Genomic DNA, 115,343 nt, shown 5'->3' with positions numbered 1-115,343 from the left:
ATCGCTTCATCGCCGGGATTAAGCGTGGCGAGCAGCGCATTAAACAGGATCTGCTTGGCGCCGGTGGATGCGATGATTTCCGCCGGCTGATATTCCAGCGCATTGTCGCGGGCGAACTTGCGCGCAATCGCCGTCTTCAGCGAAGGCATACCGCCCACATTCGTGTAGCGAGTGTGGCCTTCGCTCATGCCGCGGATCGCCGCATGCTGGATGTGAGGCGGGGTGTCGAAATCCAACTCGCCGACGCTCAGACTGATGACAGTCCGGCCCTCGGCCTCCAGTCGGCGAGCTACCTCGGTAATTGCCACCGTGGCCGAGACACTCGCGTTTCTGATGCGCTCAGACAATATGGGACAAAATTGTTTCTCTTCCATAGACACAGCTCGTTGCTCTCTAAAATAACTTCCTAACTTCCGACAAGCGATATTCAGATTGAACACCAGTGGTATACCACTTGTAAGCAACTTGCATGCCATATTGAAATTTGAAATGATGTACCATTGGCATACCAAAACCACAAGGACAGGCTATGGAACACAAAGATATCTTCGAAGAGGGATCCGTCGACACGGGAGATAACAGCGCAACTAAGGGTCTGGGCAACCAGGTTTACGACGCGCTAGTGGCCCTGATCCTATCGCGCGAACTGCGTCAGGGAGAACAGATCCAGGAACGCGCGCTGGCCTTGCGTCTAAACGTTTCCCGCACGCCGCTGCGCGAGGCCATGCACCGTTTGGAAGGCGAACGCGTGCTCGAACGCAACTCCAACAACCGTCTGTTTGTGCGGCTGGTTTCCATACAGGAAATCATGGAGATCCTACACGTACGCCGGATGCTGGAAGCCGATGCCGTCACCCGCGCCACCGGGCTCATTCCGCAGGCTCGGCTGCTCGCCCTGCGCGAGCGTATCGAAGTCCTTACCGATGCGCCCGAACCCACCCCGGCGGACTTTTACGAGGTCGATACCTCGCTGCACGAACTCATCCTCGAATATTGCGAAAACACCCTGCTCGCCAGCATCATCTCGGATCTGAGGCTAAAAACGCGTATGTTCTCCCCCAAGCATTTGGAGAAAACGCGCGGCTCTGCCGTTTGTAAGGAACATCTGGCCATCGTCGACGCCCTCATTCGCGGCGACGCCGCAGCTGCGGCGGATGAAACCATCTGTCATATTAACAACATACGACAATCCATTATTGATAAGTTGTCTGCCGTGTAAACCACGGAGGCATCTTTAATACAAGGTGCGGAAAAACAGCTATTTGTCGTCTGCCTTCTATGGTGGTAACCCGTTGTTATGCACCGCTTTGATCCATTGGCGCCATATCATGGTGCATATTTTGCTCCCAGATAGCGATAAACATCTCTTGTGATACAGCCATAATTTATAGGCCCTGGATACAAAGTTGAATGCGTCAATCAACTTGTCCTTAAATAAACAACGAATGTCTCCATTTAATAAAAAGAGACATATTGATTGGTTGATAATGAGTTCTGGTTCGAAGATGACGATACGCGCACCGCGCGATTGCCGAGATCTGAAAACCTGTCCGGGGCGGGAAGAGTACGGAAATGAAGTTGAGGATTGCCGCCTATACGCCCCATAACACATTATCTTTGGTAGAAGAACGTCATGCATCCTTTCATCGCCGGTATCTGGCGTCAGGCCAGAGCCTTTTTACTGATTTACGCCTGCTTATATCTCGGGATCGGCATCGCAGCGCTACTGCCGATCACCCTGCCGGGCAGTATCGTCGGCATGCTAATCCTGTTTGCATTGCTCTCTTTACAAATCATTCCCCCTGAATGGGTAAAGCCGGGGTGCCATTTATTGATCCGCTATATGGCTTTGCTGTTTGTGCCCATTGGCGTAGGCGTAATGCAATACTTTGATTTATTGCGGGCGCAGTTCGCTCCGGTGGTGATTTCATGCGCCGCCAGCACCCTGATTGTGCTTATAACGGTAAGTTGGTGTTCACACGCGCTGCACAGAGAGAAAACATCGCTCAACGACGCGAACGCGGAAGAAAAGAAGGGAATAAAGCATGCTTAACGATATCTGGTGGTCGCTGCCGGCAACGCTGCTGGTCTTTTTTCTGGTGCATTGGGTGGCGATGCGGCTGAACAATCCGTTATTCAATCCATTACTGATTTCGATGGTCATACTGATTGTTTTATTAAGCCTTACGCATATGCCCTACCCGCGCTATTTCCAGGGGAGCGAAGTGCTCAACAGCCTGCTGCAGCCCGCCGTGGTGGCGCTGGCCTACCCGCTGTATGAGCAGTTGCATCAGATTAGAATGCGTTGGAAATCAATTATCAGCATCTGTTTTCTCGGCAGCGTGGTGGCGATGATCTCCGGCACGTTAATCGCGCTGCAGCTGGGCGCCACCCCGGCTATCGCGGCGTCCATCATGCCGAAATCCGTCACCACGCCGATCGCCATGGCCGTAGGCGGCAGTATCGGCGGCATTCCCGCCATCAGCGCGGTCTGCGTGATTTTTGTCGGGATATTGGGGGCGGTCTTCGGGCATATCATCCTCAATGCGATGCATATCCACACCAAGGCATCGCGCGGTCTGGCGATGGGTTCGGCCTCTCACGCATTGGGCACCGCGCGCTGCGCCGAGCTGGATTACGAAGAAGGGGCGTTCAGTTCTCTGGCGCTGGTTATTTGCGGGATTATCACCTCGCTGATTACCCCGTTCCTTTTCCCGTTGCTGATAGCCATGCATTGATATTACGCGCGTCGGCCGGCGTAAAAGCGGCCGCTGTTTTAATAGCGGGTCGGCGCGACGCCGAACATTTTTCTAAATGCATTGGAAAAAGACGAGGTGCCGGCATAGCCGAGGTCCAGCGCCACCTGGGTTACGCTGCGGTTATTTTTCAGCATGATGACGGACTCCAGCAGCCGCATGCGTTTTTTCCACTCGCTGAAGGCCAACCCGGTCTCTTTTTTAAAATGGCGTGAAAAAGTGCGCACCGACATCCCGGTTTTGGCCGCCCATTTATCAATGCTGTGATCGTCGTCCGGCGTTTCCTGAAATTCCCGGCATACCCGCATCAGCGTCGGAGAGGTCGGCCACGGCAGCGAAAAACCCGCATCCGGCAGTTTCTGGAGCTGGGCGATCAGCACATTGACCAGCATGCCGTCGTCCCCGGCGCTGTCATACTGCTCGGGCACATGCTCCGTGGCATAGTGGATAAATTCCCGGATAAAGCTGCTGATTAGCACCACCCTGCAGCTACGGCGATCGATCGCCACCGAGTCCTGTTCGATATACAGGCTTTCCAACAATACGTCGCTGGTGGTCAGAATACGGTGCGGCACGTTCGCCGGGATCCATATGCCGTAAAAAGTCGGCACGATCAGCGTCTTCCCTTCAATCTCCACCCACATTCCGCCTTCGTGCGCATACAGAAATTCGATAAACGGGTGCTGATGCTGGCTGACCAGTATGCCTTTTTCCAGCAGGCAGGTGCGGAAATAGACGGAGCGAGGCAGCGCCTGCCGATCGGGTACCGAGACAAGCTGCCTCACCGCGTCTTCATTGAGGGTGAGTCGTGACATGCGTGACATACAGTGGCCGTTAATCAACAGAATTTGTCCTTTCATGATAACAGCGGTCGGTTTAATTTGCCTGATAATAGGCCACCTTTACTAGAGGTTCGAAGCAAGAACAGGGATTGGAAGAGATTATGAGTAATGTATGTGCGGCCGACGGCTGTAGCGACAAGAGCGAATGGCTGCGTATCGCCGATGATATGCTCGCTCAGGCCGGCGTCACGATTAATGGTTCTGAACCCTGGGATATTCGGGTTAAAAATCCGCAATTCTTCAAACGCGTACTACAGCAGGGGTCGCTTGGGCTGGGGGAAAGCTACATGGACGGCTGGTGGGATTGCGACAGGCTGGATATGTTCTTTCATCGCATATTGTGCGCCCATCTTGATGAAAAAATGCCTTCGCGCATTAACGATATCCTGCGCATCGCCATCGCGCGGTTAACCAATCTCCAGTCCAGAAAACGCGCCTGGATTGTGGGGAAAGAGCACTACGATTTGGGCAATGACCTATTCTGCCGCATGCTCGATCCCTACATGCAATACTCCTGCGGCTACTGGAAACAGACCGATAACCTGCATGACGCCCAGCGGGATAAACTCGATATGATCTGTCGGAAACTGCAGCTCAAACCCGGCATGACGCTGTTGGATATCGGCTGCGGTTGGGGCGGCCTGGCGGCCTACGCGGCGCGGCACTACGGCGTAACCGTTCACGGCGTGACTATCTCCGCCGAGCAGAAAGCCCTTGCGGAAACGCGCTACGGAGATCTGGACATCCACATCCTGCTCCAGGACTACCGCGACCTACGCCAGCAGTATGACCGTATCGTATCGGTAGGCATGTTCGAACACGTCGGGCCGAAAAATTACGCCGCCTATTTCGAGGTGGTCGACCGCTGCCTGAAGCCGGACGGCATTTTCCTGCTTCACTCCATCGGCTCCAATAAAACGGCGCATAATGTCGATCCGTGGATTAATAAATATATTTTTCCCAACGGATGCCTTCCCTCGATAAAACAGATTGCCGGCGCCAGCGAAAATCATTTCGTTATGGAGGATTGGCATAACTTCGGTTCAGACTACGATAAGACGCTGATGGCCTGGAACGCGCGCTTCCTCGCGGCATGGCCGCAGATCAAAGGCAACTACTCCGAGCGCTTCAAAAGGATGTTTGTCTATTATCTCAACGCCTGCGCCGGCGCCTTTCGCGCCAGAGACATTCAGCTATGGCAAATCGTCTTTACGCACGGTCTGCGCGATGGGTTGCAGGTGCCGCATTAACCGCCGAAGGGCGGCGCGATTTGCGATTTATCGCGCCCTGTCCAGACAGCGCCGGCGGCGTTCATCGACGCGTTTGGCGAACCAGGCCGTAGTCAGTTTGCGCGTGATTTTCGGGCTCTCCAGGGCAATGCCGGGCAGAATCTCCCGCGGCGCTTTGCCGCCCGCGGCGCGATCCGCCAGCGCATAGACGCGTTGATACAAACCGGTGTTTTCAAAATCCGGGCTATCGCCCTTCTCCAGCGCCCGGCGGATCGCGCTGTCGCTCATCTCCAGCTTTTTCCCCAGCGAACGCGCCGCCAGTTCGGTCGCGCCCGGTTTATCCGACGCGTAATCGATCAAATCGCCATCCAGCGCCAGTGGAATGCCGCTTAAACGGCTGACCGCCCGCTGAAACGCCGCATTGCGGCTGGCGTACCACCCGGCGTTAAAATCCGCAAAGCGGTAAATCGACTGCGGATAATTGGCCGGGTAGCCCAGCAGATGCATGATGCCGAAATACATGCCGCCGCGGCGGCTGAACACTTCACGGCGAATGGTGCCGTCCACCGTATACGGATAGCCGCCGGCATTCGCCTCGGCAAAGGCGATGCTCACCTGCATCGGCCCGCCGGTGTGCACCGGGTTCAAACGTCCGAACAGCTTTTGCCCCATCGGCGCCATATCGATGAAGTCATCAAAGATGGCGCTCAGCTCTTTTTCGCTACGCACGTTGTCCAGCCTTTCGCTGTAGCTCTTGCCGTTGGGGGATTTGATTAACAGCGCGGTACGCACCAGAAAGGCCGGAACGTGAAGTTTCTCGGCGCGCCGGTCAATCTCCCGCCAGGCGATTTTCGCCAGCCCCGGCACCTGAGGATCGGCCTTAAACGTCGACTCCTGTTCGGTGACCGCCAGTACCGAGCACAGATTTTCCCAGTTGGGATCGAGCCCTTGCGCGGAAAACGCCGCGGCGATATCGGTCGCCCAGCCCTGGCGATCGCCGACAGTATCGGGCAACAGCGTCAGCAGCTGCGCGCGGACATCCGCCGGGCGCGCCTCCGGCTTTTGCGGCGTTTTGCCGACGCAGCCCGCCAGCGTCAGTAACGCCATCAGGCACAGCGGACGAAACAGGGGAATACGGTAATAAAGCATGTTATCTCGGCTCGGTGGCATAGGGCAGGCGAAACGTTAGCGCAGTTGGCCGGGATGATCCAGCCGGAAGGCGATATGCATTCTATCGCGTCGCCTGGCATCGGCGGCAATATCACTCACCGGTTATCCAAACTATCGGCACAAATGCTAGAAAAGCGCGCCCCGTCTATTATACTGGGCGATATTTTCACGTTCTATACCCGTCATACTTCAGATTGCATATGCGTTGGCTGCAATTCGAATGATTCGGGGCATAACAAGGAGGTGCGATATGACGATGGAAATCGAAGAAAAGAACGCCGAACTTATCACCACGGCCAAGAAACTCTTACCCCTGGTATTCAAGTCCTCATTATCCGTAACCGTGTGCGCTATTTTCGTTATCTGGTTTTATCTTGCAACGCTAGGCCGACTAGATGTGTTCATCGACGCCATCGGCTTTAGTACGTTATTAGGCATCGTGTTCGGTTTTACTATCGTGGCGTTCGCCGCGATCTGCGCTTTAATATTTATATCATCGCTGATACTCGTGCTTATCGTCACCGAATATGAAAACACAATATCTATTTATTCATATTTAAAACATAGTCTTATCAGGATTTGCCTGCTAAACGGCTGCCTATTCGGCCCAATAGTCATCGGCTTCTTTTACCTTTATGATTTAACCGGGAAACATGGAGTTTATTTTTTTCTGGCGGGTTCCGCTCTGATTATCCTATCTTCTTATTTAGCAACCTATTTCATTTTTCATCGTTCTAAATATAACCGATGCAACGGCAGCAACCTCAATAGCGCCCCGCTATTGAACATTCTTATGCCATTATCCCTTATCATTCCCGCGCTGACACAAATCATTCCGCTTTCTCTCTTACTCTCCAAAATCAGTTTCCAGGCGCAGGATGGCGATCTTGAACAGGGAATTTCGATTGCAATCATATCTCTTATTTTTGCGACCATTTCATTTTCACCCGGCATGCTCTTCATTAGCGGATTTAAGAAAGGGAATTTGCTAAGAAGCACCATATTAGCCTTTATGATCGTTCCCTTCTGCATCATGTTATTGGCTTCCTTTATTCCTATTCTACCGCTGATGATAACCAATATGGCGATGAATCTGGCGGGCATTGCCGACTGGCGCACCCACCACTACACCATTAAAAATGAGGTTTACCCGCACAGTATGTTTCCCGGTCAGCAGTGGAATACGCGCTATTACGCCGATATTCCCAACCGCTTTTTTATCACAGGCATTGCCATGTTTTCCTTTGGGGATATCAAGCTAATTTGCCCGACGTCGATCCGGCAGGCGCAATTGGAAAATATGACGTTCAATTTTAAAAACCGAGAGGAAAATCAGAAAAAGAGCGAAGCCCTTAAATCCGCCGCCATGCCATGTTTCCCTATCGATAAAAAAGATATCACGCAGTGGGATATCCCTTTAAGTGCGCCGATTTATTATGAAAAGGTGCGCTTAACCACCCCGCGCGCGCCAGGCGATATTTTTCAGTATCTGCGGCGATGACCGTCGCCGCGTCGTCAGGGACGCGGGCTATCCGGCGTCCCCTCCCCGGCTAATTTCAGCGTAGCTAAACCTAATTATAAGAAAAAATTAATCAGTGACCGGCTTTACATTTTTTCCGCGTCCGGCTGACTAAGCTGACCTCAGTTAACATATCTGCCGCACGGTATTATGGCGTATGATCCATTTCATATTTCAATAATGCATACCTTTGCGCCGCAGGCAATACAATATGGTCAAACGAACGATGTCCGCCAATAAACTGATAGACATGTACGCCGTCCACGTTTTTGTCACCATGGCCGAGGCCGGAAGCATGACGGCGGCGGCGGCGCAGCTAGGCCTGACGCCGTCGGCGGTTTCGCAAACGCTCAGGCTGCTGGAAGAGGATTTTGGCGTCATGCTGATCAATCGGGCCAGACGCCCCTTTGTCTTGACGCCCTATGGCATCGCGTTGAAAAACCGCGGAGAGGTGCTTACCGAGGAGATCGCGAATCTGAAAGCGCAGGTGCTGGAGGCGGGACGCGGCATCAAGCCCGACCTGCGCATCGGCCTGGTGGACTCCTTCGCCATCACCTGCGGCTCGGTCTTCACCAAACGCCTGCTGAAGAGCTCTTCACAGCTGCTGATTCGTACCGGGCTAAGCCCGCAGCAGGGCGAAGCGTTGATGCGGCGCGAGCTGGATCTTATCGTCACCAGCGATCCGCTGATCGATACCGATGGCGTGGTGCGCTACCGTTTGTTTTCCGAAGGCTATTTCATCATTACGCCCCCGGAATACCGTAAACGGATAAAAACCATCGAAGATATTCGCCAGCTGTCCGCCGAGATGCCGCTGGTCAGGTTCAATCGCAACTCGCAGATAGGCATGCAGATTGAGCGCTATCTGCGCAGAATAGATATCCGCGTCCCGAATATGCTCGAATTTGACAATGCGGATACGCTGACGTCGATGGTGGCGGCGGGGATCGGCTGGGCCGTCACCAGCCCCATCAGTTTTCTTCAGTCGAGCACCTATTCCAGGCTGGTTTTAACGCATATGCCGGAAATGCTGAACATAAAACGTTCGCTCTATATCGTCGGACACCGCGATGAATACAGCGCGTTTTTTGACGAAGCGTGCGATGTCACGCATGAAATAATCAAAACCGTATTTATTCCTAAACTGGAGAGTCTTAATCGGGGGATAGAAAAGCTGGTCGTCATTAATGAAAATAAAATGGAATAACCAACGGATAAAATTCAACTAACCGACGATGCGCCCGTAATTTAACGTCTTATTAATTAACGTACCGAATTTTAAATTCGGTACGTCATCCACGGCTTGATCATTTAAATATCGGCTTATTCCATTGAGCAAAATAAAGGATAAAGGTTATGTCAAAGAATATCCGTATAGAGGAAGACCTGTTAGGCTCCCGCGAAGTTCCCGCCAGTGTGTATTACGGAATCCACACGCTGCGGGCGATCGAAAATTTTCATATCAGCGACCGTACGATCGGCGACATCCCGGCATTCGTGCGCGCCATGGTTATGGTGAAAAAAGCGGCGGCCATGGCTAACCGGGATCTGCAAACCATTCCGCGCAACATTGCCGATACCATTATTCAGGCCTGCGATGAAGTGCTGAATAACGGCAAATGCCTGGATCAGTTTCCCGTGGACGTTTATCAAGGCGGCGCGGGCACCTCGGTCAATATGAATACCAACGAAGTATTGGCGAATATCGGGCTGGAGTTGATGGGACGCCGGAAAGGCGAATATCAATATCTCAGTCCGAACGATCACCTGAATAAATGCCAATCCACCAACGACGCCTACCCGACCGGTTTCCGTCTGGCGGTTTACAGCTCCATACTGGAACTGGTGGAGGCGATCGCCCAGCTGGGCCAAGGGTTTGAACATAAGGCGAAAGCGTTCGCCGACATCCTGAAAATGGGCCGCACCCAGTTGCAGGACGCGGTGCCGATGACGCTGGGCCAGGAGTTTCATGCGTTCAATATTCTGCTGCAGGAAGAAAACAAAAATCTGCTGCGCACCGCGGAGCTGTTGCTGGAAGTGAACCTGGGCGCCACCGCGATCGGCACGCGTCTAAATACGCCGGATGAGTACCAGCACCTGGCGGTAAAATATCTGGCGCAAATCAGCGGGCTGCCGTGCGTACCGGCTGAAGACCTGATAGAGGCCACCTCCGACTGCGGCGCCTACGTTATGGTGCATAGCGCGCTGAAACGCCTGGCGGTCAAACTGTCGAAAATCTGTAACGACCTGCGCCTGCTCTCTTCCGGGCCGCGCGCCGGCCTGAATGAGATCAATCTGCCGGAGCTGCAGGCGGGCTCCTCCATTATGCCGGCGAAGGTTAACCCGGTGGTGCCCGAAGTGGTCAATCAGGTCTGTTTTAAGGTTATCGGCAACGACACCTGCGTAACGATGGCGGCCGAAGCCGGTCAGTTGCAGCTAAACGTCATGGAGCCGGTTATCGGGCAGGCGATGTTCGAATCTATCCAGATTCTGTCCAACGCGTGTTACAATCTGCTGGAGAAATGCGTCAACGGTATTACCGCCAACAAAGCGGTGTGCGAAGCCTATGTTTTCAACTCCATCGGTATCGTGACCTACCTGAACCCGTTCATCGGTCACCATAACGGCGACATCGTCGGGAAAATCTGCGCCGAAACCGGCAAGAGCGTGCGTGAAGTAGTACTGGAGCGCGGCTTGCTCAGCGAAGAACAGTTGGACGATATCCTTTCTACCCGAAATCTGATGCACCCGGCCTATAAAGCCAAACGCTACACCGACGAAAAAACATCTGTTTAGTCATCTTCTCTTGGTCACAACGGCCCGGCGCATGGCGGCTTACGCCATGCGCCTTCAATCGATAAAAAATCATAACAATCAGAATAATACTTATATCTCGAACGCCAATGAACGGGAAGGCCATCCTGAAAGGATCGCGGCTGAAAGGGGGGAAATAGGCCGGCCCGGCTCTCGGTAAGGCGCAAGCCGGAGGTATATCAAATTGTTTTAAGGAGCATTGTATGCTGATCCCGGAACTCATTATCGTGCTGCTCTCCATCTATTTGGGCGCGCGGCTCGGCGGTATAGGCATCGGCTTTGCCGGTGGCCTGGGCGTATTGATTCTGACGCTGTTTTTTCATATCAAGCCGGGCGCGATCCCTTTCGATGTGATCGAAATCATCATGGCGGTTATCGCCGCCATCGCCGCCATGCAGGTGGCGGGCGGCATGGACTACCTCGTCGGCCTGGCGGAAAAACTGCTGCGCCGCCACCCGAAATACGTCACCTTTCTGGCCCCGCTGGTCACCTATTTTATGACCCTGCTGGCCGGCACCGGCCACACCGCCTTCTCTACGCTGCCGGTGATCGCGGCGGTGGCCAAAGAGCAGGGCATCAGGCCCTCGCGCCCGTTATCGATTGCCGTCGTAGCTTCGCAGGTGGCGATCACCGCCTCGCCGATCTCCGCCGCGGTGGTCTTCGTCGCCGGTATTCTGGAACCCTACGGCATCAGCTATCTGACGCTGCTGGGCATTTGCATTCCCACCACGCTGTCCGCCGTCCTGCTGGCCGCCGTCATGACCAATTTTCTCGGCAAGGAGCTTAAAGATGATGAAATTTACCAGGCGCGTTTGAAAAACGGCGACGTAGCGATAGGCGACATCAATACGCGGGAGATAAAACCCGGAGCGAAGGCGTCGGTACTGCTGTTTCTGGCCGGCATTATCGCCGTGGTGTTTTACGCCACGGCGATCAGCGATAACGTCAAACTGATCGCCAATCCGGTACTGCCGCGCAACGAGGCCATCGTGGTGTTTATGCTGACGGTCGCCACCTTGATCTGCCTGGTCGGTAAAATCGATACCGCGAAGGTGCTTACGGCCAGCACCTTCCGTTCGGGAATGAGCGCCTGCGTCTGCGTGATGGGCGTCGCCTGGCTGGGCGACACCTTCGTTAAGGCGCACCTCGCCGATATTCAGGAGACGGCGGGAACGCTTCTGCAAAACTACCCGTGGATGCTGGCCGTGGTGCTGTTTTTCGCCGCCATGCTGCTCTATTCGCAAGCGGCGACCGCCAAAGCGCTGATGCCCGCGGCGCTGCTGCTCGGGGTTTCGCCGATCACCGCGCTGGCGTCGTTCGCCGCCGTTTCCGCCCTGTTCGTGCTGCCGACTTACCCAACCCTGCTGGCCGCGGTGGAAATGGACGACACCGGCTCAACCCGCATCGGGAAATATGTGTTCAACCACTCGTTCCTGATCCCCGGCACGCTGACCATTTCGCTGTCGGTGCTTTTCGGGTTTATTCTCGGCAATATCCTGCTGTAACCCGCGCGACGCCCCCGGCCTTTGCCGTTACCGGGGGAACGGCGCCTCGCGTTCGAACCGCAAGGATGCGGCTCCCATTCAGCGCGCGCGACGCGCCCCGTCGACTAAAGAATCTCTCCCAGCAGGAATCCCTTCGCCCGCAATAAAAACAGCAACTCTTACCGTTTTTCGCGGCAGGCGGAAAAGCCCGCCCACAGGCCGCCTCAGCCGTGGTAACGTAGGAAGCGGCGCCGGATTCTTGCCGCCCCGGCGACGAAAGCGCAGGCATATAGCCTAGATTGGCGAGCTATCCCGGCGGATTGCGCCGCTCGGCACGGAAAAAAGAGAAAAGGTGATATCGGTTATGACAAGCAAGAAAACAGCGACGACCCTGGTTGCGGCGGGACGCAGCAAAAAATTCACGCACGGTTCGGTTAATCCCGTAGTCCAGCGGGCATCCTCTCTGGTATTTGATACGCTCAAGGATAAAAGCCACGCCACCGCTAACCGCGCCAATGGCGCGCTATTCTACGGGCGCCGCGGCACCTTGACCCACTTCTCTTTGCAAGAAGCGCTGGTCGAACTGGAAGGCGGCGCCGGCTGCGTTTTATACCCCTGCGGCGCGGCGGCGATCGCCAACGCGACCTTCTCTTTCGTGTCGGCGGGCGATCACGTTCTGGTCACCGGCGCCGCCTACGAACCCACCCAGGATTTTTGTAATAAAGTCCTTAGCAAGCTGAATATCGGCACCACCTATTTTGATCCGCTGATCGGCGCCGGTATCGGCGCATTAATCCAGAAAAACACCAAAGTGGTGTTTTTGGAATCGCCCAACTCCATCACCATGGAAGTTCATGACGTTCCCGCCATCGTGCAGGCCGTACGCCGCGTCAATCCTGACATCGTTATTATTATGGATAATACCTGGGCGGCGGGCGTACTGTTTAAGGCGCTGGAGTTCGGCGTCGATATTTCGGTGCAGTCCGGCACCAAATATATGGTCGGCCATTCCGACGCCATGCTGGGGACGGCGGTGGCGAATGAACGCTGCTGGGCCCAGCTACGCGAGCATTCGTACCTGATGGGGCAAATGGTGGACGCCGATACCGCCTACGCCGCCAGCCGCGGCCTGCGTACGCTGGGCGTCCGGCTTAAACAGCACCAGGAAAGCGGCATCCGCATCGCCAAATGGCTGTCCGAACGCCCGGAGGTCGCCGTGGTTAATCATCCGGCGCTGCCGGAATGTAAAGGGCATGAGTTTTATGTCCGCGATTTTAAAGGATGCAGCGGGCTGTTTTCATTTGTCTTGAAGGACAAACTGAATCCTAGCCAACTGGCCAGCTATCTGGATAACTTCGAACATTTCAGCATGGCGTACTCCTGGGGCGGCTTTGAATCGCTGATTCTGGCCAATCAGCCGGAGCATCTGGCGTCGATTCGTCCGGCGACCGGCGTTGATTTCACCGGCACTCTCATTCGGTTACATATCGGGCTTGAAGACTGCGACGATCTGATTGACGATCTGGCGCGCGGCTTTGACAGAATTCGCGAAGCGTGACGGCGCCCGGGTTCTCTTCCCTGATTTAGCTGCATTGCGGCGGGTAAAGCGTGTATCATGGCGGAACAATGCTGACTAAAAACCGCTTTACCCTAACTTAACGCTTATCCCGATCGGTATCAGGTTTGATAATGATAAGCTTTTGGTTCTGTTCTGTTTTTTCGCATACGTATAATAAAACGACATGGTCGGGCAGTTTCGCCCCGTTTTTATTTTTAGGGCTTCAGTCACCTGACAGGAAGTAATATGAGTGTGGTTCACGAAATTATTCAGGCGCTATGGCATCAGGATTTTAGCGCGCTGGCAAACCCCCGCGTTATTTGGGTGGTGTATGGCATTTTATTTACGACCCTGTTTCTGGAGAACGGCCTACTGCCGGCCTCCTTTCTTCCCGGCGATAGTTTGCTGCTGCTGGCCGGCGCCATGATCGCCAAAGGCGTCATGAGTTTTGTTCCCACCATGCTTTTGCTGACCGTCGCCGCCAGCCTCGGGTGCTGGTTCAGCTACCTTCAGGGGCGCTGGCTAGGGGATACCCGGCTGGTTAAAGGCTGGCTGCTGCAGCTCCCCGCCCATTACCATCAGCGGGCCTATCATCTGTTCCACCGCCACGGGCTGGTGGCGCTGCTGATCGGCCGCTTTCTGGCGTTTGTCCGGACGCTGCTGCCGACCATCGCCGGTATTTCCGGGCTCAACAATACCCGTTTCCAGATATTCAACTGGCTCAGCGGATTCCTGTGGGTAGGCGGCATTGTGACGCTCGGATACGCCATGAGCCACATTCCCCTGGTAAAACGCTATGAAGATCAGGTGATGACCGCTCTTATCCTACTGCCCGTTATTCTGCTGGTCAGCGGATTAATCGGCGTCGTCATTATGGTATGGCGCAAGAAACACGCCGCCGTCTGATTCGGCCTTATGGCCTCACCCCGTGGTCGCCCCGAGTCTCTCGATCCGACGGACGGGGCTGTCGACAAACTCGCGTTTTTGTCCCGCAGCTCGAATTATTTAGGGTATGGCGCGTAAAGTAGCCACCCCATTCTCTACTATAATTAATCGGTATGCCCGATATGCTCAGGGCCGTCGGCCACGGTCCGGCGGGCGATCCCATTCCGTTATCGCGATGATTAACGGTAAAAAAGGAGAATGACATGGCGCAACCAAAACTAAAACTGGCTGACGGCAACATCATGCCCCAGCTGGGTCTCGGCGTCTGGCAGGCAAGCAATGAACAAGCCGCGGCCGCCGTCGGCGAAGCCTTGCAAACGGGTTATCGAGCCATTGATACCGCCGCCATTTACAAAAACGAAGCGGGCGTCGGCCAGGCATTGCAATCCGCCGCCATCCCGCGCGACGAGCTGTTTATTACCACCAAGCTTTGGAACAGCGATCAGAAAACGCCGCGTAAAGCGCTGGAAGAAAGCCTGCAAAAACTGCGATTGGACTATGTGGATCTTTACCTTATTCACTGGCCGTTGCCGCAACAAAATACCTATGTGGATGCCTGGCGGGGATTGATTAAATTACAGGAGCAGGGGCTGGTGAAAAGCATCGGCGTCAGCAACTTCCATCCGCATCATTTACAGAGGCTAAAAGATGAAACCGGCGTCTTCCCGGTCATCAATCAGATTGAGCTGCATCCGCTGTTTCAGCAGCGCCAGCTTCATGCCTGGAACGCCACCCACCGGATTCAGACCGAATCCTGGAGTCCGCTGGCCCAGGGCGGCGAGGGGGTGTTCGACCAGCCGATTATCCGTAAGCTGGCGACGAAATATGATAAAACCCCGGCGCAAATTGTGATCCGCTGGCATTTGGACAGCGGGTTGGCCGTCATCCCGAAATCCGTTACCCCTTCCCGCATCAGAGAAAATTTCGACGTATTCGATTTTCGTCTGGATAAGGATGAGCTGGGCGAAATCGCCAAACTGGACTGCGGCAAACGCCTGGGACCCGACCCGGACCAGATGAAAATCATCTGACGCCGGCGGCAAATACCGCGCCGCCGAACCATCGCGCCTAAGGCGTGACCACCAGTTGGCCGGTCACGCCGCGATCGGCCATTTCCAACGTCTGGCTGTAATAGAGGAAAGGAAAAGCCTGCGAGGAGGGCTGGGTAAAATAGACCAGCAGCTCGACATCGCCGTCCACCCACACCGTATCTTTCCAGCCGCCGTCTTCCACCGGCACCGCGCCGCCGTTGACGCCGCGCACCAAAAATTTCACCCCCTGAATATGGAACGGCTGGGGGGTATCGGTATGCAGAATCCAGCGCTCGCAGCGGCCCAGCTGGGTCTGAACATCGAGACGGGTCATCTCCCACATGGCGCCGTTGATGCTCGGCGGACTCGAGCTCAGACGGAACTCGCGCGTACGGCTGATGCTGCCGGCGATAATATTATCCGCCAGCAAACGCATCGGCAGATTGCTCGTCACCAACGGCAGCAGGCCGGTGGGTTTCAGCGTCAATACCTGCGTTGAGATCAAAACGCTGGACGGTTCAAACAGCCCGCGCAACCGGTCCATGATCCCGGCGGATTCGCCCGCCGTCAGCGTAACCTCTTCCCCCTGCGACATATCGATCAGGATCTCCCGCCGCTCGCCGGGAGCCAGCGAGATCTGATTAAGCGCCATCGGCGCGGGCAGCAGCCCCTGATCGCTGGCGATGAGGTGCATCGGCCGTCCGTCGCTCATGCGCATAATATAACGGCGGGCGTTTGATGCATTCAGCAGCCGTAGCCGCACCCAGCCGCGCGACACCTCGACATACGGGTTCTGCGCGCCGTTAACCAGCAGCGTGTCGCCGACGAAACCCTCGTTGCCCGCCGGGCTATAGATCGGCACGCCGAAGCTATCCAGGCGCTTATCCTGAATAATCAGCGGGAAGTCATCCACGCCGTAGTGATTGGGGATAGGCAATGATTTGGCGCTGCTATCTTCCACCAGCCAGAGCCCCGCCAGCCCGTTATACACATGCGCGGCCATGCGGTTCGGCGTGTTGGCATGATACCAGCAGGTGGCCGACGGCTGTCTGATCGGCAATACCGGAGACCAGTCCATGCCCGGCGATATCATCCGCGCCGCGCCGCCCATCAGCGATCCGGGAACCTGCAATCCGCTGACCGTCATCGATACCGGTTCGTTAAGCCGATTATTATAAATCAGCTTGACGTCATCGCCGTCGAAGACCCGGACCGTCGGCCCCAGATAACGCCCGTTAATGCCCCAGACCGAGGTTTTGCGCGTATCGGTGAAAGCCCAGTGCGCCCGTTGCATCGTCAGAAACAGCGGCTGTCCCCTACGCGACTCCAGCAAAGGAGGGATCGGCAGTAAGGTCGGCGTGCCGCTTACGCCGGCCAAGAGCGGCGTACTCCCCGCACAATATAACGCCAACCCCGATGCCTGAATAAACTGACGCCGGCTGAGTGACATAGTGACTCCGTAAATCGATTAAACCGTATAAAATCCCAACGGAAGCCTAGCGCGCGGTATCGTTCGTTATGCCCGCCTGCGCCGGCATAACGCATTCCTTTTGGGATAAATGAGTTGACCTGTTGCCGGAAAAACGCCCTGCTACGCAAGACAGTAGCGGGGAATACCGTCGTGCCGATCGTTTAAGCATCGAGATACACGGGCGACCGCCGGGATGAGGCGTCCCGATGGGAACCTCCCCGGCGTTTCCCCTAAAATCAGCTTAAGCGACCCGCATTCGAGAATGCCTGGTTAAAATTATTTTTTTTCCGCGGTTTCGCGCTCTGCGACTTCCGCATCCAGCTGCGCCAGTTTGGCGGCCATAATATCATGGCAGCGCGTCGTCAGTTCGCGCACCTGCTCTTTGCCATAGGAATGGATGTCTATCGGCGGCAGCATTTCCACGATGACATGGCCGTTATTCCAGCGGTTCAGTTTTATTTTATTGCTGGTGGTGGAGATGCAAATCGGCACGACCGGCACCTGCGCGGCGATGGCGGCGTGAAACGCCCCGGTTTTAAACGGCAGCAGGCCGCGGCCCCGGCTGCGCGTGCCTTCGGGGAACATCCAGATGGAGATGTTTTCCTCTTTGATATGTTTGACCACCTGCGCGATGGTATCGCGCGCCTTGACCCGATTCTCGCGATCGATCAACAGGTTCCCCGTCAACCAGTACAGCGGTCCGAAGAAAGGGATCCACAGCAGGCTCTTCTTACCCACGGTAACGGTGCGCGGTTGCACCACATTGGCGGCGGTAACCATATCGTAATTATTCTGGTGATTGGCGATATAAATACAGTTGCCGTAATGCGCGGCCTGCGGCGGAACGCGCACCTCCACTTTTAAGCCGAAAACCACGGACAGACGCCCAAAAAGGCGGCCGAACGTCGCGACATGGCGTGGATTCTTAGGACTGAAAAGACAGTAGATGGATCCGAAAACGCAAACCAAAATCGAAAATACAATCACCACAATAAAACGAAGAATGAATAACATAACAACCTCAATTAGCCAACTGCCGCCGCTAGTATAGCCATTTTGCGATAAAACACACGGTGATTCCTTGGACGCAATCGGCGGTTTTAACGCCGGATGATGCGGAGGGAGTAATGGAGGGCGGGAGAGACGGGAAAATACCGCCGCCCGGGACAGCGGCGTCGGGCGGCATCGACCTGGATCGCCGCCTAATGCCGATCGTTTAAGCATCGAGAGACACGGGGCGACCACCGGGGTGAGGCGTCCCTACGGGAACCTCCCCGGTGTTTCCCCTAAAAATCGGCTTAAGTGACCCGCATTCCGGTCGCCGCCCGTCTTTTACGAGAAGCGCTTACTCTTCGCTGCCGTCGTTGCCGGCGCGCTGCGGCGCATCGACGTCGATGCGATCGATACGCTGCAGACCGCGCAGCAGCGTGCCTTTGCGGCCGCGTTCGGACTGATATTTCTGCAGCTCGTTCGGGCGCAGGATCAGTTTGCGCTTGCCAAAGTACAGCGTTACCGACGCCTGCGGCGGCAGCAGCAGCAGCCAGCTCAAACGATCCTTGCCGCTAGCGAAATCCACCGACGAAATGGCGACAATCTTATTGCCCTTCCCTTTCGACAGCTGCGGCAGATCGGAAACCGGGAACAGCAGCATCCGACCGGCGGCCGTGATCGCCAGCAGGGTATTATCCTCACCGTGGATCTCAATCGGCGCCAGCGCCCTGGCATTTTCCGGCAGCGTGATAATCGCTTTGCCCGCCCGGTTACGCGCCACCAAATCATTAAAGGTGCAGACAAAACCGTAGCCGGCGTCGGAGGCCATCAGCAGCGGCTGATCCTCGGCGGCCATCAGCACCTGCTCGATGGTCGCGCCGGGCGGCGGCGTCAGCTTGCCGGTCAGCGGTTCCCCCTGACCGCGCGCGGACGGCAGGGTGAGCGGATCCAGCGCATAGCTGCGGCCCGTCGAGTCGATGAATACCACCGGCTGGTTGGTTTTGCCCCGGGCCGCGGCGCGGAAGCTGTCGCCCGCTTTATAGCTTAACCCGGCGGGATCGATATCATGCCCTTTGGCGCTGCGCACCCACCCCATTTCAGACAGCACGATGGTGACCGGCTCCGACGGCACGAAATCGTGCTCGCTCATGGCCTTGGCCTCCGCGCGCTCCTTCAGCGGCGAACGGCGATCGTCGCCGTAGGTTTGGGCATCCGACTGAATCTCTTTTTTCAGCAGATTGCTCAGCTTGCGCTCAGAGGCCAGCAGAGCCTGCAAATGGTCGCGCTCTTTCGCCAGATCGTCCTGCTCGCCGCGGATTTTCATCTCTTCCAGCTTGGCCAAATGGCGCAGCTTCAGCTCCAGGATCGCTTCGGCCTGGGTTTCGCTCAGGTTAAAGCGGCTCATCAATACCGGCTTGGGCTCATCCTCGCTGCGGATGATGTGGATCACTTCATCGATATTCAGGAATGCAATCAGCAGCCCTTCCAGAATATGCAGACGCTTAAGCACCTTCTCCAGCCGGTAGTTCAGGCGGCGACGAACGGTATCGCGGCGGAACGCCAGCCATTCGGTCAGGATTTCCACCAGCCCCTTCACGCCGGGGCGGCCATCCAAACCGATCATGTTCATATTGATACGGTAGCTTTTTTCCAGATCGGTGGTGGCGAACAGGTGGTTCATCACCTGATCTAGGTCGATGCGGTTGGAGCGCGGCACCAGCACTAAACGCGTCGGGTTTTCGTGATCCGACTCATCGCGCAGATCTTCAATCATCGGCAGCTTTTTCGCGCGCATCTGGCTGGCGATCTGCTCCAGCACCTTGGCGCCGGAAACCTGGTGAGGCAGCGCGGTGATCACCGCTTCGCCATCCTCTTTCCTCCAGACGGCGCGCATACGCACCGAGCCCCGGCCGTGCTGGTAAATTTTGCGGATCTCGCTGCGCGGCGTAATGATTTCCGCTTCCGTCGGAAAATCCGGTCCGTGCACATGGCGCAGCAGGTCATCCAGCGAGGCGTCGGCCTTATCAATCAAAGCGACGGCCGCCGCGGCGATTTCGCGGACGTTATGCGGCGGAATATCGGTGGCCATCCCGACGGCGATCCCGGTGGTGCCGTTCAGCAGTATGTTGGGCAGGCGGGCAGGCAGCATTTTCGGCTCCTGCATGGTGCCGTCGAAGTTCGGCACATAGTCGACCGTACCCTGGCCCAGTTCGGAGAGCAGGGTTTCCGCGTATTTGGACAAACGGGATTCGGTATAACGCATCGCGGCGAATGATTTCGGATCGTCCGGCGCCCCCCAGTTCCCCTGGCCGTCCACCAGAGGATAGCGGTAGGAGAACGGCTGGGCCATTAATACCATCGCTTCATAACAGGCGCTGTCGCCGTGCGGATGGTATTTACCCAGCACGTCGCCCACGGTACGGGCGGACTTCTTGAATTTGGCGCTGGCGTTCAGGCCCAGTTCCGACATGGCGTAAATAATGCGGCGCTGCACCGGCTTCAGGCCATCGCCGATAAACGGCAATGCCCGATCCATGATGACGTACATGGAGTAGTTCAGGTACGCATTTTCAGTAAACGTGTGCAGCGCAAGGCTTTCTGCGCCGTCATGCGTCATCTCGCTCATTTATCTCATTTCCTCACATCGCGGCGCGCTTAGAACGCTTTCCGGCCCGCGATACAGCGGTATGTTTGGCGGGAATAGTACCTTATCCGGCGGTCTCCTGTCACAGGGAACAGCGGGCCACGCCCCTAAACGCCGCCGCACGCCTGCCCCGCCTTCCCCGAATGATGTCAGTAATAAGGCATTTTCATTAAGAGTTTTTAATAAAACCGCAATTGAAAAAACGAATGATAACTTTTATTGTTTGATAATAATTATCATTCCGTTATTTTTTTGCGTCATCAACAAACCTTGACTTCATTTTCGTGAAGTCTATCGCCAGCGTTATCAGGCTTTCAAACGCTGGCCGGACAGCGGCCTATCAATAGAGTATCACTATGTTAATCAATAAGAATCTCAAAAAAATCATGCTTACCGGGGTCCTGGCGGGCACGGCGTTAACCAGCGCCGCCGCCGATAACCCGACGTCTACGCCAGCGAATGCGACCGCCAAGCCTGAACCTACCGGCGATGTGATGACGGTTTATTCTCCCAAGATTGAGAAAGAAGCCGGCACCAAAACAACCCTCACCGCCGAGGATATGCGCAAAGAGGGCGGCAATGATTTCAGCAGCATCATGCGCTACCAGCCGCTCATCAGCGCCCCGGGCGTCAGCAGCGGCGTCAGCGCGGGCAAAAGCAGCTACGATCGCGGCGGCGCCAGCGGATACAACATCCGCGGTCTGGAAAACAACCGGGTCTCCATTGACATTGACGGCGTAGAATTGCCCTCCTCCACCGATCGCGGCACATCCACCGTCTCCGGCCGACGCCAAACGGGCAGCACCGGCATCGGCCGCGGCGACTACCTTGACCCGTATCTGTACGGCTCGGTGGATATCGAGTCCGGCGCGACTTCGGTTGCCAACAGCAACAATGCGCTGGGCGGCTCCGTCTCGTTCAAACCGAAATCCGCCAACGATTACCTGCATGCCGGCAAGTACGACTACTTCGGCTATCAGGCGGGATACGACTCTTCCAACCGCAGTTTCCATAACGGCGTCACCGCCGCCGCCGGCGACGACTATCTGCGCGGGGTTATCGTCGTCAGCCGCCGCGACGGCAATGAAACCGAAAATCACAGCGATGCCGCCATCGACAGCACCCCGGCCAACTGGCACTCCAATGCGCTACTGGCGTCCGGCATCTGGCAGGCGACCGACTCGCACCAGCTGACCGCCACGGCGGATTACTATCACAAGACCAACCACGCCAATTTCCCGACCTGGAATATGAGCGCGACGGGCGTCTCCTCGCTTGACGGCAGCACCTCGTATCAGGACAGTCAAACCCGCCGCTGGGGATTCAGCCTGGCGGACCTCTATACGCCGGAAAATTTCGCGCTGTTCGACAGCCTGAACACCAAACTGTTCTATAGCCAGACCGAGGCGCACGACTACACCGTTACCGATGCCGCCACGCCGACATCCGTGTGGAGCAACTACGATACCAAAACCTTCGGTCTTGAAAGCAAAGCCCTGAAAGAGTGGCGCAATCACAGCATCAGCTACGGCTTCAACGCCCGCCGGTCGGAAACGGAGCGTCCATTCACCGCGGAAAACCTGACGGCGGGCAGTCTGAGCGTCGATCTGGGACGCCCGCAGGCGGATAGCGAGATTATCAATCTGGGAGCATTCGTACAGGATAAGATCACCTGGGAGCTGGCCGGCCGCGACTTCGCCATCGTACCGGGAGTGCGTTTCGCCTGGCAACACGCCGAGCCGAAGAACGCCTCCAATCTGTTTACCAACACCAATGGCAATGTGACGTCGGAGGAGGCCGCCAGTATGTACGGCACCAACGCCGACGGCCAGATTATGCCATCCATCGCTTTCCAGTACAGCCTCACGCCCGATCTGCTGGCCTACATCCAATACCGGCGCGGCGCGCAGTTCCCCACCGACGGGCAGCTGTACGGCTCCTGGGCGCTCGGCTATTTCGGCACCTCCAGCAGCTACGCCGTGCTGAGCGACCCGGACCTGAAAACCGAAACCAGCGATAACTACGAACTGGGGCTGAAAGGCCAGATTGCGGAAGGCATTACCCTGAGCGCGTCGGCCTTCTACAGCGATTACAAAAACTTTATCGCCAACGGCTACTACCGCCGCGCCGATAATCCGGCCCTGTTCGCCAACGTGCCCAGCAGCCTCAGCATTCTCTATCTGACCGAGAACCGCGATAAAGCCTATATCTACGGCGGCGAAGTCAGCGCCAAATTCAACCTCGGCACCTGGTTCGAACGGGCGGAAGGCTTTAGCGCCCGTCTGGCCTACGGCTATACCGAAGGGGCGTCAAAATCCAGCGCCAGCGGCGACTCGTATGTCGACCTGGATTCGGTAACGCCGCAGAAGGCGGTGGTGGGCGTCGCCTACGACGATCCGTCCAGCACCTATGGCGCCGCGCTGATCGCCACCTTCAACAAAGGCAAGACCGCCACCTACGCGGCGGGCCGCAAACTTCCCGGCAACGGCAACAACCTGGGTTCCGACGACTATACGTTCATGCACGTGCCGGGCTACGCCCTGGTGGACCTGACCGCGTACTACCGCGTATCCAAAAACGTGAGGCTGAGCGGCGGCATCTACAACCTGACCGACCGCAAATACTGGGATTATCAGACCAGCCGCAATATCGAAGCCCCCACCAGCACCAGCGCCAGCGACATCAACTACTACAATCAGCAGTTGGCCATCGCGCCGGGACGCACCTTCCAACTGGGCGTCAATGTCGATTTCTGATTCATCGCCCGCGGCGGAACCGTCCGGTTCCGCCCGTTTTTATCGGACGACGGCCGCCGCGCCGCCATCCCAACCGCTCTTCCCAGCCCATGAAACCACCCCGAACGCATGGTATTGTTGACCCGGAGTCAATAGTTTTGTGACATGGCGCATCTATTTCCGGCAATGAAAATCTGCCAGACTTAATTTCTCCATTCGTTCCAGGCAAGATAAGTAAATAAGCGAGTCGATAATGCATAACATATTGATTATTCACGCAGGAAAGGCGTTTGGGCACTCTGCCGGCAAACTCAATAAAACCCTGACCGAGGCGGCGGTCAACGCGCTACGGGACAAGGGGCGCGACGTGCGCGTGACCTGGGTCGATGAAGGCTACGACATCGAACGGGAAGTTCAGAATTACCTGTGGGCCGACGCCATTATTTATCAGATGCCCGGCTGGTGGATGGATGTGCCCTGGATACTGAAAAAGTACGTCGATGAGGTCTTTACCGCCGGTCACGGCTCGCTCTATGCCAGCGACGGCCGCACCCGTTCCGATAGCAGCAAAAAGTATGGCTCCGGAGGCTTATTGCAGGGGAAAAAATACATGCTCTCCGCGACCTGGAATGCGCCGATGGAAGCCTTTACCGATCCGCAGCAATTCTTCCACGGCGTCGGCGTGGACGGCGTGTATCTGCCGTTCCATAAGGCCAACCAGTTCATCGGTCTGTCGCCGCTGCCGACCTTTATTTGCAACGATGTGATCAAATCTCCGGATGTGGAAAACAACATCGCCCGCTATCGCCGGCATCTGGCAAGCGTATTCGCCTAAAGCGGCCATTGCGCTATCTTCTCGCTGAGGAAATCCAGCAAGCAACTTATACGCGCCGCCAACGCCGTATGCCGATAATAGACCGCATTGATCGGCATGCGCGCGTCCACCGTCTCCTGTTTCAGAACCTGCACCAGACGTCCGGCGGCCTGATCCTCATGGGTCATAAAATCCGACAAACGCACAATGCCTTCGCCGCGCAGCGCCAGCTGGCGCAACGTTTCGCCGCTGGAGGCGGATAGCGCCGGCGAGATAGGATAAAAACCCCGGTCTCCGTCGCGCAGCGGCCAGTGATTCAGCCCGCTCGCCTGCGTAAACCCCAGACAGGTGTGCGAAGAGAGATCGCCAACGCTCATCGGCGTGCCGCGGCGGCGCAAATAATCGGGGCTGGCCAGCACGCGTAAGCGCGTCGCGCCCAGCGCGCGGGCATGAATACTGGAATCCTTTAAAGCGCCGATGCGAATGGCGACATCCGTGTGCTGCTCCAGCAAATCGATAATGACGTCGTCGCTGTTCAATTCCAGCACGATCTGCGGATAACGGCGGCGAAAGTCGGGAATCAGGGGAACGATAACGTGCTGCATAAAAGAAGAGGCCGCATTGACCCGCAACCGGCCACAGGGCTGGTCGTGGCGCAGCGCGACCTGCTCTTCGGCATGCTCCACAGCGCGGATCGCATCGCGCGCATGCTGCAGAAACATGACGCCCTCTTCGGTCAGCGCCAGCCGTCGGGTAGTGCGGTGCAGCAGCGTGGTGCCCAATTTGCCTTCAAGACGCCGCAACGCCCGGCTGACGCCGGACGTCGTCTGACCAAGCCGATCCGCCGCCGCGGTAATCGAACCGGTATCGACCACCACCACGAAAGCCTGCAACTCCTCAAGCGTCACTTTCATCAACGTTTACCCTGAGATAGCGGCCGCAATTACGCCGGATACCCGTCGGCTCGGCCAGCCCGCGTCAGCTGGGCCGCCCGCCGTCAGACTTCGATTTCCGCCTTGTCGCCTTTTTCCTGCAGCCAGTTGCGGCGATCTTCGGCGCGCTTCTTCGCCAGCAGCATATCCATGATAGCCATCGTCTGGTCGATATCGTCATCGTTAATCGTCAGCTGCACCAGACGGCGGGTATTCGGATCCAGCGTGGTTTCACGTAATTGCAGCGGATTCATTTCACCCAGCCCTTTAAAACGCTGAACGTTGGGCTTGCCTTTCTTACGTTTGAGCTGCTCCAGCACGCCCGCTTTTTCCTCTTCATCCAGGGCGTAATACACCTCTTTGCCGAGGTCGATACGGTAGAGCGGCGGCATCGCCACATAGACGTGTCCGCCCTGCACCACCGCGCGGAAATGGCGCACGAACAGGGCGCACAGCAGCGTGGCGATATGTAGCCCGTCGGAGTCCGCGTCGGCCAGAATACAGATCTTGCCGTAGCGCAGCTGGCTCAGATCGTCGCTATCGGGATCGATGCCGATCGCCACCGAAATGTCGTGGACTTCCTGCGAAGCCAACACCTCATCGGAGGAGACTTCCCAGGTATTCAGGATCTTGCCTTTAAGCGGCATGATCGCCTGAAACTCGCGCTCCCGCGCCTGTTTGGCCGACCCGCCCGCCGAGTCCCCTTCCACCAGGAACAGCTCGGTGCGATTCAGATCCTGCGAGGTGCAGTCCGCCAGCTTGCCGGGCAGCGCCGGGCCGCTGGTCAGCTTTTTACGCACCACCTTTTTGGCGGCGCGCATGCGCCGCTGGGCGCTGGCGATGGCCAGCTCCGCCAACTGCTCGGCGGCTTGAATATTCTGGTTCAGCCACAGGCTGAACGCATCTTTCACCACCCCGGAAACGAATGCCGCGCATTGGCGCGAAGAGAGCCGCTCCTTGGTTTGTCCGGCAAACTGCGGATCCTGCATTTTCACCGATAGCACATAGGCGCAGCGTTCCCAGATATCGTCGGCGCTCAGCTTCACGCCGCGCGGCAGAATATTGCGGAATTCGCAGAATTCACGCATCGCGTCCAGCAGGCCTTGGCGCAAACCGTTGACGTGCGTGCCGCCCATCGGCGTGGGAATCAGGTTGACGTAACTTTCCGTCAGCAGCTCCCCGCCTTCAGGCAGCCACAGCAGCGCCCAGTCCACCGCCTCGGTATCGCCGGCGATCGCGCCCAAAAACGGCTTTTCCGGCAGGGTGGTTAACCCGTTCACCGCTTCGCACAGGTAGTCGTTCAGACCGTCCTGATAACACCAGCGCTGCTCGGTATTATTAAGCTTATCTTTAAAGATAATCTCGACGCCGGGACACAATACGGCTTTGGCTTTCAGCAGGTGCGTCAGGCGAGAGACGGAAAAGCGCGGGCTATCGAAGAATTTTTCATCCGGCCAGAAATGCACGCGGGTGCCGGTATTGCGGCGGCCGCAGGTGCCGGTAACGGTGAGATCCTGCACTTTTTCGCCATTCTCGAACGCCATGTCGTACACCTGGCCGTCGCGCCGCACCGTGACTTCGACGCGCGAAGAGAGCGCGTTGACCACCGAGATGCCCACGCCGTGCAACCCGCCCGAGAACTGATAGTTTTTATTGGAGAACTTGCCGCCGGCGTGCAGCCGGCACAGAATCAGCTCTACGGCCGGAACCCCTTCTTCAGGGTGAATATCCACCGGCATCCCGCGGCCGTCGTCAATCACCTCCAATGACTGATCGGCGTGCAGAATCACATCGATGCGGCGGGCATGACCCGCCAACGCCTCATCAACGCTGTTGTCTATCACCTCTTGCCCCAGATGGTTAGGGCGCGAGGTATCGGTATACATTCCCGGACGGCGGCGCACCGGTTCCAGACCGCTGAGTACTTCAATCGCATCAGCGTTATAACTTGATTGCGTCATGGTTTGATTTAATTCGTTGTTTTAAATGAAAAGTGGTGAACGATACCGATGGGCGCTACGCGCAAACGGAGGGCCGGCAGCCTTCATGGTTACGCTGTCGCTATTATCGCTGCCGCCCCCTGATGTTCAGTCCGTCGCCAGCCCCAAAAAATTCACTATGGGTGCAAAAAAGTGCTCAAATCCGACAAAGGCATGATTGCCTCCCGATTCCACCGTTTGGCGGCAGTTGCGGTAATACGCCACCGCCTGCCGGTAATCCAGAACCTCATCCCCGGTCTGCAGCAGCAGCCACAGCAAATCAGGCGACTCCAGCGGTTCAACCTGCATGACTTTCAGATCGCAAACGTGCCGTGACTCTAGCACATATTGCTCATGGGTGTAGGGGTTCTGATATTCGCCCAGGTAGTCGAGCAGCAGCTCAAACGGCTTCACCGCCGGATTCACCACCACGGCGGGTATGCGGAAACATTGGGATAGCCAGGTGGCATAATAACCACCGAGAGAAGAGCCAACAATGCCCAGCGGACTACCGGCCCGCGCCATCACCAGCGATTCCATCAGCTCGGCCGCGTCCGCCGGATAGGGCGGAAGCTGCGGCACCAGCATCTCAATATCAGGATGATGACGCGCCAGCCATGCCTTCAGCGCCGTCGCCTTGACTGAATTGGGCGTGCTGTTGAAACCGTGCAGATAGAGTAACGCCGGCATCAGTAACCGTCCGCGTCCATATCGGGCAAAAATTCACTGCCCGCCAGGCGAAACACCTCGGTTTCCAGCGTACCGTCCGGCAGCAGATCCAGATAACGCCAGCCGGGCGCGATATTGTCGATGGCGAAATTGGTGCAGTGCGGCTTAAACTGAACGCAGGTGGACGGCGTGGCCAGCAGGCGTTTACCGTGCCAGTCGAGATCGAGCTCCTGATGGATATGCCCGCACAAAACGGTATTCACCTGGGGATAGCGGGCCAGCACCGAGGCCAGATTATGCGCGTTGCGCAGGCTGTGTTGATCGAGCCAGGTACAGCCTGAAGGATGGGGATGATGGTGCAGCAGTAGCAGGGTGGAGCGATCCGGCTGGCTTTGCAGGCTACGCTCGAGCCATTCGAGTTGATAATCGCTCAGCTCGCCGTGCGGCACGCCGAACACCTGGCTGTCCAGCAGGATAGCCTGCCATTTATCGCCCAGCAGCACATGTTTGGACGGCGCAATCCCCGCTTCGGCCAGCGCGTCGAACATCGCCGGCTGAAAATCATGATTGCCCGGCAGCCACACGCAGGGGGCGGACAGCTGCCGGATCCCGCTGGAGAAGTGGCGATAGGCTTCCAGCGAATGATCCTGAGCCAAATCGCCTGTCGCGACGATCAAATCGAACGCATATTGCTGCGCCTGTATCGCATCCAGCACGGCGCGATAACTGCTGTATGTGTTAACGCCAAGCAGTGTTTCATGTTCACCGGCAAAAAGGTGGGTATCTGTTATTTGTAAAATCCTGATTCTGGCCCCACTCGCCACAGGAAGTGTCAACAGGCTTTCCAAATGATGGTGTCCTTGGTTACTTAAATCTGTCTGTACCCGTCATCTTTCAAGTCGCAGGCGCGTTGACTTCCCGCGCCTCGAAATCTATTGGGTATATAACCCGTCATCTTCTAAGCCGCAGGCGCGTTGGCTGGCCGCACCTTGAAGCCTATTGGGTATCAAAAACTGGGATCGACATCGAACCATACGCCAAACAATATTTTAGCCAATCAGCAAGAAACTGATTAATTTGGTGCTTTTCGTCACGTTGGTGCAGCTTATTATTCGGATAATCATAACGTGCCTTGAAACGGAAGATCTGCTGGCTCGCACACACTTCCGCAACCAATGCGTCATGATACAACCTGACGGTCATCATTGGCAGACTCCAGTAGCTCACCGCGGGGGCGGTCTGCTGAATATTGACCAAAGAAGTGTAACGAGTTGATTCAAGAATAGTTAAGCGGTAGACGGCGTTATGAACGTGATAAACCGCGGTTTCGCCGACTTCGTCGTTACGGGGCAGCAAACGCCGTAACTGCATGAAGTTGGTTTCGCATAGTCTCATCATTGCCGGGAAATCCGGGGTATAACGCTTCATAAATTCAATCCACCCACGCGCTTCTCAATTTTTCATGGTGCAACGCCAACCATTGCAAGGCAATGACAGACGCCGCGTTATCGATAATCCCTTCCTCAACCCATTGGTAGCTCTGTTCGCGGCTGACCACATGCACCCGGATATCCTCATTCTCTTCCGCCAGGCCATGAATGCCCTTCGCGGTCCGGGTATCCACTTCCCCTACCATAACAGCCAGACGCTCGCTGGTGCCACCCGGGCTGGCAAGATAGTTGACGATCGGCTGACAGCGGCCGACGATCAGCCCCGCCTCTTCCTGCGCTTCCCGGCGGGCGACATCCTCCAGACTTTCGCCCGCTTCAATCATGCCCGCCACCAGCTCCAGCAGCCAGGGAGAAATACTGCTGTCGTACGCCGCGATACGAATCTGCTCAACCAGCACCACTTCGTCGCGCACCGGATCATAGGGCAACAGAACGACCGCATGCCCGCGCTCGAATATTTCGCGGCTGACCTCATCGCTCATTTCACCATTAAATAGACGATGACGGAAACGATAGCGCACCAGTGAAAAAAAACCTTTATATAATTCTTCACGTGCAATAATTTCTACATCATCTTTATTAAAGGTAACCGGACTGGGTACTGAAGACACCATGATTAAACTCCTGTAACGGGTATCAATGGAACCGACCATTGTAGAAGGGAACGCCCTGTCATCATACTCGCGGTTGTTTGTGGTAGATTTATATAATCTCGGAATCTGTCTCAACAGGCACGTTTGGCTCAGACCGTGTTAATACGGCGAGCGCAGGCGGTATATATGAAGACGCCGCAACGCCGAGCCCGAATGGCGCAGGGGCTGCCTAATCGGGCAGATTCCCGGAATATGGCACATTCAGTTACCTCATCCTATTGGCGGATTCTGATAGAATCGAAAACTATTCGTCTCTAGACAGCGCTATCATAGCGACATTGCTGTATAACAAGGAACGCAAATGAAGAAATTGCTCCCTCTTCTTATCGGTCTGAGCCTGGCCGGCTTTAGTTTAATGGGTCAGGCGGAAAACCTGTTACAGGTATACCAACAAGCTAAAAATACCAATCCGGATCTGCGCAGCTCAGCGGCCACTCGCGACGCCGCTTTTGAAAAAATCAATGAAGCACGCAGCCCCCTGCTGCCGCAATTAGGCTTAGGCGCGGATTATACCTATACCGACGGTTTTCGAGACAGCAACGGCATTAACAATGATGTCAAAAGCGCATCGTTACAGCTGACCCAGACGCTGTTCGATATGTCTAAATGGCGCGCGCTGACCTTACAGGAAAAACAGGCCGGTATTGAAGACGTCACCTTCCAGACCGCCCAGCAAACCCTTATTTTGAATACGGCGACCGCGTATTTCAACGTACTGCGCGCCATTGACTCCCTCTCCTACATCACCGCGCAGAAACAGGCTATTTACCGCCAGTTGGATCAAACGACCCAACGTTTTAATGTCGGGCTGGTGGCGATTACCGACGTGCAGAACGCTCGCGCCGAATACGATAGCGTGCTCGCCAGCGAAGTGCTGGCCCGCAATACGCTGGACAACAACCTGGAAGCGCTGCGTCAGGTCAGCGGCAATTTCTACCCGCAGTTGGCGGGATTGGACATCAAGCGTTTTTCGACCCAGAAACCCGCGGTTATCAACGAACTATTGAAAGAAGCCGAAAATCGCAACCTCAGCTTATTGTCCGCCCGTCTGAGCCAGGATCTGGCGCGCGAACAAATTCGCTATGCCCAGACCGGACACATGCCGACGCTGGACCTGACCGCCTCCAGCAGCGTCAGCGATACCAGCTATTCCGGCTCCAATGCCCGGGGTAGTACATATGACGACAGCAACATAGGCCAAAATAAGGTCGGCGTCAGCTTTAACCTGCCGTTGTACAGCGGCGGCGCGACCAGCTCGCAGGTGAAGCAGGCCCAGCACAGTTTCGTCAGCGCCAGCGAATTGCTGGAAAGCGCCCATCGTACCGTCGTTCAAACCGTACGCTCTTCGTTCAATAATATTTCCGCGTCCATCAGCAGCATCAACGCCTATAAACAGGCGGAAGTTTCCGCGCAGAGCTCTCTGGATGCGATGGAAGCGGGCTATCAGGTCGGCACGCGAACCATCGTCGACGTGCTGGATGCCACAACGACGCTCTATAACGCCAAACAGCAGCTTTCCAGCGCCCGTTACGACTATCTGATTAACCAGTTGAACATTAAATCCGCGCTGGGCACGCTGAATGAAAACGACCTGCAGGCGCTGAACGCCGCATTAGGCCAGTCGGTGTCGACTACGCCGTCCGTCGCGGACAACGCCGCCGGCGCGCCGCTGGCGCATACGACGTCGGCCGCGTCGCGTCGCTAACCGCTGTTCGTCTCGAACCAGGGGGAACCCGCCGTTCCCCCTGTTGCCGCGGCGGACGCCGTCGTCACCACAGACGGCGTTGAAAAACCTTGCCGACTTTTTATACCCGCCGCGTCAATAAAGCGAAGCGCCGCACAACCGAATGTATAGCAACGTAAAGAGTCGCTGAGTTACCGCCCTTGACGCTTTAAATTCAGGCAGCCTTCCCCTATTCTTAATCGCGATTGTTAATCATTGGGCTTGATGCCTTTTCTCTGGGATAACACGATGAAACGTACCAAAAATATCAATCAGGAAACGTTCCGGAAGGGATGGCGGATGTACCGGTTGGCGCCCATCGCACTGGCGGTCGGCTCGGTATTCGCGCTGGCCGGCTGCGAGCAGGCCGATGAAACGGTTTCGCTCTATCAGAATGCCGACGACTGTTCGCGCGCCAATCCATCCATGGGCGAACAATGTACGACGGCTTACAATAACGCGCTGAAAGAAGCGGAAAAAACCGCGCCCAAATACGCCACCCGCGAAGACTGCGTGGCCGAATTCGGCGAAGCCCAGTGCACCCAAGCGCCCGCGCCCGCTCAGGCAGGCACCGCCGCCGAACCCCAGCAGAGCGGCAGCTTCTGGATGCCGCTGATGGCTGGTTATATGATGGGCAGAATGATGGGCGGCGGCGCCGGTTACGCGCAACAGCCGCTGTTCACCTCAAAATCCCCGACCAGCCCGGCCAACGGCCAATTTGTCGACGCCTCCGGTAAGAACTACGGCAACGCAACCACCGGCCGCACAATCAACGTACCGAAAACGGCGCTGGCGCCGAAGCCCGCCACCACCACCACCATCACCCGCGGCGGATTCGGCGAGACGGTAGCCAAACAGGCCACCATGCAGCGCAGCAGCGCCGGCTCCAGCACCTCCCGCAGCATGGGGGGCTGAGGACAGATCTCATGAAGCGGATTGAAATAAAAGAACGCCCGGACTGGCGCGAAAAGGCCACGGAGTTCGGATTCCAGTTTCACACCATGTACGGAGAACGCTACTGGTGTGAAGAGGCTTACTATCAGTTCACGCTGGCGCAAATCGAAGAGCTGGAAGAGACCACCGCGAAACTGCACCAGATGTGCCTGCAGGTGGTGGAGAAAGTCGTTGAGAGCGAGCCGCTGCTGACCAAATTCCGCATTCCCAAACACACCTGGGAGTTCGTCCGTCATTCATGGCGCACCCGTCAGCCGTCGCTCTATTCGCGCCTCGATCTGGCCTATGACGGCAAGACGCCGGCCAAGCTGCTGGAAAACAACGCCGATACGCCGACATCCCTTTACGAGGCGGCGTTTTTCCAATGGCTGTGGCTGGAAGATCAAATCAAGGCCGGACAACTGCCGCAAACCGCCGATCAGTACAACAGCATTCAGGAAAAACTGATCGAACGGTTTGAAGATCTCAAACTGAATCATGGTTTTAGCCTGCTGCATTTCACCTGCTGCAAAGACACCGCAGAAGATCGCGGCACGGTGCAATATCTGCAGGATTGCGCGTTGGAAGCGGGTTTGCCGAGCGAATTCCTCTATATCGATGAGATCGGCCTCGGCGAAAAAGGCCAGTTTACCGATCTGGAAAACCAGGTTATCGGCAACCTGTTCAAACTCTACCCGTGGGAATTCATGCTAAAAGAGATGTTCTCCACCAAGCTTGAAGACGCGGGCGTACGCTGGCTGGAACCCGCCTGGAAGAGCATTATTTCCAATAAAGCCCTGCTGCCCATGCTGTGGGAGATGTTCCCGAACCACCCGAATCTGCTGCCCGCTTACTTTGCGGAAGATGAGCATCCCGCGCTGGAGAATTACGTCGTCAAGCCGCTGTTTTCACGCGAAGGCGCCAATATTCAAATAGTGGAAAACGGCCGGGAGATCGCCGCCGTGGACGGACCGTATGGCGAAGAAGGCAAGATTATCCAGCAGTATCATCCTTTGCCCAAATTTGGCGACAGCTATACGCTGATCGGCAGTTGGCTGGTGAACGATCTGCCTTGCGGCATCGGGATGCGCGAGGATCGAGAGCTGATTACCCAGGACCTGTCGCGTTTCTATCCGCACATTATTTTGGACTAGGCCTGAACATCAACGGCCGCAAGGCGCGGTTTTCGCCGCGTCTTGCTTATTCCCGCTCCGGCTCTGACGGCGGCGAACTAACCTACCTGCACCGACAACATGCTCAGCGCGCCCATTTCGATGCCGTCGACCGGAATCGTGACGGGCTCTTTGCCGTCCCAGCTTCCCAACACATACAGCAGCGGGAAATAGTGATCGGGAGTCGGGTTGGATAATGCGGCGCCTTCATGCTGCATAAAGTTAATCAGTGGGTGGTCGTTGCCCTGATAAGTCAGATTGTCGCGCACAAAGCGATCGAACGATGCCGCCCACGGATAAGGCTCCGCATCGCCGTCCCACTTAACCATCCGCAGGTTATGCACCACGTTGCCGCTGGCGACGATCATAACCCCCTCATCGCGCAGCGCCGCCAGTTTCCGCCCCAGCTGATAGTGATACGCCGCAGGCTGGGTGCCATCTACGCTGAGCTGCACCACGGGAATGTCCGCCTGCGGATACATCTTTATCAGCACGCCCCAGGAGCCGTGATCCAACCCCCATTCGCCGCGATCCGCCGCCACCGGGATCGGCGCCAGCAGATGTTGAATTCTTTCGGCCAATTCAGGCGAACCGGGCGCCGGATACCGCGTATCGAACAACGCCTGCGGGAATCCGCCAAAATCATGGATGGTCCTGGGTTTTTCCATGGCCGTCACCGCCGTGCCGCGGGTGTACCAGTGCGCGGAAACGGCGACGATGGCCTTAGGACGCGGCAACGTCTCTCCCAGCGCCTGCCACGCCTGGGTATAGGGGTTGTTCTCCAACACGTTCATCGGGCTGCCGTGACCGAGGAACAGTGCGGGCATACGGGAAGCGTTGTTCATGGCGGTATCCTTAATCAAGAGGTCAGCGTCGTGCGACGGCGCATTATGGCAATCACTGTACGCCCTTTGCGCATGAGAAACAGTCGGATATCCGTGATAAAGAACATCAATAAATTTGAAAAGAAGTCGGCAAGCATAAAAAACGCCGGGAGGTTTTTCAACGTTGCGCGGCAACGGCCCGTAGGGTGGAGCAGCACGCCCGCCATAAAAAAACGGCCAACCGCGTGGTGAAACACAGGTTGACCGTATAAAAATTGACGTCGTCGACCGCTAGGCCGCTTTTCTGCATGAAAAGCGTCGCGGACGATCGCTCATTTTTTTGTCTATTCGCACTGGCGAAAAAAACGCCGCAGCGCAATGTTGACGCAATAGCCGGAGTCGACCGTTAAGCCGGGTTCTGTCGTGGACAGTCATTCATCTAGGCCAGCAATCGCTCGCTGGCTCAAGCAGCCTACCCGGGTTCAGTACGGGCCGTACCATGCGAACCCCTATTTGGCCTTGCTCCGGGTGGAGTTTACCCTGCCGCGAACTGTTGCCAGCCGCGCGGTGCGCTCTTACCGCACCCTTTCACCCTTACCTGATCCCGCTTAACGCGGGCCATCGGCGGTTTGCTCTCTGTTGCACTTGTCGTAGGCTTGCGCCCCCCAGGCGTTACCTGGCACCCTGCCCTATGGAGCCCGGACTTTCCTCCCCTCCGCCTGTCTCCCTCGCAAGGGACGGCAGCGAAGCGGCGACTGTCTGGTCAACTCCGGCGCGGATTGTATAGTGTTTTACCTGACCTGTCACCCTTCCTGCCGGTCGAGCGCGTACTTATACAGCGCATTTTTCTTCACGCCGTGGATTTCCGCCGCCAGCGCGGAGGCCTTTTTCAGCGGCAGCTCTTGCTGCAGCAGAGACAGGGTGCGCAGCGCCTCGGCCGGCAGCGCCTCGGCGTCCGCCTTATGCCCTTCGACCACCAGGACCATTTCGCCCCGGCGGCGATTCTCATCATCCTTCACCCAGTCAAACAGTTCGCCTACCGGCGCGCCGTGGATCGATTCCCAGGTTTTGGTGATTTCACGCGCCAGCACCACATAACGCTGCGGCCCGAGCACATCGGCCATATCCTGCAGGCTCTCCAATAGCCGATGGGTCGACTCATAAAAAATCAGGGTTCGCGGCTCTTCCGACAATTCACGCAGCCTATCCTTGCGCGCCTTGGTTTTAGCCGGCAGAAAGCCTTCATAGCAAAAACGATCGGAAGCCAGCCCCGCGGCGGAGAGGGCGGCGATCGCCGCGCAGGCGCCGGGCAACGGAACAACGCGGACCCCCGCCTCGCGACAGCGGCGCACCAGGTGATAGCCGGGATCGTTAATCAACGGAGTGCCCGCGTCGGAAACCAGAGCGATACTCTGCCCCGCCTGCAATTTCGCCAACACCGCATCCGCCTTTTGCTGTTCATTGTGATCATGTAATGCGAACAGTCGTGCATTAATTGCAAAATGTTGTAACAACAGCCCGGTATGGCGGGTATCCTCTGCGGCGATCAGATCGACGCGCCGTAGCACATCCAAAGCGCGCTGGGTGATATCCCCCAGATTGCCAATCGGCGTAGGGACGATGTAAAGGGTTGATGCAGAAATGTCTGCTTGTTGGTCTTGATTCATTGTTTCATCCGGGTTGCCGATTTAATATTGAGCATCTTTAAAAAAAATCATTGGATACAGTATGCTTTCCTTTCGTTTCGTCCGTACTCATACAGGGCGTATTATTCCTGTTTTGTTAACGGCGCTGTTTCTCGCAGGCTGTCCAAGTCAGGCGCCGCAAAGCCCGCCGTCCGAGGTTCAAGGCAAGGCCGATGCCTCCGCTGATTATTATCTGCAACAGATGCAGCAGAGCGGCGATAATAACAAGGCGGCCTGGCAATTACTCGCTATTCATGCCCTATTGCAGGAAGGCAAGGTGCCGCAGGCCAGCCAGCAGTTTAGCGCATTACCGGCCGATTTAAGCGCCGCGCAAAAGCAAGAACGGCAGTTGCTGGGCGCGGAACTCTCCGCGGCGCAGAACAATATGGACGCCGCCAATAAGGCGTTAAGCCAGTTGGACGTCAACGCGCTCTCCGATCAGCAGCGGCTGCGTTACTATAATGCGCAAATTTTGGCCAATCAAAGTCATCCTTCGGCAACGCTGCTGCGCGCCTACATCGCGCAGGAACCCTTGCTACAAGACAGCGCGGCCCGCCAAGCGAATATCGACCACACCTGGCAGGCGCTGGTACAGATGACACCGCAGGCATCGGGGGCGCTGCTGATTAACGCCGATGAGAACGTTCTTCAGGGCTGGCTCGATCTGCTTAACGCCTACCAGAACAATCGCCCGTCGCCCGATCAGCTAAAGCCGGCGATAGAGGATTGGCGGACCCGCTATCCGCACCATCCGGCGGCGCAAACGCTGCCGACGCAGTTGACGCAATTTACTGATTTTCACCCGTCGCAAGTCAGCAGCATCGCGCTGCTGTTGCCGTTGAACGGCCAGGCGCAGGTGTTCGCCAACGCCATCCAGCAGGGATTTAACGCGGCGAAAAACGGCCAGGCCGCGGTAGCCGCTCCGCTTCCTGCCGCGGAAGCCGCGCCGAGCGGCGAGAACGCCTCAATCGCGACGCCGGAGCAAACCGCCGATGTCGCCGGGCAAAACGATGGCGCCGCCGCGCAATACAGCGGCGAGATGACTCCGCCCGCCGCGCAACCGACGCCGGCTCCGACGCTCCCCAGCTCGCTGCCGGTAAAAGTGTACGATACCTCGTCGCAGCCTTTGGCGAACGTATTGGCTCAGGCTCAGCAGGACGGCGCCTCTCTGGTCATCGGGCCGTTGCTGAAAAACGAGGTGGAGCAACTGGCTGCCAACCAGTCCCCCTTGAATATTCTGGCGCTCAACCAACCCGAACATGTGCAAAATAGCCCGAATATCTGCTACTTCGCCCTATCGCCGGAAGATGAGGCCCGGGACGCCGCCAAGTTTATTCATCAGCAGGGCAAACAGCAGCCGCTATTGCTGGTGCCGCGCGGAAACCTCGGCGATCGCATCGTCAACGCGTTTGCACAGGCCTGGAGCCAGCAGGGCGGCGGCACCCTGCTGCAACAACGCCTGGGCAGCACCTTTGAGCTGAAGCAGGCGATCAACAGCGGCGCCGGCATGAGCCTCAGCGGTCAGCCGGTCAACACGGCGCCGCAGACCGCGCTGCCGAGCACAACGGTGGGCGGTTTAACCATTCCGTCGCAGGTAGAGCCCGTGGCCGGCGCGTCGATGAGCGGCAATATCGACGCCGTTTATATCATCGCCACGCCGGATGAGCTGGCGTTGATAAAGCCCATGATCGATATGCGCACCACGTCGCGCGCTCGTCCTGCGCTGTACGCCAGCTCGCGCAGTTTCCAGGCGGGCAGCGGCCCCGATTTCCGTCTGGAGATGGAAGGGCTGCAATTCAGCGAGATCCCGCTGCTGGCGGGCGCCAACCCGGCGTTGATGCAGCAGGTAAGCGGCCAGTTTAAAAATGATTACTCCCTGGTGCGTCTCTATGCCATGGGGATGGATGCCTGGACGCTATCCAGCCATTTTGCTGAAATGCGCCAGATGCCCGGCCATCAGGTCGCGGGCGCAACCGGTATGCTGAGCGCGACGGCCGACTGCGTGATCAGCCGACAGATGACCTGGCTGCGATACCGCCAGGGCCAGTTGGTGCCGGCATCCTGAATACCCGGGAGAGAGGCGCGGATTATGAACATCTTGCCCGGCGCTACCTTGAACGCGCCGGCCTAACGTTTGTCGCCGCCAACGTTACGCTGCGCGGCGGCGAATTGGATCTCATTATGCGCGACCGGCAAACCTGGGTCTTTGTGGAGGTCCGCTACCGGCGCAACGCCAGCTTCGGCGACGCCGCCGCCAGCGTTACCCGGCGCAAACAGCAGCGGTTGCTGCATGCCGCCGCCGTCTGGCTGGCGCAACGCGGCGCCGGCTTTGAAACGGCGGACTGCCGTTTCGATGTCGTGGCGATCACCGGCGACCAAGTTAGCTGGCTTCCTAACGCTTTCAACGCGCAGGGATGATACATTCCATTCCTATCCCCACAGGTTCGGGCCGAGGCATAGCGACGCATGCCTCGGCCCGGTATCGCGGCCTGTCCGGCCGCGGGGAATCTTTATTCACAGACTCAAATTAAAGTAGGTTAACTCAACGTGCTGGATAGAATAAAAGTTTGTTTTACCGAGAGTATTCAGACGCAGATCGCGGCGGCGGAAGCCCTGCCGGACGCCATCTCGCGCGCGGCCATCGTGCTGGTGCAGAGCCTGCTTAACGGCAATAAAATTTTGTGCTGCGGCAACGGAACGTCGGCGGCCAATTCTCAGCACTTTGCGGCCAGCATGATTAACCGCTTCGAAGCGGAACGCCCCAGCCTGCCGGCTATTGCACTTAATGCGGATAATGTGGTCTTAACTGCGATCGCCAACGATCGGTTGCATGAAGAGATCTACGCCAAGCAGGTGCGCGCACTGGGACAAACCGGCGACGTACTTCTCGCGATATCCACCCGCGGAAATAGCAGGGATATCGTAAAAGCGGTGGAGGCGGCGGTAACCCGGGATATGAGCATCGTCGCCCTGACCGGTTACGACGGCGGCGAGCTCGCCGGACTTCTCGGCCCGCAGGATGTGGAAATCCGCATTCCTTCGCACCGCAGCGCCCGTATTCAGGAAATGCACATGCTGACGGTTAACTGCCTGTGCGATTTAATTGATAACACACTTTTCCCACACCAGAACGATTAAGGAGCACTACATGAGGATAAGTTCTGCATTTGCCGTGCTGTCTATCGCCCTCTTGTTACAAGGCTGTGTTGGCGCGGTAGTCGTCGGCAGCGCCGCCGTTGCGACCAAAAGCGCCACCGACCCCCGGACGGTGGGTACCCAGGTCGACGACGGCACGCTGGAGCTGCGGGTGACCAACGCCATCGGCAAAGACGAGCAGTTGAAAAAAGAGGCGCGCGTCGTCGCCACCGCTTATCAGGGGAAAGTTCTGCTGACCGGACAGGCGCCCACCACCGAACTGTCGAACCGTGCCAAACAGATCGCGCTTGGGGTGGAAGGCGCGGCCGAAGTGTATAACGAGATACGCCAGGGCAATCCGGTTTCACTGGGGACGGCCTCCATGGATACCTGGATCACCACCAAAGTTCGTTCGCAAATCCTGGCAAGCGATACGGTTAAATCGTCCAACGTGAAAGTGACGACCGAAAACGGCGAAGTCTTCCTGTTAGGTCTGGTGACCCAGCGTGAAGGCGCCTCCGCGGCTGAAATCGCCAGTAAGGTCAGCGGAGTGAAACACGTCACCACCGCGTTTACTTATCTGCAATAACGCCCCCTCCAACCGCCGCCGCTGACGGAAACGCCAGCGGCGAGCCGGACGCTGAACGGCGCGGCTCGCCGTTATTAATCCAAACCATTGGCGCGCAAAAACGCTTCGCCGCCCATCTGACGCATCTGGCGTAAAATCCACTGCTGGCGCTGAATCACATAGCCGGATGGCGCGCTGACGCGAAAACGGATCGGGTTTGGCAAGACGGCCGCCAGCAGGGCCGATTCGCTTGCCGTCAGTCTATTGGCGGACTTGTTGAAATAGTGTCTCGCCGCGGCTTCGACGCCAAAAATACCGGGGCCGAACTCCGCGATATTCAAATACACCGTCAGGATGCGCCGCTTGGTCCATACCAATTCAACGCCCGAGGTAATCCCGGCCTCAAGGCCCTTACGCAGCCAGCTGCGGCCATCCCACAAAAACAAATTCTTCACCATCTGCTGGGACAGCGTCGATGCGCCGCGGATGCGCCGCACGTGGCGTTCGTTATGCCTGAGAGCCGAATTAATGGCGTCGAAATCAAAGCCCCAATGCTGGGGGAATTTCTGATCTTCCGCGGCGATCGCCGCCAGCGCCATAGCGGGGGCGATCTCATCCATGGCGACCCAGGAAGATCGGGCGACATAGGAAAAATCGCCGCGCAGCCAGGCACTTATCTGACGGTCGGCCATCACCGCGGAAAACGGCACCGGCAGGAAAGAGAACAGCAGTATGCCGGCCAGCCAGAGTCCCAATACCGCCAGCAGGCAGCGAACCGCCAAACGTTTAATACGCGACGGAAGGCCGTTAGCGCGGCGGCTCGGCCTCATTCAATCAAGTCCAATACGCGGGCGACCAGTTTGTCGATGCCCTGCGCCGCTTCGCCGATCGAGTTAGCCAGCATATAGGCGGGCGTGGTAACGATTTTGCGCTCCGCATCCACCACAATGTCGTCGACCGGGCAAACAACGTGAATACCGCCCATTTCCTCAACGATTTCAGCGGTATCAGCATCATTGCCGATAGTTACTCTGATGGGTTCTCCCAATAACTTCGGCAGCAGCGCGGGACTGATGCAAATAAAGCCAATTGGTTTATTTTGCTTATGAATTTCCTGAGTAAGTATTTTCAGATTTTCATCAACCTGACAGGCCGCGCCCTGAATGGCGAAGTCGCTTAAATTTTTCGCGGAACCGAAGCCGCCGGGAACAATTAGCGCATCAAGCTGCCGCGCATCGGCGTCGCACAGCGACTGGATTTTCCCTCTGGCAATCCGCGCCGACTCCACTAAAACGTTGCGATTCTCACTGGTTACGTCACCGGTCAGGTGATTGACGACATCGGACTGCGGCTTATCCGGCGCAAAACAAACCGCCTGCGCCCCCGCCCTATCCAACGCAAGCAGCGTCAGCACGGCCTCATGAATCTCCGAACCATCATAAACCCCGCACCCGCTCAGGACAATACCGACTCTTTTCATCATCTTTTCCCCCATTTGATTACATCAACTAATTGATTTTTTAATTGACAAACACTAATCTACATCACACATTTTAATGATTCTTCTAACGAACGTTTCCGCTTTTGCTATTTTGTTGCGTGTTGAAGATGTAGAATAATTAAGGATATGAATACCCGCGCTTGCGAATCCACGAACCCTGATATCTAAACGCAGGTGCCTGTTTTCCCTGGTGTTGGCGCATAATTCGCGCACCCCGGCCTCGGTCGGGGTCATTTTTTTTATCGCCGCCGTCCCTGGCTTTCCGGCCGTCGCCGCGTGACGTCAGGTCTATTTCCCGCCGTTTTTGCTCGCTACCCAATTCCGCAGCACCTGAACATCATGACGCCAGTCGTGCTTGAGCTCATCGATCCATTCCTGAACATTATCCCACCAGGCGGGCAACGTATCCGTTTGTATCTGCTGGGCGACCTGCTGCAAATGGCGCAGCCCGACCGATCCCGCGGCGCCTTTAATCTTGTGCCCTTCTTCGGTAATGCCTTTCTGGTCGCGCGCCGTCATGTTGGAGTCAAGAATCGCCAGATACCCCGGCATCATCTGTTCGAACATCTCCAGGCTTTGGTGAATCAATTTCGGCCCGACCAGATCCAGGTATTGTTCCAGCATCGCAATATCCAACAGATCTTCATTCACCTCTGCGTGACTTTTTTCGGCGACGGGCCGATCGTCGTCCACCGTCTGATGGTCCCAATACTGTTTAATTACCGTCGTTAACGCCGGGACCGATAGCGGTTTGCTGAGCACGTCGTCCATGCCGGCGTTCAGATACTCTTTTTTATCCTTCAATACGTTGGCGGTTAGCGCCACCAGCGGCGGCAAGCGGCGATCGGCGTAACGCCGGCGGATTTCGCGGGCGACGTCCAGCCCGGTCATATCCGGTAGCTGAATATCCAGCAGCGCTAAATCGAACTCGTCCGGATCGAACATATCCAGCGCCTCCCGTCCGGTCATCGCCACCTCCACGCTGCTGCCCAGTTTTTCCAGCACCGAACGCGCCACCACCACATTCAGCTCGATATCCTCCACCAGCAGCACATGCAGCGCCGGCAGCGGCATCTCGTCATCCTCATCCGGATTGCCGATCGTCTCTTCAATGCCTGGCGCGTTGACCGTCAGGGTAAAGCAAGAGCCCTTACCCTGAACGCTGGTAACCTGAATATCTCCGCCCATGTTCTGCGCCAGGCGTTTTGAAACCGACAGGCCGATGCCGGTGCCGGTCGCCGGTTTGCCGCCGTTCTGATCTTTTACCTGATAGTACATGGCGAAGATTTTTTCCAACTCATCCGCCGGGATCCCCATGCCGGAATCTTCGACGTCAAAACGCAGGCAATTTCCCTTCTCATGCCATACGCGCACCACGATTTTTCCCTGCGGCGTGAATTTCACGGCGTTACTGAGCAGATTCCACAGAATCTGCCGCAGCCGGGTGCCGTCGGTAATAATTTTCTGCGGCAGGGGCTGATTCAGCTCCATGATTAATTTCAGCCCTTTCGGCTGCGCCAGCAGCCCGCCCAAATTCTCCAGATCGACTAAAAACCCGGTGAAATCTATCGGCTGGTTATCCAGTTGCACCTTGCGGCGCTCCTGCTTGTCCATTTCAATGACGTCGTTAAAAATATTGCCCAGCGTAATCGCGCTGACGTGGATGGTTTTCAGATACTTTTGCTGCTCGGCATCCAGTTGCGTATCCAGCAAGATACGGCTCAGCCCGACAATGCCGTTAAGCGGCGTGCGCAGCTCATGGCTGATCGTTGAGATAAAGGTGGTCTTCTCCCTGCTGGCATTCTCCAACGCGTCCTGGTAGCGCTTACGCTCCGTTATATCGCGCCCAAAACCCATCAGCCCGTGCCGTTTCCCCATGCGATCGTAAAAAGGCACCTTACGCAGCTCGAAACAGGCCTTGCGGCCATCCGGGTATACCAGCCATTGCTCGTACGTCAGGGAAACGTTGTGGCGGAAGACTTTCTCATCCGTTTCCATCACTTTCTCGGCGATATCCGGGGGGTACACGTCCTGCGGCGTGAGGCCAATCAGCTGTTTCTGACTTTTGCCCACCAGCAGCTCCATCGCGCGGTTGCAGCCTGAGAACTCTTTGTCTTCATTACGGTAATAAACCAGGTCCGGAGAGGCGTCGAGGAAAGAGCGCAATAACGCGGACTGCTGCTCCAGTTCAATCTGCGCCTGTTCGCGGCGCAACATCTCCTCTTTCAGCTTGCTCACCACGCGCAGGCGCGCCTCTTCCGATTTGATGCGATCGGCGATCTCCTGATTAAGCTGAGCGATGTTCTCCTGCAGCTGTTCGTTCAATTCAAGATCGCGGTGGCGCATCTCCTCCAGCTTCGCCACCAGCTTGGATAAACGCTGGCGCGACTCTTCGAGCTGTTCCACCACCACAGAAAGAAAATAGACGGCCCACGGCGTGATCAATAGCCCGAAAAACACCGAGCGCACGACGTCGATATTTTCCACTTTCCCGCTGAGCAGCAGGGTGACGGCCATCTGCACCACCATCGCCAGCAGCACCAGCACCGAGGCCAGCAGCAGCGAAAAACGGACAAGCCCCAGTTTTACCATTAAATCAACGTAGTACTGAGCCAACAGGCGGATTTGTTTCATAGTGGTTTCCTTAGTCGCGAACCACCGAATCATATCGTAAAATAGCGACGCATGCGGTAGCGGCGCAGCACATAGTTTGCCGGCCGCAGGGTAAATTGACGCGCCGGGCGGCGCTAAACGGGAGAGTATTGATAGGGCGTGCCCAGCGCCGACCCCTGAACGCCGAAACGCTGGAGATAACGGTCCAGCTCCACCATCCCGGTCCAGCGATTTTCGCACCAGAGAGGAGCCAGCAGGGTCGGGCGCCGGGCGCTGGCGGAAATGCGGTGATAGATAACTTCGGGGGGCGTACGGCGAATCATCTCGCCGGCGGTCGACACGTACTCCTCCAGCGACAGCGGGGACAACCGGCCCGCACGCCAGGCTTTCGCCATAATGCTGCCGTCGACGATGTGCAGCGGATGGAGTTTGATGCCCTCCACGCCGGTTTCAACCACCCGGTCGAGCGTGGAGAAACAGCGCTGCGCATCTTCCCCCGGCAGGCCGACGATAAGGTGGCAACAAACCTTCAGGCCGCGCGCGCGCGCGCGCCGAACCGTCTGCTGGTAGCAGGCGAAATCGTGACCGCGATTAATTCGGTGCAAGGTTTTATCGCTGGCGCTCTGCAGGCCCAGCTCCAGCCACACTTCGTACCCCTGCTGATGATAGCCGGACAATAAATCCAGTACCGCGTCCGGCACGCAGTCCGGCCGGGTGCCGACGCACAGCCCCACCATATCCGCCTGCTCCAGCGCCGCCTGATACAGGCTTTTCAATACATTCACTTCGGCGTAGGTGCTGGTATAAGCCTGGAAATAGGCCAGATAGCGCTTCGCCCGGTTGACTTTGCCGGCCTGCGCGGCCAGTTGCCGGGCAATGCTGCTCTGCTGCATCTCTTCATCGGCGAACGAGGCGACGTTGCAAAACGTGCAGCCGCCCCGCCCCAGCGTGCCGTCCCGGTTCGGGCAGCTAAAACCGCCGTGCAGCGTGAGTTTGTGAATCTTCTCCCCATAGCGGCGCTGAAGATTTCCGCCAAGCATATTGATTAATTTCTGTAATTGCATATTCTAGTCGCCCCTCTTGAGGAAAAGCAGCCTACTCCTTCAGCCCTATCGCCGCGATGACGCCGATCAATCCCTTTCCCTTGGTCAGAGTTGAATGATTATTCGGTTTTAATGCAAATAAACTCACATTTGCCTTGATTAATTTTTCTTATCCGCCTGCCGTCGCTCATTAAAAGATGACGCCGAAATGAAAAACAGTGGCATAAGTTAAAATATCTAATCAAAGCAGTATAAGATGCCAAAAAGCAGAAATATCGCAGCACGTCGGGGAGATATTATGATATATGTATAGTGATACGCCTCACACTTCAACCAAATCCGACAATCCCGCGCCGACAGATTTTTACTAAAAAAATCACTAACTTTCATACATATAACCAAAAACTATTCCTTAATAACCTATTTTGCACAGGTATTTGACCTGAACAGGCTTTCTCGCTAATTTGAGGATCCGCTGGAAGCTTTCCTGATGAGTTATCGACTCGTCATATTTATGCAGTAAATGAAGACTCCCTCTAAAAACAAGTCATTCATCACTTGTGAGACCGTCACGAGAGGCCAAAGAAAGAGAGCGGCAGGCATACGCAGCTCAACGCCACAGCGCCTTCTTGCAGTAGGTTACGAGAGTCATACAAGAGCCCGGGGAGGTTCACTATTATGTTGTACGATGCATCTCAAGAGAGAGACAACTGTGGTTTTGGCTTAATCGCCCATATAGAAGGCGAGCCAAGCCACAAGGTTGTGCGTACCGCGATTCACGCGCTTGCCCGTATGCAGCACCGTGGCGCGATCCTTGCTGACGGCAAGACCGGCGACGGCTGCGGTCTATTGCTGCAAAAACCCGATCGTTTTTTCCGCATGGTGGCGGAAGAGCGCGGCTGGCGGTTGGCCAAAAACTACTCCGTCGGCATGATGTTTCTCAACCAGGATGAAGAGCTGGCTCAGGCCGCTCGCCGGATTGTGGAAGAAGAGCTGCAAAACGAGACCCTGTCGGTGCTCGGCTGGCGCGAAGTGCCGACCAATCCCGACGTGCTGGGCGAAATCGCGCTCTCTTCGCTGCCGCGCATCGAGCAGATCTTTGTCAACGCGCCGGCCGGCTGGCTGCAAAGCGATATGGAGCGCCGTCTGTTCATGGCGCGCCGGCGTATCGAAAAACGGATTGAAGATAAAGAGTTCTACGTTTGCAGCTTCTCCAATCTGGTGACGATCTATAAAGGCCTCTGCATGCCGGCGGACCTGCCGCGCTTCTATCTCGATCTGGCCGATTTACGTCTGGAATCCGCGATCTGCCTGTTCCACCAGCGTTTCTCGACCAACACCGTACCGCGCTGGCCGCTGGCGCAGCCGTTCCGCTATTTGGCGCACAACGGCGAGATCAACACTATTGCCGGCAACCGCCAGTGGGCGCGCGCGCGCGCTTACAAATTCAAAACCCCGCTGATCCCGGATCTGCAGGACGCCTCCCCATTCGTCAACGAAACGGGCTCCGACTCCAGTTCGCTGGATAACATGCTGGAGCTGTTCCTCAGCGGCGGGATGGACATTATCCGCGCCATGCGTCTGCTGGTGCCGCCGGCATGGCAGAACAACCCGGACATGGATCCGGAGCTGCGCGCCTTCTTCGACTTCAACTCCATGCATATGGAACCCTGGGACGGCCCGGCCGGCATCGTGATGTCCGACGGGCGCTACGCCGCCTGTAACCTGGACCGTAACGGCCTGCGTCCGGCGCGCTACGTTATCACTAAAGATAAACTGATCACCTGCGCCTCCGAGGTGGGGATCTGGGATTATCAGCCGGATGAAGTGGTCGAGAAAGGCCGCGTCGGGCCGGGCGAATTGATGGTTATCGATACCCGCCACGGGCGCATTCTGCATTCGGCCGAAACCGATGACGACCTCAAAAGCCGCCACCCGTATAAAACGTGGATGGAGAAAAACGTCCAGCGTCTGGTGCCGTTTGAGGATCTGCCGGACGACCAGGTCGGCAGCCGCGAGTTCGACGACGCCCTGCTGGAAACCTACCAGAAACAGTTCGGCTACAGCGCCGAAGAGCTGGACCAGGTGCTGCGCGTGCTGGGCGAGAATGGCCAGGAAGCGACCGGTTCGATGGGGGACGATACGCCCTTCGCCGTGCTTTCCAGCCGCCCGCGCATTATTTACGACTATTTCCGCCAACAGTTCGCCCAGGTTACCAATCCGCCGATCGATCCGCTGCGCGAAGCGCACGTCATGTCGTTGGCAACCTGCATCGGCCGTGAAATGAACGTATTCTGCGAAGCGGAAGGCCAGGCTCACCGTCTGAGCTTTAAATCGCCGATCCTGCTTTACTCCGATTTCAAACAGCTGATCTCGCAAGATCAGCAGCACTACCGCGCCGATGTGCTGGATCTGACGTTCGAACCGGAACAGCAGACGCTGCAGCAGACTATCGAGCGGCTGTGCGACGCCGCCGAACATAAAGTGCGCGACGGCGCGGTGCTGCTGGTGCTTTCCGATCGCGCCATCGCCGAAAAACGGCTGCCGGTGCCGGCGCCGATGGCGGTCGGCGCTATTCAGCGCCGTCTGGTGGAGAAGAGCCTGCGCTGCGACGCCAACCTTATCGTCGAAACCGCCAGCGCGCGCGATCCGCACCATTTCGCCGTGCTGTTAGGCTTCGGCGCCACCGCGATTTATCCTTATCTGGCCTACGAAACGCTGGCGCGCCTGGTAGATAACCGCACGATTGATAAACCCTATCGCGCCGTGATGCTGAACTACCGTAACGGCATCAATAAAGGGTTGTACAAGATCATGTCCAAGATGGGCATCTCGACCGTCGCCTCCTACCGCTGCTCCCAGCTGTTCGAAGCCGTCGGTCTGCACAAAGACGTTTCGACCCAGTGCTTCCAGGGCGTGGTCAGCCGTATAGGCGGAGCCAGCTTCAGCGACTTCGAGCAGGATTTGCTGAACCTATCCAAACGCGCCTGGCTAAAACGCAAAGCGCTGGATCAGGGCGGGCTGCTGAAATTCGTCCACGGCGGCGAATATCACGCCTATAACCCCGACGTGGTCACCTCGCTGCAGGCGGCGGTTAAAAGCGGCGAGTACAGCGATTACGAACGCTATTCCAAACTGGTTAACCAGCGTCCGGCCGCCACCCTGCGCGACCTGCTGGCGCTGAAGCCGCAGGCGGACGCAGCGATAGCCATCGACGACGTCGAACCCGCGACGGAAATGTTCAAGCGCTTTGATACCGCGGCGATGTCGATCGGCGCCCTCAGCCCGGAAGCGCACGAGTCGCTGGCCGAGGCGATGAACGGCCTGGGCGGCTTCTCAAACTCCGGGGAAGGCGGCGAAGATCCGGCGCGTTATCGCACCAACAAGGTTTCCCGCATCAAGCAGGTGGCATCAGGGCGCTTCGGCGTCACCCCGGCTTATCTGGTCAACGCCGATGTGATTCAGATTAAAGTGGCGCAAGGCGCCAAGCCCGGCGAAGGGGGGCAGCTACCAGGTGATAAGGTCACACCTTATATCGCCAGGCTGCGTTACTCCGTGCCGGGCGTGACGCTGATTTCACCGCCGCCGCACCACGATATTTACTCCATCGAAGACCTGGCGCAGCTGATTTTCGATCTGAAGCAGATCAACCCGAAAGCGATGATTTCGGTAAAACTGGTTTCCGAACCGGGCGTCGGCACCATCGCCACCGGCGTGGCGAAAGCCTACGCCGACCTGATTACCATCGCCGGTTACGACGGCGGCACCGGCGCCAGCCCGCTCACTTCGGTGAAATATGCCGGCTGTCCGTGGGAATTGGGCCTGGTGGAGACCCAGCAGGCGCTGGTCGCCAACGGTCTGCGCCATAAAATCCGTCTGCAGGTGGACGGCGGCCTGAAAACCGGCCTGGACATCATCAAAGCGGCGATTCTGGGCGCGGAAAGCTTCGGTTTCGGCACCGGCCCGATGGTGGCGCTCGGCTGCAAATACCTGCGCATCTGCCACCTGAACAACTGCGCGACCGGCGTCGCCACGCAGGACGAAAAGCTGCGCCGCGAGCACTATCACGGCTTGCCGGATCGCGTGACCAACTACTTTAAATTCATCGCCCATGAAACCCGGATGCTGATGGCGGAGCTGGGCGTAAGCCGCCTGGTGGATTTAATCGGCCGCACCGACCTGCTGGTCGAGCTGGACGGCTTCACCGCCAAGCAGAACAAGCTGGATTTAGCGCCGCTGCTGCATACCGCGCAGCCTCAGCCGGGTAAAGCGCTGTACTGCACCGAAGGCAACCCGGCCTTTGATAAAGGGCTGCTGAACAAAGAGCTGTTGACGCAGGCGCTGCCCCATGTGGAAGCCAAACAGAGCAAAGCGCTCTACTTCGATATCCGCAACACGGACCGTTCCGTCGGCGCGACCTTGTCCGGAGAAATCGCCGCGCGGCACGGCGACCAGGGGCTGGCGAGCGATCCGATCAAAGTTTACTTCTCCGGCACCGCCGGACAGAGCTTTGGGGTTTGGAATGCGGGCGGCGTCGAGCTGACGCTGACCGGCGACGCCAACGACTACGTCGGCAAAGGCATGGCGGGCGGCTGCATCGCCGTTCGTCCTCCGGTCGGTTCGGCATTCCGCAGCCATGAGGCCAGCATCATCGGCAATACCTGCCTGTATGGCGCGACGGGAGGCAAGCTCTTCGCCGCAGGCCGCGCCGGCGAGCGCTTTGCCGTGCGCAACTCCGGGGCGATCACCGTAGTGGAAGGCATCGGTGATAACGGCTGCGAATACATGACGGGCGGCATCGTCTGCGTGCTGGGCCGCACCGGCGTCAACTTCGGCGCCGGCATGACCGGCGGCTTCGCCTATGTTCTGGACGAAGACGGCGAATTCCGCAAACGCGTTAACCCGGAGCTGGTGGAAGTGCTGGATGTAGAACAACTGGCGATTCATGAAGAACATTTGCGCGGGCTGATTACCGAGCATGCACAGCATACCGGTTCGCAACGCGCGGAAGAGATCCTCGCTAACTGGCCGGCATGGGCGGCGAAATTTGCCCTGGTGAAACCGAAGTCAAGTGATGTGAAGGCATTGTTGGGTCACCGTAGTCGTTCCGCAGCAGAGCTGCGGGTTTTGGCGCAGTAAGAGGTCATCATGAGTCAGAATGTTTATCAATTTATCGACCTGCAGCGCGTTGATCCGCCGAAAAAACCGCTGAAAATTCGAAAAATTGAATTTGTTGAAATTTACGAGCCGTTCTCGGAGAGTCAGTCCAAAGCGCAGGCGGACCGCTGCCTGTCATGCGGCAACCCCTATTGCGAGTGGAAATGCCCGGTTCATAACTACATCCCCAACTGGCTGAAGCTGGCCAATGAGGGGCGCATCATCGAAGCCGCGGAGCTCTCGCATCAAACCAACAGCCTGCCGGAAGTCTGCGGCCGCGTTTGTCCTCAGGATCGTCTGTGCGAAGGCTCCTGCACGCTGAACAGCGAATTCGGCGCCGTCACTATCGGCAACATTGAACGCTATATCAACGACAAGGCGCTGGAGATGGGCTGGAAGCCCGATGTATCCCACGTGCGGCCGACGGGCAAACGCGTGGCGATTGTCGGCGCCGGCCCGGCGGGGCTCGCCTGCGCCGACGTCCTGGCGCGCAACGGCGTACAGGCGGTGGTGTTCGATCGTCATCCCGAGATCGGCGGTCTGCTGACCTTCGGCATTCCGGCATTCAAGCTGGGCAAAGAGGTGATGGTCAAGCGCCGCGAGATTTTCAGCGGCATGGGCATTGAATTCCGCCTGAATACCGAGGTCGGCAAAGACGTTCAGATGCAGGCGCTGCTGGATGAGTACGACGCCGTATTCCTCGGCGTGGGGACTTACCAATCCATGCGCGGCGGGCTGGAAAACGAAGATGCGTCGGGCGTTTACGACGCGCTGCCGTTCCTGATCGCCAACACCAAGCACTTGATGGGCTTCGAAGCGTCGCCGGAGGAACCCTATATCACCATGCAGGGCAAGCGCGTAGTGGTGCTGGGCGGCGGCGATACCGCGATGGACTGCGTACGTACGTCTATCCGTCAGGGCGCGACGCACGTCACCTGCGCCTATCGCCGCGATGAAGCCAACATGCCGGGCTCTAAACGCGAAGTGAAAAACGCGCGCGAGGAAGGGGTGGAGTTCAAATTCAACCTACAGCCGTTGAGCATTGAAATCAACGGCGCGGGTAAAGTTTGCGGCGTCAGAATGGCGCGCACCGCGCTGGGCGCGCCCGACGTCAACGGTCGCCGGCGTCCTGAAATCGTCGCCGGCTCGGAGCACGTACTGGAAGCGGACGCCGTCGTGATGGCGTTCGGTTTCCGTCCGCACAAAATGGATTGGCTGGCGGAGTACGACGTAGCGCTGGACGGACAGGGCCGCATCCTCGCCCCGGAAAGCATCGAAAACGCCTTCCAGACCAGCAACCCCAAAATCTTCGCCGGCGGCGATGCGGTACGGGGCTCCGATCTGGTGGTGACCGCCATCGCCGAAGGGCGTAAAGCCGCCGACGGCATCATGAACTACCTGGAAGTGTAATCCCTCCCTGCCTGGGCTGACGTTCGCGGCCCGGGCAGTTTTTCTCACCGCAGCAATTTACCCCATCTACTCCGCTTGAATAAAAATAATAAACCGCCTGGAAATCTACTCCCCAGCATCTAATATTTCTTATGAGCTTAAGCTCAGAGGAAAAACGGACTTAATATAGGGAGAGGTAATATGACCAAGAAAGTCGCGCTTGTCACCGGCGCGGGTCAGGGTATCGGGCGCGCCATCGCGCTCAAACTGGCGCAGGACGGTTTTGCCGTCGCCGTCGTCGACTACAACGCGGAAACAGCGCAGCAGGTCGCAACGGAGATCGAGAAGTCCGGCGGGCAGGCGCTTGCGCTGCAGGCCGACGTTTCCGATCGCGATGCCGTATTCGCCGCGGTGGCCGAAACGCAGAAAAAATTCGGCGATTTTAACGTGATTGTCAACAATGCCGGCATCGCGCCCTCAACGAGCATTGAAGATATCACCGCGGAAATCGTCGATCGCGTCTATAACATCAACGTCAAAGGGGTTATCTGGGGCATGCAGGCGGCGCTTCAGGCCTTTAAATCCCTTAAGCACGGCGGAAAGATCATCAACGCCTGTTCGCAGGCCGGCCACGTGGGGAATCCTGAACTCGCGGTTTACAGTTCGAGCAAATTTGCCGTTCGCGGCCTGACGCAAACCGCCGCGCGCGATCTGGCGCCCTATGGCGTTACCGTCAACGCATATTGCCCGGGCATTGTGAAAACGCCGATGTGGCAAGAAATCGATCAGCAGGTTTCCAAAGCCGCAGGCAAGCCGGCGGGATACGGCACCGCCGAATTTGCCAAACGCATCGCGCTGGGACGTCTCTCAGAACCGGAAGACGTCGCCGCCTGCGTCTCCTACCTGGCCAGCCCCGGCTCCGACTATATGACGGGACAATCTTTACTGATCGACGGCGGTATGGTGTTCAACTAACGCGCTACCCTTCTCAGCTTGCGACAACCGGGCATCGACCCGGTTGTTTTGTTTCGCATCCGGCCCGCTTTACCGATACCAAAACAGCGGCCGCCATACCGCTCCGCTGCTGCTCTCAAAACCCGCCTTCGCTCTTTTCAGGCATATGAATTTTTTCACAAAACATTAACTATATGTATATATAGGGATTTTTTTGCTTTTTCAGCGTAAAGGCCTACTATTAATGCAGGTTTAACGGAAGAATGGATTTTATCTAGGAGGAAATATGACGACTAAAGTGGCGCTTGTCACCGGCGCTGGCCAGGGAATTGGTCAGGCTATCGCTCTGCGACTGGCGAAAGACGGTTTTGCCATTTCCGTAGTAGATTACCATGCCGATACCGCGAAGAGTGTGGCTGAACAAATTAATCAGGCCGGCGGAAAAGCGATCGCTATTCAGGCTGACGTTTCCGTGCACGATGCGGTGTTTGCCGCAGTGGAAGAAACGAAGCGGCAGCTCGGCGACTTTAACGTTATCGTCAACAATGCCGGCATCGCGCCTAATATGCAGTTTGAAGATACGCCGCCGGATGTTATCGAGCGCGTTTATCACATCAACGTCAACGGCGTTATCTGGGGCATGCAGGCCGCGATCGCAACATTTAAGTCCCTTAAACACGGTGGAAAAATCATTAACGCCTGTTCGCAGGCCGGCCATCTGGGCAACCCCGATCTGGCGGTTTACAGCGCCAGTAAATTCGCCGTGCGCGGATTGACGCAGAGCGTCGCGCGCGAGGTAGCGAAGTATGGCATTACGGTAAACGGCTACTGCCCCGGGGTAGTCAATACGCCAATGTGGCGCGAAAGGGATCGCATCGTTTCACAAGAAGCGGGCAAACCCGCGGGTTACGCGACGGCCGAATTCGTCAAGGGCATTGCGCTGGGCCGTCTGTCCGAACCGGAAGACGTCGCCGCCTGCGTGGCTTATCTGGCGGGTCCCGACTCCGACTATATGACGGGACAGTCCTTACTGGTCGACGGCGGTATGGTGTTCAGCTAAGCGCGAACCGTCCGTTCCATAAGCAACCGGGCTCCACGTTCGGTTGCGCGCCGCCGGAATACGCATCTGAAGAGATTACGGCTGGTATGAATCCACAATTTCCTGTTCCGTCATTTCCCGGGTCTTCTGCGCAAACGCGTAGTAATCGGGCTTCTTATCGATATAGATCTGGGCGACCAGCTGTTTCTCGCTATTCCCGTCAAACAGTTCGACAGGAACGAAGTAGGTCTCCGGCGAAAGCAATTTGAAGAACAGGTGCGTGCCGCACACTTTGCAAAATGCCCGCTCCGCCCATTCTGAAGAGCGATATGAGGTGATATTGGCTTCGCCCTCTATCGATATCGCGTTCTGGCAGTTGACTGACATAAAGGGTCCGCCGCTCCACTTTTCACACATCCCGCAATGACAGGCCGTCACCTCTTTAATCGCATTCTCGGTTGCGATAGTCACGCCGCCGCATAAACAGCGTCCTTTATTCATCCTCTCCTCCGTCATGAAACATAAAATCAGCATCAAACAACGATGCCCTTACATCAAAAGCGCCGGCTCAGAATGTAGCAAGGGCACGCTAACCGTGCCCTTGCGCGCATACGCTATTTAACGACCCGTAACGAGGGCCTGCCCCCCTTGGGAGGCTGGGGAGGTTCATCATCAGGATGACCATCTTCATCCGTCACGACTGGCGGATTATTATCAACGATCGACATCACCGTGCCGGATGTGGCGGTTTCATCCTGCGAATTGTCAAACTCTCCCGCCGACTCATAAGCGGGTTCCGGCTCAAACATGGTGCCTGCCCCGTTTTCGCGGGCGTAAATAGCCAGCACCGCCGTCATAGGCACATAAACCTGACGCGGCACGCCGCCGAAACGGGCGCTGAAGCGCACGCTGTCATCAGCTAACTCAAGGCCGCCAACGGCGCGAGGGGCGATATTCAGCACAATCTGCCCGTCGCGGGCAAACTCCATCGGCACCATGACGCCCGGCAGCGTCACATCGACCACCAGGTGGGGCGTCAACTGGTTATCCAGCAACCAATCATAGAAGGCCCGCAACAGATACGGACGACGCGGAGACAGTTGAGACAACGCCATGTCGTTTAACCTCTGGTTTGCAAACGCATTTCACGTTCAGCTTCGGTAAGGGAAGCCAGAAACGCATCACGCTCAAATACGCGCGTCATGTAACCTTTCAGCTCTTTCGCGCCGGAGCCGCTCAGTTCAATCCCCAATTGCGGCAGGCGCCATAACAGGGGAGCCAGATAGCAGTCCACCAGACTGAACTCTTCGCTCATGAAGTAAGGCGCTTCGTTGAAAACCGGCGCAATCGCCAGCAGCTCTTCACGCAGCTGTTTACGCGCGCCGTCGGCTTCCTGAGCGCTGCCCTGCATGATTTTCTTCAACAAAGAATACCAGTCGTTCTCAATGCGGTGCATCATCAGGCGACTGTTGCCGCGCGCGACCGGGTAAACCGGCATCAGCGGCGGATGAGGGAAACGCTCATCCAGATATTCCATGATAATACGCGATTCGTAGAGCGTCAGTTCACGGTCAACGAGGGTCGGAACCGAGCCATAAGGATTGAGGTCAATAAGATCCTGCGGCAGATTATCCATGTCTACCTGCTCAATCTCGACACTCACACCTTTTTCCGCCAGGACAATGCGGACCTGATGGCTAAAAATGTCGGACGGACCAGAAAACAGCGTCATTACCGAACGTTTGTTGGCAGCGACAGCCATGAAAACCTCCAAGTTTATCGAGAAAATACGGCGAATAGCCGATCTGCTGTTATCCTGCAAACCCTTATCTGCATTTTGTCATTCGGGAGAAAAAACCACTTGGCAAAACCAGTCTTTTTAACAAAAAACCACTTGCTGGCAAACAGGCATAAAATCGGCGGACAGTGTATCAGATTTTGTTCGTTTTGTGGGGATTACCGCGTAATTTCATCGTTAACATACGGAAAATAAAGACTATTATTTCGATGAAAAGATTTTTCAGCGAGGTTCGCTCTCAATCGCCCTCGCGGCGCGTATTCAGCATGTAGCGGAACAGCATGAGGCTGGCGCCCGCCGCCGATAGGTTGTAGAGCGTGGCCCAGGCCAGCGCCGCCCCGTATTCCGAGGCCGATTCGCCGGGAATTCGCGCCAATTGCGCAAACAGAATGACGCCGACGATCGTCACGCCCGTCGCGTTGCCAAGCGCCTGCAGCGTGCTGACCAGACCGGCGGCGACGCCGGCCTGGGAGTCCCGCACGCGGCCCAGCAGACTCCCCAATGCGGCGGGAATGGCCATACCCTGGCCAAAGCCGTTAAGGATCAATGCCAGCGCCAGCCACCCCAGCGCGGCGGGCCGGTTCGCGCCCACCCATACCGCAAGGGCCAGGCCCGCGATGAAAATCAGCAGGCCCGCATACAGCGTCTTCCCGCCCAGCGCCCCCCGGAGACGGGGAGCGGCCATTGAGCCGGCAAAGAAGGCAATAGCGGAGGGCGTGAAGATAGCGCCGGCGGTCAAAGGCGACAGATGCAGTCCGCCCTGCAACAACAGGGTCAGGGCAAGAAAGAAAGAGCTTATCGCCGAGTAGAAAAGAAAGAAGCCGCAGGCGCCGGCCAGGAACGGCCGGTTGCGCAGCAGCGCGACATCGAACAGCGGCAGGCCGCCGGCAGCCTGCAGCCGCCGCTCGTAACTCAGGAAACCGCCCCAGAACGCCAGCGATAACAGCGGCAGGCTCCACGACCACCAAGGCCAGCCGTGCTCGCGACCGAGCATGACCGGCACCAGCAACAGCGCCATGCCGGCCAGTCCCGCCAGCGCCCCTTTGATATCCAGACGCGCCGGCTCCAGGACAAACTCAGGCAGCCGTCGGCCAAGCGCAAGAGCCAGCACGCCGACCGGCACATTGATAAGGAACACCATGCGCCAGCCCAGTTCGCCGGGCGCATGGGTGATAAACCAGCCGCCCAGCAGCTGCGACGCCGCGGCGGCCGCGCCCTGCACCGCCCCCATGACGGTGAAGGCTGTGGCGCGTTCTTCAGCTTCAAACAGCAGACGGATCGAGGCCAACACCTGGGGCATCAACAGGGCCGCCCCCGCGCCCTGAACGATCCGCGCCAGAATCAGCGCATTGGCCGTCGGACTCAGGCCGCAGCCCAGCGAAGCCGCGGTGAATATCCCCATTCCCCACAGGAACATGCGCCTCCGTCCCAGCATGTCTCCCAGCCGCGCGCCGTTCATCAAACCCATGCCATAGGCGACGGCATATGCGGCCAGCACCAGCTGGACCTGGGCATCGGTTGCCGCCAGATCCCTACGCAATTCGGGAATGGCCACATGGACAATAAATAGGTCAAGGATGACGACGAAGTTGCCGGTAAGCAGCGTCGCCAGCGCCCGCCAGCGGCGCCGGCTCGCGTTCCCAGGGACGAAGAACGAATTTTTCATGACGTTCACTCAAAAATAAATACGTACGATCGTATTTATACTAGAATAAAACAAAATCACAAGGAGATCTCGCCATGACCGAACGCCTTTCCTCCACGACCGCGCAGGACGGGCGCCGCCTGCGCGGCGATCGCTCGCGTAGCCTCATCCTGCGCGAGGCGGTTAATCTGGCCTCCGAAGAGGGGCTGGAGGGGCTGACGTTCGGGCGGGTAGGCAGCGCCGCCGGCGTGCGAAAAAGCAATATCCAGGTGCTGTTCGGCAGCCGCGAACAGCTGCAGCTGGCTACCCTGGATGAAGCGATGGCGATTTACCGCCGCCGCGTCGTCGAGCCGGCCATGAGCAAGGCGACGCCGCTGGCCCGCCTGACCGGCCTGCTTGATAACTGGTACGCTTTCGTCGGCAAGCGCGAGCTGCGCGGCGGTTGTTTCCTTAATGCCGTCAGCAGTGAATTCCGCTGCCGGCCCGGCGCGATACGAGAACGCATAGAGACTTACCGCAGGGCGAAACGCGCGCGATTTCAGGAACTGATCGCGCAGGCGCGGCAGGCCGATGAGCTGCCGGCTGATCTCGATCCCGAAGAGCTGATCTTCAGATGGGTGGCCTGCGAGGCCGCCGCTAACGTGGCCGCGCTGATGGAAGATGAAAAAGAGTTCGCGCGCGCGCGCGCATTCGCGCTGGCGCCCCTGGGGTAAGTCAAGAAGCCGACGCTACAAATAAAAAAGCGCCGCAAGCGATCTTTAACATCGCTTGCCATGGCGCAATAAAAAACCCGGCGACAGGCGCCGGGTTTTTCGCATTGATTTCGCTGCGATTGCAGCAGGAAATTAACGCTTGGAGAACTGAGGACGACGACGCGCTTTACGCAGGCCGACTTTCTTACGTTCAACCTGACGGGCATCGCGGGTAACGAAACCGGCTTTACGCAGTTCGCCACGCAGAGACTCGTCATACTCCATCAGCGCGCGGGTGATGCCGTGACGGATCGCGCCGGCCTGACCAGAGATACCACCACCTTTAACGGTGATGTACAGATCCAGTTTTTCAACCATGTCTACCAGTTCCAGCGGTTGGCGAACTACCATGCGGGCAGTTTCACGACCGAAGTACTGTTCCAGACTACGCTGGTTGATAACGATATTGCCACTGCCCGGTTTGATAAATACGCGAGCGGCGGAGCTTTTGCGGCGACCAGTGCCGTAGTATTGATTTTCAGCCATTGCCTATAATCCCGATTAAATGTCCAGAACTTGCGGTTGCTGTGCCGCGTGATTGTGCTCAGTACCCGCGTAAACTTTCAGTTTACGGAACATGGCACGACCCAGCGGGCCCTTCGGCAGCATGCCTTTAACCGCGATTTCAATCACACGCTCAGGACGGCGGGCAATCATCTCTTCAAAGGTCGCTTGTTTGATACCACCGATGTGGCCGGTGTGGTGGTAATACATTTTGTCTGCGCGCTTGTTGCCGGTTACGGCGACTTTGTCGGCGTTCAGAACGATGATGTAATCACCGGTATCAACGTGCGGAGTGTATTCCGCTTTATGCTTGCCGCGCAGACGACTAGCCAGTTCAGTTGCGAGGCGACCCAGGGTCTTACCGCTCGCGTCAACAACGTACCAGTCGCGTTTTACGGTTTCTGGTTTAGCTGTAAAAGTTTTCATTAAAAGCTTACCCAATAATTAGTTACACGTTGGTGAACACCCAAACGCTCAAAAACAGTTGAGGCTCACACGACCATCAAGTCCAGCAAACCTACCCCTTCGAATAGCCATTGCCGGCACTATAAAGTTTTTGGGAAAAAAACTTCGTTGTAACGTGGGGTTGCAAGATTATAGAGAAGTCGTTGGCGAAAATCGACCTTTTTTCTTGTTCGTTTGAGAAACCCCTGCGCGCTAGGCTAAATGCGGCTGGCGTAAATACGCCTCGCTCTGCATCTCCTGTAGGCGCGATAAGCAGCGCTGGTATTCGAATTTCAGATGTTCGCCTTGATAAATTTCATACATGGAGGCCTCGGCGGAGATGATCAGCTTTATCCGCCGTTCATAAAACTCGTCGACCAGCGCCAAAAACCGGCGGGCGGTATTCTCCTCCGCGCGCCCCATGATCGTCACGTTGTGCAGCAATACGCTGTGGTAAAGACGAGAAAGCGCAATATAGTCATTCTGGCTGCGCGCCTGCACGCACAGCGTAGAGAAGTCGACGGCCAGCACGCCCTCGCTCGCGCCCAGCGTCGGCAGCGGACGATGGTTTATCTCCAGGATCGGCCCCGGCGTCTCCCACCCCCGCCCCGACAGCCGGGTGAACATCCGCCGCATTTCGGCTTCGGTGCCATCGCCCAACGGCGTCAGATAAAGATGCGCCTGCGTTAGCGTGCGTAGCCGGTAGTCAATGCCGGCATCGACATTGACCACCTGGCAATATTGCTTGATCAGCGCAATGGCCGGTAAAAAGCGCGCCCGCTGCAGGCCGTTGCGATACAAATCGTCCGGCGGAATATTAGACGTCGCCACCAGGGTGATGCCGCGAGCAAACAGAGCGCGCAATAACTCGCCCAGCAGCATGGCGTCGGTAATATCGGTAACGAAAAACTCGTCAAAGCACAGCACGTCCGTTGCGGACTTAAAACCATCGGCCACTTTTTCCAATGGGTTTTCCTGCCCCTGCAGCTGGTTCAGTTCCTCATGCACCCGCAGCATAAAACGGTGGAAGTGCAGCCGCAGTTTCCGCTGCGTCGGCAGACTGTGGAAAAACAGATCCATCAGCCAGGTTTTGCCGCGGCCGACGCCGCCCCACAGGTATAACCCCTGCACGGGAAGCGGGGCGCTCTTTTCGCGCCTTCCCAACCACGCGCGCCATTTTCCCAACGGTCCCGAGACATCGCCGTCGGAATGCGCTGCGCGCTCGCACAGCTCCCGATAGATCTTGTCTAACCGCACCATGGCCTGATGCTGTACGTCGTCAGGTTGGTACTCTCCGGCTGACAGCGCCTGCTGATAAAGCGCCAACGGTGTCGTTTGCTGCATAATGTTCGCTGTCCCTGAGAAAAAAGTTAATCGCGTTTTGTCGCGCGTTGCCGTCGATTTACGCCGTAATCGTAGCAGTTAACCACCTTGATGCCAGAGAGAAATCAACATTCCCCGTCGTCATCGCGCTTCAGGATTCCACTCAGACAAGGTTAGCGGTTATAGTGACTATTATTAAGTGAAAACCCCCTACGGAACAATGAGTCAAAATAGGAGTAATTATGACCTGGGAGTATGCGCTGATTGGTTTAATTGCCGGTATTATCATCGGCGCCGTCGCCATGCGTTTCGGCAACCGTAAGATGCGGCAACAGCAGGCATTACAACACGAGTTGGAAAAAAGCAAAGCGGAGCTGGAAGAGTACCGTCAAGAGTTGGTCGGACATTTCGCCCGCAGCGCCGAGTTATTGGATAATATGGCGCGCGATTACCGCCAGCTTTATCAGCATATGGCGAAAAGCTCCAATAACTTACTGCCGGATGTTCCCGGTCAGGATAATCCCTTTAAATATCGTTTAACCGAGGCGGAAGCGGATAACGATCAGGCGCCGGTGGATATGCCGCCGCGCGACTACTCAGACGGCGCATCCGGCTTGCTGCGCGGCGAACCGCCGGTCCGCAAGTAGCCAGTAAACTGACCGCGTGAGGCGCGCCCGGCCTCACGTTTTCAACTTCGCCGTTTCCATCAAAACCCGCCGCCCGATCTACAGTTACAATCTGCTGACGAAACACCAGTGAACTTTACACATTGATTGCCAGTCTGACTCTTCACCATGTGTTTAAGTTTATATATCATCATTTTATTCATCCGCAGGTTGTGAGAGAGTTACTATCAATGAAGAAAAAATCTTTATTATTTAATGCACTGGCGATGGGCATCAGTTTAGCCCTGTTGTCGAGTCCGATGGCTCACGCTACGCTGCCTGCGGTTGTTCCGGGGCAGCAGCAGCTCCCCAGCCTGGCGCCGATGCTGGAAAAAGTCTTACCCGCCGTGGTCAGCGTGCATATTGAAGGCACTCAGGTGCAGCGCCAGCGAATTCCCGAAGAGTTCAAATTTTTCTTCGGCCCTAACGTTCCGCAGGACAAACAGAGCTCCCGCCCCTTCGCCGGATTGGGATCCGGCGTCATTATCGACGCGGCGAAAGGCTATGTTCTAACGAACAATCACGTCATTAATAACGCCGACAAGATCCGTGTGCAGTTGAACGACGGGCGTGAATACGAAGCGAAGCTGATCGGCCGGGACGAACAGAGCGACATCGCCTTGATTCAGCTTATCGACGCCAAAAATCTCGTCGAGGTCAAAATGGCGGACTCCGATCGCCTGCGCGTCGGTGATTTCGCCGTCGCGGTGGGCAACCCCTTCGGCCTGGGACAAACGGCGACGTCCGGAATCATCTCGGCGCTTGGCCGCAGCGGGCTGAACCTGGAGGGGCTGGAAAACTTTATCCAGACGGACGCCTCGATTAACCGGGGTAACTCCGGCGGCGCATTGGTTAACCTCAACGGCGAACTGATCGGCATTAACACTGCGATTCTGGCGCCCGGCGGCGGAAATATCGGCATCGGCTTCGCCATCCCCAGCAATATGGCGCAAAATCTGGCTCAGCAATTGGTTGAGTTCGGCGAAGTAAGACGCGGCGTGCTGGGCATCAGGGGCAGCGAAATGACCTCCGAAATGGCGAAAGCCTTTAAGGTCGACGTTCAGCGCGGCGCCTTCGTCAGCGAAGTGCTGCCCCAGTCCGCCGCCGCCAAAGCCGGCATCAAAGCGGGCGATGTACTGACCTCGCTGGATGGTAAACCGATCGGCAGCTTCGCCGAACTGCGCGCCAAAATCGGCACCACCGCGCCCGGAAAAACCGTGAAGGTCGGCCTGCTGCGCGAAGGGAAACAGCTGGAAGTCAGCGTGGTGCTGGATAACAGCAGTACCACCACGACGAGCGCGGAAACGCTGTACCCCGCTTTACAGGGCGCGTCCTTGACCAACGGCCAGTTGAAAAACGGCGGCAAAGGCATCCAGATCGATAACGTTGCCAAAGACTCGCCCGCCGCCCAGTTGGGCCTACAGAAAGGCGATATCATCGTTGGCGTCAACCGCGAGCGCGTAGAGAACATCACGCAATTACGCAAGATTCTGGAAACGAAACCGCCGGTGCTGGCGCTCAACATCGTGCGCGGCGACGATACGATCTACCTGTTACTGCGTTAACGCCTTAGGCGGGCTGCTCGCCCGCCATAAAAAGTTTTTAACGTCGCTCCCGGCGACGGCCCATAAAGGGGCGGGCAGGGATAGCCCGCCATAAAAAATCGGGCCCTGCATCATGCGGCGCCCGACCATCTCATGATATTCTCACGCCATATTCCTTATTTAAGTCAAAAATGCGCCCATGCTTGTTAAGTTATTCCGTTCCATACTGATTGGAGCCATCGTCGCCGCTCTGCTGCTGTTCGCGCTTCCGGCGCTGCGAACGAATTCGTCGTTGCTGAAAAACAGCAGCGATAATCATGACGAATCCTCAGAGCGCGCGCCGTTAAGCTATTATCAGGGCGTTCGCCGGGCGGCGCCCGCCGTGGTCAACGTGTATAACCGCGTGCCCAATACCGAACAGCCGAAGGAGCTCAATGTCCAGACGCTGGGTTCCGGCGTGATAATGAGCGAAAAGGGCTATATTCTGACCAACAAGCATGTGATCAATAACGCGCAACAAATTCTGGTCGCCCTGCAGGACGGCCGGCTTTTTGAGGCGATGGTGGTCGGTTCGGACAGCCTGACCGACCTCGCCGTACTGCAAATCGACGGCGTCAATCTGCCGGTCATTCCGATTAATCCAAACCGCACCGCGCATATCGGGGATGTGGTTATGGCCATCGGCAACCCCTACAATCTGGGACAAACCATCACCCAGGGGATCATCAGCGCCACCGGCCGCGTCGGGCTTAGCGCCGCCGGAGAGGATAACCGCCAGAACGGCCGGCAAAACCTTCTGCAAACCGACGCGTCGATCAACCGCGGCAACTCCGGCGGCGCCCTGGTGAATACGCTGGGCGAGCTGGTCGGCATCAACACGCTCTCTTTCGATAAAAGCAGCGACGGAGAGACGCCGGAAGGCATCAGTTTCGCCATCCCCGTTGCTCTGGCGACCAAAGTCATGGGCAAACTTATCCGCGACGGTCGCGTCATCCGCGGTTATATCGGCGTCAACGGCATACAGATGGAAAATATCGATAGGAAGGGGCTTGAGCAGGGAAGGTTTATCGGCATCCTGGTTAAAACCGTCGATCCGGGCGGCCCGGCGGATAAAGCGGGCATTCAGGTGAATGATATTCTGCTGAGCGTTAACAATAAGCCAACCCGCTCCGTCATTGAAACCATGGATCAGGTGGCGGAACTGCACCCGGGCACGGTTATTCCCGTGACTATCGAAAGGGATAAGAAACCGATAACGTTAAATATGACGATCCAGGAGTTTCCGGCCAACTAACCGCCGCCGCCCTGCGGCCGGGCGGTTAACGGGCGAGAACCGGGCCGCGTCAGGCCGCCCGGTTCGTTGTCGCTTACTGCTCGCTTTCTTTAACGCGTTCGATATTGGCGCCCAGCGCGCGCAGCTTATCTTCAATGCGCTCGTAGCCGCGATCGATATGATAAATACGATCGACTATCGTCACGCCGTCGGCGACGCAGCCGGCCAGCACCAGGCTCGCGGAGGCGCGTAAATCCGTCGCCATAACCTGCGCGCCGGACAGCTTCTCCACGCCGTGGCAAATCACCGTGTTGCTTTCGATTTCGGCCTGAGCGCCCATGCGGATCAGCTCCGGCACGTGCATAAAGCGGTTTTCAAAAATCGTCTCGGTGATCACGCCGGTGCCTTCCGCCACCAGATTCAGCAGGCTGAACTGCGCCTGCATATCCGTCGGGAAACCGGGATGGGGCGCGGTGCGAATCGTCACGCCTTTCGGACGCCGGCCGTGCATATCAAGACTGATCCAGTCCGCGCCCGTTTCGATATCCGCCCCCGCTTCACGCAGCTTCGCCAGCACCGCATCCAGCGTATCGGGACGGGTGTGACGACAAACAATCTTACCGCGGGATACCGCCGCGGCCACCAGGAATGTCCCGGTTTCGATGCGATCGGGCACCACGCGATACACGCCGCCGCCCAAACGCGCCACGCCTTCGATGGTGATTTTATCGCTGCCCGCGCCGCTGATTTTAGCGCCCAGCGTATTCAGGAAGTTCGCCGTATCGACAATTTCCGGCTCGCGCGCCGCGTTTTCAATCACGGTGGTGCCTTCCGCCAGGGTTGCCGCGCTCATGATCGTCACCGTGGCGCCCACGCTGACTTTATCCATGACGATATGCGCCCCTTTCAGACGGCCGTTCACCGAGGCTTTGACATAGCCCTCTTCCAGGACGATCTCCGCGCCCAATTGCTCCAGGCCGTTGATATGTAAATCAACCGGACGGGCGCCGATGGCGCATCCTCCCGGCAGCGACACCTGTCCCTGACCAAAACGCGCCACCAGCGGCCCCAGGGCCCAAATGGAGGCGCGCATGGTTTTCACCAAATCATAGGGCGCGCAAAATACATTAACCTTGCCGGCGTCGACGTGTACCGAACCATTACGTTCAACGCGCGCGCCCAGCTGGCTAAGCAGCTTCATTGTGGTATCAATGTCTCTCAGCTTGGGTACATTCTGGATCTCTACCGGTTCTTCCGCGAGCAAGGCGGCGAACAGGATGGGCAGAGCCGCGTTCTTGGCTCCGGAAATAGTGACTTCACCGCAAAGCCGGGTCGGCCCCTGCACACGAAATTTATCCATAGCGACTGTTTCTCAGTGTTTCAAATTCAATATTGCGCCGCGAACTACGGCTTAAAAGCCATTAAGCTTACGGTCACGCTGCCACTCTTCCGGCGTATACGCCTTGATGGACAGAGCGTGGATGCGGTTATCCGCAATATACTCCATCAGCGGAGCATAAACGGCCTGTTGTTTCTTCACCCGATTCATGCCGGCGAACAGCTCGCCTACGGCAATAACCTGAAAGTGGCTGCCATCGCCCGATACGTGGGCTTCATCCAGCGCCAATGCACTCATCAGCACGTCTTTAATTTCATTATTTTCCATCGCTCTCGATTTCTATGTCAGGGGGATGATAAACAGAAGGGGTATATTAGATGAATACGCAGCGCTCTTAAACAGGGAAAAGCCCCTAATGCCTAACGCCAAAAGGGGATTCGAACAGCTCGCTGGCTACGCCGCCGGCTCGACGGGAATGATTTCATTCAGGTTATACAACGCAATCAGCGTTTTTAACCGATCGTCCGCGCCGATAATTTTTAGCGTCCCTCCGTTCTGGGCGCGCTGGTAATAAAAATGGATCAACAGGGCCAGACCGGCGGAGTCGACACGGCTTAACCCGGACACATCCAGCACGCTCTTATCGGCCAGCAACAGGTCGCGCTGCTGCCAGAGCGGCAGCAGCGTCTCGCGATCCAGCCCGCCGGCTAACGCCAGCGTTGACTGCTGCGAACGCCAGCTCAGTGCATTATCCATGCTTTCCTACCCCGATCAGTTTTGCTTATCCAGCGTAATCGGCTGTTTCGCGGCGTTTTCCAGCTGCTGAGTCAGGCCATCGACGCCTTTCTGGCGCAACGTCGTCGCCCATTCGTTTTGCTTGGTGGTGATCATGCTGACGCCTTCGGCGATCATGTCATAAGCCTGCCAGTTGCCGGACTGCGTATTCTTGCGCCACTGAAAATCAAGGCGAACCGGCGGACGGCCGCCGTTATCGAGAATCGTTACGCGAATGGCGATAATGCCGGCGTCGCCCAGCGGCTGCTCGGGAGCGATCTGATAAGTCTGCCCGTGATATAACGCCAAAGCCTGCCCGTAGGCCTGCTCCAGATAGGCTTCGAACGCTTTGAAATAGGCGTCGCGCTGGGCCGGCGTCGCGTCCTTATAGTAACGGCCGAGCACCAGCGCCCCGGCATATCTGATCTGCACGTAAGGCAGAAGCTCTTCGCGCACGACGCTGCGCAGATAGTCCGGATTTTGCCTGATGCGCGGCTGTTCGGTTTTCAAGCGGGTAAAGGTTTTCTCCGCCGCCTCATTCATCAGGCGGTAAGGATTGGTTTGATCCGCGGCGCCGGCCAGCGGCGCGACCACCAGCAAAGCCACCATCAGTAAACGTTTTAACATACAGCGATCCTCTTATGGATGTGGAGTAACGGGCTGGCTCTGAGGCGCGGGCGCCGCCGTAGAACCCGCGGCCGGAGCGGAATTTTCCTGACCGGCATTATCCTCGTTATTGCCGCCGCTTTTATATAAGAATTGGCCGATGAGGTCCTCCAGCACCATGGCGGATTTGGTGTCCTGGATAACGCCGCCGTCTTTTAAGATTGCGGTTCCCATCTCTTCATCCTCAAAACCGATATTCAGCGCCAGATACTGCTCGCCCAGCAGGCCCGAAGTCCTGATAGCCAGCGAGCTGGTGTCGGGAATATGGTTATAGCGTTGCTCAATATCCATCGCCACGCGCGGCAGGTAGGTTTTCTCATCGAGCGAAATATCCGCCACTCTGCCGGCCACCACGCCGCCAATCTTGACCGGCGAACGCGCCTTCAGGCCGCCGATATTGTCGAACGTCGCGTATAAACGGTACGTCGATTCACTGCCGATTGACTTGAGATCGGCCACTTTCAGACACAAAAAGATGATGGCGCACAGCGCAATCAGCATAAATGCGCCAACCCAAATTTCACTTTTCTTCGTTTGCATCGACTTAGTTCCCAAACATCAGTGCTGTCAGCACAAAATCCAATCCCAATACCGCCAGTGAGGAGTGCACCACGGTACGGGTCGTCGCACGGCTGATCCCTTCTGAAGTAGGAATCGCGTCATAACCGTTAAAGAGCGCAATCCAGGTCACAGTAATGGCGAACACGACGCTCTTAATCACGCAGTTCAGCAGATCCTGCCGCCACTCGACGGCGCCCTGCATCGCCGACCAGAAAAATCCGCTGTCTATGCCTTTCCAGCTAACGCCGACCAGCGCCCCGCCCCAGATGCCGATGGCGACGAAGATGATCGACAGCAGCGGCATGCTGATCGCGCCGGCCCAGAAACGCGGGGCGATCACGCGTCTCAGCGGATCGACGGCCATCATTTCCATACTGGAAAGCTGCTCGGTGGCCTTCATCAGGCCAATCTCCGCCGTCAGCGCCGACCCGGCGCGGCCGGCGAACAGCAGCGCCGTCACCACCGGACCGAGCTCGCGCAGCAGCGACAGCGCCACCATCATGCCCAGACTGGCTTCGGCGCTGTAGGTGGTCAGGACAAGATAGCCCTGCAGGCCCAGCACCATACCGATAAACAGCCCCGACACCATAATGATCAATAGCGACTGCACGCCCACGCTATACAGCTGCTTGATCAACTGCGGCCACTGTTTACCGAACTCAGGCTTGCCCACCAATGCATTAAACAACATCAGTCCGGCGCGGCCAAAAGAAGCGCAGGTGGCGATTCCCCGGCGTCCGAGCGACGCCAATGCCTGTAAAAACATCAATTAATTAGTCCTCGGTTGAACCCAGCAGCGCGGCTTTGTAATCGCCCGCCGGATACCTGAAAGGCACCGGCCCATCGGCAACGCCGTCCAGAAACTGGCGTACGCGGGAGTCGTCGTTCGTTTGCAGCTGCGCCGCCGTGCCTTCGGCGATGACCTGCCGATCGGCGATGATATAGGCGTAGTCGGCGATGCTCATCACTTCCGGCACGTCATGGGAAACGACGATACAGGTGACGCCCAAGGCGTGATTCAGCTCATCGATCAGCTTCACCAGCGTCCCCATGGTTATCGGATCCTGCCCGACGAAAGGCTCGTCAAACATAATCAGCTGCGGATCGAGCGCAATCGCCCGCGCCAGCGCGGCGCGGCGCGCCATCCCGCCGGAAAGCTCCGCGGGCATCAGCGCGGCCGCGCCGCGCAGGCCTACCGCTTCCAGTTTCATCATGACGGTGCTGCGCAGCAGCGGCTCCGGCAAACGGCTGTGCTCGCGCAGCGGCCAGGCGACGTTGTCAAACACGTTCAGATCGGTAAATAACGCGCCGGACTGAAACAACATGCTCATCTTTTTGCGCGATTCATACAGCGCGGAGCGTGAAAGCGTCGGGATATTGTCGCCGTCAAACCAGATTTCGCCGCTATCCGGCGGTATCTGTCCGCCAATCAAACGCAGTAGCGTGGTTTTACCGATGCCGGACGGCCCCATAATGGCGGTGACTTTCCCCTTGGGGACATTGAGCGTGATATCGGTAAAAATCTGTCGCTTACCGCGCCGAAAGCTCAGGCCGCGAATTTCAACCAGATTAGGCGTTTCATGGCCCGTCATACTATTTCCTTACCAATCATCATGTTACGAATTTTTATCCCAAATTAGCCAATAACTGTCATGTGAACGCATCTATAAAGCGTAACGGCTGCCCCTGTTCATGGACCGAGTTTTACAAAAAATTACCGCGGGTTCTTGTCCAAAGGGGCTGAACAAAACCGCCGCAGGTTTTACTTTTCCGCCTCACGCAGTCAGAATTAGCGCTAATAATGGGAAGCCCCCTTTTCGTCCGGTACGGCTGGTTTATGTGGTTAATAAACCGGTGATTATACCTCAATAAAGGACGCTGCATGCTTTTTGCGACGGTACTCTTGATAGTTGGTTTAGTTTTGCTGGTCTATGGCGCCGATCGCCTGGTCTACGGCGCCGCGGTTCTTGCGCGTTCCCTGGGGATCTCCCCGCTGATTATCGGTATCGCCATCGTGGGTTTCGGCACCTCGCTGCCCGAACTGATCGTCTCCGTCACGGCGGCGCTAAACCAGCAGATTGATATGACCGTGGGAAATGTGCTGGGTTCAAATATCGCCAATATTCTGTTGATTCTCGGCGGCGCGGCGCTGATTCGTCCGTTGACGGTCTATTCCGAACTGTTGCGCCGTGAATTCCCGCTTATGCTGCTGGTCACCGTATTGTGCGGTTTTCTGCTGCATGATAGCTACCTGAGCCGCGCCGACGGCGTGATACTGCTGATCGCCGCCGCGCTGTTTTTCTGGCTGATGTTCAGAATGACGCGGCGCGCCCAGCAGGAGGGGTCCGACAGCCTGGCGCGCGAACAGATGGCGGAGCTGCCGCAGGAAGACAGTAATCAGACGGTCGCCGTTTTATGGCTCATCCTCGGCCTGATTATTCTGCCGATGGCCGCCCGCATGGTGATCGACAACGCCACCGTGTTGGCCCGCCATTTCAATATCAGCGAACTGACCATCGGGCTGACCGTTTTGGCCGTCGGCACCAGCCTGCCGGAGCTGGCGACGGCGATTGTTGGCACGCTGAAAAAAGAAGATGATATCGCGCTGGGCAATCTGATCGGTTCGAATATTTTTAATATCACGATCGTGTTGGGCGTACCGGCGCTGCTTTCTCCGGGCGTCATCAATCCGCTCGCATTCCGGCGCGATTACTGGGTCATGCTGGGAGCCAGCGCGCTGTTGACCGCGCTTTGCCTCGGCAGGAAACGCCGCATCGGACAAGGCGCCGGCGCGCTGCTATTGTGCGCGTTCGTCGCTTACCTTGCGGCGTTGTTCCTTTTTTCCTAACCAGAACATCAAAACAAGCAGGATTATCCAGGTATGTCACATTTTGAGCTACAACCCGGTTTTGATTTTCAGCAGGCTGGCAGGCAGGTTCTGAGCATCGAACGCGACGGGCTGGCGCAGCTCGATCGCTACATCGACGCCAACTTTACTCAGGCCTGTAAGAAGATATTCTACTGCCAGGGGAAAGTGGTGGTGATGGGCATGGGGAAATCGGGCCATATCGGCTGCAAGATGGCCGCCACCTTCGCCAGCACCGGCACCCCCGCCTTTTTCGTTCATCCGGGGGAAGCCAGCCACGGCGATCTGGGGATGGTCACTGCGCATGATATTGTGATCGCCATTTCCAACTCCGGCGAATCCAATGAAATTCTATCGCTGATTCCGGTATTGAAGCGCCAGAAAATATTCCTGATCTGCATGACGGGCAACCCGGAAAGCACCATGGGCAAAGCCGCCGACATCCATTTGTGCGTTCACGTTCCGCAGGAAGCCTGTCCGCTTGGACTGGCGCCGACCAGCAGCACCACCGCAACGCTGGTGATGGGCGACGCCATGGCGGTGGCGCTGCTGCAGGCGCGCGGCTTCACCGCCGAAGATTTCGCCCTCTCCCACCCCGGCGGCGCGCTGGGACGCAAACTTCTGCTGCGCGTCAGCGATATTATGCATTCGGGCGATGAGATCCCGCACGTGCCTCTTGACGCCTCTCTGCGCGACGCGCTGTTGGAAATTACGCGCAAAAATCTGGGGATGACGGTAATCTGCGACGCAGAAATGAATATTCAGGGGATCTTCACCGACGGCGACCTGCGGCGGATTTTCGACATGAATATTGACTTGAATAGCGCGCGTATTGCTGATGTTATGACCGCGGGCGGCATTCGCGTTACGCCGCAGACGCTGGCGGTAGACGCCCTGAACCTGATGCAATCCCGCCATATTACTTCGCTGTTGGTCGCGGAGGAGAGCCGGCTGCTCGGCATCGTTCATATGCACGATATGCTGCGCGCCGGCGTAGTGTGATAAAGGGTGTGATTAATCCCATACTGTAGAAAAAGAACCAAGGATAAAGCTGAATGAGTAAAAGCGGCGCGCAAACCGATACCTGTTACGGCCCCGTCGATCGCCAGGTGCTGGAGAAGGCGCGCGAAGTGCGTCTGTTGATTTGCGACGTGGACGGCGTGCTGTCTGACGGCCTGATTTACATGGGCAACCAGGGCGAAGAGCTAAAAGCGTTTAACGTCCGGGACGGCTACGGCATCCGCTGTTTGCTGACCGCCGGGATCGAAGTCGGCGTCATTACCGGGCGCTCGGCCAAGCTGCTGGCCGATCGTTGCGAAACGTTGGGAATTACGCATCTTTATCAGGGACAGGCGGACAAGATTTTGGCCTTCGACGATCTGTTGGATAAACTGGCGCTGCCAGCCGAGCAGGTTGCCTATATCGGCGATGACCTGATCGACTGGCCGGTGATGTCCCGGGTCGGGCTCAGCGTTGCCGTTGCCGACGCGCACCCGATGCTGCTGCCGCGCGCCGATTATGTCACGCGCATCGCCGGCGGACGCGGCGCCGTACGCGAGCTTTGCGATTTAATCCTGTTCGCGCAAGATAAGCTGGATCAGGCCAAAGGGTTGTCGATATGAGTAGAACGAAGCGTTGGCTGACGGCCTTGCTGGCACTGCTGGTTCTGGTTTTGATCGGTTGGAATCTGACCGATGGCGATACGGAGGCGCCGCCGGATACCCCGGATAACGCGGCGCCGGTTTATACCAGCGAGAAAACCACCACGCTGGTTTACAGCCCGACAGGCAGGCTCAGCTACCGGCTGATTGCCGATAAAGTGGAATACTTCGACGACGATCAGCTCAGCTGGTTCACAACCCCGGTCGCGACGCTGTTTAACGAACAGGGGACGGCCACCTGGTCGGTGCGCGCCGATCGCGCCAAGTTGACCAAAGAAAAAATGCTCTATCTGTATGGCCGCGTCGAGGTCAACAGCCTGACGAATGATTCACAATTGGAGCGGATTAAAACCGACAACGCCCAGGTCAATCTGGCGACTCAGGATGTCTCTTCCGACGATGAGGTCACCCTATATGGCGCGAGTTTCACCTCTAACGGAATGAAAATGCGTGGTAATCTGCGTGAGAAGAGAGCCGAGTTGATCGAAAAGGTAAAAACCTCTTATGAAATTCAAAACAATAAATAGCCCGATGCGCAACGCCCTGTTCGCCGGTTCGCTGTTGGCCGTCAGCGTTTCCGCCGCGGCCGTGACCGGGGACAGCAATCAGCCGATTCACATTGATTCAGCGCAGCAATCCCTGGATATGCAGGGCAACACCGTGACCTTCACCGGCAACGTGGTGGTCAAACAGGGAACGATTGAGGTCAAAGCCGATAAAGTGGTGGTGACCCGTCCACAGGGTGAGCAGGGGCGCGAAGTGGTGGAGGGCTACGGCAACCCGGTCACGTTTTACCAAATGCAGGACAACGGCAAGCCGGTAAAAGGCCACGCCCGGAAGATTCGCTACGAGCTGGCCAATGATTTTCTGGTGCTGACCGGCGACGCCTATCTGGAACAGATGGACAGCAACGTTAAAGGCGATCGCATCACCTATCTGGTGAAACAGCAGCAGATGGAAGCGTTCAGCGATAAAGGCAAACGCGTTACCACGGTATTGGTTCCTTCCCAGCTTCAGCAAAAGGGAAACAAGGAACCGACCTCCAGCTCTCAACAACAGAAACCGCGAGTTACCGAATAACCTATGGCAACATTAATCGCAGAAAATCTGGCGAAGGCGTATAAAGGCCGTAAGGTCGTGGAAGATGTCAGCCTGACCGTTAACTCCGGTGAGATTGTCGGCCTGTTGGGTCCGAACGGCGCCGGGAAGACCACGACCTTTTATATGGTGGTGGGGATCGTGGCGCGCGACGAAGGGCGGATCGTGATCGACGATGAGGAGATCAGCCTGCTGCCGCTTCACGAACGCGCGCTGCGCGGGATCGGCTACCTGCCGCAGGAAGCCTCGATCTTCCGCCGCTTAAGCGTGTATAACAATCTGATGGCGGTGTTGCAGATCCGTAAAGATCTGACCGCTGAGCAGCAGGAAGATCGCGCCAACGAACTGATGGAAGAATTCCATATTATTCATTTGCGCGATAGTCTGGGACAATCGCTTTCCGGCGGAGAACGACGCCGGGTGGAGATTGCCCGCGCGCTGGCGGCGAATCCGAAATTTATCCTGCTGGATGAGCCTTTCGCCGGCGTCGATCCTATTTCGGTGATTGATATAAAAAAAATAATTGAACACCTGCGCGACAGCGGACTGGGCGTATTGATCACCGATCATAACGTGCGCGAAACGCTGGACGTCTGCGAGCGCGCCTATATCGTCAGTCAGGGGCATTTAATCGCCCACGGTTCGCCGGCGGAAATACTGGCCGACGAACAGGTGAAACGCGTCTATCTAGGCGAAGGCTTCAGACTTTGATAGGGTAGGTTCTTAACTGCATGTTCTATAACCAAAATAATTCGAGTTGCCGAACAAAAACGCCAAAGCGTTTTTGAACAGCGCTTGCGGCGGCCCCAACGGGGCGAGTAACCAAGCCAACGCACAGGCAATTTGAAGTATGACGGGGATATAAAGGAATTTAGCGCAACTTATGAAGCAAGGTTTGCAACTCAGGCTTAGCCAGCAACTGGCCATGACTCCACAGCTACAGCAGGCGATCCGCCTACTGCAGCTGTCCACGCTTGAACTGCAACAAGAGATTCAACTGGCGCTGGAAAGCAATCCGTTACTTGAGCAGACGGACAATCACGAAGAAGTAGAGTCATTTGAGGCCACGGACAGCGATTCGCTGGATACCGGCGAAGCCCTTGAAAATAAAGATATGCCGGAAGAGCTGCCGCTTGACGCCACCTGGGATGAGATCTATTCCGCAGGCACGCCGTCCGGCACCGGCACCGATTACCGCGATGAAGAATTGCCGGTCTACCAGGGGGAAACCACCCAGACGCTTCAGGACTACCTGATGTGGCAGGTCGAGCTGACGCCTTTTTCCGATACGGACGCCGCGATAGCGATAGCCATCGTCGATGCCGTGGACAACACCGGTTACCTCACCGTGCCGCTGGCGGACATTCTTGACAGCATCGGCGATGAAAACGTCACGCTGGATGAAGTCGAAGCCGTGTTAAAACGGGTTCAGCGTTTCGACCCCGTCGGCGTGGCGGCGCGCGATCTGCGTGATTGCCTGCTGGTGCAGCTTTCCCAATTCGCCGACGACACCCCGCGTCTTGCCGAAGCCCGGCTGATCGTCAGCGAGCACCTCGACCTGCTGGCGAATCACGATTTCCGCAGCCTGATCCGCGCCACCCGGCTGAAGGAGGAGGTATTGAAAGAGGCGCTGGCGCTGATTCAGTCCCTCGATCCGCGCCCCGGCCAGTCCATCAATACGGGCGAGTCGGAATATGTGATCCCGGACGTTCTGGTGCGCAAAATTCACGGCCGCTGGGTGGTCGAACTGAACACCGACAGCGTTCCCCGGCTGCAGATTAATCAGCAGTACGCCGCGCTGGGCAACAGCGTGCGCAGCGACAGCGACGGCCAGTTCATCCGTAGCCATCTGCAGGAAGCGCGCTGGTTGATAAAAAGCCTGGAAAGCCGTAACGATACGCTGCTCAAGGTTACCCGCTGCATCGTCGAACAGCAGCAGGCGTTCTTCGATCAGGGCGAAGAGTTTATGAAGCCGATGGTGCTGGCTGATATCGCCCAGGCCGTAGACATGCACGAATCCACCATTTCCCGCGTCACCACGCAGAAGTTTCTGCACAGCCCGCGCGGCATTTTTGAATTAAAATACTTCTTCTCCAGCCATGTGAATACCGACAATGGGGGGGAAGCCTCCTCAACGGCGATCCGGGCGCTGGTCAAGAAGTTAATCGCCGCGGAAAACCCCGCCAAACCGTTAAGCGACAGCAAGCTTACCTCGCTGCTCTCCGAGCAGGGCATTATCGTGGCGCGGCGTACCGTGGCGAAGTATCGAGAGTCTTTATCTATCCCTCCATCAAATCAGCGTAAACAACTGCTTTGATCTCAACTAGAAGGAAGACACTATGCAGCTCAACATTACCGGACACCATATCGAAATTACCGAGCCTCTGCGCGATTTCGTGAATACCAAGTTTGCTAAGTTGGAGCAATTTTTTGACCGCATTAACCAGGTCAACGTGGTGCTGAAAGTGGAGAAAGTGCAGAAAATCGCCGACGCCACGCTCCACGTTAACGGCGGGGAGCTGCATGCCACATCGGAAGCGGAAGATATGTACGCCGCCATCGATTTACTGATTGATAAGCTGGCCCGGCAGCTAAACAAGCATAAAGACAAGCTCAAACAGCACTGATTTTCCTCTCCGCACGTTTAAGCGGAGAACAGCCGGGCCCATAAACCGATGGGTCCGGTTCAACTGAAGCGAACGTGTCGTCAAGTGAATATAAAATGAACAACGAGCCCATTTTGCAACTCAGCACCGTGTTACGCCCCGAATGCACCCGCAGCGCCGTTCATTGCCAGAGCAAGAAACGGGCGTTGGAAATCATCAGCGAGCTGGCCGCCAAACAGCTTAATCTGCCTTCGCAGATTATCTTTGACGCCCTGCTCACCCGTGAACGCATGGGCAGCACCGGCATCGGAAACGGCATCGCCATCCCTCACGGTAAGCTGGAAGGAGAGGATGTACTGGGAGCAATCGGGGTATTTATCCAACTGGAGCAACCCGTCGCGTTCGACGCCGTAGATAACCAGGGCGTTGATTTACTTTTTGCCTTGCTGGTTCCGGCGGAACAATGTAAAACCCATTTACATACGCTATCGCTGGTAGCCAAACGTCTGGCCGATAAAACCGTTTGCCGCCGTCTGCGCGCCGCGCAGAGCGATGAAGAGCTGTATCAGATTATGACGGAAGCCGGTTGAATCGGGTGATGAGACGGATGATACATAGCGGCCTGGTCTGCAATACCCAGGTTATGATTCATTGCGAAAACGATGACGTCGCAAGCTCGCCGTCACGTCGTCAGAGGGGAGTGGTCAGATGGTGCTGATGATCGTCAGCGGTCGCTCAGGCTCAGGAAAATCCGTGGCCCTGCGCGCGCTGGAGGATATGGGGTTCTACTGCGTGGATAACCTTCCCGTGGTTCTGCTGCCGGAGCTGGCCAGTACGCTGTCGGCCCGGAATATCTCCGCGGCGGTCAGCATCGACGTGCGCAATATGCCGGAATCGCCGGAAATCTTCGAACACGCGATGGCGCAGCTGCCGCAAAGTTTCTCGCCGCAGCTGCTATTTCTGGACGCCGACCGCAATACGCTGATCCGCCGCTACAGCGATACCCGCCGTTTACACCCTCTGTCCAGCAAAAACCTCTCGCTGGAAAGCGCCATCGACGAAGAAAACGATCTGCTGGAGCCCCTGCGTTCGCGCGCCGATCTGATCATCGATACCTCGGAGATGTCGGTACATGAGCTGGCGGAAATGCTGCGCGCCCGTCTGCTTGGCAAACGCGAACGCGAACTGACGATGGTTTTTGAATCTTTCGGCTACAAACACGGCATTCCCATCGACGCCGACTATGTGTTTGACGTGCGTTTCCTGCCGAACCCGCACTGGGATCCGAAACTGCGCCCGATGACCGGTCTGGATAAGCCCGTCGCCGCGTTCCTCGATCGGCATACCGAAGTGCATAACTTCATCTATCAGACCCGCAGCTATCTGGAGCTGTGGCTGCCGATGCTGGAAACCAACAACCGCAGCTATCTGACCGTCGCCATTGGCTGTACCGGCGGTAAACACCGTTCCGTTTATGTCGCGGAACAGCTGGCTGATTATTTCCGCTCCCGCGGCAAGAATGTACAGTCCCGCCACCGCACGCTGGAAAAACGCAAATAATCATGACCGTTAGACAATCCGTTGAAATAAAAAACAGGCTGGGTATGCACGCCCGTCCCGCCATGCAGCTGTTTGAACTGGTGCAACGCTTTGATGCCGAAGTGATATTGCGCAATGGCAGCGGCACCGAAGCGGAAGCCAGCAGCGTCATCGCCATGCTGATGCTCGACTCGGCCAAAGGCTGCGTCATCGAAGTGGAAGCGACCGGGCCGGATGAAACGCAGGCGCTTGCCGCCGTCATCGGGCTGTTCGAGGCCGGATTCGACGAAGATTAGCCATTGATTAGCAGGCTATCCGCCTGCATTCGTGACGGCGATCGCTTCCCTTTCCCTCACGAACCCCCTACTATCCCGGTAAACCCTATTTTCTTACGCCCCCCGCGCTCACCCGCGGGGGGTTGCTTTTATATCATCTGAAAACATCAACTGGAGAGGAGTATGACGAAACCTAACCTGACAATCAGCGAACTGGATGCGGAACGTCTGGATATGTTATTGGAGCAGCCCGCTTTTGCGGACAGCGATATCGCGCAGGCGTTGAACGAGGAGCTGGATCGGGCGGAGATACTGCCTCCGCGGGCGATCCCCTCCGATGTCGTAACCATGAACAGTCGGGTGCGTTTCCGCGATCTCAACACCAACGAAGAGCACGTCCGCACGCTGGTTTATCCGGCTTCGGCGCAGGACAGTCACTCCCAGCTGTCGGTAATGGCGCCGCTAGGCGCGGCGCTGCTGGGCATGCACGTCGGCAACGCCATCGCCTGGCGGCTGCCAAACGGCGAAGAAACGCGCATCGACGTGCTGGAACTGCTTTATCAGCCTGAAGCCGCGGGCGAGTACCACCGCTAAGCCGGCGGAAGGGCGCGCCGGAAAAGGCTGGCGAACGGCGGCCCGCGGCGACGCCCTATTCCCCGGCGATCTTCATCTCGGGCAGCAGCACGGAACCGCACTGGATATTGCTGCGGGTTTCGATATCGTTGCCCGCCGTCACAATATTGCGCAACATCTCTTTCAGGTTGCCGGCGATGGTAATCTCGCTGACCGGATACTGAATTTCGCCGTTTTCGACCCAGAAACCGGAGGCGCCGCGGGAGTAATCCCCCGTCACGCCGCTTACTCCCTGCCCCATTAGCTCGGTCACCAGCAGGCCCTTGCCCATCTGCTTGAGCAGTCCGTTGAAATCCAGCCCCTGCCCGGCAATGCGCCAGTTATGGATGCCGCCGGCGTGGCCGGTGGTGCGCATCCCCAGCTTACGCGCGGAGTAACTCGTCAGCAGCCAGGTTTGCAGCACGCCGTCTTTGACGATTTCACGCGCCTGCGTGCGCACGCCTTCGCTGTCAAACGGCGTGGAAGCCAGTCCTTTGCGCAGATGCGGCAGCTCTTCAATCGTCAGCCATTCCGGCAGAATCTGCCGGCCCAGTTGGTCCAACAGGAAAGTGGATTTACGATATACGCTGCCGCCGCTGATGGCGCCGACCAGATGGCCGAACAGTCCGGTAGCCACTTCGGCGGAGAAAAGGACGGGAGCCCGCATGGTCGGCAGCTTGCGCGGGGACAACCGCGACAGGGTGCGGCGCGCGCACTCTTCTCCCACCCATTCCGGCGAACGCAACTCATCCAGCGAGCGGCCGATGGTATAAGCATAATCGCGCTCCATCTCGCCGTTCACTTCGGCGATCACGCAGCTGGACATGGAGTGGCGGCTGGAGCAATAGCTCTGCAGCATACCGTGGCTATTGCCAAAAACCTTGATGCCATAATGGCTGTTAAAACTGCCGCCTTCGGTATTGATGATGCGCTTATCGGCCTGCAGCGCCGCCTGCTCGGCGCGGGCCGCCAGCTCAATGCCGCGCTCCGCGTCCAGATCCGACGGATGAAACAGATCCAGATCCGGCGCATCGAAGGCCAGCAGATCTTTATCCGCCGGTCCGGCGCACGGATCGGCGGAAGTATAGCGGGCGATATCCAGCGCGGCCTGTACGGTGCGGGCTATCGCTTCCGGACTAAGATCGGTGGATGACGCGCTGCCTTTGCGCTGCTGGCGATACACCGTAATGCCCAGCGCGCCGTCGCTGTTAAATTCAACGTTTTCAACTTCGCCATAGCGGGTGCTAACGCCGATTCCCGTCGTTTTCGACACCGCGACTTCCGCCGCGTCCGACCCCGCCCGCGCCAGTTCCAAAGCCTGAGCAACCGCCTGTTCCAGCGCTTTACGCTGTTGTGCAACCTGAGAGATTATCGTCATCGTCCTGCCATAATGCGTAAGAAAACACCATGTCGCTGAGTCTAACAGAATCTCCGGGGAAGCGCGCCTTTCGCCGCCTCTCGGCATCAGTGATACTTTCATACCGATCAGGGTGCCGACAAAATGGTTATCCGTCATCCCAACCCCGCCATCCCGCATCCCAACCCGCCATCGGCCGATTCCCCCCGACGAGTTTATGGCCCGGGAGGCGGTAAAGCGGTCACGGCGCGTTGGATGCCCAGGCGGAATGCGCGAACAATTTCGCATAAAGCTCAAACCTGTTAGGATCGGCTTATTTTCTATGATGGGCGCCTTGCCCGTCTTCCTAAGGATCCCACCATGAGCAAGAAACCCGAAGACTGGCTTGATGAAGTCCCGGACAATAATGAAGATGACGATGATGAAATTATCTGGGTCAGCAAAAGCGAGATAAAACGCGATGCCGAAGCGCTGAAAGATCTCGGCGCGGAGCTGGTCGAGCTGGGTAAAAACGCGCTGGAACGCATCCCGCTGGATGACGATTTGCGCGCGGCGATCGAACTGGCGCAGCGCATCAAGAAAGAGGGCCGCCGCCGCCAGTTACAGCTTATCGGCAAGATGCTGCGCGCTCGCGATCCGGAGCCGATTCAAACCGCGCTGGATAAGCTGAGAAACCGCCATAATCAGCAGGTGGTGCTTTTCCACAAACTGGAACAGCTGCGCGATCGCCTGATGGCCGAGGGCGACGACGCGATCCCCGAAGTTCTGGCGCTCTATCCCCATGCGGATCGCCAGCAGTTGCGCTCGTTGATACGCAACGCTCAGAAGGAGAAAGCCGCCAATAAGCCGCCAAAATCCCTGCGCCAGATTTTCCAATACCTGCGTGAGCTGGCGGAAACCAACGAATAGCGAAAGTGAAAAGCGGCGGGCCGTAGGTAGCGGGCGGTTCTCCGCCTCAATGACGAACAGCCGCCTCGCGCGTCATAACCGCGCCGGCCGACGCCTTATCCTTGCGTGATAAGCGGTCTGGCGGCACCGGCCTCGTCGCTCCTGCCTGATAAGGTGAATACGCGCATTGACGCTTCCAGCAAATCCGCCTGATCGGCCAGAGATTGAGTGGCGGACGAAGCCTCTTCAACCAGCGCCGCATTTTGCTGCGCCACCTGTTCCAGCTGCGTTACCGCGACATTGACCTGCTCAATCCCCTGGCTCTGTTCTTCCGAGGCTAATGAAATACCGGAAACCAGCTCCTTCACTTTACCCACTTCCGCCAGCAGGTTTTCCATCTCTTTCCCGGAGACGGCCGCCAGCGCGGAGCCCTGCTGTATTTTACTGCCGGTATCTTCAATCAACTCTTTGATTTCTTTCGCCGACGTAGCGCTGCGCTGCGCCAGATTGCGCACTTCGGAAGCCACCACCGCAAAACCTTTTCCTGCCTCGCCGGCCCGGGCCGCCTCCACCGCGGCGTTCAGCGCCAATATATTGGTTTGGAAAGCGATAGAATCGATGACGCCGATAATGCTGGAGATCTTCTCCGAACTTGCGGAGATATCCTGCATCCGGTTAACAATGTTGGTAATGTTCTCGCCGTTCTTTTGCGCCAATCCGGTCATGTTCTCCGTCATTCCGGTGACCAGGCGGGTATTTTCGGTATTCTGTTTCACCGACGAGGTCAGCTCCTCCATGCTGGCGGCCGTTTGCTCAATCGATGACGCCTGCTCTTCCGTGCGTGACGACAGATCCTGGTTGCCGGCGGAGATCTGGCGGGTGCCGACGGAGATAACTTCGGAAGAGGCCCTGACGTCGGAAACGATAACCTTCAGCGACTGCTTCATATCCTCCAGCGAGGTCAACAGTCCCCCCATTTCCGTTTTCGGCTGATGCGGAATATCGAGCGACAGGTCGCCTTTAGCGATCAGGCCGAAGATATGCTTAGCCTCATTGATCGGCGTGAAAATAATCGCGCTCACCAAGGCTTTGGACAAGAAAATCAAAATAATCGATAAAATAATGGCGGCGACCACCACCCCGACGTTGATTTTATAGGAAGCCGCCGAATGCTCGATTTCCCGATCGCCGAGCGCGCTGGCAAAAGAGGAGAACTCGGCGATGCTTTTTTGCAGCGCTTCGCCTTTTTTCGAAACCGTGGTGGTTATCAACTCATAAAAAAGATCCAGATTCCCCGCGTCCAGCGCTTGCCTGGCGGGGGTAATGCCGTCTTTTATATAGTTGTCGTAGGCCTGCTCGATATTAAGACGCAACTGCCGCCCGCGTTCCGTCACCGGAACAATACCGCGCAGCGTCTCCATATTTTTATGCGCGGAACTGAAGTAGCCGTCCGCTTTGCTCTCCATGCCATTGACGCTTTTTCCATCTTCTCTGGCCATGGCCATGTTATAAAGAACGATTCTTCCGCTTAATAGATCGGAATAGAGCGCGTAGAGCGGATTAAGCTGATCCCCTTCAATCCGGTCTATGGTATATAAAGCATCTTTACTTTTCGTCAGCGCGCTGATACTAAAAACGCTGACGCAGATAAGCGACAGGCTGAACAACCCGATAATTATCGTCAGCCCCAGACTTATTTTTATTTTCTTAAACATCTCCACCTCCAAAAATATTCGCAACGGTCACTATCGTCCCGGTTTGACGAATCTTTATTACCGGCGATTTATTTAAAATAATCATCCATCAACAAAGAAAAAATAAGGCAATAACCTCAAATATTATTTATTTTATAGCAATTAATGTTGGCATACCGTTATTGAGCATTGTGATAATTCCATCGTAAAACGGTTTAATTCTCATTTAAATATTGCGTCAAAAAACGAATAATTCACATTACGAAAACAGGCGAAAAAAAGCTCAGTCGGGGGAGAATGAAAAATCACACAACCAACTGATTTTACTATATTAATTTTAATTAATTACGCTAAATCAGCGCGCAGGAAAAATAAGAGAGAACGATAGTTCGGCAAAAATATGAATATTTACCAGGCGATAATGAAAGAATATTCATTTCCGGGGGAATATATACTCTAAATAATTCGAGTTGCAGGACAAAAACGCCAAAGCGTTTTTGAACAGCGCTTGCGCTGACCCCGAAGGGATGAGGCCATTAGGCCGAATAACGCGGCATTGCTGCGACAAACTCGTCAGGAACGAATTTGACCAGCCAAAAGCTGGCCTGCGGTGAGAGACAGGATGTCTCTCATTAATCCCCAGGAACTTACTGAAGTCAAGTGACCGGGGTGAGCGACAAATCTGCCGGGAGCAGATTTGAACGCCGCTTGCGGCGGCCTGTAGCGACCGCCGTTTTTGTCTATCGCCCGGCGGGCTACGCCGTGCCGCCCACGGTAAGGTTATCCAATTTCAGCGTCGGCTGCCCCACCCCTACCGGCAGGCTCTGCCCCTCTTTACCGCAGACGCCCACGCCTTTATCCAGCGCCAGATCGTTGCCCACCATCGAAATCTGCTGCATCGCCTCGATGCCGGAGCCGATAAGCGTCGCGCCTTTCACCGGGCTGGTAATCCGGCCTTTCTCAATCAGATAGGCCTCCGATGTGGAAAAGACGAACTTGCCGGAGGTAATATCCACCTGGCCGCCGCCGAAATTCGGCGCGTACAGGCCGTAATCAACGCTGGCAATAATCTCTTCCGGCGTCGATTTTCCATCCAGCATATAGGTATTGGTCATACGCGGCATCGGCAGATGCGCATAGGATTCGCGGCGGCCGTTCCCCGTCGGGGCGACGCCCATCAGGCGGGCGTTCAGCTTATCCTGCATATACCCTTTCAAGATCCCGTTCTCGATCAGCACGTTATACTGTCCCGGCACCCCTTCGTCATCCATCGCCAGCGAGCCGCGGCGATGATCCAGCGTACCATCGTCAACCACCGTGCATAGCTCGGACGCCACCCGTTGGCCCATCTGACCGCTGAAGACCGACGTTCCGCGCCGGTTAAAATCGCCTTCCAGGCCGTGTCCCACCGCTTCATGCAGCAGCACGCCCGGCCAGCCCGCGCCCAGCACCACCGGCATGGAGCCCGCCGGCGCCGCAATCGCCGACAGATTGACCAACGCCATACGCACGGCTTCCTTCGCCCAGGCATCCACGCGCGCTTCGCCTTCCGCGGCTTCCCAGAAATAGTCATAGCCGCTACGCGCGCCGCCGCCGCTGGACCCGCGCTCACGCTTACCGTCCGCCTCCACCAGCACGCTGATGGATAGGCGCACCAGCGGGCGGACATCGGCCGCCAGCGTGCCGTCGGTGGCGGCGACCAGCACCAATTCATACACGCCGGTCAGGCTGGCGGTCACCTCCTGCACTCTGGCGTCGGCGGCGCGAGCCACGGCGTCCGCACGCTGCAACAGGGCGATTTTATCTTCGCGGCTCAGGCTATCCAGCGGATTGAGCGGGGAGTACAGCGTACGGTGGGAAACTTCGCCCAGCGTATGCACCGCGCCATTGCCCTGCTCACGCACGATGCTGCGCGCCGCCTGCGCGCTCTGGCGCAGCGCGTTCAGCGTGATCTGATCGGCATAGGCAAAGCCCGTTTTTTCGCCGCTGACGGCGCGGATCCCCACCCCCCGATCGATATTGTAGGAGCCGTCCTTGATAATACGGTCTTCCAGCACCCAGGATTCATGATGGCTAGACTGAAAATAGAGATCGGCATAATCCAGACGACGTTCGTTTAACGCGTCCAGCACGGAAGAGAGGTCTTGAATACGCAAATTGTTGGCGGTGAGTAATTGCTCACTGACAAAAGACAGGCTCATATTTTTCACTCTTTATTAAATGAAATCGGGTGGGTGAAGCGCGCATACTTCAGCGCTCGGCCAAGGCTACTTGGCCTTATTGTGGCTCGCTTCACGCAGCACTTCCTGAATCTTCGGCTGATCAAGGCTACCGGAAATTTGGTAGCGGATCAGCGAAATTTTATTCCATAGCGGAGCCAGCACCTTACTGGCGGCGAACACGGCGGCGCCCACCACCGGGTTGACGACAAATGCCGTCGCGACCCCCACGGTCGCAGAGATTTCCGGTGCGATGACCGCCTCCATATCGATCTGACGGTTCGCCAAATCGATATCCCCCTTCATGGCGATATCCGCTTCCAGCCCATCCACCAGCATATCGTCGGTGTGCAGAACCCCGTCTTTAATCCACGCCGTGCTGCGGATGGAGTCGAAGTAAAAGCCGCGGCCGAAGGTATCGCTGAAATCAAGCTTAAGCTTGCGCATCAGGGCGTCAAAACTGACCAGCCGCAGCAGTTGGCCGGCCTGCCCGGCGCCGACGTCGGCGATTTCTCCCTTACCTATCCGCGTATGCAGTATGCCGCTCAGGCTGGCGATATCGGGCGCCCAAGGCGTGCCGCGCCAATACAGGTCGTAATCGACATTGAAAGATCCGGCATGCAGCGGCGTATCAATGCCAAACCATTCGGCGTTTTGCAGCAGGCTATCGCCCGATACGCTCCCCTTCAGCGCGGTGCGCGCCCCTTCGGCGTTTTCCTGCCAGCTGCCGCTCACCGTCAGACGCGCTTTCCCCGTATCAATGACGCCATCGCTCAGGGTCAATTTCCCTTTTTCCGGCAGCAAAGTGCCCTGCACCTGCCCGAAATTCTGCCCGATGAACCAACACTGGCGGCAATTTATCTGTAATGCCGGCCAATTATCGAAGCGGATGCCTTGCTCGTTCAGCGGCGATTTGTTCTCAGCCAGCGCGATCGGGTTAGTCGCCTCATCGCCCTTCCACTGCGGGTTGTAGTAGAGATAGCGAATATCGCTGCGCCACATCCCGCGCCCGGGAATATCAAGGGAGGCGTCGACTTCACGCCCCTTAACCTGCAGCGCGTTCCCGCTACCCAGGGTGGTTTTACTGGTCACCGACAGATCGTGCCACCGCTGCCCCAGCAGATTCAGCGACGGCGTCCGCAGCGTCACCTCGGCGGGAAACAGCAAGCGGCCGGCCGACGCATCGCTCTTCACGGACGAACGCGCGGAGGGCAGCAACCCAAGCCAGCGCTCGCCGTCCAGCGGCGGCAGATCGAGCACCAGAGCCGATTCCGCCGGCAGAGGCGGCGCTTTGGCGCCTTTGCGCCAGGCGGCCCGCGCCAGCGTCACCGTGTTGCCTTGCAGCAGCCACTGACTGTTAAACGCATGATCTTTACCCAGCGAGCCGTGCAGTTCAAAACCGCTCAGCCCGCCGTTCACCTTCACCTGTAGGGGAAGTTTTTCACCGGACGATTTGCCCAGCGGATCGGGTAAGCGACTGCTCACTTTGTCCAGAGACGCCAGAACATCGACGCTGTAAGCCGCCTTGCCGCTATGCGGCAATGTTACGGAGACCGTGCTTTTCCAATCCGCGCTGCCGGAGAGGTTATCCGCCGCCGGCTTCGGCAATCCCGGAAAAAGCGCGGGCCGCCACTCGCCCTGAAGGCCGACGTTAACCACAAACGCCTTCTCCTGTTCTTCGGTGGTGAAGTCCACCGTCATTGGCTGATTCAGCCAGTTGGCCCGCAGCGTTTCGCTGCGCAGATTGCCGTTGTCGTAACGGAAACGGCCGGTCAGGTTTTTTATCGTGGTTGACAGCGGTTTGATGTAAAGGCTGCTGTCGTTCAGCGCGATATTGCCGCTGGCCTGCACCAACCCTCCCGCCAGCGGGATATCGAGATGCAGCGTCCCCTGTACCGGGCCGCCGATTTTCAGTTCCTCAAGCGCGGCCCCCAGCGACGGTTTCAGCGGCGTCTGCTGGAAGTAATCGCCGATATCCGCGCCTTCGCCCGCCAGCTCGCCGTCGACCCGTAAACGCTCTTGCTGGTAATCGGCAATGACCGCGCTGATATTCCTGCCATCCACCGCCCCCAGCGAGGTGTGCGGCGCCGACATCCATAGGCCGTTATTGGCGAAATCGAGATTGATGTCCAACGGCGTCAGCGCCGGCCATCCCGGCTGAAACGCAAAGGTGGAATTTTTAACCGGCGCCCAAACCTCAAACTGCCCTTCGTTGTCGATAAAAGGGAAATGCCGCGGGTTGCCGGCGAAGATCAGCGTGCCGTTGTCCACATATCCGCCCTTCAGCGCGCCGCTCAGATAGTCGACAAGATGCGCGCCCATAAAGGGCTCCGGGTAATAACGCCAGGCATCGGCGGCATCCGTCAAACGCAGACCGGCGAGAATATCCAGTCTGGGCTCGCCGGCCGCGGGCTGCCGATAGTGGAAATCGCCGTTTACCCATAGCGATTTGGCCTGAACGTCAAGCCCATGGCTCCAAAGCTCCCAGCCCTGACCGTCGTAGCGCCAGTCAAGGTCCGCGCTGGCCTGATTGATTTCCAGCGGCGCCCGGAACATGCCGTTATTGGGTAACGAACTGTTTGCCAATCTCAGCGCCAGCCGCCCGCGCTCGGCGCTGCCGCTCGCGGAACCCGAAAAGCGCTCCACGCCCGGCAGATGCTGCCACGCCTGCCAACTCACATCGCGCCACCGCGCCTGAAAACGGGTTTTTTCCGCCTGCTTCAGCGGAATATCCAGCGCCAGAGCGTCAAGCGCGCCTTTGGGCTGCATGGCATCCCAGCGCGCTTTCAGCGTGGGGGTGGCGGTGGATAACAGCGGCAGCAGGCTTCCCAGGCGCGTCAAATCCAGATTGCCGGCCCGGATACGCAACTCGCCCTGGCTGTCCGTTCCCGGCGAGGAGTCCTTCTCCGGCAGCCAGAGCGCGGAAAGCCGGCCGCGCGGCCAGGCAACGCCGTCGGTGGCCAGGTTCAGCGCCGGTACCGCCAATCGCCAGCCGTTATCCTGGCGGCCGACGTGCAGAACCATATCGTCCACGCTCAGGCGGTGGCGCTGTTCTCCCTCGCCCCAGCTGGCGGCGCCCTGATTCAGAAACACGTCCGCGCCCTGGATATCGCCCCCGCTGACGTTAAGCCAGGCCGACAGGCTGAAATCCGCGCTCTCCAGCCCGGTATTACTCTTCATCCAGCGGCTCAGCCAGGGTTTCATGTCGATATTGTCGGCCTGCAGATAGAGGGTGCCGTTATTGAGCCGCCCCTGCGCATCGTCCAGATCCATTCGCATCTGAACCACGCCGTGCTGACCGTTAAAACTCGACAGGCTGATCAGCCCCTCGGCGCGGTGGCGCTGGTCGGCGTTCAGCCAGGTTAATTGGGGAATGCTGAATTCGGCGTGGGAGCCGGACGGCGTAAGAAACGTGATATGGCTGTCGCGCAGATCGAAGTGGTCGAACTGGCGCAGGAAAAGATCGCCCAGCCTGCCGGACGCCATTAGATCGCCATCCTGGCGTCGCCCGGTAAGCGTGGTATTCAGATTAAGCCGCAGCTGATGGAAAGTCAGATCGCGGAACTGCCAGCGCCCGTGCAGTAAAGATTGCCAAACATCCAGCGCCAGGGTAATCCGCTCAACCCGCCAGTCGGACTCCGGCAGAGCGGCCTGAAGCCGTTCGATTTCCAGCGTAGGGCCGAAAGACTCCCAGCGTCCGTTAAGCGCCCCGATCTCCAGCGGCACCCCGGAGACAGACTGGACCCACGCCACCAGTTGGGGCCGGAAACGCTCAAGCTGCGGCAGCGCCAATCTTAAACCGCTGACTAACAGCGCGACAATCACGATAAGAGTGGCGCCCGTCGCTAATAATATTCCGGGCAGTCGCCTCACATAATGCTCCTTGTTTTTATCGCCGGCGACGAGCGAAGGCCGTTTTCACTGGGTCTTGCGCCAAGAGGATAAGCATGGCGCAAGACCTCCCGGCTGAAGCCTTATCGCCGCGCTTTCCCTAACTCCGGGCTTAATGTCATAAGGGGGAGTTACGCTGTCCGCACGTGCCTGAAAAAGCACGCCGCGGCTGATTGAAGCGCAGGTTGATTGCATCACGGCCTATCTACATCATAACCACGTCGAACTGTTCCTGGCTATACAGAGGCTCAACCTGCACTTTCACCTGTTTGCCCACGAAAATTTCCACCTCGGCCAGCGCGTGCGACTCTTCGCTTTTCAGCGCTTCCCCCACCGCCGGCGACGCATAGACCAGGAAGCGATCGGTATCGTAAGCATGATGAACGCGAACGATTTCGCGCATAATCTCGTAACAGACGCTTTCAACGGTTTTCACCCTGCCGCGCCCCTGGCAAGTCGGGCATTCGTTGCATAATACGTGCTCTATACTCTCACGGGTTCGCTTACGCGTCATCTCCACTAATCCTAGTTGAGAGAAACCATTAATACTGGTTTTTACCCGATCTTTACTTAACGCCTGTTCCAGGGAGTGCAGCACGCGGCGGCGGTGATCTTCGTTGTTCATATCGATGAAATCGATGATGATGATGCCGCCGAGGTTGCGCAGGCGCAGCTGGCGCGCTATCGCCTGCGTCGCTTCGATATTGGTGTTGAAAATGGTCTCGTCCAGATTGCGGTGGCCGACGAACGCCCCGGTATTGATATCGATAGTGGTCATAGCCTCAGTCTGATCGATAATCAGATAGCCGCCCGATTTCAATTCCACCTTTCTTTCCAGCGCCCGCTGAATTTCATTTTCCACGTCAAACAGATCGAAGATGGGTTGCCTGCCGGCGTAGTGCTCCAGCTTATTGGTCATTTCCGGAATATATTCGGCGGTAAATTCCAGCAGCGAATCGTAGGTCAGCTTGGAGTCCACGCGGATGCGATCCAGCGCCTCGCCGGCGAAATCGCGCAGGACGCGCTGCGCCAGCGCCACTTCGCCATAGAGTTTATACTTGGTCTGGTTACGTTTTTTTCGCTCCATGACCTTGCTCCACAGGCGTTTTAAAAACGCCGCATCCTGAGAGAGCTCCTCCTCGCCGATCCCTTCGGCGGCGGTGCGGATTATAAAACCGCCCTGTTCGTCGCAATAGTCCGCGACCGTTTTTTTCAAGCGCTCGCGCTCGGCTTCGCTCTCAATGCGCTGCGAAACGCCGACGTGCGAAGAGCCTGGCATAAAAACCAGATAGCGCGACGGCAGCGTGATATCGGTCGTCAGCCGGGCGCCTTTGGTGCCCAGCGGATCCTTAACCACCTGGACCATCAGGTCCTGTCCCTGGCGAACCAGCTCGGCGATATCGCGCACATGAAAGTTCTTCTGCTCGTCGCCGGCGACGCACTCCGTATGCGGCATAATGTCGGACGCGTGCAGGAAGGCGGCTTTATCCAGCCCGATATCGACAAAGGCCGCCTGCATACCCGGCAATACCCGGCTTACTCGGCCTTTATAGATATTACCGACGATGCCGCGTTTGGATTCGCGCTCAATATGGATCTCCTGCAAAATACCGCCGTCGATATAGGCGACCCGCGTCTCCGACGGCGTGACGTTTACCAGTAACTCAGCAGTCATGTTTTCCTCTCGCAATCCGCAACGCAGCAAAATTACTAAATAACTCATTGGTTTCCACCAAAGGCAATCCTACCACCGCGTGGTAGCTTCCCTTGATGGATTTGACAAAGCATCCGCCTTTTCCCTGAATGCCATAAGCCCCGGCCTTATCCATCGGCTCGCCGCCGGCGATATAATGGACGATATCCTGACGGGAAAGCGTGCGAAAGACGACATCGGTAATAACCAGACTACTTAAAATATCCTGTTTATCGGCCAGCGCCACGGCGGTCATCACCTGGTGCCGTTGGCCGGAAAGCTGCGTCAACATCTGTTCAGCATGGGCCTCAGTGCGCGGTTTTTCCAGCACCTGCCCGTTCAAAACCACAATAGTATCGGCGCCCAGCACCGGCAAATCCAACGGCGCGGCCGCGACGCCGGCCGCCGCTTTTTCATGCGCCAGTCGGCGCACATAGGTTTCCGCCGCCTCATTCGGCAAACGTCGCTCTTCCACCGCCACGCTCAGATGCGCAAAAGGAATGTCGAGCAGCGCCAGCAGCTCGCGCCGACGGGGAGAAGAAGATGCCAGATAGAGTTGGGTCATGGGTAGCCTTATTGCACGGTAAACTGACGACGGATTTTGCGCATCAGCAGGAACAGCCAGGGCCAGAGTACGCCGTCGACCACGCTATTCCAGAAAGTTTCCGGCCGGAAGGCGATGTTAATCACCAAAAACTCGGCCCAAAACACAATCAAATCCATCAATAACGAAAGCAGCATGACGATCAATGCCTGCTGCCATAATGCCATATTCCGAAACAGCTGGAATTTAAACGAAACCAGGTAAGCGACAATGCTTAAAGCCAGCGCCCGCACGCCCAGGGTCGATCCTAAGATCAGATCCATAATCATCCCGAGCACAAATCCGGTTCCCACGTTCACCCGGTGCGGTAGCGCCATCACCCAGTAAATCAGAAACAGCGTCAGCCACGAAGGGCGGTACATATAGATCTGTTCGGGCCACGGCATAATCTGCAACAGCATCGCGATAAGAAACGAGAGCCAGATAATCCAGTTGCCGTGTCGTCGGTAGCGATTCATTGACGTTCTCCCGGCGGCGTAACGACAGAGTCGGCGGCGGGCGGCGGCGGCCCCATCTCATCCGGAGAGGGCAGCACCTGAGGCATCATCTGCATCAGCCGCTCGTTCGCCACCCGGTGAACCTCGGCCGGCGGCAGCGCGGCGCCCGAATTCTTTTCTCCTCCCCACAGCAGCAGCAGATAGCGCAGCCGCTGCAAACCGGCGGTCGGGCGCGCCTGAATCACGGTATAGGCGCGCTGAGTATCGATTTTCACCGATGAAACCACCGCAACGGGATAGCCTTCAGGGAAACGCCCGCCCAGCCCGGAGGTCACCAGCACATCGCCGACGCGAATATCGGTGTTGTTCGGCAGGTGCTCCAATTGCAGATCGTCGGTACAGCCATTGCCGGCGGCGATCACGCGGATATCGTTGCGCAGCACCTGAATCGGCAGCGCGTGGGAAACATCGCAAATCAGCAAAATCCGGCTGGTAAACTGCCCGACGGCCACCACCTGACCCACGACGCCCTTGTCGCTGATCGCCGGCTGGCCTTCATACACGCCGTTTACCCGGCCTTTATCGATAACCACCTGATCGCTATAAGGATCGGTGCCGGCGGAAAGTACCTGCGTCACGATTTTTTGCTCATCCTGACGCAGCGGCGACCCCAGCAGTTCACGTAACCGGGCATTTTCGTGTTTGAGTTGTCCCAGCAACAGCAAATCGCTGTTTTTCATCAGCAGTTCCTGACGCAAGGCGGCGTTTTCCACCCCCAGCTGTTCACGCGTGGCCAAGGATTCCGACATATTATCCAGCACCTGGCGCGGACCATTGGCCAGAAAATAGAAAGGGCTGACCGCGGTATCCATATAGGCTCTGATGTGAACGAATGCGCCAAGCCGACTGTCGGCAATGATCACAAAAATCGCGGTAACGACAGCAAGGAAAAGTCGGAGTTGCAGGGAAGGCCCCCTGCTAAAAATCGGCTTCATAAAATTGCGTATTCCTCGACAACATAAAAACGCCCGGAGCGATTTTCAATCGTTGCGCCATATTGGCCCACGGGGACAGGCGCAAAACCCGTCATAAAAAACGTCGGGAACGTTTTTCAACGTCGTGCAGCGACGGCCCGAAGGGTGACGGGCAGGGACAGCCCGTCATAAAAAATCGCCCGGAGCGGTTTTCAACGTCGCGCAGCGACGGCCCGAAGGGTGACGGGCAGGGACAGCCCGTCATAAAAAAAGGGGCGGCCGAGCGGGATGAAAGATGTCCCCATTCATCCATTGGCGCCCCTTTCCCCTGGCCGGGTTACTCTTCGCTGAACAAGTCGCCGCCATGCATGTCGATCATTTCCAGCGCTTTACCGCCCCCGCGAGCCACGCAGGTTAACGGATCTTCCGCCACCACCACGGGAATGCCCGTCTCCTCCATCAGCAAACGGTCCAGGTTGCGCAGCAGCGCGCCGCCGCCGGTCAATACCATTCCGCGTTCGGAAATATCGGAGGCCAGCTCCGGCGGGCACTGTTCCAACGCCACCATCACCGCGCTGACGATCCCCGTCAGCGGCTCCTGCAACGCTTCCAGAATTTCATTGGAGTTCAGGTTAAAACCGCGCGGCACGCCTTCCGCCAGATTGCGTCCGCGCACTTCGATTTCCAGCACTTCGTCGCCCGGATAGGCCGAGCCGATTTCATGCTTGATGCGCTCGGCCGTCGCTTCACCGATCAGCGAGCCGTAGTTGCGGCGGACATAGTTGATAATCGCTTCATCAAAGCGGTCGCCGCCGATGCGCACGGAAGAGGAGTACACCACGCCGTTCAGGGAAATCACCGCGACTTCGGTGGTGCCGCCGCCGATATCCACCACCATGGAGCCGGTCGCTTCCGAAACCGGCAGACCCGCGCCAATCGCGGCGGCCATCGGCTCTTCAATCAGGAACACTTCACGCGCCCCGGCTCCTTGCGCGGACTCGCGAATGGCGCGGCGCTCCACCTGGGTGGCGCCGACCGGCACGCAGACCAGCACGCGCGGACTGGGGCGCATAAAGCTATTGCTGTGTACCTGTTTGATGAAGTGCTGCAACATTTTTTCGGTGACGAAAAAGTCGGCGATAACCCCGTCCTTCATCGGACGAATAGCGGCGATATTGCCCGGCGTACGGCCCAGCATCTGTTTAGCGTCATGGCCGACGGCGGCCACGCTTTTCGGCGACCCGGCGCGGTCCTGACGAATAGCGACCACCGAGGGTTCATTCAGTACGATGCCCTGCCCTTTAACATAAATCAGGGTATTGGCGGTACCCAGGTCGATGGACAAGTCGTTGGAAAACATGCCACGAAATTTCTTAAACATAACTAAAGGATAATCCTGCAAGCTGGGGGCGAAAAATAAATTCGCCTACTTTACCAACCACACAAAGCAGCGACAAGGCACGACAACGCTCTGCTTCGGTGAAAAAAGTCTGTGTTGCGCATATCGGTTGCAGAAAGGAGTACAGCCTGAAACGCCCTTCTTTAAATAGCAAGGCAGATTACCACTTTCCGCCTGGCGAAATCGCACTAACACAGGACATAAAATCTGACATTTAACCGGATTGCCGTTAATGTGAGCACACACTAACTTAATCAGCGGACGACTCATTCTACGTCAATTCGCGCTGGACTTTTACACTAAACACGATAGTGCGGTGAATATTTTTTCAGCTCATCGCTTACCGGTCGCGAAGCGGAAAAAAAATCGCCCTGCCCGCCGTAAACCCCTTTATCCAATAGCGTCCGCCATTCCGCTTTAGTGCGTACGCCGGCGGCGAAAACTTTGGTTCGGGTGCCTTTGCAAGCCTCGGTCAGGCTTTGTACAAACAGCTGATTTTCAGGGCGTTTTTCCAGGCTGCGCACCAAGCCGGGATGCAGCTTAATCATTTCCACCGGCAATAGCTTAATATAAGTGGTGCTTACCAGCGTCAACCCCGCCTGATTAACCGCCAGACGGCAGCCAAAAGCCAGGATCAAATTCAGCGCCGGACGTAAACGGCCGATATATTGACAGACGTCCGCCTCCGCAAGTTCAAATAAAATGCATTGCCGCTGTTTTTTCGGACATTGCATCAAGGTTTCCTGCAGCCAGCTTAGAAACGTCTTTTGCAAAAGTGAGTCCACACTAACCGGAATAGCCAGGGTCTCGCCCGGCCAACCGGCCGACAGCGCGATAATCCGGGAAACCATCTGCCGATCGTAGCTCGCCGTCAGCCCCAACTGCCGCACCGGCGGCATAAATTCCGCCGCCAGCAACTCCTGCCTGCCGTCGTAGATGCGGCTCATCATTTCACGGTGATGCACCACGCCCTCCCGGGTAACCGCCGGTTTTTGATAGAGCCTGGGACCGCCGCGGGCCAGGGTCTGTTCCAGCAGCGTACGCCATTTCACGCTGCCGCGGCCCTTGTCCGGCACCTGCCGGTCGAAAACGGACCAGCCGTTGCCGCCCTGCATCACCGCGTTGCGCGTGGCGTCTTCCACGCTTTCCATCACCTGTTCGGGACTCTGTCCGCTACGGTAGGCGCAAATACCGATATGCAGAATATCCTCGCGATCGATTAGCGGCGTGGTCGGCAATATATCAATGGCCTTTACCAACTGCGCCGCAATATTATCCGCTTCCTTCAGCGTACAGTGCGGCAATAGCACCGCGAAATCGCTGTTGAAATAACGGGCCAACAGCGCGGACGGATAGCGCATCACGAACGTCGAGAGCAAATTCACCATGGTAAAGCTGTATTCCTGGATTTCGCCGCCGTAGCCGTGCGTCTCCTGCAGGGTTTCAAAATCAGGCAGACGAATCATCATCACAATGCCGTGGGTGCCGACGTTTTCAATATCTTCCAGCTGCGTCGTCAATTGGTTATCAAAAAACAGGCGATTGTTGAGGCCGGTTTCCGCATCCTGAGCCGCAAAGGCCCGAATCAGGGTATCAACCCGGCTGCGCGCCTCCCGCGCTTCGATCAGATCGACCAGCAGTTGGTCGATGGCGCCGCTGGCGTTCACCGGCCATTCGCGCGCGGATCCCTGCATCACGGACTCGCGTTCGCCGTTCAGAATGCGTTTGGCCCGCGCCTCAAGCTCTTCCTGCCCGGCGGTTTCATGGCGTAGCCAGCGAATAAACAGGTACAGCATCAGCGCCAGCAGACAGATGGCCAGCGACACCGACGACGTAGACATCAGGAAGTGCGACACGCCGATCAAGGGGGCGGCGTAGGTGGCGCCGATCGCCATGTCCAAATGATGCATCAAAGGCAGCCGGGCGTCATGGTACACGGGGGCGCGCTCATCATCCGCCTCCGGCAGGCGTACCGAATACAGCACGGCGTCGGCATGACGGATCTCCAGCGCCACGATGCCGGCGGTTTTCATCATCGCCGGCAGCCAGTAGCGGATATTTTCAGGTGACTGCACCAAAAGCGCCTGATCGATGCTGGCCGCGACCTCGTTCAACTGCTGAGCCGAGCGCTGCTGGCTATAATAAAAGAGGCTGAATACGCTGCTGAAAAAGATCAAAACCACGGTTAACACCGCCAACAGCGTCATGCGTATGGTGAATCTGGTGGTAAATCCCATCCCTGCGTTCGGCTCCCGATAAGTGTCGTTGCTGAAGATTTATTGCCTGTTATCACCCCGTATACTACCTGTTCCAACTAGAGTCGCCATACGATCGCGCGCCTTTTTATCGTTACGCCTTACGGATTCGCCTGTTACACCCTGCAAAAAACTATTTTCCCTAACCGTTGGCGGTTTCCGCCTCAGCTCATCTATACATTAAGTAAAGCGCAGGCTCTCACTTATCCAGCAGGCGGTATCCCCATGCAGAAAAACCGCAAATTGACGGAGGCCGACGTCACGCCGGAAGCCGTTTTCCACCAGCGCCGCAGCCTGTTAAAAGCGCTGGGCGTCACCGCCGCCGCCCTGTCGCTGCCGACGCCGGCGCAGGCGGATCTGCTCGCCTGGCTTAGCGGCGGCGATCGTCCCGCCGCGCCGCCGGGCAGGCCACTATCCTTTACCCAGCCGGAGATGTGGCGGCTTAAGGCGCCGCTCACGCCGGAGAATAAGGTGACGGGATACAATAATTTTTATGAGTTCGGCATGGATAAGGCCGATCCGCAAGCCAATGCCGGCGGGCTGAAAACCCAGGAATGGCAAATCCGCATCGAGGGGGAGGTCGCCAAGCCCCTCACGCTGGATATCGACGACCTGCTTAAACGCTTCCCGCTGGAAGAGAGAATCTATCGCCTGCGCTGCGTGGAAGCCTGGTCGATGGTCGTGCCCTGGGTCGGGTTTGAGCTGGCGAAGCTGATCAAATTTGCCGAACCCAGCGGCAATGCCCGCTATATCGCCTTCCAGACGCTCTACGATCCCGAGCAAATGCCGGGACAGAAGAACGCCTTCCAGGGCGGCGGGCTCGACTACCCTTATGTGGAAGGGCTGCGGCTTGATGAAGCGATGAACCCCCTTTCGCTTCTGGCCGTCGGCGTATACGGCAAAACGCTGCCGCCGCAAAACGGCGCGCCGATCAGGCTGATCGCGCCGTGGAAATACGGCTTTAAAAACATCAAATCCATTGTGCGCATCCGCTTTACCCGCGATCGTCCGCCGTCCACCTGGAATCTCGCGGCGCCCGACGAATACGGTTTTTACGCCAACGTAAACCCGCACGTGGACCACCCCCGCTGGTCGCAGGCGACGGAGCGGGTCATCGGCCCCGGCGGTATCCTGGACGTGCGGCGACAGCCGACCCTGCTGTTCAATGGTTACGCCGATCGGGTCGCTTCGCTGTATCGCGGCCTGAACCTACGGGAGAATTTCTGATTGACGACGACCGGGATAACCGCCGTATGCGGCTGACGCAGCAAAGCCTGACATGGCTGAAGATCGCGCTTCATCTGGCGGCTTTTTTACCGCTGCCGTGGCTGGTGCTGGCGGTCGAACAGGGCTGGCTCAGCGCCGATCCGGCGAAAGATATTCAGCATTTCACCGGCCGGATGACGTTGAAACTGCTGCTCGCCACGCTGTTCATCGCGCCGCTGGCGCGCTACGGCAAACAGCCGCTGCTGATGCGCTGCCGGCGCCCGCTCGGTCTGTGGTGTTTCGCCTGGGGAACGCTGCACCTGGCGAGCTACGCGCTGCTGGAACTGGGGTGGAGCCACCTGCGTTTATTGGGCGAAGAGCTGCTTTCCCGCCCCTATTTAACCCTTGGGATCATCAGTTGGCTGATTCTATTGGCGCTGGCGCTGACATCTCCCCGGATGGTGATGCGTAAGTTGGGATCCCGCTGGCAGAAACTGCATAACCTCGTCTATCTGGTCGCAATTCTGGCGCCGATCCACTATCTTTGGTCGGTCAAAACGCTCTCGCCCCAGCCGCTTCTCTATGCGCTGCTGGCGCTGCTATTGTTACTATTACGTTATGAGAAATTCCGTCGGTGGCGGCGATAGACTTCCCCCTCCGCGGCCGGCGATAACGGGCCCGAACCGGACGCCGGTTGAATATCTCCGCAGATAAGCGCAGTAATTAGCTGCTAATTGCGACGAAATGGTTATAATGCCCGGCCTTGTTTCCCAGCGGCGGACAATTTACATCGCGAAAGGTGACAAACGAATGGCTTCGCGCTATTTTGTGCGACACTGTTTTTTCAATCTGGGTTAATCGCGGGAGATCGCAGCACAATGGCGGAAAAATTTCACATTTTGCTCTTGAATGGCCCGAACCTGAATCTGCTGGGCGTCCGTGAGCCGGATAAATACGGCACGACAACGTTGGCGGAGATTGTTAGCAATCTGGAAACACAGGCGCAGGCGTTGGGCGTGCGGTGTTCTCATCTGCAATCCAATGCGGAGCATGAGCTGATCGACAGAATTCATCAGGCCAGAGGAAACACGGATTTTATTTTAATTAATCCGGCGGCATTCACCCATACCAGCGTCGCGCTGCGCGACGCTTTACTGGCGGTCGCCATCCCGTTTATCGAAATTCATCTGTCCAACGTGCATGCGCGTGAGCCTTTTCGGCAGCACTCCTATCTCTCCGATGTCGCGGTAGGGGTGATTTGCGGCCTTGGGGCGGATGGTTATAACTATGCTTTACAGACGGCGGTAAAACGCCTGTCTACCTCCAATTAAACAAAAGAGTACGGAACCACATCAATGGATATTCGTAAAATCAAAAAACTGATCGAACTGGTTGAAGAGTCCGGCATCGCCGAACTGGAAATTTCCGAAGGCGAAGAATCAGTACGTATCAGTCGCGCCCCGGCGGCGCCGAGCTACCCGATGATGCAGCAGGCCTATGCGCCGGCGATGCAACCGCAGCCCGCGTTGGCCGCCGCCGTCGCCCCTGCGCCCGCCGTAGCCGAAACCGCAGCGGCGCCGGCCGCCATCAGCGGACACATCGTCCGTTCGCCAATGGTCGGCACTTTCTATCGTACCCCGAGTCCCGATGCGAAAGCATTTATCGAAGTGGGCCAGCAGGTCAATGTCGGCGACACGCTATGCATCGTCGAAGCCATGAAAATGATGAACCAAATCGAAGCTGACAAAGCGGGCGTCGTCAAAGCGATTCTGCTCGACAACGGTCAACCGGTTGAATTTGACGAGCCGCTGGTTGTCATCGAATAACGGGGCTTACCATGCTAGATAAAATCGTTATCGCCAACCGCGGAGAGATCGCGCTGCGTATTTTGCGTGCCTGTAAGGAATTGGGCATCAAAACCGTCGCCGTTCACTCCAGCGCGGATCGCGATCTGAAACACGTACTGCTGGCGGATGAGACCGTGTGTATCGGTCCGGCTCCCTCCACCAAAAGCTACCTGAATATCCCGGCTATCGTCTCCGCCGCGGAGATTACCGGTTCCGCCGCCATACACCCCGGCTACGGCTTCCTGTCGGAAAACGCCGATTTCGCCGAACAGGTTGAGCGTTCCGGCTTTATTTTCATTGGCCCGCGCGCCGAAACCATCCGCCTGATGGGCGACAAGGTCTCCGCCATCAACGCCATGAAAAAGGCCGGCGTTCCCTGCGTGCCGGGCTCCGACGGCCCGCTGGACGGCGACATGGAGAAAAACCGCGCCTTCGCCAAACGCATCGGCTACCCGGTGATCATCAAAGCCTCCGGCGGCGGCGGCGGCCGCGGCATGCGCGTCGTGCGCAGCGATAAAGAGCTGGAACAGTCCATCAATATGACCCGCGCGGAAGCCAAAGCGGCTTTCAACAACGACATGGTCTATATGGAAAAATACCTGGAAAATCCGCGTCACGTGGAGATCCAGGTATTGGCCGACGGCCAGGGCAACGCCATTTATCTGGCCGAACGCGACTGCTCCATGCAGCGCCGCCACCAGAAAGTGGTGGAAGAGGCGCCGGCGCCCGGCATCACCAGCGAACAGCGCCGGTTTATCGGCTCGCGCTGCGCGAAAGCCTGTATCGATATCAACTATCGCGGCGCGGGTACGTTCGAATTCCTGTACGAAAACGGCGAGTTCTACTTTATTGAAATGAACACCCGTATTCAGGTGGAGCACCCGGTTACCGAAATGATTACCGGCGTGGACCTGATCAAGGAGCAGCTGCGCATCGCCGACGGTCAGCCGTTATCCATCAAACAGGAAGACATTCAGGTTCGCGGCCACGCGGTGGAGTGCCGCATCAACGCCGAGGATTCGAATACCTTCCTGCCAAGCCCGGGCAAAATCACCCGTTTCCATGCGCCGGGCGGCTTCGGCGTGCGTTGGGAATCGCATATTTACGCCGGGTACACGGTTCCGCCCTATTATGATTCCATGATCGGGAAATTGATCACCTATGGCGAAACCCGCGAAGTGGCGATCTCGCGCATGAAGAACGCGCTGGCGGAGCTGATCATCGACGGCATCAAAACCAACGTAGAGCTTCAGATGAAGATCATGGACGATGAAAACTTCCAGAAAGGCGGAACCAATATCCACTATCTGGAGAAGAAACTCGGGTTACAGTAAATATAGCTACCGAGCTCCCTGCTATCGCTCCGTGAAAGGCCGGTGAAAACCGGCCTTTTTAATTTTTTGCCGATTCCGGCGGAACAAGTCAACCGCCCAGGCAAATTTTCCGGTTTGCTCGTTGCAACGCGATGACGCCGGCTTCTATGGGGGAAAAATGGACATTCGTTTTCTTCAGGCTCACCGAGAGGCCCGCTGGGCGATGGGCCTGACGCTGGCTTATCTGGCCGCCTGGATTTTTACCGCTTATCTGCCCGATAACGCTCAGGGGATTACCGGGCTCCCCCACTGGTTTGAAATGGCCTGTCTGCTGCTGCCGCTCGTCTTTACCCTGCTGTGCTGGCTGATGGTGCGCTTCGTCTTCCAGGATATTTCACTGGAGAATGACGATGCAAAGTGAAGTGCTGCTGCCGCTGCTGGGCTATCTGCTACTGGTTTTCGGGCTGTCGGTATACGCCTATCGCCGGCGGCAGGCCGGCAACTTTCTGAATGAGTATTTTCTCGGCGGACGCTCGATGGGCGGCTTTGTGCTGGCGATGACCCTTATCGGCACCTACGTAAGCGCCAGCTCGTTTATCGGCGGTCCGGGCGCGGCCTACAAGTACGGCCTGGGCTGGGTGCTGCTTTCTATGATCCAGCTTCCCACCATGCTGCTGTCGCTGGGCATTCTGGGCAAAAAGTTCGCGATCCTCGCCAGGCGTTATAACGCCATTACGCTCAACGATATGCTGTACGCCCGCTACGGCAGCCGCCTGCTGGTGTGGTTAGCCAGCCTTAGTCTACTGGTCGCGTTTATCGGCGCCATGGCGGTGCAGTTTATCGGCGGCGCGCGCCTGCTGGAGACCGCGGCCAATATTCCCTACGATATCGGTCTGCTGATTTTCGGCGTAACCATTGCGCTGTATACCGCTTTCGGCGGTTTTCGCGCCAGCGTGTTGAATGACGCCATGCAGGGCATGGTGATGCTGCTGGGCACGATCATCTTGCTGGTGGGGGTCATCCACGCCGCGGGCGGTTTGCACAGCGCGGTGGATAAGCTTCAGTCTATCGACCCGGCGCTGATTACGCCGCAGGGCAGTAACCATATTCTGTCGATGCCGTTTATGGCCTCGTTCTGGGTGCTGGTGTGCTTCGGGGTCATCGGCCTGCCGAATACCGCCGTGCGCTGCATCTCCTATCGCGACAGCCGGGCGCTGCACCGCGGCATTATTATCGGCACCATCGTCATCGGCATCCTGATGCTGGGAATGCACCTCTCCGGGGCGCTGGGGCGGGCGATTATGCCCGATTTGACCATCCCGGATCAGGTATTGCCCGCGCTGATGGTGTCCGTTCTGCCGCCGCTGGTCGCCGGGATATTCCTCGCCGCGCCGATGGCGGCTATTATGTCCAATATCAACGCCCATCTGCTTCAGGCGTCGGCCACCATCATAAAAGATCTCTATCTCAGCGTGCGCCCGCAGCAAATACGCAATGAAAGGCATATCAAGCGCCTTTCCAGCATGACGACCCTGTTGCTGGGATTACTGGTGCTTATCGCCTCCTGGCGCCCGCCGGAGATGATTATCTGGCTGAATCTGCTGGCCTTCGGCGGGCTGGAGGCCGTGTTCCTCTGGCCGCTGGTGCTGGGGCTTTATTGGCAGCGCGCCAACGCCACGGGAGCATTGTGCGCGATGCTCGGCGGCGCGGGCTGTTATACGGCGCTGGCCGGTTTTAATCTTCAACTGGCGGGCTTTCACCCGATCGTGCCGGCGCTGACGCTAAGCCTGCTGGCGTTTATTATCGGCAACCGCTTCGGACGCAGCGTGCCCGAACCGGCCGCCGCCCCGACTTCACTTAAAATGTAATTAGAGACTGCTATGCCGTGGATTCAACTAAAAATAAATACCTCCGGCAGCCATGCCGAACAACTGGGCGACGCGCTGATCGATAGCGGAGCCGTATCCGTTACGTTTCAGGATACGCACGATACGCCCGTCTTCGAACCGCTGCCCGGCGAAACCCGACTATGGGGCGATACCGACGTCATCGGCCTCTATGACGCGGAAACCGAAATGGCGGGAGTTATTGCGGCGCTGGAGCGGGAACCCCTGCTGGGCGCCGGATTCAAGCATAAAATCGAACAGTTGGAAGATAAGGACTGGGAACGCGAATGGATGGATAACTTTCATCCCATGCGCTTCGGCGAGCGGCTTTGGATCTGCCCGAGCTGGCGCGACGTACCCGATCCGACGGCGGTGAACGTGATGCTCGACCCGGGTCTGGCCTTCGGCACCGGCACCCACCCCACCACCGCCCTGTGCCTGCAATGGCTGGACGGTCTGGACCTGCAGGGCAAAACCCTCATCGATTTCGGCTGCGGCTCCGGCATATTGGCCATCGCCGCGCTGAAGTTGGGCGCCGCCCGCGCCATCGGCATCGACATCGACCCGCAGGCGATTCAGGCCAGCCGCGACAACGCGCAGAGAAACGGCGTCTCCGAACGTCTGGAGCTCTACCTGCCGCAGCAGCAGCCGGATGGCCTGCGCGCCGACGTAGTGGTCGCCAACATCCTCGCCGGCCCGCTGCGTGAACTGGCGCCGCTAATCAGCGAGCTGCCGAAGGCCGGCGCCCATCTCGGCCTGTCGGGCGTTCTGGCCACCCAGGCCGCCGACGTGGCCGCCGCCTACCAGGAGCAGTTCCAGCTCGATCCGGTGGCGGAGAAAGAGGAGTGGTGCCGGATTACCGGTATCCGTAAGTAGGGTTTAAAACGCGCGGAGAGAGTCATCGGGCTATCTCCGCGCGTTGGCCCACCTCATCCCTGCGGTAACGGGCGGCGGCGCCTCTTACCGCCATTCGGCGCTTCCCTGATGCCTCGCCGGACAGTACGTCAGCCCTCTTCCCTTTAAACATCGAGAGCGTCGCTTCAGACAATCCCGCCCTCTCTGTTTCACGGCTCAAAGCGATCGGAATCGTCCGTTTCTGACCATTTTTTTTATCTGCGCCTTAACCATTTGAAATGTAGGTGTATCCTCAATGCCTCATCAAACTGCCATCGGCGTCCAAACCGATGGAGGATATTGTTTTAAATGGACGACAAAATGAAATACACACTACTCGCCGCCTTGGCATTTACCGCCTGCTTTTCACTGCACGCATCCGAACACGCCCACTGGAGCTATGAGGGGCAGGAATCGCCCGCGCACTGGGGCAAACTCTCTCCCGACTTCTCCCTGTGCGAGACCGGTAAGAACCAATCGCCGATTGATATTCACGGCGCGCTGAAAACCGCCCACGATGACCTAAAACTGTCTTATCAAACCGGGGCGCAGCATATCGTCAACAATGGCCATACCATCCAGGTGGACGTCAGCGCGGGCAATACGCTGACGATAGACAACGATACCTTCACGCTCCAACAGTTTCATTTTCACGCCCCCAGCGAAAACGAGATCGACGGCAAAACCTTTCCGCTGGAAGCGCATTTTGTCTACCGGGATCCCCAGGGCGCGCTGACGGTCATGGCGCTGATGTTTGAACAAGGCGAAGCCAATCAGGAGCTGGAAAAAGCCTGGCGGCAGATGCCGTTAACCCTCAATGCTCCCGCGCAGTTAACCGCGCCGCTGGATATCGGGGCGCTGATCCCATCGGCGGAACGGCGGAATTACTACCGCTTCAGCGGTTCGCTCACCACCCCGCCTTGCTCCGAGGGCGTCCGCTGGCTGGTGCTGGATAAAACGGCCACGATTTCGGCGGCGCAGGTGGCCAAATTCGCCGCGGCCATTCATCACGCCAATAATCGCCCGGTGCAACCGTTAAACGGCCGCGTTATCGTTAATTAATCTTGCCGCTTTGCCCGTTTCTCCCGGCCGGTTCCGGCCGGGGGTTGATGGCTTGCCGCGTTATGGTGCAAAAATTTATCGCTGCTCTTGGTTTATTGACAACGCAATCCGCTGCGAATAGCGAAGATCGTCGTTACTCCTGCTGAATCACCGCGATTTATAGATAAATTGCCATGCGGCAGGAATATTTTCCTGAGCAAAAAAAACTCACAAAAAACTAAAACTCATTGTTAAATATAGATAATATTTTCTTCTGGCAGAAGGAAACAGGTTTTCTTCGTCCGCCTTCGGCGAATTGGTCAAAGTTTGGCCTTTCATATCACGTAAAAAATGCGTAATATACGCGCCCTTGCAGACACAGTATGGTCACTCTTTGTCTATGCGCATTGGACAATTTCAGCTAACTAATCGCCTGATAGCAGCCCCGATGGCTGGCATTAGCGATCGCCCGTTCAGAGCTCTCTGCCATGCGATGGGCGCTGGAATGAGCGTATCCGAAATGCTGATTTCCAATCCGGAAGTATGGCGCTCGGATAAGTCGCGTCTGCGCATGGCGCATAGCGATGAACCCGGTATCAGGGCCGTGCAGATAGCCGGCAGCGATCCGGATGAAATGGCTGTCGCAGCGAGAGTCAATACGGATTTCGGCGCGCAGATCATCGACATCAATATGGGGTGCCCGGCGAAGAAGGTGAACCGCAAGATGGCAGGATCCGCATTATTGCAGCATCCGGATTTGGTCAAACAGATCCTCTCGGCGGTCGTGAAGGCGGTAGACGTACCGGTAACACTAAAAATCCGTACCGGCTGGGCGCCGGAGCACCGTAACTGTGTAGAAATTGCCAAATTGGCTGAAGACTGTGGCATTCAGGCTCTGACCATTCACGGACGCACGCGCGCGTGCCTTTTCAATGGCTCGGCGGAATACGACAGCATTCGGACAGTTAAGCAGGCCGTTTCCATTCCCATTATTGCGAATGGCGACATTACTGACCCGCATAAAGCCAGAGCGGTTCTTGATTACACCGGGGCGGACGCCCTGATGATAGGACGAGCCGCTCAGGGAAGACCCTGGATCTTTCGGGAAATCCAGCATTATCTGGACACGGGGGAGCTGCTGCCGCCAATGCCGCTGGCAGAGGTCAAGCGCTTGCTGATCGAACATATACGGGAATTGCACGACTTTTATGGTCCAGGCAAGGGATTCCGTATAGCTCGTAAGCACGTATCCTGGTATCTCCAGGAGAACGCCCCCAACGACCAGTTTAGGCGCACATTCAACGCCATTGAGGATGCCAGCAAGCAGCTGGAGGCGTTGGAGGCATACTTTGAAAATCTTGCGTAAACAGAAAAAGAGCTGACAGAACTATGTTCGAACAACGCGTGAATTCTGACGTACTGACCGTTTCCACCGTAAACTCTCAGGCACAGGTAACCCAAAAACCCCTGCGCGACTCGGTTAAACAGGCCCTGAAAAACTATTTTGCTCAATTAAATGGTCAGGACGTTAGCGACCTGTATGAGCTGGTATTGGCTGAAGTTGAACAACCCCTGTTAGACATGGTGATGCAATACACCCGCGGCAACCAAACCCGCGCGGCGCTGATGATGGGTATCAACCGCGGTACTCTGCGTAAGAAACTGAAAAAATACGGCATGAACTGATTCACCGCCGTATCTGATTGATTCGAAAAGCGCCTGCCGGAAACGGCAGGCGCTTTTTGTTTATGTGCGGGGTGAAGCGGGCAAACCGGCGCGCGCCGCAGGTTTGCCCGCTCAGGTGATATCCACCTCCACCCACAGCGCAGCATGGTCGGAAGCCCCGGTGTCCCATGACGTCACGTCAGGCAATGGCGTAACCGGCTCCGCCCCTTCCTTAGCGGCAATCTTATCAATGTCATAAATTCCCCGGCGCTCAATGCCCCACGCGGTCACCGCCCGCCGCAGCGGCGCGGAGAGAAAAATATAGTCCAGCTGATTCAACCGGGAGCCCTTTTTCCCTGCGGAAAAATAGTAGGTGTAACGCTCGGTTTCCGGGAGTTGCGGATCGACCACCGGATGAAGCTCCGGCAGGGAAAACAGCGGCGATAAACTTTGCAAGGGATTGGAGGAATCCTCGTTCAAGTCGCCGAGAATAACCACATAATCCTTTTTCAGATCGTAAGTTTGCCGCGCAATTTCCGCCACCCGTTCGCACTGATCTCGGCGCCTCTCCGCGCCCCGTTTCCGCTGCTCCTCCGTCTGCCCGCTCTGGCTTTTGAAGTGATTGCACAAGATAAAGAGCGGCTGTTTAAGCCCCGCATCGAGCGTCACTTCAAGGCAGTCGCGGCTGAAAACCGGATCAAAGCGTCTGCCGGCGTCAAAAATGTGCGTGCGCAGCTGGGTTATGCGATAACGAGTCAGACAGGCGACATCAATGCCGCGCGGATCGTTCGGGCTATCGATCATAACGAACTGGTCAAACTTATCTTTTCCCAGCACCTGGCTGTTGAAGTCGCGCAGCACCCCCATATTTTCCACCTCGACGGCGCACAGAATATCGGCGTTGAGCATAGCGATAACTTTACCGGTATTCTTACGCTGCCGATCGCTGAATTCCTGCGGCTTGAATACTATTTCGCCTATCCAGTCCCCGCGGCCGCGGCAGCTTTTATTAATTCTGAATCCCGTTTCGCCCCGCTCCTTTTTCCATCTTCCCAGCGATCCGCCGTCGGTACGGATATCCAGATAAGGGCGCAGCGTCCGGGAAATATCGAACACCTTATCTTTCAACGCGTCATCATAGCGGGAGCGATCCAGCAATTGCTGAAGCTGTCCGACCCGTTCTAATAACCTGTCGATCTGTTGAGAATCAGGGAGATTGAGGATGGCGGCGCGATGGAACAGATTCTCTACGTTATAGCTGGCGATGCGAATCTTCATGGTTTTCTCCTCGAACGGCGCGTAACGAAAGCAGCGATCTCCATTGAGGATAGAGGCGCATTGTGACAAACGGATAGCGCTTCCCGCGGGAGCGAATCAGCGCAGCGCGCCCTGGCGGCAAAATACTTTTATCATGAAAGATTATCCTCTATTGCCGCGCGGCAGGAATGAAAGAGTTTCCGTTACGCTTACCAGGCCGCAGGGATTCCGCCATCGGCGTCCGAAACAGAGAATCTGCTCCCCAAACTCAAAATAAAAATAAATTACTGATAAAAATAAAAATAAACTCTTTACACGTCATGACGGCCGGACGGCCTCGCCAACGTAACCACAGATATCGCATGTCATCCCTGTCGTATTCCGCTATCTATGCCATCACTCATTTCTTTTATTTTAAACGTAAAATCTTTCGAAATGTGATCTGTTTAAAATTTAAAAACCGTATTTAGATATATTTTTAGTCCCACTTCAACAAAGCAACCGTCGTCGGTACCAACCAAAGGAAACAGGAGAGCATAATGATAGAGGTCATCACCCACGGGGCTGAGTGGTTCATCGGCCTGTTTCAAAAAGGAGGGGAAGTATTTGTCGGGATGGTCACCGGCATACTGCCTTTACTGATTAGCCTACTCGTTATTATGAACGCCCTGATCGTATTCGTCGGTCAGGATCGGATCGAGCGTCTGGCGCAACGCTGCGCCGGTAACCCGATCTCCCGCTATCTGTTGTTGCCGGTTATCGGCACGTTCGTCTTTTGTAACCCAATGACGTTAAGTCTGGGCCGCTTTATGCCGGAGAAATACAAGCCCAGCTACTACGCCGCCGCTTCCTATAGCTGCCACTCAATGAACGGCCTGTTCCCTCATATCAATCCCGGGGAGCTGTTCGTCTATCTCGGTATCGCCAGCGGTTTGACGACCCTCGGCCTGCCGCTGGGGCCGCTGGCGGTGAGCTACCTGCTGGTCGGTATGGTGAGCAACTTTTTCCGCGGCTGGATCACCGATCTGACCACCACGCTATTTGAACGCAAAATGCGCATCCAGCTTGACCGTCAGGTTCAGCTGTAACGGGGAACACCATTATGAATAACGTGATTCGTATCGAAAAAGGCGAAAGCGGCTGGGGCGGCCCGCTGCTGATAGAAGCCGCGCCGGGTAAAAAGATCGTCTATATCACGGCGGGAACGCGTCCGGCTATCGTCGATCGTCTGAGCGAACTGACCGGCTGGCCGGCCGTCGACGGCTTTAAAGAGGGCGAACCGCCGGCGGAGGAGATCGGCGTCGCCGTTATCGACTGCGGCGGCACGCTGCGCTGCGGCATTTATCCCAAACGCCGGATCCCGACGATCAATATCCATTCAACCGGCAAATCGGGCCCGTTGGCGCAGTTCATCGTGGAAGACATTTACGTCTCCGGCGTGCGTGAAAAAAACATTCAGCCGGTGGCGGCGCCGGAGGACACGACGCCGCCGTCACGAGAAGGAGCCGAAAGCGGCCCGGCATCCCCCGGAGTGGGACGGAATTACGACAGCAGCAAAAAAATCACCGAACAGAGCGACGGCCTGCTGGCCAAGGTCGGCATGGGCATGGGTTCGATCGTCGCCGTATTTTTCCAGGCCGGACGGGAAACCATTGATACCGTTCTGAAAACTATCCTGCCGTTTATGGCCTTCGTCTCGGCGCTGATCGGCATCATCATGGCGTCAGGCCTGGGCGACGCCATCGCCCATAGCCTGACCCCGCTGGCGAATAGCCCGGTCGGGCTGGTCACGCTGGCCCTGATTTGCTCATTCCCCCTGCTCTCTCCGTTCCTGGGGCCGGGGGCGGTGATCGCCCAGGTTATCGGCGTACTGGTCGGCGTTCAGATCGGACTGGGAAATATTCCCCCGGCCCTGGCGCTCCCCGCCCTGTTCGCCATTAACGCCCAGGCATCCTGCGACTTTATCCCCGTCGGCCTGTCGCTGGCGGAAGCGAAACAGGACACCGTACGCGTCGGCGTGCCTTCCGTACTGGTGGGCCGCTTTCTTACCGGCGCGCCGACCGTACTGCTGGCCTGGGTGGTATCCGGTTTCATCTATCAATAACGATTTTGGGAGTCGGTATGAACACGGTTTTTCAAACGGTATTTACCCGTATTGGCGACAACGCGCCCGAAGCGCTGATTGAAGACATGATGATCACCTTCCGCGAAGGCGCGCCGGAAGAGATCGAATCATTCTGCTTTATCCACCGGCATGGCGATGTGCGCGGCGACCTGCGCGCAGGCGACACGCTGATGCTCTCGGACCGGGCCTATCCAATTACGGCGGTAGGCTCGGTGGCGACGCAAAACCTGCGCGAGCTGGGCCATATCACCATCCGGTTCGACGGCGCCGCCGAGGCGGAATTTCCAGGCTCCCTGCACGTTGCGGGCGCGACGCCGGCAGATATCAAAGTCGGCAGCAAATTAACGATTTTTTCTTAAACACTAGGTGGGAGATGCATATGAAACAGGTTGCGGTAGTCATCGGCGGAGGACAGACCCTCGGTGCGTTCCTGTGCGAAGGCCTGGCCGACGCGGGTTATCAGGTGGCGGTGGTTGATTTAAACCTGCAGCACGCCATGCAGGTAGCGGAGAAAATCAATGCGCAATACAGCGCGGGATGCGCCTGCGGTTTCGGCGCCGACGCCACCGATGAGGAGCAGGTGGTACAATTGGCGCAGGCGGTCGACGCCCGGTTCGGCCAGGTTAATCTTTTGGTCTATAGCGCGGGCGTCGCCAAGGCCGCGCCCATTACCCAGTTCCGTCTCAACGATTTCGATCTCTCTTTGCAGGTTAATTTGGTGGGATATTTCCTGTGCGCGCGCGAGTTCGCCAAGCTGATGATCCGCGATGGCCTGTCCGGGCGCATTATTCAGATTAACTCTAAATCCGGGAAAGTGGGCAGCAAACACAATTCCGGCTATAGCGCGGCCAAGTTCGGCGGGGTCGGGTTGACGCAGTCGCTGGCCCTGGATTTGGCGGAGTTCGGCATTACCGTCCATTCGCTGATGCTGGGCAACCTGCTGAAGTCGCCGATGTTCCAGTCATTACTGCCGCAGTACGCCAAAAAGCTGGGCATTCGACCGGAAGAGGTGGAGCAGTATTACATTGATAAAGTGCCGCTAAAACGCGGCTGCGATTATCAGGATGTGCTGAACACGCTTCTGTACTACGCCAGCGACAAAGCCTCTTACTGCACCGGTCAGTCGATTAATATTACCGGCGGGCAGGTCATGTTTTGATAAGCCTACGGCCTCCGGCTCAACGCCGGAGCGACACAGGAGATGAATAATGACGTCTGCATCGCTCTTGATCGCATGCGCGGTCTGCGCCTGGCTGCTGCAAATCGCCCTCGGCTGGCGGCAGTTGCGCCGCTTTAATCAGGCGTTCGACGCACTCTGTCGTCAGGGATACAGGGTCGGCGTCGGCCGCGCCGCGGGAAGGTTCAACGCCAGAACCATCGTGGCGCTGGCGTTTGATGAGCAGGATCGCCTGCGTGACGCTTTTATCATGCGCGGACTCACCGTCTTTGCGCGTCCGCGCCAGATGAAGGAATGGATCGGGTTAAAAAGAGAGCAGCTGGCGCCAAGTGTGATCTTTCCCATAGAACCCGCCTGCCGGGCCGCGCTTTCATTGGCGATTGAAGCGAAATAATGATATTTTCATTTTAAAAGACATTTTCTTTCATTTGGCGCTGTTTTTATCCGCCAAAGCATACAGGGAATGACTATACCCACGATATTTCAATCGGTAGCAAGCGGTAACACATACGCCGGCGGCCTGAAAGATAAAGGGGATAAATGAGCATATCGGATGGACATCGCGCAATGAAACCAAAACAGCGCCAGGCGGCAATCCTGGAATACCTACGCACCAATGGCAAAACGTCGGTGGAGAGTCTCGCCGGCCGCTTTAACACAACGGGAACGACAATCCGTAAAGACTTAACCGCGCTGGAAGAGGAAGGCGCGGTGATTCGAACCTATGGCGGCGTAGTGCCGAGCCGGGAAGAGGGCGATCAGCCCATCGACCGTAAAACGCACATCAACACCGCCAAGAAAAAGCAGATTGCCCGTAAAGCCGCCACGCTGATCAATGACGGCGATTCGCTGATCTTTGATGCCGGCAGCACCGTACTGCAAATGGTGCCGTGGCTGATGCAGTTCAACAACATTACCGTTATGACCAACAGCCTGAGCATCGTCAATGAGCTGGTTGAGTTGGATAACGACCAGACCATCCTGATGCCCGGCGGGACCTACCGTAAAACCTCGGCGTCATTCCACGGCAGCCTGGCGGAAGCCGCTTTCTCCCATTTTAGTTTCGATAAGCTGTTTATCGGCGCCGACGGCGTGGATTTGCATGCCGGCGTAACCACCTACAATGAGCTGCACGCCGTAAGCCAAGCCATGTGCCGCGCCGCGCAGCAGCTGATCCTGCTGGTGGACTCCTCAAAATTCGGCCGCAAGAGCCCGAATGTGGTCTGTGAACTCAGCGCCGTCGATATCCTGATTACCGATAGCGGCATCAATCCCGACTACCTCGCGGCTCTCAGAGAAAAAAACATTAACGTGATCGTGGTAGGAGAGAGCGATGAATGAGCGTTTATTGACCTTTGCCCGTGAAACACTGGAAATCGAAATCACCGAGGCCCGGAATATGCTGGCCCGGCTGGATACGCGCTTTGTCGACGCCTGCATGCTGCTGCTGGCATGCGCGGGCAAGGTCGTGGTTTCGGGAATGGGGAAGTCCGGCCATATCGGCAAGAAGATCGCCGCCTCGTTGGCCAGCACCGGCACGCCGGCGTTTTTTGTTCACCCGGCGGAGGCGCTGCACGGCGACCTGGGCATGATTAGCCCCCAGGACGTGGTGATATTCATCTCTTATTCAGGCCGGGCGCAGGAGCTGAACGTACTGCTGCCGCTGCTGGCGGAAAGTCATATTCCGGTTATCGCCCTGACCGGCAACGCGGAGTCGCCCCTCGGCCTGGCCGCCAGCTGCGTACTGGATGTCGGCGTAACGCGCGAGGCCTGTCCGATGGGGCTGGCGCCCACGTCCAGCGCGGTGAATACCCTGATGATGGGCGACGCGCTGGCGATGGCCCTGATGCGCCACCGGGGTTTCAGCGCCGAGCAGTTCGCGCGCTCGCACCCCGGAGGAAGCCTAGGCGCCAGGTTGCTTAACCGCGTTCACCACCTTATGCGCAGCGGCGAGCGCCTGCCTCGCGTTGAGCAAACGGCGAGCGTGATGGACGCCATGCTGGAGCTGAGCCGTACCGGGCTGGGGCTGATTGCGGTCTGCGACGCCGACGATCGGGTGGCCGGCGTATTTACCGACGGCGATCTGCGCCGCTGGCTGGTCAAAGGCAACCCGCTGAATAGCGTCATCACCTGCGCCATGACCCGCCCCGGTTACCGGTTACCCGCGGAGTGGCGGGCGGTCGCCGCGCTGGAAGCCCTGCACGAACAGCATATATCAGCCGCGCCGGTGGTAGACGGCGAAGGCAAATTGGTCGGCGCGATAAATCTGCACGATCTGCACGCGGCCGGTGTCGCCTAGCGACTTAAAACCCATTCTTCCCCCGCTTCGCCGCCGGCCGGCCTAGCGAAGCGCATGACTATATTCAGTTCTGATATAACCCATCGCGCAATGTAATTTATAAAAATAAATCTTCTCGCGTAGATTCATTATTCATAAAAGTTATAGATCGCATGATGCTCTCACCACAGGAACCGATCACAATGAAAAAATTGCATTTTGCCTTACTGAGCGGCGTACTGCTGGCATCCAGCGCCCTGGCGCAGGCCCAGAGCGATGACCTGGCGGCAATAAAATCCGCCGGCGTGATTAAATTCGGCACGGAGGGCACCTATGCGCCCTATACCTATCACGACAAATCGGGTCAATTGGTTGGTTTCGATGTGGATATTGGCCGCGCGGTCGCCGAAAAGCTTGGCGTAAAAGCCCAGTTTATCGAGGGCCGCTGGGACGGTCTTATCGCCGGCGTGGACGCTAAACGCTACGACGCCGTCATCAATCAGGTGGGCGTAACGAAAGAGCGTCAGGCTAAATACGATTTCTCCAAACCCTATATCGATTCGAAAGCCGTACTGATCACCCGTGCCGATAACGCCGCCATCAAAGGCTTCAACGACCTGCAAGGCAAAAAATCCGCGCAAAGCCTGACCAGCAACTATGCGCGGCTGGCCACCGGCTACGGCGCGGAGCTCGTCCCTACCGACGGGTTTAATCAATCGTTGGATCTGGTGCTCAGCGGCCGCGCCGACGCCACGCTGAACGACAACCTGTCTTTCCTCGATTTTAAAAAGCAGAAGCCGAATGCTAACGTCAAAGTCGTCGCCACATCGGCGACGGGAGAACCGTCGGCCATCTTAATTCGCAAAGGGCAAGCGCCGTTAGCGGACGCCTTAAATAAGGCGCTGGATGCAATTAAAGCCGACGGCACCTATAAAACGATAGCCGTACGATATTTTGGCGAGGATGTGTCCGAGTCCCAATAACGCGCCTTTAGCGGAGACATTTTGCATGCCGGCTTGGCTACAGCTGATGGCGGACTCTTTCTGGAGTCTGCTGTCTGCGGGGCTGAAATTCACCGTCCCGCTTGCCGTTCTTTCCTTTATCTTCGGTCTGGCCGTCGGCGTTATCGTCGCCCTGATCCGTCTTTACGCGCCTAAGCCGCTGAAATGGCTCGGCGATTTTTATGTCTGGGTTATCCGCGGCACGCCGCTGCTGGTACAGCTGTTTCTCATTTTCTACGGGCTTCCCAGCGCCGGCATTACCCTGGATGCGTTCCCCGCCGCCCTAATCGGGTTTACGATCAGCGTTGGCGCCTACAGTTCGGAGATTGTCCGCGGCGCAATACTGTCCGTGCCCAAAGGCCAATGGAGCGCCGCTTACTCTTTGGGAATGAATGGCGCTCAGGCGATACGCTGGGTCATATTTCCACAGTCGGTATTCGTTTCGCTACCGCCGTTATCCAACACCTTTATCTCCCTGATCAAGGATACATCGCTTGCCGCGGTGATTACCGTTCCCGAGATGTTCCTCTCCGCGCAGCGCATTGTCTCCGTCACTTACGAGCCATTGATTCTTTACGTCGAGGCGGCGCTGATCTATCTGCTGTTCAGCACGGTGCTGAGCCAGCTGCAGGTGAAGCTCGAAAAGTATTACCGCCGCCATACCGTGCAATAATTCCCGCGCGGCTCGATTGCCGCACGCCCTCATCCTTTTTTATGCAAGAGACGGGTACAATAGTCCGCAGCGCCTCCCCATAAAAAGATACCGAAATAGTTTACGCGGTATAATTTATATATTACTCAATAAGTTAAACAAATCATGCTGCTGATTATCGATAACTACGACTCCTTTACCTATAACCTGTATCAATATTTTTGTGAGCTAGGCGCAGAAGTCTTGGTCAAACGGAACGACGAACTGACGCTGGATGATATCGAACGGCTTGCGCCATCGCGGCTGGTCATATCTCCCGGCCCCTGCACTCCGGATGAAGCGGGTATTTCACTGGCCGCTATCCGCCATTTTGCTGAAAAATTACCGATACTCGGGGTTTGTCTTGGACATCAGGCGATGGGACAAGCGTTCGGCGCCCGCGTTATCCGGGCCCGACGGGTCATGCACGGTAAAACGTCATCGATACAGCATAGCAATACGGGCATTTTCACCGGGTTATCTCGGCCTTTAACGGTAACGCGCTACCACTCGCTGGTGATCGAACCCGCGTCTCTCCCCGACTGCTTTGCGGTAACCGCCTGGAGCGAGCGAGATGGCGAACGTGACGAAATCATGGGAATCCGGCACCGTTCACTGCCATTAGAGGGCGTCCAGTTTCATCCTGAAAGCATTCTCAGTCAGCAAGGACACCAACTTTTGGATAATTTTCTTAAAATAGAGTCAGATAGGAAATAAATTTTCTTTCAGGACGATAAAACATTGCCTGAAATTGATTTTTTATGCATATTTATTGACTATATTTTCATTCAACAGTTATTGATATCGGAGCGTGCAGGCAGATGGCAACAGATAAAAAAGCAGTAACTCGGGAAACATTCGACAAAGTTATTTTGCCGGTTTATGCACCAGCGCAGTTTGTGCCAGTAAAAGGGAAAGGGAGCCGGGTATGGGATCAGCAAGGACGAGAATATATTGATTTCTCCGGCGGTATTGCCGTTACCGCGCTGGGGCACTGTCATCCGGCTCTAGTCGCCGCGCTGCAACAACAGGGAGAAAAGCTATGGCATACCAGCAATGTTTTCACTAATGAACCCGCGCTGAGCTTGGCCGGTAAGCTGATTAACGCAACCTTTGCCGATCGCGTATTCTTTGTTAACTCCGGCGCCGAAGCAAACGAAGCGGCTTTCAAGCTGGCGCGTCACTACGCGATTAAACGCCACAGCCCGTATAAAACTAAAATCATCGCATTTTATAACGCATTCCATGGACGTACGTTATTTACCGTATCCGTCGGCGGACAGGCGAAATACGCGGATGGTTTTGGGCCGAAACCCGCCGATATCGTCCATGTTCCTTTTAACGATCTGGCCGCGGTAAAAGCCGTGATGGACGACCACACTTGCGCCGTCGTACTGGAACCGGTTCAGGGCGAAGGCGGCATTACGCCAGCGACGCAGGAATTTATGCAGGGCGTGCGCGAACTATGCGATCGGTATAAAGCGCTGTTGGTTTTCGACGAAGTGCAGTGCGGGATGGGACGTACCGGTAAATTGTTCACCTATATGCACTATGGTATCGTCCCGGATATTCTGACGACGGCCAAGGCACTGGGCGGCGGTTTCCCGATTAGCGCCATGCTGACCACCGAAGAGATCGCATCGGTTATGAGCGTTGGCGTGCACGGCACCACTTATGGCGGCAATCCGCTGGCCTGCGCCGTAGCAGAGGCCGCATTAGACACCATCAATACGCCCGAAGTGCTGTCGGGCGTATCCGAGCGCCACGATCTGTTTGTGAACGCATTAGAAAATATTAATCGGCAGTATGGCATCTTCGAGCAGATTCGCGGCATGGGGTTATTACTGGGCGCGGAGCTGAAGTCGCAATGGCATGGGCGGGCACGCGACTTTTTAACCGCGGCGGCAGAGCATGGCGTGATGATATTGAACGCGGGCCCCAATGTGATTCGCTTTGTGCCTTCCCTGGTAATCGATGCCAAAGATATCGAGCAGGGAATGGCGCAGTTTGCCAAGGCTATCGAACAGGTGGTTAACGCCGCCGGCTAATACGCGGATTAAGAAGGTTTTCCCCATTCCTCAGGCCTTGGCGTCTCGCCGGGGCTTTTTTATCACCCCTTCCGCAACGCCAAAAGCTCCGACACCATCTTGGCATAAAAAACAGAAAGCCCCATGCTTGCGCATG

106 protein-coding genes and 1 other RNA gene (1 of these 107 running past the window's edge) are annotated in these 115,343 nt (G+C 57.0%); 63 read left to right on the top strand and 44 right to left on the bottom strand.

Translation table 11 applies throughout. From position 1 onward, the window contains the following. A protein-coding gene (locus VSX58_RS08035) for a pyridoxal phosphate-dependent aminotransferase (RefSeq protein WP_327617632.1) crosses the window boundary here: on the bottom strand, nt 1-374 show its 5' end (the start). 856 nt of this gene lie to the left of the window's left edge; 374 of the gene's 1,230 nt are visible here — the first part of the coding sequence; it begins with the start codon at nt 372-374; its stop codon lies beyond the left edge, outside the window. A 155-nt stretch (nt 375-529) separates the two neighbouring features. Here VSX58_RS08035 and VSX58_RS08030 point away from each other — a divergent pair, with 155 nt between their 5' ends. From VSX58_RS08030 to VSX58_RS08020, 3 genes are all read left to right on the top strand, one after another. Further along, nucleotides 530-1,219 carry a GntR family transcriptional regulator gene (locus VSX58_RS08030; protein ID WP_327617631.1) on the top strand — a complete coding sequence of 230 codons (690 nt, stop codon included), beginning with the start codon at nt 530-532 and terminating at the stop codon, nt 1,217-1,219. A gap of 414 nt (nt 1,220-1,633) precedes the next feature. Further along, nucleotides 1,634-2,053 carry a CidA/LrgA family protein gene (locus tag VSX58_RS08025; protein ID WP_327617629.1) on the top strand — a complete coding sequence of 140 codons (420 nt, stop codon included), beginning with the start codon at nt 1,634-1,636 and terminating at the stop codon, nt 2,051-2,053. Continuing rightward, nucleotides 2,046-2,738, top strand: coding sequence for a CidB/LrgB family autolysis modulator (locus VSX58_RS08020; protein WP_327617628.1), 693 nt, complete (start codon nt 2,046-2,048; stop codon nt 2,736-2,738). Before VSX58_RS08025 ends, VSX58_RS08020 begins: the two co-directional genes overlap by 8 nt. A 38-nt stretch (nt 2,739-2,776) precedes the next feature. Here VSX58_RS08020 and VSX58_RS08015 read toward each other — a convergent pair whose 3' ends face one another. Next, nucleotides 2,777-3,616: a helix-turn-helix domain-containing protein gene (locus tag VSX58_RS08015; RefSeq protein ID WP_327617627.1), complete on the bottom strand. Its 840-nt coding sequence runs from the start codon at nt 3,614-3,616 to the stop codon at nt 2,777-2,779. An 83-nt stretch (nt 3,617-3,699) separates the two neighbouring features. Between VSX58_RS08015 and cfa the strand changes: the two genes are divergently transcribed. Then, nucleotides 3,700-4,848 (top strand): cyclopropane fatty acyl phospholipid synthase, encoded by a 1,149-nt coding sequence (gene cfa, locus VSX58_RS08010; RefSeq protein WP_327617626.1) that lies wholly within the window; start codon nt 3,700-3,702, stop codon nt 4,846-4,848. Nucleotides 4,849-4,875: 27 nt separating this feature from the next. On the opposite strand, the gene VSX58_RS08005 is transcribed toward cfa, so the two are convergent. Continuing rightward, the gene (locus VSX58_RS08005; protein WP_327617625.1) at nt 4,876-5,976 is read right to left on the bottom strand and encodes a DUF1615 domain-containing protein; all 1,101 of its coding nucleotides are present in this window, start codon (nt 5,974-5,976) and stop codon (nt 4,876-4,878) included. Nucleotides 5,977-6,247: 271 nt separating this feature from the next. On the opposite strand from VSX58_RS08005, the gene VSX58_RS08000 reads away from it, so the two are divergent. The 7 genes from VSX58_RS08000 to dkgA all read left to right on the top strand — a co-directional run bounded on the left by VSX58_RS08000 (nt 6,248) and on the right by dkgA (nt 15,348). Next, entirely contained in the window at nt 6,248-7,498 is a 1,251-nt protein-coding gene (locus tag VSX58_RS08000; RefSeq protein ID WP_327617624.1) for a hypothetical protein, read from the top strand. A 229-nt stretch (nt 7,499-7,727) separates the two neighbouring features. Beyond that, nucleotides 7,728-8,723 (top strand): LysR family transcriptional regulator, encoded by a 996-nt coding sequence (locus VSX58_RS07995; protein WP_327617623.1) that lies wholly within the window; start codon nt 7,728-7,730, stop codon nt 8,721-8,723. Nucleotides 8,724-8,872: 149 nt separating this feature from the next. After that, entirely contained in the window at nt 8,873-10,312 is a 1,440-nt protein-coding gene (gene aspA / locus VSX58_RS07990; RefSeq protein ID WP_327617622.1) for an aspartate ammonia-lyase, read from the top strand. A gap of 221 nt (nt 10,313-10,533) precedes the next feature. Then, on the top strand, nt 10,534-11,835 hold the full coding sequence (locus VSX58_RS07985; RefSeq protein WP_327614590.1) for an anaerobic C4-dicarboxylate transporter: 1,302 nt from the start codon (nt 10,534-10,536) through the stop codon (nt 11,833-11,835). Between the two features lie 343 nt (nt 11,836-12,178). Further along, the gene (metC, locus tag VSX58_RS07980) at nt 12,179-13,372 is read left to right on the top strand and encodes a cystathionine beta-lyase (protein WP_327617621.1); all 1,194 of its coding nucleotides are present in this window, start codon (nt 12,179-12,181) and stop codon (nt 13,370-13,372) included. Nucleotides 13,373-13,618: 246 nt separating this feature from the next. Next, on the top strand, nt 13,619-14,278 hold the full coding sequence (locus tag VSX58_RS07975) for a DedA family protein (RefSeq protein WP_327617619.1): 660 nt from the start codon (nt 13,619-13,621) through the stop codon (nt 14,276-14,278). Nucleotides 14,279-14,520: 242 nt separating this feature from the next. Continuing rightward, a complete protein-coding gene (gene dkgA, locus VSX58_RS07970; RefSeq protein WP_327617618.1) occupies nt 14,521-15,348 on the top strand; it encodes a 2,5-didehydrogluconate reductase DkgA in 828 nt (275 codons plus the stop codon). A gap of 37 nt (nt 15,349-15,385) precedes the next feature. On the opposite strand, the gene ftsP is transcribed toward dkgA, so the two are convergent. The 3 genes from ftsP to parC all read right to left on the bottom strand — a co-directional run bounded on the left by ftsP (nt 15,386) and on the right by parC (nt 20,435). Next, complete coding sequence (ftsP, locus tag VSX58_RS07965; RefSeq protein WP_327617617.1) at nt 15,386-16,798, bottom strand: cell division protein FtsP; 1,413 nt, start codon at nt 16,796-16,798, stop codon at nt 15,386-15,388. A 297-nt stretch (nt 16,799-17,095) separates the two neighbouring features. After that, entirely contained in the window at nt 17,096-17,833 is a 738-nt protein-coding gene (locus tag VSX58_RS07960; protein WP_327617616.1) for a 1-acylglycerol-3-phosphate O-acyltransferase, read from the bottom strand. Nucleotides 17,834-18,164: 331 nt separating this feature from the next. Continuing rightward, the gene (parC, locus tag VSX58_RS07955) at nt 18,165-20,435 is read right to left on the bottom strand and encodes a DNA topoisomerase IV subunit A (RefSeq protein WP_327617615.1); all 2,271 of its coding nucleotides are present in this window, start codon (nt 20,433-20,435) and stop codon (nt 18,165-18,167) included. Between the two features lie 374 nt (nt 20,436-20,809). On the opposite strand from parC, the gene VSX58_RS07950 reads away from it, so the two are divergent. Both VSX58_RS07950 and VSX58_RS07945 read left to right on the top strand, forming a co-directional pair. Then, entirely contained in the window at nt 20,810-23,209 is a 2,400-nt protein-coding gene (locus tag VSX58_RS07950) for a TonB-dependent hemoglobin/transferrin/lactoferrin family receptor (protein WP_327617614.1), read from the top strand. A 232-nt stretch (nt 23,210-23,441) separates the two neighbouring features. Then, nucleotides 23,442-24,023 (top strand): NAD(P)H-dependent oxidoreductase, encoded by a 582-nt coding sequence (locus tag VSX58_RS07945; protein WP_327617613.1) that lies wholly within the window; start codon nt 23,442-23,444, stop codon nt 24,021-24,023. Here VSX58_RS07945 and VSX58_RS07940 read toward each other — a convergent pair. From VSX58_RS07940 to nudF, 6 genes are all read right to left on the bottom strand, one after another. Beyond that, nucleotides 24,020-24,916 (bottom strand): LysR family transcriptional regulator, encoded by an 897-nt coding sequence (locus VSX58_RS07940; protein WP_327614599.1) that lies wholly within the window; start codon nt 24,914-24,916, stop codon nt 24,020-24,022. The two genes, VSX58_RS07945 and VSX58_RS07940, sit on opposite strands and share 4 nt — an antisense overlap. Nucleotides 24,917-24,999: 83 nt before the next feature. Next, the gene (gene parE / locus VSX58_RS07935; protein WP_327614600.1) at nt 25,000-26,895 is read right to left on the bottom strand and encodes a DNA topoisomerase IV subunit B; all 1,896 of its coding nucleotides are present in this window, start codon (nt 26,893-26,895) and stop codon (nt 25,000-25,002) included. A gap of 126 nt (nt 26,896-27,021) precedes the next feature. After that, nucleotides 27,022-27,603 (bottom strand): esterase YqiA, encoded by a 582-nt coding sequence (yqiA, locus tag VSX58_RS07930; protein ID WP_327617612.1) that lies wholly within the window; start codon nt 27,601-27,603, stop codon nt 27,022-27,024. Then, a complete protein-coding gene (gene cpdA, locus VSX58_RS07925) occupies nt 27,603-28,430 on the bottom strand; it encodes a 3',5'-cyclic-AMP phosphodiesterase (RefSeq protein WP_327617610.1) in 828 nt (275 codons plus the stop codon). Before cpdA ends, yqiA begins: the two co-directional genes overlap by 1 nt. Before the next feature lie 148 nt (nt 28,431-28,578). Then, on the bottom strand, nt 28,579-29,010 hold the full coding sequence (locus VSX58_RS07920; protein WP_327614603.1) for a DUF1249 family protein: 432 nt from the start codon (nt 29,008-29,010) through the stop codon (nt 28,579-28,581). Nucleotides 29,011-29,014: 4 nt separating this feature from the next. After that, the gene (gene nudF, locus VSX58_RS07915; protein ID WP_327617609.1) at nt 29,015-29,647 is read right to left on the bottom strand and encodes an ADP-ribose diphosphatase; all 633 of its coding nucleotides are present in this window, start codon (nt 29,645-29,647) and stop codon (nt 29,015-29,017) included. Between the two features lie 340 nt (nt 29,648-29,987). On the opposite strand from nudF, the gene tolC reads away from it, so the two are divergent. The 3 genes from tolC (at nt 29,988) to VSX58_RS07900 (ending at nt 33,496) form a co-directional block, all read left to right on the top strand. Then, nucleotides 29,988-31,391, top strand: coding sequence for an outer membrane channel protein TolC (gene tolC / locus VSX58_RS07910; protein WP_327617608.1), 1,404 nt, complete (start codon nt 29,988-29,990; stop codon nt 31,389-31,391). Nucleotides 31,392-31,658: 267 nt separating this feature from the next. Beyond that, nucleotides 31,659-32,324, top strand: a complete 666-nt coding sequence (locus tag VSX58_RS07905; RefSeq protein ID WP_327614606.1) for a DUF1190 family protein — start codon at nt 31,659-31,661, stop codon at nt 32,322-32,324. Between the two features lie 11 nt (nt 32,325-32,335). After that, the gene (locus tag VSX58_RS07900) at nt 32,336-33,496 is read left to right on the top strand and encodes a glutathionylspermidine synthase family protein (RefSeq protein WP_327617607.1); all 1,161 of its coding nucleotides are present in this window, start codon (nt 32,336-32,338) and stop codon (nt 33,494-33,496) included. Nucleotides 33,497-33,573: 77 nt separating this feature from the next. Here the strand turns inward: VSX58_RS07900 and ygiD are convergent, their stop codons facing one another. From ygiD to rsmI, 3 genes are all read right to left on the bottom strand, one after another. Then, entirely contained in the window at nt 33,574-34,359 is a 786-nt protein-coding gene (ygiD, locus tag VSX58_RS07895; protein WP_327617606.1) for a 4,5-DOPA-extradiol-dioxygenase, read from the bottom strand. Nucleotides 34,360-34,729: 370 nt separating this feature from the next. Next, nucleotides 34,730-35,109: RNase P RNA component class A (gene rnpB / locus VSX58_RS07890), an RNA gene on the bottom strand. A gap of 32 nt (nt 35,110-35,141) precedes the next feature. Next, the gene (gene rsmI / locus VSX58_RS07885) at nt 35,142-36,005 is read right to left on the bottom strand and encodes a 16S rRNA (cytidine(1402)-2'-O)-methyltransferase (protein WP_327617605.1); all 864 of its coding nucleotides are present in this window, start codon (nt 36,003-36,005) and stop codon (nt 35,142-35,144) included. A gap of 61 nt (nt 36,006-36,066) precedes the next feature. Between rsmI and VSX58_RS07880 the strand changes: the two genes are divergently transcribed. From VSX58_RS07880 to dolP, 4 genes are all read left to right on the top strand, one after another. Then, complete coding sequence (locus VSX58_RS07880) at nt 36,067-38,088, top strand: penicillin-binding protein activator (protein ID WP_327617604.1); 2,022 nt, start codon at nt 36,067-36,069, stop codon at nt 38,086-38,088. Next, on the top strand, nt 38,085-38,441 hold the full coding sequence (locus VSX58_RS07875) for a YraN family protein (RefSeq protein WP_327617899.1): 357 nt from the start codon (nt 38,085-38,087) through the stop codon (nt 38,439-38,441). Before VSX58_RS07880 ends, VSX58_RS07875 begins: the two co-directional genes overlap by 4 nt. 129 nt (nt 38,442-38,570) lie before the next feature. Further along, nucleotides 38,571-39,161, top strand: coding sequence for a DnaA initiator-associating protein DiaA (diaA, locus tag VSX58_RS07870; RefSeq protein ID WP_239785138.1), 591 nt, complete (start codon nt 38,571-38,573; stop codon nt 39,159-39,161). Nucleotides 39,162-39,171: 10 nt separating this feature from the next. Next, nucleotides 39,172-39,747 carry a division/outer membrane stress-associated lipid-binding lipoprotein gene (gene dolP / locus VSX58_RS07865; protein ID WP_327617603.1) on the top strand — a complete coding sequence of 192 codons (576 nt, stop codon included), beginning with the start codon at nt 39,172-39,174 and terminating at the stop codon, nt 39,745-39,747. A 74-nt stretch (nt 39,748-39,821) separates the two neighbouring features. On the opposite strand, the gene mtgA is transcribed toward dolP, so the two are convergent. The 4 genes from mtgA to VSX58_RS07845 form a co-directional block, all read right to left on the bottom strand. Beyond that, entirely contained in the window at nt 39,822-40,556 is a 735-nt protein-coding gene (mtgA, locus tag VSX58_RS07860; RefSeq protein WP_327617602.1) for a monofunctional biosynthetic peptidoglycan transglycosylase, read from the bottom strand. Beyond that, complete coding sequence (gene elbB / locus VSX58_RS07855) at nt 40,553-41,206, bottom strand: isoprenoid biosynthesis glyoxalase ElbB (RefSeq protein WP_327617898.1); 654 nt, start codon at nt 41,204-41,206, stop codon at nt 40,553-40,555. The genes mtgA and elbB overlap by 4 nt, the downstream gene beginning before the upstream one ends. A 309-nt stretch (nt 41,207-41,515) precedes the next feature. Further along, entirely contained in the window at nt 41,516-43,861 is a 2,346-nt protein-coding gene (arcB, locus tag VSX58_RS07850) for an aerobic respiration two-component sensor histidine kinase ArcB (protein ID WP_327617601.1), read from the bottom strand. A gap of 113 nt (nt 43,862-43,974) precedes the next feature. Continuing rightward, the gene (locus tag VSX58_RS07845; protein WP_327614615.1) at nt 43,975-44,904 is read right to left on the bottom strand and encodes a TIGR01212 family radical SAM protein; all 930 of its coding nucleotides are present in this window, start codon (nt 44,902-44,904) and stop codon (nt 43,975-43,977) included. A gap of 657 nt (nt 44,905-45,561) precedes the next feature. On the opposite strand from VSX58_RS07845, the gene gltB reads away from it, so the two are divergent. The 4 genes from gltB (at nt 45,562) to VSX58_RS07825 (ending at nt 53,443) form a co-directional block, all read left to right on the top strand. Next, entirely contained in the window at nt 45,562-50,022 is a 4,461-nt protein-coding gene (gltB, locus tag VSX58_RS07840) for a glutamate synthase large subunit (RefSeq protein ID WP_327617599.1), read from the top strand. Between the two features lie 9 nt (nt 50,023-50,031). Next, nucleotides 50,032-51,450: a glutamate synthase small subunit gene (locus VSX58_RS07835; RefSeq protein ID WP_327617597.1), complete on the top strand. Its 1,419-nt coding sequence runs from the start codon at nt 50,032-50,034 to the stop codon at nt 51,448-51,450. Between the two features lie 180 nt (nt 51,451-51,630). Beyond that, nucleotides 51,631-52,404: a (S)-acetoin forming diacetyl reductase gene (locus tag VSX58_RS07830; RefSeq protein ID WP_327617596.1), complete on the top strand. Its 774-nt coding sequence runs from the start codon at nt 51,631-51,633 to the stop codon at nt 52,402-52,404. A gap of 265 nt (nt 52,405-52,669) precedes the next feature. Further along, a complete protein-coding gene (locus VSX58_RS07825; protein WP_327617595.1) occupies nt 52,670-53,443 on the top strand; it encodes a (S)-acetoin forming diacetyl reductase in 774 nt (257 codons plus the stop codon). 75 nt (nt 53,444-53,518) lie between these two features. Here VSX58_RS07825 and VSX58_RS07820 read toward each other — a convergent pair whose 3' ends face one another. The 4 genes from VSX58_RS07820 to VSX58_RS07805 form a co-directional block, all read right to left on the bottom strand. After that, entirely contained in the window at nt 53,519-53,923 is a 405-nt protein-coding gene (locus VSX58_RS07820) for a GFA family protein (protein WP_327617593.1), read from the bottom strand. A gap of 113 nt (nt 53,924-54,036) precedes the next feature. After that, complete coding sequence (gene sspB / locus VSX58_RS07815) at nt 54,037-54,537, bottom strand: ClpXP protease specificity-enhancing factor (protein ID WP_327614621.1); 501 nt, start codon at nt 54,535-54,537, stop codon at nt 54,037-54,039. Between the two features lie 5 nt (nt 54,538-54,542). Then, complete coding sequence (gene sspA / locus VSX58_RS07810; RefSeq protein ID WP_327614622.1) at nt 54,543-55,184, bottom strand: stringent starvation protein SspA; 642 nt, start codon at nt 55,182-55,184, stop codon at nt 54,543-54,545. A gap of 274 nt (nt 55,185-55,458) precedes the next feature. Then, nucleotides 55,459-56,886, bottom strand: a complete 1,428-nt coding sequence (locus VSX58_RS07805; RefSeq protein WP_327617591.1) for an MFS transporter — start codon at nt 56,884-56,886, stop codon at nt 55,459-55,461. A 74-nt stretch (nt 56,887-56,960) separates the two neighbouring features. Here VSX58_RS07805 and VSX58_RS07800 point away from each other — a divergent pair, with 74 nt between their 5' ends. Beyond that, entirely contained in the window at nt 56,961-57,578 is a 618-nt protein-coding gene (locus tag VSX58_RS07800; protein WP_327617590.1) for a TetR/AcrR family transcriptional regulator, read from the top strand. 132 nt (nt 57,579-57,710) lie between these two features. Here the strand turns inward: VSX58_RS07800 and rpsI are convergent, their stop codons facing one another. The 3 genes from rpsI to zapE form a co-directional block, all read right to left on the bottom strand. After that, a complete protein-coding gene (gene rpsI / locus VSX58_RS07795; RefSeq protein WP_048636503.1) occupies nt 57,711-58,103 on the bottom strand; it encodes a 30S ribosomal protein S9 in 393 nt (130 codons plus the stop codon). A gap of 15 nt (nt 58,104-58,118) precedes the next feature. Then, nucleotides 58,119-58,547, bottom strand: coding sequence for a 50S ribosomal protein L13 (rplM, locus tag VSX58_RS07790; RefSeq protein WP_319605180.1), 429 nt, complete (start codon nt 58,545-58,547; stop codon nt 58,119-58,121). 231 nt (nt 58,548-58,778) lie between these two features. Then, nucleotides 58,779-59,909, bottom strand: a complete 1,131-nt coding sequence (gene zapE, locus VSX58_RS07785; protein WP_327617588.1) for a cell division protein ZapE — start codon at nt 59,907-59,909, stop codon at nt 58,779-58,781. 221 nt (nt 59,910-60,130) lie between these two features. Here zapE and zapG point away from each other — a divergent pair, with 221 nt between their 5' ends. From zapG to degS, 3 genes are all read left to right on the top strand, one after another. After that, nucleotides 60,131-60,535, top strand: a complete 405-nt coding sequence (gene zapG / locus VSX58_RS07780) for a Z-ring associated protein ZapG (RefSeq protein ID WP_327614626.1) — start codon at nt 60,131-60,133, stop codon at nt 60,533-60,535. 209 nt (nt 60,536-60,744) lie between these two features. Then, nucleotides 60,745-62,118 carry a serine endoprotease DegQ gene (gene degQ, locus VSX58_RS07775; protein ID WP_327617587.1) on the top strand — a complete coding sequence of 458 codons (1,374 nt, stop codon included), beginning with the start codon at nt 60,745-60,747 and terminating at the stop codon, nt 62,116-62,118. Nucleotides 62,119-62,296: 178 nt separating this feature from the next. Then, the gene (gene degS, locus VSX58_RS07770) at nt 62,297-63,391 is read left to right on the top strand and encodes an outer membrane-stress sensor serine endopeptidase DegS (protein ID WP_327617586.1); all 1,095 of its coding nucleotides are present in this window, start codon (nt 62,297-62,299) and stop codon (nt 63,389-63,391) included. A gap of 73 nt (nt 63,392-63,464) precedes the next feature. Here the strand turns inward: degS and murA are convergent, their stop codons facing one another. The 7 genes from murA to mlaF form a co-directional block, all read right to left on the bottom strand. Beyond that, nucleotides 63,465-64,730: a UDP-N-acetylglucosamine 1-carboxyvinyltransferase gene (gene murA, locus VSX58_RS07765; protein WP_327614629.1), complete on the bottom strand. Its 1,266-nt coding sequence runs from the start codon at nt 64,728-64,730 to the stop codon at nt 63,465-63,467. 51 nt (nt 64,731-64,781) lie between these two features. Next, nucleotides 64,782-65,036, bottom strand: coding sequence for a BolA family iron metabolism protein IbaG (ibaG, locus tag VSX58_RS07760; protein ID WP_327617585.1), 255 nt, complete (start codon nt 65,034-65,036; stop codon nt 64,782-64,784). A gap of 126 nt (nt 65,037-65,162) precedes the next feature. Next, the gene (mlaB, locus tag VSX58_RS07755) at nt 65,163-65,465 is read right to left on the bottom strand and encodes a lipid asymmetry maintenance protein MlaB (RefSeq protein ID WP_327617583.1); all 303 of its coding nucleotides are present in this window, start codon (nt 65,463-65,465) and stop codon (nt 65,163-65,165) included. A 15-nt stretch (nt 65,466-65,480) separates the two neighbouring features. Continuing rightward, the gene (gene mlaC, locus VSX58_RS07750; protein WP_327617582.1) at nt 65,481-66,110 is read right to left on the bottom strand and encodes a phospholipid-binding protein MlaC; all 630 of its coding nucleotides are present in this window, start codon (nt 66,108-66,110) and stop codon (nt 65,481-65,483) included. Nucleotides 66,111-66,122: 12 nt separating this feature from the next. After that, entirely contained in the window at nt 66,123-66,689 is a 567-nt protein-coding gene (gene mlaD, locus VSX58_RS07745; protein ID WP_327617581.1) for an outer membrane lipid asymmetry maintenance protein MlaD, read from the bottom strand. 4 nt (nt 66,690-66,693) lie between these two features. Beyond that, on the bottom strand, nt 66,694-67,476 hold the full coding sequence (mlaE, locus tag VSX58_RS07740; RefSeq protein WP_327617897.1) for a lipid asymmetry maintenance ABC transporter permease subunit MlaE: 783 nt from the start codon (nt 67,474-67,476) through the stop codon (nt 66,694-66,696). Nucleotides 67,477-67,483: 7 nt separating this feature from the next. Further along, a complete protein-coding gene (gene mlaF / locus VSX58_RS07735; protein ID WP_327614634.1) occupies nt 67,484-68,302 on the bottom strand; it encodes a phospholipid ABC transporter ATP-binding protein MlaF in 819 nt (272 codons plus the stop codon). A gap of 290 nt (nt 68,303-68,592) precedes the next feature. Here mlaF and VSX58_RS07730 point away from each other — a divergent pair, with 290 nt between their 5' ends. The 12 genes from VSX58_RS07730 (at nt 68,593) to rnk (ending at nt 77,349) form a co-directional block, all read left to right on the top strand. Beyond that, nucleotides 68,593-69,558: a calcium/sodium antiporter gene (locus VSX58_RS07730; RefSeq protein ID WP_327614635.1), complete on the top strand. Its 966-nt coding sequence runs from the start codon at nt 68,593-68,595 to the stop codon at nt 69,556-69,558. Between the two features lie 33 nt (nt 69,559-69,591). Continuing rightward, the gene (gene kdsD, locus VSX58_RS07725; protein WP_327617580.1) at nt 69,592-70,578 is read left to right on the top strand and encodes an arabinose-5-phosphate isomerase KdsD; all 987 of its coding nucleotides are present in this window, start codon (nt 69,592-69,594) and stop codon (nt 70,576-70,578) included. Between the two features lie 53 nt (nt 70,579-70,631). Continuing rightward, nucleotides 70,632-71,198 carry a 3-deoxy-manno-octulosonate-8-phosphatase KdsC gene (kdsC, locus tag VSX58_RS07720; protein ID WP_327614637.1) on the top strand — a complete coding sequence of 189 codons (567 nt, stop codon included), beginning with the start codon at nt 70,632-70,634 and terminating at the stop codon, nt 71,196-71,198. Beyond that, a complete protein-coding gene (lptC, locus tag VSX58_RS07715) occupies nt 71,195-71,764 on the top strand; it encodes an LPS export ABC transporter periplasmic protein LptC (RefSeq protein ID WP_327614638.1) in 570 nt (189 codons plus the stop codon). The genes kdsC and lptC overlap by 4 nt, the downstream gene beginning before the upstream one ends. Next, entirely contained in the window at nt 71,742-72,317 is a 576-nt protein-coding gene (gene lptA, locus VSX58_RS07710; protein WP_327614639.1) for a lipopolysaccharide ABC transporter substrate-binding protein LptA, read from the top strand. Before lptC ends, lptA begins: the two co-directional genes overlap by 23 nt. A gap of 3 nt (nt 72,318-72,320) precedes the next feature. Further along, nucleotides 72,321-73,046, top strand: coding sequence for an LPS export ABC transporter ATP-binding protein (lptB, locus tag VSX58_RS07705; RefSeq protein ID WP_327614640.1), 726 nt, complete (start codon nt 72,321-72,323; stop codon nt 73,044-73,046). Between the two features lie 172 nt (nt 73,047-73,218). Beyond that, nucleotides 73,219-74,652 carry an RNA polymerase factor sigma-54 gene (gene rpoN / locus VSX58_RS07700; protein WP_327617579.1) on the top strand — a complete coding sequence of 478 codons (1,434 nt, stop codon included), beginning with the start codon at nt 73,219-73,221 and terminating at the stop codon, nt 74,650-74,652. A gap of 22 nt (nt 74,653-74,674) precedes the next feature. Continuing rightward, the gene (hpf, locus tag VSX58_RS07695) at nt 74,675-74,962 is read left to right on the top strand and encodes a ribosome hibernation promoting factor (RefSeq protein WP_327614642.1); all 288 of its coding nucleotides are present in this window, start codon (nt 74,675-74,677) and stop codon (nt 74,960-74,962) included. Between the two features lie 95 nt (nt 74,963-75,057). Next, entirely contained in the window at nt 75,058-75,531 is a 474-nt protein-coding gene (gene ptsN / locus VSX58_RS07690; protein ID WP_327617578.1) for a PTS IIA-like nitrogen regulatory protein PtsN, read from the top strand. A gap of 118 nt (nt 75,532-75,649) precedes the next feature. Beyond that, nucleotides 75,650-76,501 (top strand): RNase adapter RapZ, encoded by an 852-nt coding sequence (rapZ, locus tag VSX58_RS07685; protein WP_327617577.1) that lies wholly within the window; start codon nt 75,650-75,652, stop codon nt 76,499-76,501. Nucleotides 76,502-76,503: 2 nt separating this feature from the next. Next, complete coding sequence (gene npr, locus VSX58_RS07680) at nt 76,504-76,776, top strand: PTS phosphocarrier protein NPr (protein WP_327617576.1); 273 nt, start codon at nt 76,504-76,506, stop codon at nt 76,774-76,776. 162 nt (nt 76,777-76,938) lie between these two features. Then, complete coding sequence (gene rnk, locus VSX58_RS07675) at nt 76,939-77,349, top strand: nucleoside diphosphate kinase regulator (RefSeq protein WP_327617575.1); 411 nt, start codon at nt 76,939-76,941, stop codon at nt 77,347-77,349. 55 nt (nt 77,350-77,404) lie between these two features. On the opposite strand, the gene pmbA is transcribed toward rnk, so the two are convergent. Further along, nucleotides 77,405-78,745 (bottom strand): metalloprotease PmbA, encoded by a 1,341-nt coding sequence (pmbA, locus tag VSX58_RS07670; RefSeq protein ID WP_327617574.1) that lies wholly within the window; start codon nt 78,743-78,745, stop codon nt 77,405-77,407. A gap of 339 nt (nt 78,746-79,084) precedes the next feature. Here pmbA and yjgA point away from each other — a divergent pair, with 339 nt between their 5' ends. Next, complete coding sequence (gene yjgA, locus VSX58_RS07665; RefSeq protein ID WP_327617573.1) at nt 79,085-79,633, top strand: ribosome biogenesis factor YjgA; 549 nt, start codon at nt 79,085-79,087, stop codon at nt 79,631-79,633. A gap of 95 nt (nt 79,634-79,728) precedes the next feature. On the opposite strand, the gene VSX58_RS07660 is transcribed toward yjgA, so the two are convergent. The 9 genes from VSX58_RS07660 to csrD form a co-directional block, all read right to left on the bottom strand. Next, nucleotides 79,729-81,327, bottom strand: a complete 1,599-nt coding sequence (locus tag VSX58_RS07660) for a methyl-accepting chemotaxis protein (protein WP_327617572.1) — start codon at nt 81,325-81,327, stop codon at nt 79,729-79,731. Nucleotides 81,328-82,061: 734 nt separating this feature from the next. Then, nucleotides 82,062-83,507, bottom strand: a complete 1,446-nt coding sequence (gene tldD / locus VSX58_RS07655) for a metalloprotease TldD (protein WP_327617571.1) — start codon at nt 83,505-83,507, stop codon at nt 82,062-82,064. A gap of 66 nt (nt 83,508-83,573) precedes the next feature. Then, nucleotides 83,574-87,398, bottom strand: a complete 3,825-nt coding sequence (gene yhdP / locus VSX58_RS07650; protein ID WP_327617570.1) for an AsmA2 domain-containing protein YhdP — start codon at nt 87,396-87,398, stop codon at nt 83,574-83,576. A gap of 223 nt (nt 87,399-87,621) precedes the next feature. After that, nucleotides 87,622-89,091, bottom strand: a complete 1,470-nt coding sequence (gene rng, locus VSX58_RS07645) for a ribonuclease G (protein WP_327614652.1) — start codon at nt 89,089-89,091, stop codon at nt 87,622-87,624. Next, nucleotides 89,081-89,674 (bottom strand): Maf family protein, encoded by a 594-nt coding sequence (locus VSX58_RS07640; protein WP_327617569.1) that lies wholly within the window; start codon nt 89,672-89,674, stop codon nt 89,081-89,083. Before VSX58_RS07640 ends, rng begins: the two co-directional genes overlap by 11 nt. Before the next feature lie 8 nt (nt 89,675-89,682). Next, on the bottom strand, nt 89,683-90,171 hold the full coding sequence (gene mreD / locus VSX58_RS07635) for a rod shape-determining protein MreD (protein WP_327614654.1): 489 nt from the start codon (nt 90,169-90,171) through the stop codon (nt 89,683-89,685). Next, nucleotides 90,168-91,145: a rod shape-determining protein MreC gene (mreC, locus tag VSX58_RS07630; RefSeq protein ID WP_327617567.1), complete on the bottom strand. Its 978-nt coding sequence runs from the start codon at nt 91,143-91,145 to the stop codon at nt 90,168-90,170. The genes mreD and mreC overlap by 4 nt, the downstream gene beginning before the upstream one ends. Before the next feature lie 316 nt (nt 91,146-91,461). After that, complete coding sequence (mreB, locus tag VSX58_RS07625) at nt 91,462-92,505, bottom strand: rod shape-determining protein MreB (RefSeq protein ID WP_009114770.1); 1,044 nt, start codon at nt 92,503-92,505, stop codon at nt 91,462-91,464. A 317-nt stretch (nt 92,506-92,822) separates the two neighbouring features. Beyond that, nucleotides 92,823-94,760, bottom strand: a complete 1,938-nt coding sequence (gene csrD / locus VSX58_RS07620; RefSeq protein WP_327617566.1) for an RNase E specificity factor CsrD — start codon at nt 94,758-94,760, stop codon at nt 92,823-92,825. A 243-nt stretch (nt 94,761-95,003) separates the two neighbouring features. Here csrD and msrP point away from each other — a divergent pair, with 243 nt between their 5' ends. The 11 genes from msrP to fis all read left to right on the top strand — a co-directional run bounded on the left by msrP (nt 95,004) and on the right by fis (nt 104,651). Then, nucleotides 95,004-96,005, top strand: coding sequence for a protein-methionine-sulfoxide reductase catalytic subunit MsrP (gene msrP / locus VSX58_RS07615; RefSeq protein WP_327617565.1), 1,002 nt, complete (start codon nt 95,004-95,006; stop codon nt 96,003-96,005). 26 nt (nt 96,006-96,031) lie between these two features. After that, on the top strand, nt 96,032-96,631 hold the full coding sequence (gene msrQ / locus VSX58_RS07610; RefSeq protein ID WP_327617564.1) for a protein-methionine-sulfoxide reductase heme-binding subunit MsrQ: 600 nt from the start codon (nt 96,032-96,034) through the stop codon (nt 96,629-96,631). A 231-nt stretch (nt 96,632-96,862) separates the two neighbouring features. After that, a complete protein-coding gene (gene aroQ / locus VSX58_RS07605) occupies nt 96,863-97,315 on the top strand; it encodes a type II 3-dehydroquinate dehydratase (protein ID WP_327614659.1) in 453 nt (150 codons plus the stop codon). Nucleotides 97,316-97,339: 24 nt separating this feature from the next. After that, nucleotides 97,340-97,810: an acetyl-CoA carboxylase biotin carboxyl carrier protein gene (gene accB, locus VSX58_RS07600; RefSeq protein ID WP_327614660.1), complete on the top strand. Its 471-nt coding sequence runs from the start codon at nt 97,340-97,342 to the stop codon at nt 97,808-97,810. An 11-nt stretch (nt 97,811-97,821) separates the two neighbouring features. Continuing rightward, complete coding sequence (accC, locus tag VSX58_RS07595) at nt 97,822-99,165, top strand: acetyl-CoA carboxylase biotin carboxylase subunit (RefSeq protein ID WP_327617563.1); 1,344 nt, start codon at nt 97,822-97,824, stop codon at nt 99,163-99,165. Nucleotides 99,166-99,322: 157 nt separating this feature from the next. Then, nucleotides 99,323-99,565 carry a YhdT family protein gene (locus tag VSX58_RS07590; protein ID WP_327617562.1) on the top strand — a complete coding sequence of 81 codons (243 nt, stop codon included), beginning with the start codon at nt 99,323-99,325 and terminating at the stop codon, nt 99,563-99,565. Beyond that, nucleotides 99,555-101,012 carry a sodium/pantothenate symporter gene (panF, locus tag VSX58_RS07585; protein ID WP_327617561.1) on the top strand — a complete coding sequence of 486 codons (1,458 nt, stop codon included), beginning with the start codon at nt 99,555-99,557 and terminating at the stop codon, nt 101,010-101,012. Before VSX58_RS07590 ends, panF begins: the two co-directional genes overlap by 11 nt. A gap of 12 nt (nt 101,013-101,024) precedes the next feature. Then, nucleotides 101,025-101,906 (top strand): 50S ribosomal protein L11 methyltransferase, encoded by an 882-nt coding sequence (prmA, locus tag VSX58_RS07580; RefSeq protein ID WP_327614664.1) that lies wholly within the window; start codon nt 101,025-101,027, stop codon nt 101,904-101,906. Between the two features lie 339 nt (nt 101,907-102,245). Continuing rightward, on the top strand, nt 102,246-102,986 hold the full coding sequence (locus VSX58_RS07575) for a carbonic anhydrase (protein ID WP_327617560.1): 741 nt from the start codon (nt 102,246-102,248) through the stop codon (nt 102,984-102,986). 379 nt (nt 102,987-103,365) lie between these two features. Next, on the top strand, nt 103,366-104,331 hold the full coding sequence (gene dusB, locus VSX58_RS07570; protein ID WP_327617559.1) for a tRNA dihydrouridine synthase DusB: 966 nt from the start codon (nt 103,366-103,368) through the stop codon (nt 104,329-104,331). A gap of 23 nt (nt 104,332-104,354) precedes the next feature. Further along, nucleotides 104,355-104,651: a DNA-binding transcriptional regulator Fis gene (fis, locus tag VSX58_RS07565; RefSeq protein WP_005975342.1), complete on the top strand. Its 297-nt coding sequence runs from the start codon at nt 104,355-104,357 to the stop codon at nt 104,649-104,651. 111 nt (nt 104,652-104,762) lie between these two features. On the opposite strand, the gene VSX58_RS07560 is transcribed toward fis, so the two are convergent. Then, entirely contained in the window at nt 104,763-105,908 is a 1,146-nt protein-coding gene (locus tag VSX58_RS07560) for an endonuclease/exonuclease/phosphatase family protein (RefSeq protein WP_327617558.1), read from the bottom strand. A gap of 518 nt (nt 105,909-106,426) precedes the next feature. Here VSX58_RS07560 and srlA point away from each other — a divergent pair. From srlA to argD, 11 genes are all read left to right on the top strand, one after another. Next, a complete protein-coding gene (srlA, locus tag VSX58_RS07555) occupies nt 106,427-106,975 on the top strand; it encodes a PTS glucitol/sorbitol transporter subunit IIC (protein ID WP_327614667.1) in 549 nt (182 codons plus the stop codon). A gap of 14 nt (nt 106,976-106,989) precedes the next feature. Next, nucleotides 106,990-107,991: a PTS glucitol/sorbitol transporter subunit IIB gene (srlE, locus tag VSX58_RS07550; protein ID WP_327617557.1), complete on the top strand. Its 1,002-nt coding sequence runs from the start codon at nt 106,990-106,992 to the stop codon at nt 107,989-107,991. Nucleotides 107,992-108,008: 17 nt separating this feature from the next. Next, nucleotides 108,009-108,371, top strand: a complete 363-nt coding sequence (gene srlB / locus VSX58_RS07545) for a PTS glucitol/sorbitol transporter subunit IIA (protein WP_327614669.1) — start codon at nt 108,009-108,011, stop codon at nt 108,369-108,371. Between the two features lie 20 nt (nt 108,372-108,391). Then, a complete protein-coding gene (gene srlD / locus VSX58_RS07540) occupies nt 108,392-109,171 on the top strand; it encodes a sorbitol-6-phosphate dehydrogenase (protein WP_327617556.1) in 780 nt (259 codons plus the stop codon). A 49-nt stretch (nt 109,172-109,220) separates the two neighbouring features. Further along, entirely contained in the window at nt 109,221-109,583 is a 363-nt protein-coding gene (gene gutM / locus VSX58_RS07535; protein WP_327617555.1) for a transcriptional regulator GutM, read from the top strand. A 173-nt stretch (nt 109,584-109,756) separates the two neighbouring features. Further along, a complete protein-coding gene (gene srlR / locus VSX58_RS07530) occupies nt 109,757-110,530 on the top strand; it encodes a glucitol operon DNA-binding transcriptional repressor SrlR (protein WP_327614672.1) in 774 nt (257 codons plus the stop codon). Then, nucleotides 110,523-111,488, top strand: a complete 966-nt coding sequence (gene gutQ / locus VSX58_RS07525; RefSeq protein WP_327617554.1) for an arabinose-5-phosphate isomerase GutQ — start codon at nt 110,523-110,525, stop codon at nt 111,486-111,488. The genes srlR and gutQ overlap by 8 nt, the downstream gene beginning before the upstream one ends. 182 nt (nt 111,489-111,670) lie before the next feature. Then, on the top strand, nt 111,671-112,450 hold the full coding sequence (locus VSX58_RS07520; protein ID WP_327617553.1) for an amino acid ABC transporter substrate-binding protein: 780 nt from the start codon (nt 111,671-111,673) through the stop codon (nt 112,448-112,450). A 25-nt stretch (nt 112,451-112,475) separates the two neighbouring features. Next, a complete protein-coding gene (locus VSX58_RS07515; RefSeq protein ID WP_327617552.1) occupies nt 112,476-113,141 on the top strand; it encodes an amino acid ABC transporter permease in 666 nt (221 codons plus the stop codon). A gap of 144 nt (nt 113,142-113,285) precedes the next feature. After that, on the top strand, nt 113,286-113,876 hold the full coding sequence (locus tag VSX58_RS07510; RefSeq protein ID WP_327617551.1) for an aminodeoxychorismate synthase component II: 591 nt from the start codon (nt 113,286-113,288) through the stop codon (nt 113,874-113,876). Nucleotides 113,877-113,980: 104 nt separating this feature from the next. After that, nucleotides 113,981-115,207 carry a bifunctional acetylornithine/succinyldiaminopimelate transaminase gene (gene argD / locus VSX58_RS07505; protein WP_327617550.1) on the top strand — a complete coding sequence of 409 codons (1,227 nt, stop codon included), beginning with the start codon at nt 113,981-113,983 and terminating at the stop codon, nt 115,205-115,207. The last annotated feature ends 136 nt before the right edge of the window (nt 115,208-115,343 follow it).

It is taken from the genome of Brenneria populi (assembly GCF_036016195.1).
Taxonomy (GTDB): domain Bacteria; phylum Pseudomonadota; class Gammaproteobacteria; order Enterobacterales; family Enterobacteriaceae; genus Brenneria; species Brenneria populi.
The sequence above is the reverse complement of the archived record's forward strand: the minus strand, read 5'-3'. Positions and strand labels throughout refer to the sequence as shown.

What these genes read in the sequence shown, in the direction of transcription:
- VSX58_RS08030 (WP_327617631.1), top strand. Translation starts at nt 530, where the DNA reads ATGGAACACAAAGATATCTTCGAAGAGGGATCCGTCGACACGGGAGAT.
- VSX58_RS08025 (WP_327617629.1), top strand. Translation starts at nt 1,634, where the DNA reads ATGCATCCTTTCATCGCCGGTATCTGGCGTCAGGCCAGAGCCTTTTTA.
- VSX58_RS08020 (WP_327617628.1), top strand. Translation starts at nt 2,046, where the DNA reads ATGCTTAACGATATCTGGTGGTCGCTGCCGGCAACGCTGCTGGTCTTT.
- VSX58_RS08015 (WP_327617627.1), bottom strand. Translation starts at nt 3,616, where the DNA reads ATGAAAGGACAAATTCTGTTGATTAACGGCCACTGTATGTCACGCATG.
- cfa (WP_327617626.1), top strand. Translation starts at nt 3,700, where the DNA reads ATGAGTAATGTATGTGCGGCCGACGGCTGTAGCGACAAGAGCGAATGG.
- VSX58_RS08005 (WP_327617625.1), bottom strand. Translation starts at nt 5,976, where the DNA reads ATGCTTTATTACCGTATTCCCCTGTTTCGTCCGCTGTGCCTGATGGCG.
- VSX58_RS08000 (WP_327617624.1), top strand. Translation starts at nt 6,248, where the DNA reads ATGACGATGGAAATCGAAGAAAAGAACGCCGAACTTATCACCACGGCC.
- VSX58_RS07995 (WP_327617623.1), top strand. Translation starts at nt 7,728, where the DNA reads ATGGTCAAACGAACGATGTCCGCCAATAAACTGATAGACATGTACGCC.
- aspA (WP_327617622.1), top strand. Translation starts at nt 8,873, where the DNA reads ATGTCAAAGAATATCCGTATAGAGGAAGACCTGTTAGGCTCCCGCGAA.
- VSX58_RS07985 (WP_327614590.1), top strand. Translation starts at nt 10,534, where the DNA reads ATGCTGATCCCGGAACTCATTATCGTGCTGCTCTCCATCTATTTGGGC.
- metC (WP_327617621.1), top strand. Translation starts at nt 12,179, where the DNA reads ATGACAAGCAAGAAAACAGCGACGACCCTGGTTGCGGCGGGACGCAGC.
- VSX58_RS07975 (WP_327617619.1), top strand. Translation starts at nt 13,619, where the DNA reads ATGAGTGTGGTTCACGAAATTATTCAGGCGCTATGGCATCAGGATTTT.
- dkgA (WP_327617618.1), top strand. Translation starts at nt 14,521, where the DNA reads ATGGCGCAACCAAAACTAAAACTGGCTGACGGCAACATCATGCCCCAG.
- ftsP (WP_327617617.1), bottom strand. Translation starts at nt 16,798, where the DNA reads ATGTCACTCAGCCGGCGTCAGTTTATTCAGGCATCGGGGTTGGCGTTA.
- VSX58_RS07960 (WP_327617616.1), bottom strand. Translation starts at nt 17,833, where the DNA reads ATGTTATTCATTCTTCGTTTTATTGTGGTGATTGTATTTTCGATTTTG.
- parC (WP_327617615.1), bottom strand. Translation starts at nt 20,435, where the DNA reads ATGAGCGAGATGACGCATGACGGCGCAGAAAGCCTTGCGCTGCACACG.
- VSX58_RS07950 (WP_327617614.1), top strand. Translation starts at nt 20,810, where the DNA reads ATGTTAATCAATAAGAATCTCAAAAAAATCATGCTTACCGGGGTCCTG.
- VSX58_RS07945 (WP_327617613.1), top strand. Translation starts at nt 23,442, where the DNA reads ATGCATAACATATTGATTATTCACGCAGGAAAGGCGTTTGGGCACTCT.
- VSX58_RS07940 (WP_327614599.1), bottom strand. Translation starts at nt 24,916, where the DNA reads ATGAAAGTGACGCTTGAGGAGTTGCAGGCTTTCGTGGTGGTGGTCGAT.
- parE (WP_327614600.1), bottom strand. Translation starts at nt 26,895, where the DNA reads ATGACGCAATCAAGTTATAACGCTGATGCGATTGAAGTACTCAGCGGT.
- yqiA (WP_327617612.1), bottom strand. Translation starts at nt 27,603, where the DNA reads ATGCCGGCGTTACTCTATCTGCACGGTTTCAACAGCACGCCCAATTCA.
- VSX58_RS07920 (WP_327614603.1), bottom strand. Translation starts at nt 29,010, where the DNA reads ATGAAGCGTTATACCCCGGATTTCCCGGCAATGATGAGACTATGCGAA.
- nudF (WP_327617609.1), bottom strand. Translation starts at nt 29,647, where the DNA reads ATGGTGTCTTCAGTACCCAGTCCGGTTACCTTTAATAAAGATGATGTA.
- tolC (WP_327617608.1), top strand. Translation starts at nt 29,988, where the DNA reads ATGAAGAAATTGCTCCCTCTTCTTATCGGTCTGAGCCTGGCCGGCTTT.
- VSX58_RS07905 (WP_327614606.1), top strand. Translation starts at nt 31,659, where the DNA reads ATGAAACGTACCAAAAATATCAATCAGGAAACGTTCCGGAAGGGATGG.
- VSX58_RS07900 (WP_327617607.1), top strand. Translation starts at nt 32,336, where the DNA reads ATGAAGCGGATTGAAATAAAAGAACGCCCGGACTGGCGCGAAAAGGCC.
- ygiD (WP_327617606.1), bottom strand. Translation starts at nt 34,359, where the DNA reads ATGAACAACGCTTCCCGTATGCCCGCACTGTTCCTCGGTCACGGCAGC.
- rsmI (WP_327617605.1), bottom strand. Translation starts at nt 36,005, where the DNA reads ATGAATCAAGACCAACAAGCAGACATTTCTGCATCAACCCTTTACATC.
- VSX58_RS07880 (WP_327617604.1), top strand. Translation starts at nt 36,067, where the DNA reads ATGCTTTCCTTTCGTTTCGTCCGTACTCATACAGGGCGTATTATTCCT.
- dolP (WP_327617603.1), top strand. Translation starts at nt 39,172, where the DNA reads ATGAGGATAAGTTCTGCATTTGCCGTGCTGTCTATCGCCCTCTTGTTA.
- mtgA (WP_327617602.1), bottom strand. Translation starts at nt 40,556, where the DNA reads ATGAGGCCGAGCCGCCGCGCTAACGGCCTTCCGTCGCGTATTAAACGT.
- elbB (WP_327617898.1), bottom strand. Translation starts at nt 41,206, where the DNA reads ATGAAAAGAGTCGGTATTGTCCTGAGCGGGTGCGGGGTTTATGATGGT.
- arcB (WP_327617601.1), bottom strand. Translation starts at nt 43,861, where the DNA reads ATGAAACAAATCCGCCTGTTGGCTCAGTACTACGTTGATTTAATGGTA.
- VSX58_RS07845 (WP_327614615.1), bottom strand. Translation starts at nt 44,904, where the DNA reads ATGCAATTACAGAAATTAATCAATATGCTTGGCGGAAATCTTCAGCGC.
- gltB (WP_327617599.1), top strand. Translation starts at nt 45,562, where the DNA reads ATGTTGTACGATGCATCTCAAGAGAGAGACAACTGTGGTTTTGGCTTA.
- VSX58_RS07835 (WP_327617597.1), top strand. Translation starts at nt 50,032, where the DNA reads ATGAGTCAGAATGTTTATCAATTTATCGACCTGCAGCGCGTTGATCCG.
- VSX58_RS07830 (WP_327617596.1), top strand. Translation starts at nt 51,631, where the DNA reads ATGACCAAGAAAGTCGCGCTTGTCACCGGCGCGGGTCAGGGTATCGGG.
- VSX58_RS07825 (WP_327617595.1), top strand. Translation starts at nt 52,670, where the DNA reads ATGACGACTAAAGTGGCGCTTGTCACCGGCGCTGGCCAGGGAATTGGT.
- VSX58_RS07820 (WP_327617593.1), bottom strand. Translation starts at nt 53,923, where the DNA reads ATGAATAAAGGACGCTGTTTATGCGGCGGCGTGACTATCGCAACCGAG.
- sspB (WP_327614621.1), bottom strand. Translation starts at nt 54,537, where the DNA reads ATGGCGTTGTCTCAACTGTCTCCGCGTCGTCCGTATCTGTTGCGGGCC.
- sspA (WP_327614622.1), bottom strand. Translation starts at nt 55,184, where the DNA reads ATGGCTGTCGCTGCCAACAAACGTTCGGTAATGACGCTGTTTTCTGGT.
- VSX58_RS07805 (WP_327617591.1), bottom strand. Translation starts at nt 56,886, where the DNA reads ATGAAAAATTCGTTCTTCGTCCCTGGGAACGCGAGCCGGCGCCGCTGG.
- VSX58_RS07800 (WP_327617590.1), top strand. Translation starts at nt 56,961, where the DNA reads ATGACCGAACGCCTTTCCTCCACGACCGCGCAGGACGGGCGCCGCCTG.
- rpsI (WP_048636503.1), bottom strand. Translation starts at nt 58,103, where the DNA reads ATGGCTGAAAATCAATACTACGGCACTGGTCGCCGCAAAAGCTCCGCC.
- rplM (WP_319605180.1), bottom strand. Translation starts at nt 58,547, where the DNA reads ATGAAAACTTTTACAGCTAAACCAGAAACCGTAAAACGCGACTGGTAC.
- zapE (WP_327617588.1), bottom strand. Translation starts at nt 59,909, where the DNA reads ATGCAGCAAACGACACCGTTGGCGCTTTATCAGCAGGCGCTGTCAGCC.
- zapG (WP_327614626.1), top strand. Translation starts at nt 60,131, where the DNA reads ATGACCTGGGAGTATGCGCTGATTGGTTTAATTGCCGGTATTATCATC.
- degQ (WP_327617587.1), top strand. Translation starts at nt 60,745, where the DNA reads ATGAAGAAAAAATCTTTATTATTTAATGCACTGGCGATGGGCATCAGT.
- degS (WP_327617586.1), top strand. Translation starts at nt 62,297, where the DNA reads ATGCTTGTTAAGTTATTCCGTTCCATACTGATTGGAGCCATCGTCGCC.
- murA (WP_327614629.1), bottom strand. Translation starts at nt 64,730, where the DNA reads ATGGATAAATTTCGTGTGCAGGGGCCGACCCGGCTTTGCGGTGAAGTC.
- ibaG (WP_327617585.1), bottom strand. Translation starts at nt 65,036, where the DNA reads ATGGAAAATAATGAAATTAAAGACGTGCTGATGAGTGCATTGGCGCTG.
- mlaB (WP_327617583.1), bottom strand. Translation starts at nt 65,465, where the DNA reads ATGGATAATGCACTGAGCTGGCGTTCGCAGCAGTCAACGCTGGCGTTA.
- mlaC (WP_327617582.1), bottom strand. Translation starts at nt 66,110, where the DNA reads ATGTTAAAACGTTTACTGATGGTGGCTTTGCTGGTGGTCGCGCCGCTG.
- mlaD (WP_327617581.1), bottom strand. Translation starts at nt 66,689, where the DNA reads ATGCAAACGAAGAAAAGTGAAATTTGGGTTGGCGCATTTATGCTGATT.
- mlaE (WP_327617897.1), bottom strand. Translation starts at nt 67,476, where the DNA reads ATGTTTTTACAGGCATTGGCGTCGCTCGGACGCCGGGGAATCGCCACC.
- mlaF (WP_327614634.1), bottom strand. Translation starts at nt 68,302, where the DNA reads ATGACGGGCCATGAAACGCCTAATCTGGTTGAAATTCGCGGCCTGAGC.
- VSX58_RS07730 (WP_327614635.1), top strand. Translation starts at nt 68,593, where the DNA reads ATGCTTTTTGCGACGGTACTCTTGATAGTTGGTTTAGTTTTGCTGGTC.
- kdsD (WP_327617580.1), top strand. Translation starts at nt 69,592, where the DNA reads ATGTCACATTTTGAGCTACAACCCGGTTTTGATTTTCAGCAGGCTGGC.
- kdsC (WP_327614637.1), top strand. Translation starts at nt 70,632, where the DNA reads ATGAGTAAAAGCGGCGCGCAAACCGATACCTGTTACGGCCCCGTCGAT.
- lptC (WP_327614638.1), top strand. Translation starts at nt 71,195, where the DNA reads ATGAGTAGAACGAAGCGTTGGCTGACGGCCTTGCTGGCACTGCTGGTT.
- lptA (WP_327614639.1), top strand. Translation starts at nt 71,742, where the DNA reads ATGAAATTCAAAACAATAAATAGCCCGATGCGCAACGCCCTGTTCGCC.
- lptB (WP_327614640.1), top strand. Translation starts at nt 72,321, where the DNA reads ATGGCAACATTAATCGCAGAAAATCTGGCGAAGGCGTATAAAGGCCGT.
- rpoN (WP_327617579.1), top strand. Translation starts at nt 73,219, where the DNA reads ATGAAGCAAGGTTTGCAACTCAGGCTTAGCCAGCAACTGGCCATGACT.
- hpf (WP_327614642.1), top strand. Translation starts at nt 74,675, where the DNA reads ATGCAGCTCAACATTACCGGACACCATATCGAAATTACCGAGCCTCTG.
- ptsN (WP_327617578.1), top strand. Translation starts at nt 75,058, where the DNA reads ATGAACAACGAGCCCATTTTGCAACTCAGCACCGTGTTACGCCCCGAA.
- rapZ (WP_327617577.1), top strand. Translation starts at nt 75,650, where the DNA reads ATGGTGCTGATGATCGTCAGCGGTCGCTCAGGCTCAGGAAAATCCGTG.
- npr (WP_327617576.1), top strand. Translation starts at nt 76,504, where the DNA reads ATGACCGTTAGACAATCCGTTGAAATAAAAAACAGGCTGGGTATGCAC.
- rnk (WP_327617575.1), top strand. Translation starts at nt 76,939, where the DNA reads ATGACGAAACCTAACCTGACAATCAGCGAACTGGATGCGGAACGTCTG.
- pmbA (WP_327617574.1), bottom strand. Translation starts at nt 78,745, where the DNA reads ATGACGATAATCTCTCAGGTTGCACAACAGCGTAAAGCGCTGGAACAG.
- yjgA (WP_327617573.1), top strand. Translation starts at nt 79,085, where the DNA reads ATGAGCAAGAAACCCGAAGACTGGCTTGATGAAGTCCCGGACAATAAT.
- VSX58_RS07660 (WP_327617572.1), bottom strand. Translation starts at nt 81,327, where the DNA reads ATGTTTAAGAAAATAAAAATAAGTCTGGGGCTGACGATAATTATCGGG.
- tldD (WP_327617571.1), bottom strand. Translation starts at nt 83,507, where the DNA reads ATGAGCCTGTCTTTTGTCAGTGAGCAATTACTCACCGCCAACAATTTG.
- rng (WP_327614652.1), bottom strand. Translation starts at nt 89,091, where the DNA reads ATGACTGCTGAGTTACTGGTAAACGTCACGCCGTCGGAGACGCGGGTC.
- VSX58_RS07640 (WP_327617569.1), bottom strand. Translation starts at nt 89,674, where the DNA reads ATGACCCAACTCTATCTGGCATCTTCTTCTCCCCGTCGGCGCGAGCTG.
- mreD (WP_327614654.1), bottom strand. Translation starts at nt 90,171, where the DNA reads ATGAATCGCTACCGACGACACGGCAACTGGATTATCTGGCTCTCGTTT.
- mreC (WP_327617567.1), bottom strand. Translation starts at nt 91,145, where the DNA reads ATGAAGCCGATTTTTAGCAGGGGGCCTTCCCTGCAACTCCGACTTTTC.
- mreB (WP_009114770.1), bottom strand. Translation starts at nt 92,505, where the DNA reads ATGTTTAAGAAATTTCGTGGCATGTTTTCCAACGACTTGTCCATCGAC.
- csrD (WP_327617566.1), bottom strand. Translation starts at nt 94,760, where the DNA reads ATGGGATTTACCACCAGATTCACCATACGCATGACGCTGTTGGCGGTG.
- msrP (WP_327617565.1), top strand. Translation starts at nt 95,004, where the DNA reads ATGCAGAAAAACCGCAAATTGACGGAGGCCGACGTCACGCCGGAAGCC.
- msrQ (WP_327617564.1), top strand. Translation starts at nt 96,032, where the DNA reads ATGCGGCTGACGCAGCAAAGCCTGACATGGCTGAAGATCGCGCTTCAT.
- aroQ (WP_327614659.1), top strand. Translation starts at nt 96,863, where the DNA reads ATGGCGGAAAAATTTCACATTTTGCTCTTGAATGGCCCGAACCTGAAT.
- accB (WP_327614660.1), top strand. Translation starts at nt 97,340, where the DNA reads ATGGATATTCGTAAAATCAAAAAACTGATCGAACTGGTTGAAGAGTCC.
- accC (WP_327617563.1), top strand. Translation starts at nt 97,822, where the DNA reads ATGCTAGATAAAATCGTTATCGCCAACCGCGGAGAGATCGCGCTGCGT.
- VSX58_RS07590 (WP_327617562.1), top strand. Translation starts at nt 99,323, where the DNA reads ATGGACATTCGTTTTCTTCAGGCTCACCGAGAGGCCCGCTGGGCGATG.
- panF (WP_327617561.1), top strand. Translation starts at nt 99,555, where the DNA reads ATGCAAAGTGAAGTGCTGCTGCCGCTGCTGGGCTATCTGCTACTGGTT.
- prmA (WP_327614664.1), top strand. Translation starts at nt 101,025, where the DNA reads ATGCCGTGGATTCAACTAAAAATAAATACCTCCGGCAGCCATGCCGAA.
- VSX58_RS07575 (WP_327617560.1), top strand. Translation starts at nt 102,246, where the DNA reads ATGAAATACACACTACTCGCCGCCTTGGCATTTACCGCCTGCTTTTCA.
- dusB (WP_327617559.1), top strand. Translation starts at nt 103,366, where the DNA reads ATGCGCATTGGACAATTTCAGCTAACTAATCGCCTGATAGCAGCCCCG.
- fis (WP_005975342.1), top strand. Translation starts at nt 104,355, where the DNA reads ATGTTCGAACAACGCGTGAATTCTGACGTACTGACCGTTTCCACCGTA.
- VSX58_RS07560 (WP_327617558.1), bottom strand. Translation starts at nt 105,908, where the DNA reads ATGAAGATTCGCATCGCCAGCTATAACGTAGAGAATCTGTTCCATCGC.
- srlA (WP_327614667.1), top strand. Translation starts at nt 106,427, where the DNA reads ATGATAGAGGTCATCACCCACGGGGCTGAGTGGTTCATCGGCCTGTTT.
- srlE (WP_327617557.1), top strand. Translation starts at nt 106,990, where the DNA reads ATGAATAACGTGATTCGTATCGAAAAAGGCGAAAGCGGCTGGGGCGGC.
- srlB (WP_327614669.1), top strand. Translation starts at nt 108,009, where the DNA reads ATGAACACGGTTTTTCAAACGGTATTTACCCGTATTGGCGACAACGCG.
- srlD (WP_327617556.1), top strand. Translation starts at nt 108,392, where the DNA reads ATGAAACAGGTTGCGGTAGTCATCGGCGGAGGACAGACCCTCGGTGCG.
- gutM (WP_327617555.1), top strand. Translation starts at nt 109,221, where the DNA reads ATGACGTCTGCATCGCTCTTGATCGCATGCGCGGTCTGCGCCTGGCTG.
- srlR (WP_327614672.1), top strand. Translation starts at nt 109,757, where the DNA reads ATGAAACCAAAACAGCGCCAGGCGGCAATCCTGGAATACCTACGCACC.
- gutQ (WP_327617554.1), top strand. Translation starts at nt 110,523, where the DNA reads ATGAATGAGCGTTTATTGACCTTTGCCCGTGAAACACTGGAAATCGAA.
- VSX58_RS07520 (WP_327617553.1), top strand. Translation starts at nt 111,671, where the DNA reads ATGAAAAAATTGCATTTTGCCTTACTGAGCGGCGTACTGCTGGCATCC.
- VSX58_RS07515 (WP_327617552.1), top strand. Translation starts at nt 112,476, where the DNA reads ATGCCGGCTTGGCTACAGCTGATGGCGGACTCTTTCTGGAGTCTGCTG.
- VSX58_RS07510 (WP_327617551.1), top strand. Translation starts at nt 113,286, where the DNA reads ATGCTGCTGATTATCGATAACTACGACTCCTTTACCTATAACCTGTAT.
- argD (WP_327617550.1), top strand. Translation starts at nt 113,981, where the DNA reads ATGGCAACAGATAAAAAAGCAGTAACTCGGGAAACATTCGACAAAGTT.